At 70.7% G+C, this 97,482-nt stretch carries 88 protein-coding genes and 2 riboswitches (1 of these 90 only partly in view); of the genes, 29 read left to right on the forward strand and 59 right to left on the reverse strand.

Features of this window, described 5'->3' with window-relative positions; translation table 11 throughout:
* The 9 genes from gatB to M2283_RS33650 form a co-directional block, all read right to left on the reverse strand.
* Positions 1-220 carry the 5' end (the start) of an Asp-tRNA(Asn)/Glu-tRNA(Gln) amidotransferase subunit GatB gene (gene gatB / locus M2283_RS33610; protein ID WP_280880230.1) on the reverse strand. The gene continues 1,298 nt to the left of window position 1, outside the view, so 220 of the gene's 1,518 nt are visible here — the first part of the coding sequence; its start codon is at positions 218-220; the stop codon falls past the left edge of the window.
* Positions 221-235: 15 nt separating this feature from the next.
* Positions 236-469, reverse strand: coding sequence for a hypothetical protein (locus M2283_RS33615; RefSeq protein ID WP_280880321.1), 234 nt, complete (start codon positions 467-469; stop codon positions 236-238).
* A gap of 5 nt (positions 470-474) precedes the next feature.
* Complete coding sequence (gene gatA / locus M2283_RS33620) at positions 475-1,977, reverse strand: Asp-tRNA(Asn)/Glu-tRNA(Gln) amidotransferase subunit GatA (RefSeq protein WP_280880231.1); 1,503 nt, start codon at positions 1,975-1,977, stop codon at positions 475-477.
* Positions 1,978-1,982: 5 nt separating this feature from the next.
* A complete protein-coding gene (gatC, locus tag M2283_RS33625; protein ID WP_018531282.1) occupies positions 1,983-2,279 on the reverse strand; it encodes an Asp-tRNA(Asn)/Glu-tRNA(Gln) amidotransferase subunit GatC in 297 nt (98 codons plus the stop codon).
* A 208-nt stretch (positions 2,280-2,487) separates the two neighbouring features.
* Positions 2,488-4,737, reverse strand: a complete 2,250-nt coding sequence (locus M2283_RS33630; protein WP_280880232.1) for a putative bifunctional diguanylate cyclase/phosphodiesterase — start codon at positions 4,735-4,737, stop codon at positions 2,488-2,490.
* Positions 4,738-4,996: 259 nt separating this feature from the next.
* Positions 4,997-7,189 carry an NAD-dependent DNA ligase LigA gene (gene ligA / locus M2283_RS33635; protein ID WP_280880233.1) on the reverse strand — a complete coding sequence of 731 codons (2,193 nt, stop codon included), beginning with the start codon at positions 7,187-7,189 and terminating at the stop codon, positions 4,997-4,999.
* Between the two features lie 14 nt (positions 7,190-7,203).
* Entirely contained in the window at positions 7,204-8,211 is a 1,008-nt protein-coding gene (locus tag M2283_RS33640) for a methionine synthase (RefSeq protein ID WP_280880234.1), read from the reverse strand.
* Positions 8,212-8,261: 50 nt separating this feature from the next.
* Entirely contained in the window at positions 8,262-8,960 is a 699-nt protein-coding gene (locus tag M2283_RS33645) for an SDR family oxidoreductase (RefSeq protein WP_280880235.1), read from the reverse strand.
* A 7-nt stretch (positions 8,961-8,967) separates the two neighbouring features.
* Positions 8,968-9,507, reverse strand: coding sequence for a TIGR00730 family Rossman fold protein (locus M2283_RS33650; RefSeq protein WP_280880236.1), 540 nt, complete (start codon positions 9,505-9,507; stop codon positions 8,968-8,970).
* 50 nt (positions 9,508-9,557) lie between these two features.
* On the opposite strand from M2283_RS33650, the gene M2283_RS33655 reads away from it, so the two are divergent.
* The gene (locus M2283_RS33655; RefSeq protein ID WP_280880237.1) at positions 9,558-9,881 is read left to right on the forward strand and encodes a DUF427 domain-containing protein; all 324 of its coding nucleotides are present in this window, start codon (positions 9,558-9,560) and stop codon (positions 9,879-9,881) included.
* A gap of 54 nt (positions 9,882-9,935) precedes the next feature.
* On the opposite strand, the gene mnmA is transcribed toward M2283_RS33655, so the two are convergent.
* Positions 9,936-11,063: a tRNA 2-thiouridine(34) synthase MnmA gene (gene mnmA, locus M2283_RS33660; RefSeq protein ID WP_280880238.1), complete on the reverse strand. Its 1,128-nt coding sequence runs from the start codon at positions 11,061-11,063 to the stop codon at positions 9,936-9,938.
* A 60-nt stretch (positions 11,064-11,123) separates the two neighbouring features.
* Here mnmA and M2283_RS33665 point away from each other — a divergent pair, with 60 nt between their 5' ends.
* On the forward strand, positions 11,124-11,777 hold the full coding sequence (locus tag M2283_RS33665) for an N-acetylmuramoyl-L-alanine amidase (protein ID WP_280880239.1): 654 nt from the start codon (positions 11,124-11,126) through the stop codon (positions 11,775-11,777).
* 222 nt (positions 11,778-11,999) lie between these two features.
* Positions 12,000-13,571, forward strand: coding sequence for a multicopper oxidase family protein (locus tag M2283_RS33670; RefSeq protein ID WP_280880240.1), 1,572 nt, complete (start codon positions 12,000-12,002; stop codon positions 13,569-13,571).
* Positions 13,572-13,585: 14 nt separating this feature from the next.
* Here M2283_RS33670 and M2283_RS33675 read toward each other — a convergent pair whose 3' ends face one another.
* The 3 genes from M2283_RS33675 to M2283_RS33685 form a co-directional block, all read right to left on the reverse strand.
* Positions 13,586-14,749 (reverse strand): cysteine desulfurase family protein, encoded by a 1,164-nt coding sequence (locus tag M2283_RS33675; protein ID WP_280880241.1) that lies wholly within the window; start codon positions 14,747-14,749, stop codon positions 13,586-13,588.
* Between the two features lie 151 nt (positions 14,750-14,900).
* Positions 14,901-15,179, reverse strand: a complete 279-nt coding sequence (locus tag M2283_RS33680) for a DUF4190 domain-containing protein (RefSeq protein ID WP_280880242.1) — start codon at positions 15,177-15,179, stop codon at positions 14,901-14,903.
* A gap of 32 nt (positions 15,180-15,211) precedes the next feature.
* Entirely contained in the window at positions 15,212-15,379 is a 168-nt protein-coding gene (locus tag M2283_RS33685) for a hypothetical protein (protein ID WP_280880243.1), read from the reverse strand.
* 143 nt (positions 15,380-15,522) lie between these two features.
* On the opposite strand from M2283_RS33685, the gene M2283_RS33690 reads away from it, so the two are divergent.
* Positions 15,523-16,158, forward strand: coding sequence for a TetR family transcriptional regulator (locus M2283_RS33690; RefSeq protein ID WP_280880244.1), 636 nt, complete (start codon positions 15,523-15,525; stop codon positions 16,156-16,158).
* 101 nt (positions 16,159-16,259) lie between these two features.
* Here the strand turns inward: M2283_RS33690 and M2283_RS33695 are convergent, their stop codons facing one another.
* The 3 genes from M2283_RS33695 to M2283_RS33705 all read right to left on the reverse strand — a co-directional run bounded on the left by M2283_RS33695 (position 16,260) and on the right by M2283_RS33705 (position 18,664).
* A complete protein-coding gene (locus M2283_RS33695) occupies positions 16,260-16,652 on the reverse strand; it encodes a hypothetical protein (protein ID WP_280880245.1) in 393 nt (130 codons plus the stop codon).
* A gap of 140 nt (positions 16,653-16,792) precedes the next feature.
* Complete coding sequence (locus M2283_RS33700) at positions 16,793-17,770, reverse strand: helix-turn-helix transcriptional regulator (RefSeq protein ID WP_280880246.1); 978 nt, start codon at positions 17,768-17,770, stop codon at positions 16,793-16,795.
* 33 nt (positions 17,771-17,803) lie between these two features.
* The gene (locus M2283_RS33705) at positions 17,804-18,664 is read right to left on the reverse strand and encodes a thioesterase family protein (RefSeq protein ID WP_280880247.1); all 861 of its coding nucleotides are present in this window, start codon (positions 18,662-18,664) and stop codon (positions 17,804-17,806) included.
* A 189-nt stretch (positions 18,665-18,853) separates the two neighbouring features.
* Here M2283_RS33705 and M2283_RS33710 point away from each other — a divergent pair, with 189 nt between their 5' ends.
* Positions 18,854-20,062, forward strand: coding sequence for an alpha/beta hydrolase (locus tag M2283_RS33710; RefSeq protein ID WP_280880248.1), 1,209 nt, complete (start codon positions 18,854-18,856; stop codon positions 20,060-20,062).
* Here M2283_RS33710 and M2283_RS33715 read toward each other — a convergent pair.
* From M2283_RS33715 to M2283_RS33760, 10 genes are all read right to left on the reverse strand, one after another.
* Complete coding sequence (locus M2283_RS33715; protein WP_280880249.1) at positions 19,971-20,627, reverse strand: trimeric intracellular cation channel family protein; 657 nt, start codon at positions 20,625-20,627, stop codon at positions 19,971-19,973. The two genes, M2283_RS33710 and M2283_RS33715, sit on opposite strands and share 92 nt — an antisense overlap.
* A gap of 46 nt (positions 20,628-20,673) precedes the next feature.
* On the reverse strand, positions 20,674-22,065 hold the full coding sequence (locus tag M2283_RS33720; RefSeq protein WP_280880250.1) for a M1 family metallopeptidase: 1,392 nt from the start codon (positions 22,063-22,065) through the stop codon (positions 20,674-20,676).
* A gap of 96 nt (positions 22,066-22,161) precedes the next feature.
* The gene (locus M2283_RS33725; RefSeq protein ID WP_348538942.1) at positions 22,162-23,409 is read right to left on the reverse strand and encodes an ABC transporter ATP-binding protein; all 1,248 of its coding nucleotides are present in this window, start codon (positions 23,407-23,409) and stop codon (positions 22,162-22,164) included.
* A 14-nt stretch (positions 23,410-23,423) separates the two neighbouring features.
* Positions 23,424-24,521: an ABC transporter ATP-binding protein gene (locus M2283_RS33730; protein ID WP_280880252.1), complete on the reverse strand. Its 1,098-nt coding sequence runs from the start codon at positions 24,519-24,521 to the stop codon at positions 23,424-23,426.
* The gene (locus M2283_RS33735; RefSeq protein WP_280880253.1) at positions 24,518-25,516 is read right to left on the reverse strand and encodes an ABC transporter permease; all 999 of its coding nucleotides are present in this window, start codon (positions 25,514-25,516) and stop codon (positions 24,518-24,520) included. The genes M2283_RS33730 and M2283_RS33735 overlap by 4 nt, the downstream gene beginning before the upstream one ends.
* A 3-nt stretch (positions 25,517-25,519) precedes the next feature.
* Positions 25,520-27,424, reverse strand: coding sequence for an ABC transporter substrate-binding protein (locus M2283_RS33740; RefSeq protein WP_280880254.1), 1,905 nt, complete (start codon positions 27,422-27,424; stop codon positions 25,520-25,522).
* Between the two features lie 70 nt (positions 27,425-27,494).
* On the reverse strand, positions 27,495-28,502 hold the full coding sequence (locus tag M2283_RS33745) for an ABC transporter permease (RefSeq protein WP_280880255.1): 1,008 nt from the start codon (positions 28,500-28,502) through the stop codon (positions 27,495-27,497).
* Positions 28,503-28,835: 333 nt separating this feature from the next.
* The gene (locus M2283_RS33750; RefSeq protein WP_280880322.1) at positions 28,836-29,591 is read right to left on the reverse strand and encodes an enhanced serine sensitivity protein SseB C-terminal domain-containing protein; all 756 of its coding nucleotides are present in this window, start codon (positions 29,589-29,591) and stop codon (positions 28,836-28,838) included.
* Positions 29,592-29,800: 209 nt separating this feature from the next.
* Positions 29,801-30,592, reverse strand: a complete 792-nt coding sequence (locus tag M2283_RS33755; protein WP_280880256.1) for an enhanced serine sensitivity protein SseB — start codon at positions 30,590-30,592, stop codon at positions 29,801-29,803.
* A 113-nt stretch (positions 30,593-30,705) separates the two neighbouring features.
* Positions 30,706-31,380 (reverse strand): AAA family ATPase, encoded by a 675-nt coding sequence (locus M2283_RS33760; RefSeq protein ID WP_280880323.1) that lies wholly within the window; start codon positions 31,378-31,380, stop codon positions 30,706-30,708.
* A 183-nt stretch (positions 31,381-31,563) separates the two neighbouring features.
* Positions 31,564-31,669: riboswitch (glycine riboswitch) on the forward strand.
* Positions 31,670-31,788, forward strand: a riboswitch (glycine riboswitch). It begins immediately after the preceding riboswitch.
* 37 nt (positions 31,789-31,825) lie between these two features.
* Between M2283_RS33760 and gcvT the strand changes: the two genes are divergently transcribed.
* From gcvT to M2283_RS33780, 4 genes are all read left to right on the forward strand, one after another.
* Positions 31,826-32,944: a glycine cleavage system aminomethyltransferase GcvT gene (gene gcvT / locus M2283_RS33765; RefSeq protein ID WP_280880257.1), complete on the forward strand. Its 1,119-nt coding sequence runs from the start codon at positions 31,826-31,828 to the stop codon at positions 32,942-32,944.
* 131 nt (positions 32,945-33,075) lie between these two features.
* Positions 33,076-33,453 (forward strand): glycine cleavage system protein GcvH, encoded by a 378-nt coding sequence (gcvH, locus tag M2283_RS33770; RefSeq protein ID WP_280880258.1) that lies wholly within the window; start codon positions 33,076-33,078, stop codon positions 33,451-33,453.
* A 14-nt stretch (positions 33,454-33,467) separates the two neighbouring features.
* Entirely contained in the window at positions 33,468-34,727 is a 1,260-nt protein-coding gene (gene glyA, locus M2283_RS33775; RefSeq protein ID WP_280880259.1) for a serine hydroxymethyltransferase, read from the forward strand.
* Positions 34,728-34,808: 81 nt separating this feature from the next.
* Positions 34,809-36,176 carry an L-serine ammonia-lyase gene (locus M2283_RS33780; RefSeq protein WP_280880260.1) on the forward strand — a complete coding sequence of 456 codons (1,368 nt, stop codon included), beginning with the start codon at positions 34,809-34,811 and terminating at the stop codon, positions 36,174-36,176.
* Positions 36,177-36,206: 30 nt separating this feature from the next.
* Here the strand turns inward: M2283_RS33780 and M2283_RS33785 are convergent, their stop codons facing one another.
* The 11 genes from M2283_RS33785 to M2283_RS33835 form a co-directional block, all read right to left on the reverse strand.
* Positions 36,207-37,424, reverse strand: coding sequence for an esterase-like activity of phytase family protein (locus tag M2283_RS33785; protein ID WP_280880261.1), 1,218 nt, complete (start codon positions 37,422-37,424; stop codon positions 36,207-36,209).
* A 139-nt stretch (positions 37,425-37,563) separates the two neighbouring features.
* Complete coding sequence (locus tag M2283_RS33790; protein ID WP_280880262.1) at positions 37,564-38,526, reverse strand: ABC transporter permease; 963 nt, start codon at positions 38,524-38,526, stop codon at positions 37,564-37,566.
* Complete coding sequence (locus M2283_RS33795) at positions 38,526-39,659, reverse strand: ABC transporter permease (RefSeq protein WP_280880263.1); 1,134 nt, start codon at positions 39,657-39,659, stop codon at positions 38,526-38,528. Before M2283_RS33795 ends, M2283_RS33790 begins: the two co-directional genes overlap by 1 nt.
* Complete coding sequence (locus M2283_RS33800; RefSeq protein ID WP_280880264.1) at positions 39,656-41,230, reverse strand: ABC transporter ATP-binding protein; 1,575 nt, start codon at positions 41,228-41,230, stop codon at positions 39,656-39,658. Before M2283_RS33800 ends, M2283_RS33795 begins: the two co-directional genes overlap by 4 nt.
* A gap of 16 nt (positions 41,231-41,246) precedes the next feature.
* Positions 41,247-42,341 carry a BMP family lipoprotein gene (locus M2283_RS33805; protein ID WP_280880265.1) on the reverse strand — a complete coding sequence of 365 codons (1,095 nt, stop codon included), beginning with the start codon at positions 42,339-42,341 and terminating at the stop codon, positions 41,247-41,249.
* A 136-nt stretch (positions 42,342-42,477) separates the two neighbouring features.
* Positions 42,478-43,200, reverse strand: a complete 723-nt coding sequence (deoD, locus tag M2283_RS33810) for a purine-nucleoside phosphorylase (protein ID WP_280880266.1) — start codon at positions 43,198-43,200, stop codon at positions 42,478-42,480.
* Positions 43,200-43,961: a glutamine amidotransferase gene (locus M2283_RS33815; RefSeq protein WP_280880267.1), complete on the reverse strand. Its 762-nt coding sequence runs from the start codon at positions 43,959-43,961 to the stop codon at positions 43,200-43,202. Before M2283_RS33815 ends, deoD begins: the two co-directional genes overlap by 1 nt.
* A gap of 50 nt (positions 43,962-44,011) precedes the next feature.
* Positions 44,012-45,070 (reverse strand): LacI family DNA-binding transcriptional regulator, encoded by a 1,059-nt coding sequence (locus M2283_RS33820; protein ID WP_280880268.1) that lies wholly within the window; start codon positions 45,068-45,070, stop codon positions 44,012-44,014.
* The gene (locus M2283_RS33825; protein ID WP_280880269.1) at positions 45,060-46,400 is read right to left on the reverse strand and encodes an amidohydrolase; all 1,341 of its coding nucleotides are present in this window, start codon (positions 46,398-46,400) and stop codon (positions 45,060-45,062) included. The genes M2283_RS33820 and M2283_RS33825 overlap by 11 nt, the downstream gene beginning before the upstream one ends.
* Positions 46,401-46,546: 146 nt before the next feature.
* A complete protein-coding gene (locus M2283_RS33830; protein WP_280880270.1) occupies positions 46,547-48,463 on the reverse strand; it encodes a family 2A encapsulin nanocompartment cargo protein cysteine desulfurase in 1,917 nt (638 codons plus the stop codon).
* Positions 48,438-49,376 carry a family 2A encapsulin nanocompartment shell protein gene (locus M2283_RS33835; protein ID WP_280880271.1) on the reverse strand — a complete coding sequence of 313 codons (939 nt, stop codon included), beginning with the start codon at positions 49,374-49,376 and terminating at the stop codon, positions 48,438-48,440. Before M2283_RS33835 ends, M2283_RS33830 begins: the two co-directional genes overlap by 26 nt.
* 179 nt (positions 49,377-49,555) lie before the next feature.
* Between M2283_RS33835 and M2283_RS33840 the strand changes: the two genes are divergently transcribed.
* Complete coding sequence (locus M2283_RS33840; RefSeq protein WP_280880272.1) at positions 49,556-50,458, forward strand: LysR family transcriptional regulator; 903 nt, start codon at positions 49,556-49,558, stop codon at positions 50,456-50,458.
* Positions 50,459-50,479: 21 nt separating this feature from the next.
* On the opposite strand, the gene M2283_RS33845 is transcribed toward M2283_RS33840, so the two are convergent.
* The 3 genes from M2283_RS33845 to M2283_RS33855 form a co-directional block, all read right to left on the reverse strand.
* Positions 50,480-51,283: a polysaccharide deacetylase family protein gene (locus M2283_RS33845; RefSeq protein WP_280880273.1), complete on the reverse strand. Its 804-nt coding sequence runs from the start codon at positions 51,281-51,283 to the stop codon at positions 50,480-50,482.
* A 76-nt stretch (positions 51,284-51,359) separates the two neighbouring features.
* On the reverse strand, positions 51,360-52,373 hold the full coding sequence (locus M2283_RS33850) for an ABC transporter permease (protein ID WP_280880274.1): 1,014 nt from the start codon (positions 52,371-52,373) through the stop codon (positions 51,360-51,362).
* Positions 52,370-53,299 (reverse strand): ABC transporter ATP-binding protein, encoded by a 930-nt coding sequence (locus M2283_RS33855; protein ID WP_280880275.1) that lies wholly within the window; start codon positions 53,297-53,299, stop codon positions 52,370-52,372. Before M2283_RS33855 ends, M2283_RS33850 begins: the two co-directional genes overlap by 4 nt.
* A 134-nt stretch (positions 53,300-53,433) precedes the next feature.
* On the opposite strand from M2283_RS33855, the gene M2283_RS33860 reads away from it, so the two are divergent.
* From M2283_RS33860 to M2283_RS33880, 5 genes are all read left to right on the forward strand, one after another.
* Positions 53,434-54,648, forward strand: coding sequence for a sensor histidine kinase (locus M2283_RS33860; protein WP_280880276.1), 1,215 nt, complete (start codon positions 53,434-53,436; stop codon positions 54,646-54,648).
* Positions 54,645-55,328: a response regulator transcription factor gene (locus M2283_RS33865; protein ID WP_280880277.1), complete on the forward strand. Its 684-nt coding sequence runs from the start codon at positions 54,645-54,647 to the stop codon at positions 55,326-55,328. Before M2283_RS33860 ends, M2283_RS33865 begins: the two co-directional genes overlap by 4 nt.
* 732 nt (positions 55,329-56,060) lie before the next feature.
* A complete protein-coding gene (locus M2283_RS33870) occupies positions 56,061-56,498 on the forward strand; it encodes an STAS domain-containing protein (protein ID WP_280880278.1) in 438 nt (145 codons plus the stop codon).
* The gene (locus M2283_RS33875) at positions 56,495-57,307 is read left to right on the forward strand and encodes a GAF and ANTAR domain-containing protein (RefSeq protein ID WP_280880279.1); all 813 of its coding nucleotides are present in this window, start codon (positions 56,495-56,497) and stop codon (positions 57,305-57,307) included. Before M2283_RS33870 ends, M2283_RS33875 begins: the two co-directional genes overlap by 4 nt.
* Positions 57,307-58,023, forward strand: a complete 717-nt coding sequence (locus M2283_RS33880) for a GAF and ANTAR domain-containing protein (RefSeq protein WP_280880280.1) — start codon at positions 57,307-57,309, stop codon at positions 58,021-58,023. The genes M2283_RS33875 and M2283_RS33880 overlap by 1 nt, the downstream gene beginning before the upstream one ends.
* Before the next feature lie 11 nt (positions 58,024-58,034).
* Here M2283_RS33880 and M2283_RS33885 read toward each other — a convergent pair whose 3' ends face one another.
* From M2283_RS33885 to M2283_RS33900, 4 genes are all read right to left on the reverse strand, one after another.
* A complete protein-coding gene (locus M2283_RS33885) occupies positions 58,035-58,391 on the reverse strand; it encodes a PRC-barrel domain-containing protein (RefSeq protein WP_280880281.1) in 357 nt (118 codons plus the stop codon).
* Complete coding sequence (locus M2283_RS33890) at positions 58,388-58,792, reverse strand: ANTAR domain-containing protein (RefSeq protein WP_280880282.1); 405 nt, start codon at positions 58,790-58,792, stop codon at positions 58,388-58,390. Before M2283_RS33890 ends, M2283_RS33885 begins: the two co-directional genes overlap by 4 nt.
* Before the next feature lie 59 nt (positions 58,793-58,851).
* On the reverse strand, positions 58,852-59,130 hold the full coding sequence (locus M2283_RS33895) for a hypothetical protein (protein WP_280880283.1): 279 nt from the start codon (positions 59,128-59,130) through the stop codon (positions 58,852-58,854).
* 105 nt (positions 59,131-59,235) lie between these two features.
* Positions 59,236-60,057 (reverse strand): hypothetical protein, encoded by an 822-nt coding sequence (locus M2283_RS33900; protein WP_280880284.1) that lies wholly within the window; start codon positions 60,055-60,057, stop codon positions 59,236-59,238.
* Between the two features lie 359 nt (positions 60,058-60,416).
* Here M2283_RS33900 and M2283_RS33905 point away from each other — a divergent pair, with 359 nt between their 5' ends.
* Positions 60,417-61,142 (forward strand): GAF and ANTAR domain-containing protein, encoded by a 726-nt coding sequence (locus M2283_RS33905; RefSeq protein ID WP_280880285.1) that lies wholly within the window; start codon positions 60,417-60,419, stop codon positions 61,140-61,142.
* A gap of 32 nt (positions 61,143-61,174) precedes the next feature.
* On the opposite strand, the gene M2283_RS33910 is transcribed toward M2283_RS33905, so the two are convergent.
* Positions 61,175-62,461: a cation:proton antiporter gene (locus M2283_RS33910; protein WP_280880286.1), complete on the reverse strand. Its 1,287-nt coding sequence runs from the start codon at positions 62,459-62,461 to the stop codon at positions 61,175-61,177.
* A 323-nt stretch (positions 62,462-62,784) separates the two neighbouring features.
* Here M2283_RS33910 and M2283_RS33915 point away from each other — a divergent pair, with 323 nt between their 5' ends.
* On the forward strand, positions 62,785-63,342 hold the full coding sequence (locus M2283_RS33915; protein ID WP_280880287.1) for a glycoside hydrolase family 25 protein: 558 nt from the start codon (positions 62,785-62,787) through the stop codon (positions 63,340-63,342).
* Positions 63,343-63,349: 7 nt separating this feature from the next.
* Here M2283_RS33915 and M2283_RS33920 read toward each other — a convergent pair whose 3' ends face one another.
* The 3 genes from M2283_RS33920 to M2283_RS33930 form a co-directional block, all read right to left on the reverse strand.
* Positions 63,350-64,033: an NADPH-dependent F420 reductase gene (locus M2283_RS33920; protein ID WP_432423165.1), complete on the reverse strand. Its 684-nt coding sequence runs from the start codon at positions 64,031-64,033 to the stop codon at positions 63,350-63,352.
* A 149-nt stretch (positions 64,034-64,182) separates the two neighbouring features.
* A complete protein-coding gene (locus tag M2283_RS33925) occupies positions 64,183-64,395 on the reverse strand; it encodes an EF-hand domain-containing protein (RefSeq protein WP_280880289.1) in 213 nt (70 codons plus the stop codon).
* Between the two features lie 48 nt (positions 64,396-64,443).
* Complete coding sequence (locus M2283_RS33930; RefSeq protein WP_280880290.1) at positions 64,444-65,361, reverse strand: MerR family transcriptional regulator; 918 nt, start codon at positions 65,359-65,361, stop codon at positions 64,444-64,446.
* A 49-nt stretch (positions 65,362-65,410) separates the two neighbouring features.
* On the opposite strand from M2283_RS33930, the gene M2283_RS33935 reads away from it, so the two are divergent.
* On the forward strand, positions 65,411-66,052 hold the full coding sequence (locus M2283_RS33935; RefSeq protein WP_280880291.1) for a GNAT family N-acetyltransferase: 642 nt from the start codon (positions 65,411-65,413) through the stop codon (positions 66,050-66,052).
* Positions 66,053-66,059: 7 nt separating this feature from the next.
* On the opposite strand, the gene M2283_RS33940 is transcribed toward M2283_RS33935, so the two are convergent.
* The 6 genes from M2283_RS33940 to M2283_RS33965 all read right to left on the reverse strand — a co-directional run bounded on the left by M2283_RS33940 (position 66,060) and on the right by M2283_RS33965 (position 72,363).
* On the reverse strand, positions 66,060-67,253 hold the full coding sequence (locus M2283_RS33940; RefSeq protein WP_280880292.1) for a YncE family protein: 1,194 nt from the start codon (positions 67,251-67,253) through the stop codon (positions 66,060-66,062).
* Positions 67,253-68,026: a polysaccharide deacetylase family protein gene (locus M2283_RS33945; RefSeq protein ID WP_280880293.1), complete on the reverse strand. Its 774-nt coding sequence runs from the start codon at positions 68,024-68,026 to the stop codon at positions 67,253-67,255. The genes M2283_RS33940 and M2283_RS33945 overlap by 1 nt, the downstream gene beginning before the upstream one ends.
* A gap of 76 nt (positions 68,027-68,102) precedes the next feature.
* Complete coding sequence (locus M2283_RS33950; RefSeq protein WP_280880324.1) at positions 68,103-68,711, reverse strand: ATP-binding protein; 609 nt, start codon at positions 68,709-68,711, stop codon at positions 68,103-68,105.
* A 157-nt stretch (positions 68,712-68,868) separates the two neighbouring features.
* A complete protein-coding gene (locus tag M2283_RS33955; protein WP_280880294.1) occupies positions 68,869-69,636 on the reverse strand; it encodes an enoyl-CoA hydratase/isomerase family protein in 768 nt (255 codons plus the stop codon).
* Positions 69,637-69,715: 79 nt separating this feature from the next.
* Positions 69,716-70,963, reverse strand: coding sequence for a L,D-transpeptidase (locus tag M2283_RS33960; protein WP_280880295.1), 1,248 nt, complete (start codon positions 70,961-70,963; stop codon positions 69,716-69,718).
* 167 nt (positions 70,964-71,130) lie between these two features.
* Positions 71,131-72,363 carry a L,D-transpeptidase gene (locus M2283_RS33965; RefSeq protein ID WP_280880296.1) on the reverse strand — a complete coding sequence of 411 codons (1,233 nt, stop codon included), beginning with the start codon at positions 72,361-72,363 and terminating at the stop codon, positions 71,131-71,133.
* Positions 72,364-72,514: 151 nt separating this feature from the next.
* Here M2283_RS33965 and glgX point away from each other — a divergent pair, with 151 nt between their 5' ends.
* Both glgX and M2283_RS33975 read left to right on the forward strand, forming a co-directional pair.
* Positions 72,515-74,746 carry a glycogen debranching protein GlgX gene (gene glgX, locus M2283_RS33970; RefSeq protein WP_280880297.1) on the forward strand — a complete coding sequence of 744 codons (2,232 nt, stop codon included), beginning with the start codon at positions 72,515-72,517 and terminating at the stop codon, positions 74,744-74,746.
* Positions 74,747-74,819: 73 nt separating this feature from the next.
* Positions 74,820-76,235, forward strand: coding sequence for a sulfatase family protein (locus tag M2283_RS33975; RefSeq protein ID WP_280880298.1), 1,416 nt, complete (start codon positions 74,820-74,822; stop codon positions 76,233-76,235).
* On the opposite strand, the gene M2283_RS33980 is transcribed toward M2283_RS33975, so the two are convergent.
* Genes M2283_RS33980 through M2283_RS33995 form a run of 4 tightly spaced genes read right to left on the reverse strand, consistent with a single transcriptional unit; the run spans position 76,236 to position 79,798 of the window.
* Entirely contained in the window at positions 76,236-76,880 is a 645-nt protein-coding gene (locus tag M2283_RS33980) for a response regulator transcription factor (RefSeq protein ID WP_280880299.1), read from the reverse strand.
* Positions 76,873-78,138, reverse strand: coding sequence for a sensor histidine kinase (locus tag M2283_RS33985; protein ID WP_280880300.1), 1,266 nt, complete (start codon positions 78,136-78,138; stop codon positions 76,873-76,875). Before M2283_RS33985 ends, M2283_RS33980 begins: the two co-directional genes overlap by 8 nt.
* Before the next feature lie 26 nt (positions 78,139-78,164).
* Positions 78,165-78,899, reverse strand: coding sequence for an ABC transporter permease (locus tag M2283_RS33990; protein ID WP_280880301.1), 735 nt, complete (start codon positions 78,897-78,899; stop codon positions 78,165-78,167).
* On the reverse strand, positions 78,896-79,798 hold the full coding sequence (locus M2283_RS33995; protein ID WP_280880302.1) for an ABC transporter ATP-binding protein: 903 nt from the start codon (positions 79,796-79,798) through the stop codon (positions 78,896-78,898). The genes M2283_RS33990 and M2283_RS33995 overlap by 4 nt, the downstream gene beginning before the upstream one ends.
* Positions 79,799-80,016: 218 nt before the next feature.
* Between M2283_RS33995 and M2283_RS34000 the strand changes: the two genes are divergently transcribed.
* From M2283_RS34000 to M2283_RS34030, 7 genes are all read left to right on the forward strand, one after another.
* Positions 80,017-81,846, forward strand: a complete 1,830-nt coding sequence (locus tag M2283_RS34000) for an ABC transporter ATP-binding protein (RefSeq protein ID WP_280880303.1) — start codon at positions 80,017-80,019, stop codon at positions 81,844-81,846.
* Positions 81,843-83,711, forward strand: a complete 1,869-nt coding sequence (locus M2283_RS34005; protein WP_280880304.1) for an ABC transporter ATP-binding protein — start codon at positions 81,843-81,845, stop codon at positions 83,709-83,711. Before M2283_RS34000 ends, M2283_RS34005 begins: the two co-directional genes overlap by 4 nt.
* Before the next feature lie 25 nt (positions 83,712-83,736).
* Positions 83,737-85,533 carry an ABC transporter ATP-binding protein gene (locus M2283_RS34010; protein ID WP_280880305.1) on the forward strand — a complete coding sequence of 599 codons (1,797 nt, stop codon included), beginning with the start codon at positions 83,737-83,739 and terminating at the stop codon, positions 85,531-85,533.
* Positions 85,530-87,305, forward strand: coding sequence for an ABC transporter ATP-binding protein (locus M2283_RS34015; protein WP_280880306.1), 1,776 nt, complete (start codon positions 85,530-85,532; stop codon positions 87,303-87,305). Before M2283_RS34010 ends, M2283_RS34015 begins: the two co-directional genes overlap by 4 nt.
* 254 nt (positions 87,306-87,559) lie before the next feature.
* Positions 87,560-89,593: a M4 family metallopeptidase gene (locus M2283_RS34020; RefSeq protein WP_280880307.1), complete on the forward strand. Its 2,034-nt coding sequence runs from the start codon at positions 87,560-87,562 to the stop codon at positions 89,591-89,593.
* Positions 89,594-89,900: 307 nt separating this feature from the next.
* A complete protein-coding gene (locus tag M2283_RS34025) occupies positions 89,901-91,565 on the forward strand; it encodes a M4 family metallopeptidase (RefSeq protein WP_280880308.1) in 1,665 nt (554 codons plus the stop codon).
* A 72-nt stretch (positions 91,566-91,637) separates the two neighbouring features.
* Complete coding sequence (locus M2283_RS34030; protein ID WP_280880309.1) at positions 91,638-92,156, forward strand: DUF1990 domain-containing protein; 519 nt, start codon at positions 91,638-91,640, stop codon at positions 92,154-92,156.
* A 43-nt stretch (positions 92,157-92,199) separates the two neighbouring features.
* On the opposite strand, the gene M2283_RS34035 is transcribed toward M2283_RS34030, so the two are convergent.
* Positions 92,200-94,818: a glycosyltransferase family 1 protein gene (locus tag M2283_RS34035; protein ID WP_280880310.1), complete on the reverse strand. Its 2,619-nt coding sequence runs from the start codon at positions 94,816-94,818 to the stop codon at positions 92,200-92,202.
* Positions 94,819-95,199: 381 nt separating this feature from the next.
* Here M2283_RS34035 and M2283_RS34040 point away from each other — a divergent pair, with 381 nt between their 5' ends.
* Positions 95,200-96,414, forward strand: a complete 1,215-nt coding sequence (locus tag M2283_RS34040) for a S8 family peptidase (RefSeq protein ID WP_280880311.1) — start codon at positions 95,200-95,202, stop codon at positions 96,412-96,414.
* A 274-nt stretch (positions 96,415-96,688) separates the two neighbouring features.
* The coding region (locus M2283_RS34045) for a maltotransferase domain-containing protein (protein WP_280880312.1) at positions 96,689-97,482 on the forward strand (794 nt) is incomplete at its 3' end.

Below are 97,482 nucleotides of genomic sequence, written 5' to 3' on the forward strand. Positions count from 1 at the left end.
CCGACTCGATGCCGATCGCGTTGACGACCGGGAGCGCGCCGGGCATGCCGAGGCAGGTCGGGCAGGTCTGCGAGTTGGGCTCGGCGCCCAGCTCGGTCGAACACCCGCAGAACATCTTGGTCTTGGTGCCGAGTTCGACATGGACCTCAAGGCCCATGACGGGGTCGTATGTCGCCAGGGCGTCCTCGTACGACACCAACTCGTCGGTCGTGGTGGTCACGGTGAAACTTCCCTCTCAGCCCAGCAGGACGTCGTCGTCGCCCAGCCGCTTCAGCTCGCGGTAGAGGATGGCGAGGCCGGTGACGATGGCGGCGGCGGATACGGCGGCGTCGACGAGCCTCAGGAAGTCGCCGTCCTCGCGGGCGAGCCTGGCCTGCTTGGCGACGCTGAGCGCACCGAAGGCGGTGCTGCCGAGCGACACGTAGAGCCCGGTCTTCGACTTCTTGAAGTTCTTGGCCTTCTTTGCCATGGCACTCACAGCGACGGAGCCTCCTCGATCAGCGGGTGACCCCACCTTTCCACGAAGGCGGCCTCCACAGCGGCGCCGACCTTGTAAAGGCGGTCGTCCTTCAGCGCCGGGGCGATGATCTGCAGCCCGACCGGGAGGTTGTCCTCCGGGGCGAGACCGCAGGGCAGCGACATGGCCGAGTTGCCCGCGAGGTTGGTCGGGATGGTGCACAGGTCGGCCAGGTACATCGCCATCGGGTCGTCGGCGCGCTCGCCGATCGCGAAGGCGGTGGTGGGCGTCGTGGGCGACACGATCACGTCGACCTGCTCGAAGGCCTTCTCGAAGTCCCGCGTGATGAGCGTGCGGACCTTCTGCGCCGAGCCGTAGTAGGCGTCGTAGTAGCCGCTCGACAGCGCGTACGTGCCGAGCATGATGCGCCGCTTGACCTCGGGGCCGAAGCCCGCCTCACGGGTGAGGGAGGTGACCTCCTCGGCCGAGTGGGTGCCGTCGTCGCCGGTCCGCAGGCCGTAGCGCAGGCCGTCGAAGCGGGCGAGGTTGGAGGAGCACTCGGACGGCGCGATGAGGTAGTACGCCGACAGGGCGAGGTCGAAGGACGGGCAGTCCAGCTCGACGATCTCGGCGCCCAGCTCCTTGAGGAGGGCGACGGACTCGTCGAAGCGCTGGATGACGCCGGCCTGGTAGCCCTCGCCGCGGAACTGCTTGACGACGCCGACCCGCATGCCCTCGACGCTGCCGTTGCGGGCGGCCTCGACGACCGGCGGGACCGGGGCGTCGATCGAGGTGGAGTCGAGCGGGTCGTGTCCGGCGATGACCTCGTGCAGCAGCGCCGCGTCCAGGACCGTACGGGCGCACGGGCCGCCCTGGTCCAGGGAGCTGGAGAAGGCGACCATGCCGTAGCGCGAGACGGCCCCGTACGTCGGCTTCACGCCGACCGTGCCGGTGACGGAGGCCGGCTGGCGGATGGAGCCGCCGGTGTCGGTGCCGATGGCGAGGGGCGCCTGGAAGGAGGCGAGCGCGGCGGACGAGCCACCGCCGGAGCCGCCGGGGATCTTGGTGAGGTCCCACGGGTTGCCGGTCGGCCCGTACGCGCTGTTCTCGGTGGAGGACCCCATGGCGAACTCGTCCATGTTGGTCTTGCCGAGGATGACCACGTCGGCGGCCTTCAGCCGCTTGGTGACCGTCGCGTCGTACGGCGGGATCCAGCCTTCGAGGATCTTGGAGCCGACGGTCGTCGGAATGCCCTCGGTGGTGAAGATGTCCTTGAGCGCGAGCGGGACGCCGGCGAGGGGGCCGAGCTGCTCGCCCCTGGCCCGCTTCGCGTCGACGGCACGGGCCTGCGCGAGGGCGCCCTCGCGGTCGACGTGCAGGAAGGCGTGCACCTTCGCGTCGACCTCCTCGATACGGGCGAGGTGGGCCTCGGTGACCTCGACGGCCGTGAGCACGCCGGACGCGATGTTCGCGGCGGTCTCGGCAGCGGTGAGCCGGATGATGCTGCTGTGGTCCGTCATGGTGATTAGTCCTCCCCCAGGATCTGCGGCACCTTGAAACGCTGCTGCTCCTGGGCCGGGGCGCCGGACAGCGCCTGCTCGGGGGTGAGCGACGGACGGACCTCGTCCGCCCGCATGACGTTCGTCAGCGGGAGCGGGTGCGAGGTCGGCGGTACGTCTTGGTCGGCGACCTCGCTGACGCGGGCGACCGCGCCGATGATGTCGTCCAGCTGTCCCGCGAAGTGGTCGAGCTCTTCGGGCTTCAGCTCCAGACGCGCCAGCCGGGCGAGGTGGGCGACCTCCTCGCGCGTGATGCCAGGCATGCGGCGTTCCTCTGGGGTGAGTGCGTGTGGTTTGCGGCCAATCCTATGGGGCGCGAGCCCATGGCCGTTAAACGGTTTACCCGGGCCGTACACACGGACGAGTCTCAGCCGATCTCGGACGGCACGGCAGGCAGGGGTGGGTCAGGTGGCCGGCCGCCGGGAAGGGGCCTGTGCCGCAGCCGTCACGCGTCCCTCGCCGCGGCCCGCGTCACTCGTCGGTCGCCGCCGCCGGCAGCGCCGCGCGCGGCCGCTGCCAGCCCCTTGAACCCCTTGCCAGCAGCCACGCCGTCGCCTCCTCGGGCGGCATCGCCGCGGCCACCAGCCAGCCCTGTACGGCGTCGCAGCCCAGATCGCGCAGCCGCTCCCAGGTCTCGTCGTCCTCCACGCCCTCGGCGACGACCAGCAGCCCGAGCGAGTGCGCGAGGTCGACCGTGCAGCGCACGATCTCCGCGTCCTCGGTGTCGACAGCCAGCCGGGCCACGAACGAGCGGTCGATCTTCAGCTCGCTCACCGGGAGCCGGCGCAGGTGCACCAGCGAGGAGTAGCCGGTGCCGAAGTCGTCCAGGGACATCTTCACGCCGTGCCCGGTCAGACCGGCGAGGGTGTCGGCGGCCCGCTGCGGGTCCTCCAGCAGGACGTGTTCGGTTATCTCCAGTTGGAGCGCACCCGCCGGGACCCCGTGCCGGGCAAGGCGTGCGGCGACCGATCCCGCGAAGCCGGGCGTGTGGACGTCGCGCGGCGAGACGTTGACCGCCACCGGCACGTACAGCCCCTGCGCCCGCCAGCGGGCCACCTGCGCGAGCGCCGTGTCCAGCACGTACTCCGTGAGATGGGGCATCAGCCCCGACGACTCGGCGATCGCTATGAACTCGTCCGGCGGCACCTTCCCGCGCTCGGGATGCACCCAGCGGACGAGGGCCTCAAGGCCGGCCACCTGACCGTCGAAGCGGACTTTCGGCTGGTAGTGCAGCTGCACCTCGTGCGCGTCCAGGGCACGGCGCAGATCGCCCAGCAGCCCGAGCCGGTCCGGGGTGTTGGAGTCCCGCTTGGACTCGTAGACCTCTACGCCCGTCCGGTCCCGCTTCGCCTGGTACATCGCCACGTCCGCCCGGCGCAGCAGCCCCTCGGCGTCCAGCGCGTGGTCGGGGAAGACGGCGACGCCCGCGCTGGCCTCCAGGACGAGGGTGAGCCCGTCGAGGTCGAGCGGGGAGGAGAGGGCGGCCACCAGGTTGCGGGCGACGCGGGTCGCGGAGGTCGTGGAGTCGGCGACCGGCAGGAGGACGGCGAACTCGTCGCCGCCGAGCCGGGCGGCCTCCGCGCCGCGGGGCAGCGCCACCCGCAGCCGGTCCGCTATCTGCAACAGCAGCCGGTCACCGGCGAGATGGCCCAGGGTGTCGTTGACGGACCGGAAGCGGTCCAGGTCGATCAGCATCAGGGCGGCGCGGGCGCCGATGCGCTCGGCGTCGTCCAGCGCGGTCCAGATGCGCTCCAGGAGCCACTGGCGGTTGGGCAGTCCGGTCAGTGGGTCGCGCAGCTGCTCCTCGGCCCGGGCGCGGGCTATCCACAGAGTGGAGTCGAGGGCGATCAGCGGGATGGCGAAGAGCGGCAGCAGTATCGGCTGGGCGGCGGCGACCACGCAGATCAGCGGAGCGATGCCGAGCAGCGCGACCGCGACCAGGCCCTGTCTGACCAGGGCGGTGCGGGCGACGGTGGGCAGTCCGCCGTGGTGCGGGGCGTGCAAATACCAGAGCAGGACGCGGGTGACGAGGAGGTAGGCGGCGGCGACCAGCACCACTTGGGGGGCGGTGTAGACCGTCCAGGTCTCCGGGTTCCAGGGCCGCTCCACGGACGGCACCCGTCCGAAGGCGCTGAGCACGAGCGCGCCGGCGCCGATGCCGAGGATGTCCACCGCGCCGTGCAGCACGCCCTGGCGCCAGCGATTGCGCCGAGCTATGCCGACCAGGACGACGACGGTGAGGCTGACCATGCCGGCCGGCACCCAGCCGTACAGCATCAGGACGGCGAGGGTCAGGGCGGCGCCGGAGCCGGTGCCGCCCCACCAGCGGGCGCGGCCGAGCATGACCAGGTGGCCGACGATGATGCCGGTGAGCACCGCCAGGGCCCAGCCGACGGTGCCGGACGGGAAGAGCGCGTGCTCGTCGGTGAACGCCCGGTAGAAGCCGGCGCCGAGGACGAAGGCTGCGACCCCGACGACCGCTGCGGGCAATGCGGGCCAGGACAGCTGGCGTTCGGCTTCGGGGTCCTGCAGCGCTGAGGGGTGGCCGGTGCCGAGCGGGGAGGTGCCGTGCCCGTCGGGGACGGTGAACTGTCCGCCGGCCCGCCCTTCCACGCCGGGACGCGCCGAGGACCGTCCGCCCAGGCGGCTCCCCCGCCAGACGCCGCTGGTCAGGCGTCGGCGCAGCCGTGAGTCCGGGGCGGCGCTCTCGGTCGGTTCCATTCCCGTCCCTCTCACAGCCGGCGGTGCCCACGCCACGCGGTCCGCTGCCCGACATCCATCAGCGAATCCGCGTCGGAAAACCCTTCCCCTTGCTCACCAGGAGCACGAGGTTGCCCCGACCGCAGCTGGGCACGGCAGGCGCACATCTCAACAGTAGGCCGCAGAAGGCTTCCACGGGCAGCGGTCGACGACGGTTGCCCGAATGCGACCCGGCCACCCGTATGCATCTGGTATGCGCCGATCGGGTGGCCTTCAACCGCTACTCCTCGATGGGAAGCGCGACTTCGGCCGCCGCTTCGGGCCCCTGTTCCAGCAGGACGGTGAAGCCGTCCTCGTTCAGAACGGGGACCTTGAGCTGCATCGCCTTGTCGTACTTCGAACCTGGATTGTCACCCACAACCACGAAAGACGTCTTCTTCGAAACAGAACCGGTCACTTTCGCTCCGCGATCCTGCAGTGCCTCCTTGGCGCCGTCCCGGGTGAAGTGGTCGAGGGTGCCGGTGACCACGACCGTCATTCCTTCGAGCGGACGCGGCCCCTCGTCCTCGTCGGAGCCCTCCTCCTCCATGCGGACGCCGGCGGCCTTCCACTTGCGGAGGATCTCCTGGTGCCAGTCCTCGGCGAACCACTCCTTGAGGGAGGCGGCGATGATCGGGCCGACGCCGTCGGTGTTCGACAGCTCCTCCTCGGTGGCCTGCTCGATGCGGTCGATCGAGCGGAAGTTGCGCGCCAGCGCCTCCGCGGCGACCGGGCCGACGTGCCGGATCGACAGGCCGGTGAGAACGCGGGCGAGCGGGCGCTCCTTGGCCGCCGCGATGGTCTCCAGCATCGCGGCGGCGTTCTTCTTCAGCTCGCCCTGCTGGTTGGCGAAGACCGTGGCGATCTTCTCCTCGCCGGTCTTCGGGTCGCGCTTGGGCAGCCCGCTGTCCTGGTCGAGGACGTACGCCTTGATGGGCAGCAGTTGCTCGACGGTGAGGTCGAACAGGTCGCCCTCGTCGGTCAGCGGCGGGTCCTTCGGCTCCAGCGGGTTGGTGAGGGCCGCGGCGGCGACGTAACCGAAGTGGTCGATGTCGAGCGCCTTGCGGCCGGCGAGGTAGAAGACCCGCTCTCTCAACTGGGCCGGGCAGGCACGGGCGTTCGGGCAGCGCAGATCGATGTCGCCCTCCTTCATCGGCCGCAGTGCCGTGCCGCACTCGGGGCACTCGGCCGGCATCACGAACTCCCGCTCGCTGCCGTCGCGCAGGTCGACGACCGGGCCGAGGATCTCCGGGATGACCTCACCGGCCTTGCGCAGCACCACCGTGTCGCCGATGAGGACGCCCTTGGCCTTGACCACGTCCTGGTTGTGCAGGGTGGCGAACTCGACCTCCGAGCCGGCCACCGTCACCGGCTCGACCTGGGCGTAGGGCGTGACCCGGCCCGTACGGCCCACGCCGACGCGGATGTTGATGAGCTTGGTGTTGACCTCCTCGGGCGCGTACTTGTACGCGATCGCCCAGCGCGGCGCGCGCGAGGTCGAGCCGAGGCGGCCCTGGAGCGGGATCTCGTCGAGCTTGACGACCACACCGTCGATCTCGTGCTCGACGGAGTGCCGGTTCTCGCCGTAGTACGCGATGAACTCCCGTACGCCGTCGAGTCCTTCGACCACCTTGTTGTGCGGGGAGGTGGGCAGGCCCCAGGTCTTGAGCAGGTCGTAGGCCTGGGAGAGGCGGGTGAGGCCGTCGAAGCCCTCCAGGACGCCGATGCCGTGCACGACCATGTGCAGGGGGCGGGTGGCGGTGACGCGCGGGTCCTTCTGGCGCAGGGAACCGGCCGCCGCGTTACGGGGGTTGGCGAAGGGCTTGTCGCCGGCCTCGACCAGGCGGGCGTTGAGCTCCTCGAACTTCTCCATCGGGAAGTAGACCTCGCCGCGGATCTCCACCACGTCCGGGACCCGGTCGCCGTGCAGCCGGTCCGGGATCTCGGCGATCGTCCGGACGTTGGGCGTGATGTCCTCGCCCGTGCGCCCGTCGCCGCGTGTCGCCGCGCGGGTGAGACGGCCGTGCTCGTAGGTGAGGTTGACGGCGAGGCCGTCGACCTTCAGCTCGCACAGCAGGTGGTAGTCGGTCGTGCCGACGTCCTTGGCGACGCGCTCGCCCCAGGCGGCCAACTCCTCGTCGCTGAAGGCGTTGTCGAGGGAGAGCATGCGGGAGCGGTGCACGACCGACGTGAACTCGGTCTCGTAGGCCCCCGCGACCTTCTGCGTCGGCGAGTCCGGCGTCCGCAGCTCCGGGTACTCCTCCTCCAACGCCTCAAGGGAGCGCAGGAGTTGGTCGAACTCCGCGTCGCTGACGACCGGGGCGTCGTTCACGTAGTACCGGAAGCGGTGCTCCTCGATCTGCTCAGCGAGTTGCGCGTGCTTCTCCCGTGCCTGCGCGGGCACCGTCGTCCCCGCCTGCTTGTCGCCGGCCACCGTGTTGCCTCCCGTTACTCAGGGTTGTCCGCGAGGGATCTCGCCGCCTGGACGCAGTGGGCGAGCGCCTTGCGCGCGTACTCCGGGGAAGCGCCCGCGAGCCCGCACGCGGGCGTCACCGTGACCGACTCCGCGAGAAGCCCCGGAGACAGCCCCAGCCTGCGCCACAACGTCCTGACACCCATGACGCTACCGGCCGGGTCCGACAATCGGGCGTCCGTGCCCGGCACGACACCGGCGAAGAGCCGGCTGCCCGCTTCCACCGCCTCACCGATCACGTCGTCGTCACGCTCGGTGAGAAGCGAGAGGTCGAAGGAGACGGCCGCCGCGCCCGCCCGGCGCAGCAGCGCGAACGGGACGTCGGGGGCGCAGGAGTGGATCACGACGGGCCCGTCGGCGTGCACGCCGACGACATCGCGGAGGGTGGACTCGACGAGCTGGCGGTCCGCGGCACGGTGGGTGCGGTAGCCGCTGGCGGACCGGACCTGGCCGCGCAGGACGGCGGTGATCGAGGGCTCGTCGAGCTGGAGGGTCACCTGGGCGCCGGGGATTCGGCGCCCGACCTCCTCCAGGTGTGACCGCAGGCCCTCGGCGAGCGAGGCGGCGAGGTCGCGGCAGGCGCCCGGGTCGGAGAGCACGGCCTCGCCGTTGCGCAGCTCCAGCGCGGCGGCCAGCGTCCAGGGGCCGACGGCCTGCACCTTCAGCGGGCCCTCGTACCCCTGGGTGAACTCCTCCAGGGCGTCGAGGTCTTCGCCTAGCCAGGACTGGGCGCGCTTGGTGTCCCGGCCGGGGCGGTCCCCGAGCCGCCAGCCGCTGGGTTCCACTCGTGCGTACAGCTCGACGAGCAGTCCTGCGGTCCGCCCGATCATGTCGGCGCCGGGGCCGCGGGCGGGCAGCTCGGCGAGGAACGGGAAGTCGTCCAGGGACCCGGTGACGGTCTTGGCGGCCTCGCGCGCGTCCCCGCCCGGCATCGAACCGACGCCGGTGGCCGCACCGAACATGAACTGGCTGTTTTGACTCACCTGCGAAGACTACGGAATCCCGGTGGGCCCGCGGAATCGGTCGGTGCCGGTCAGTGCCCCGGGCGCACCGTCAGGTCGTTGATCTCCGCGTCCCCGGGCAGGTCGAGGGCGGTCAGGATCGTCGTCGCCACCGACTCCGGGTCGATCCACTGCGCGGCGTCGTACTCCTTGCCCTCCTGCTGGTGCACCTTGGCCTGCATCGGGCTCGCCGTGCGGCCCGGGTAGACGGAGGTGACCCGGACGCCGTTGCCATGCTCCTCGTGCCGCAGCGAGTCGGCGAGGGCCTTCAGCCCGTGCTTGGAGGCGGCGTACGCGGACCAGTGGGGGCTCGCGCTCAGGCCCGCGCCGGAGTTGACGAAGACCACCTGGCCGCGGGCGGCGCGGAGTTGGGGCAGGAAGTGGCGGGTCAGCTCGGCGGGCGCGATGAGGTTGACGTTGAGCTGGTGGCGCCAGGACTTGGGCGTGAGGTCGCCGACCGGGCCCAGGTCGACCACGCCGGCGATGTGCAGCAGCGAGTCCACGCGGTCCGGCAGCGTCTGGTGCGAGAAGGCCCAGGACAGCTTGTCGGGGTCGGCCAGATCGCCGACGAGCGTCCGCGCGCCGGGGAACCGTGCTGCCAGTTCCTTCGCCCGGCCGGCGTCGCGCGCGTGCAGCACGAGGTCGTCCCCGCGCGCGTGGAGGCGGCGGGCGACGGCCGCGCCGATGCCGGAGCCCGCTCCGGTGATCACATGGGTAGCCATGCCCGCCATGCTCGCATCACCGCGTGCCGGCCGACTCCTCGAGGTAGGCGAGCGCACCCACCGGCTCCTCGGCGAAGAACACCAGGTCGGTGAGGGGCAGCGGCAGGAAGCCCTCGGCCTCCATGCGGCGGAACTGTTCCTTCAGGCCGTCGTAGAAGCCCGCGGTGTTGAGCAGCACGACCGGCTTGTCGGTGTGCCCGTGCTTCTTCAGCTCCAGGATCTCGGTGGCCTCGTCGAGCGTTCCGGTGCCGCCGACCATGATCACCACGGCGTCGGCCTTCTCCAGGAGCAGCCTCTTGCGCTCGGCGAGGTCCTTCGCGATCACCATCTCGTCGGCGCCCGGGTGCACCATCGCCGCCAGGAAGTGGACGGAGACGCCGACGAGCCGGCCTCCGGCCTCCTTCACACCGTCGGCGACCACCTTCATCAGACCGGTGTCCGAGCCGCCCCACACGAGCGTGTGACCGCCCTTGCCCAGCAGTTTCGCGAACTCGCGCGCGGGGCGCGTGTAGCGGTCGTCGAGGTCGGCGGCGGAGAGGAAGACGCAGATTCGCATTCGGCCACCGTACGCGGGAAGAACCGGGGGTCCGCGAGTGCTTTTCCGGTATGGCCCAAGGACACACGATCACCATCGAGCAGGTCGACCAGCACGTGCGCGTGGTGCACGGCGAGCAGGTCCTGGCGGAGAGCGAGCGGCCGCTCGTACTGCGCGAGACGGGATCCCCGGTGCGGTACTACCTTCCGCCCGAGGACGTACGACTCGACCTGCTCAAGCCCTCCGACACGCACACCTACTGCCCCTTCAAGGGCACCGCGTCCTACTGGTCGCTGCCGGACGCGGCGGACCTGGTGTGGGCGTACCCCGACCCCAAGCCGGATGTGGCCCAGATCAAGGACCACCTGTGCTTCTACGAGGTGGAGGTGGTCTGAGCCCACCGACTCCGTGCCGCGACGGCGGACAGGGCCTGTCCGACGGACAGACCCCTAGGCCGATGCCCCCGCCGTCGCGCGCGTGGTCGTCGCGATCGTCGCCGAGCCCACCACGCGTGTGCCGTCGTACAGGACGATCGCCTGGCCGGGGGCGACGCCGCGGACCGGCTCCGTGAAGGTGACCTCCAGGGTGCCGTCGACCAGCTCGGCGCCGACCTCGGTCTCGCCGCCGTGGGCGCGGAGCTGTGCGGTGTAGGTGCCGGGGCCGGTCGGGGCGGTGCCGCACCAGCGGGGCCTGATCGCGGTGAGGGCGCTGACGTCGAGGGCGGCGGCCGGGCCGACCGTGACCGTGTTGTCCACCGGCGAGATGTCGAGGACGTAGCGCGGCTTGCCGTCGGGCGCCGGGGTGCCGATGCGCAGGCCCTTGCGCTGGCCGATGGTGAAGCCGAACGCGCCCTCGTGCGAGCCGACGACCGCGCCGGACTCGTCGACGATGTCGCCCTCGGCCTTGCCCAGGCGGTTCGCCAGGAAGCCCTGGGTGTCGCCGTCGGCGATGAAACAGATGTCGTGCGAGTCGGGCTTCTTGGCGACCGCGAGGCCGCGGCGCTCGGCCTCGGCGCGGATCTCGCCCTTGGTCGTCAGAGTGTCACCGAGCGGGAAGAGCGCGTGCGCCAACTGCCGGTCGTCCAGCACCCCGAGGACGTAGGACTGGTCCTTGGCCATGTCTGAGGCGCGGTGCAGCTCGCGCGTGCCGTCCGCGTGCACGAGCACCTTCGCGTAGTGGCCGGTGCAGACAGCGTCGAAGCCGAGGGCGAGCGCCTTGTCGAGCAGGGCGGCGAACTTGATCTTCTCGTTGCAGCGCAGACACGGGTTCGGGGTGCGCCCCGCCTCGTACTCGGCGACGAAGTCGTCGACCACGTCCTCACGGAAGCGGTCGGCGAGGTCCCAGACGTAGAACGGGATGCCGATGACGTCGGCGGCACGGCGGGCGTCGCGCGAGTCCTCGATGGTGCAACAGCCCCGCGCGCCCGTGCGGAACGATTGCGGGTTCGCGGAGAGCGCGAGGTGGACGCCGGTCACGTCGTGGCCGGCTTCGGCGGCGCGGGCGGCGGCGACGGCGGAGTCCACGCCGCCGGACATGGCGGCGAGTACACGGAGGGGGCGCTGCGGAATGTCAGTCATAACCCTTCAAGGGTAAGGGGCCGCGGGAACCGGAGCCCGCGAGTATCCGTTGTGGATCACATGGGGGCGAGCGAGAGCGACAAGGACCGGCGCATCGGGCGGCGGGCCCTGCTGGTGGGCGGGGCCGCGGCGGCCGTCGGCACGGCCGTGCTGGCCCGCGGTGAGCTGGCCCACCTGTGGTGGCGGCTGCCGGGGGTCCAGAAGCCGCGGGTCGAGGGCGCGGTGGACTTCAAGGGCGCGCTGTGGGTGGCGGCCTCGTCGGGGAACTTCCGGACGGCGGACCGGCCGGACGACTACGCGATAGACCGGGTGATCATCCATGTCACCCAGGGCAGTTACGCGAGCGCGGTCAAGGTCTTCCAGGACCCGGCCCACCAGGCCGCGGCCCACTACATCGTCCGCCAGGACGGGGACGTCACGCAGATGATCCGCGAGCTGGACGTGGCCTTCCACGCGGGCAACAGGGAGTTCAACGAACGCAGTGTGGGCATCGAGCACGAGGGTTTCGTGGACCGCCCGCAGGACTTCACGGACGCGATGTACGCGGCCTCCGCGCGCCTGACGGCGGGCGTCTGCGGGCGGTACGGGATACCCGTCGACCGGGAGCACGTCATCGGGCACGTGGAGGTGCCGGGCACGGACCACACGGACCCGGGCCCGCACTGGGACTGGGACCGGTACATGGGTCTCGTACGACGGGCCGAACGCGCCTGACCTCCGGTTCCCGCAGTGATGCAATCGTGATGTTGTGCGTGGCCTCCGCGCTTCATGTGTCCGTTGCGTCCCGCCTCCGTGGCGCGAGCTGCGCCGCATCAACTTGGGCTTCTTTCAAGGGAGTTGCGGAAAACCCCGGCTCACGGCTCCGGCACAGGCTGCCTGGTTGCCCCCTAAGTTCGCCCCAGTCCTTACACAGCCCTTAGGTCAAACATCCCCGCCATGACCGACTCCACAGAGCCCAGCACGGGCAGAAGCGACAAGGGCACCCACCGCAAGGCGGGTCAGGCCAAGGGCGAGCACACCAAGAGCGGCAAGGGCCGGGGCGGCAAGGGTCTGCACCGGCGCAAGTTCCTCGGCGGCATGGCGGGCGCCGCCGGCCTCGCGGCGGTCGCGGCGGCCGGCACGACCTTCTCGCTGCTGACCGACGCGAACAAGAACAAGGCGGGCGCGGCCACCAACTCCGCCACCCTGACCATCCCGGACCTCCTGGAGGGCACCACCTCCGGCAGCACCACCACCTTCACCCTGGAGGCCAAGACCGGCACGCACGAGGTGATCTCGGGGGTCACCAGCAGCACGATGGGCTACAACCAGGACTTCCTGGGCCCCACCCTGAAGTGGACCAACGGCGACGAGGTCGTTCTCAACATCACCAACGACATCGGCGAGGACACGACGGTCCACTTCCACGGCGCCCACGTGCCGCCGAAGATGGACGGCGGCCCGCAGGTCGCCTTCGCGGACGGGGAGACCTGGTCGCCCACGTTCACGGTCAAGGACCCGGCGACCACGCTCTGGTACCACCCGCACGCCCTGGGAACCACCGCCAAGCAGGCCGTGCACGGCCTGGCCGGGATGATCATCGTCGAGGACTCCACGGACGCGTCCGCCGCGCTGCCCAGCGACTACGGCGTCGACGACATCCCGCTCATCTTCCAGTCCCTCGCCGTGGACACCGACGGGGACATCAAGTACGAAGCGGTCGGCTACCGGCTGAGCACCACCACGTTCCCCCTCCTGCTCAACGGAACCAACGTGGACGACACCACACTCACCTTCTCCGCCACCAAGACGCGGACCCGGTTCCGCGCCCTGAACGCCTCGCCGTCCGACATCATCACGATCCAGCGCAGCGACGGCGGCACCCTCACGCAGATCAGCACCGACCAGGGCTACCTGACCGAGGCCACGGAGGTGAGCACGATCCGCCTGGTGGCCGGCGCCCGTGCCGAGTTCGTCATGGACCTCAGCGCGGACGCCACCCTGCAGGCCGTGGTCACCACCGGCTGGATCCGTGGCGGCAGCGGCACGTACGACGTCCTCGCGGTGACGGCCGGCGGCACCGACACCCCGGCCGACCTGCCCAGCACTCTCAACACCATCGACCGGTACGACACCGGCGACTTCACCGCCCGGACGATCACCCTGGGCCAGAACGGCGCCACCATGCTGATCAACGGGTCGGCGGGCACGGCCATGGCCGCGATGGCGATGATCAGTACGACGGTCGGCGCGAAGGAGATCTGGACGATCCAGAACGCCACCCAGTTGGAACACTCGTTCCACCTGCACGACGTGCCGTATCAGCTGATCTCCGTCAACGGCGAGGATCCCACCGGCGTCCAACTCGGCTGGTACGACACGTACGAGGTGGTCGGCGGCGGAACCATCAAGATCGCCATGGAGTTCACGGACTTCGCCGACGACACCTATATGTACATGCTCCATTGCCATCTGCTGCAACACGAGGACGAGGGAATGATGGCGTCCCTCATGGTGACGGAGAGCTAGGGAGAGCGGGTCTGTCAGGTCAGTCCGGCGGCGCGGGCACGCTCCACCGCCGGGCCGATCGCCTTGGCCACCGCCTCCACGTCGGCCTCGGTGGAGGTGTGGCCCAGCGAGAAGCGCAGGGTGCCGCGGGCCAGGTCCGGGTCGGTGCCGGTGGCCAGCAGGACGTGGCTGGGCTGGGCGACGCCCGCGGTGCAGGCCGAGCCGGTGGAGCACTCGATGCCCTGGGCGTCCAGCAGCAGGAGCAGGGAGTCGCCCTCGCAACCGGGGAACGTGAAGTGGGCGTTGGCCGGCAGCCGGTCCTGCGGGTCACCGCCGAGGATCGCGTCCGGAACCGCCGTCCGCACCGCCTCGACCAGGCTGTCGCGCAGGGCGCCGATCTCGCGGGTGAACCACTCGTGCTGCTCGGCGGCGAGGCGGCCGGCGACCGCGAAGGAGGCGACCGCGGGGACGTCGAGGGTGCCGGAGCGGACGTGGCGCTCCTGGCCGCCGCCGTGCAGGACGGGGACGGGGGTGTACTCGCGGCCCAGCAGCAGTGCGCCGATGCCGTACGGGCCGCCGATCTTGTGGCCGGAGACCGCCATCGCGGCGAGTCCGGAGGCGGCGAAGTCGACCGGGACCTGGCCGAAGGCCTGGACCGCGTCGGAGTGCAGCGGGACCCCGAACCCCTTTGCCACCTCGGCCAGTTCGCGGACCGGCAGGACGGTCCCGATCTCGTTGTTGGCCCACATCACGGTGGCCAGGGCCACGTCGTCGGGGTCGCGGGCGATCGCCTCGCGCAGTGCCTCGGGGTGGACGCGGCCGTAGGAGTCGACCGGGAGGTACTCGACGGTGGCGCCCTCGTGTTCGCCGAGCCAGTGGACGGCGTCCAGGACGGCGTGGTGCTCGACGGGGCTGGCCAGGACGCGGGTGCGGGCCGGGTCGGCGTCGCGGCGGGCCCAGTACAGGCCCTTCACCGCGAGGTTGTCGGCCTCGGTGCCGCCGGAGGTGAACACCACCTCGCTGGGGCGGGCGCCGAGCGCTTCGGCGAGCGTCTCACGGGCTTCCTCGACCGTGCGGCGGGCCTTGCGGCCGGAGGCGTGGAGGGAGGAGGCGTTGCCGGTGACGCCCAGGTGGGCGGTGAGTGCCTCGACTGCCTCGGGGAGCATCGGGGTGGTCGCGGCGTGGTCGAGGTATGCCATGGTGGACCCGATTCTACGGGGCCCAGGTCCACGTCCCCGGTCACGGTCTCCGGGTTCGCGGTGCGGCCGGGTCCGTCGGCGCCGGCGGCTTTCGGCTGTGCCCTGTCGTCCTCAGGGCCGTCGGCCGAAGTTCACCACGTGGTCCCCCGGCTCACAGGCTCCACGAGATCGTGCTGGACAACTGCATGGCGATCACCAGGACCGCCAGGTCGGCGACGCCCAGGGCGAGTCCGAGGTAGGCGCGGCCACGGCGGGTGGTGCCGCGGCAGAGGGAGACGGCGGCCAGCACGATGGCGATCGGGCCGAGGAAGACGTTCAGAACGAGAAGGCCGAGAAGGCCGAGGATGAAGGACGCGACGGCCATGCCGTCGGCGTCGCGGGGGGCGGTACGCGGGGCGGTGCGGCCGTCGGCCGGTGCGGTGAGTTGCATCGTGCTCAGCTCCTGGAAGTCGGTGGGGACGGTCAGTTGGCCGAGGTCTGACGGCGGCGGCCGTGGCGCTCGCGGAGCGCGAAGATGCCGAGCCAGACGGCGATGCCGGCGGCGACGGCGGCGGACAGGGCCAGCGGTGCGTGGGCCACGGTGCCCAGCACTACACCGAGCAGCATGAGTGCGGCGACGAGGAACAGCATGGGACGGGTCCCCTCCGAGACACCGGGGTGGCGTCTCTCGTTACGTTTCGGTGAACGGTTGTAGTAACACTTGTTCACTGACTACAGAGTCTAGCGCTTCTGACGGCTTTGCAATTCCGGAGAACGGTTGTTAACTGGATGACATGAGTCACACCCTCGGCATCCGGCAGGCCCAGAAGCAGAAGACCCGGCAGGCGCTCCTGGACGCGGCGCTCGGCCTGCTGGCGGAGCAGAGCCTGAGCAGCCTGGGCCTGCGCGAGGTCACCCGGGCCGTCGGCGTCGCCCCGACCGCCTTCTACCGGCACTTCCGCTCCACCGCGGACCTCGGTGTGGCCCTGGTCGAGGAGGCGCTCGGCAGCCTGCACCCGATGGTCCGTACGACGGTGTCGACCGCCGGCGACAGCGAGGAACGCATCGTGCGCGCCGTCGAGTTGATCGCCGCGTACGTGGCCGCGCACCCCGCCCACGTCCGTTTCATCGCCCGTGAGCGGCACGGCGGCGTCCAGCCGGTGCGCGAGGCCATACGGGACCAACTGGCCCGGTTCGCCGAGGAGGTGAAGGTCGAGATCGCCAAGGACCCGGAGGCCGCGGGCTGGAGCGACGACGACCTGCTGATGCTGGCCAACCTGTATGTCGACCAGATGCTGATCACGGCCTGTCTGTTCCTGGAGGCGCTGGAGTCCCCGGACGCCCCGAAGGAGGAGATGGAGCAGGTCACCCAGGTCGTGACCCGCCGGCTGCGACTGATCAACGTCGGCCGCGGGCACTGGCTGGACTGAGCCCCGTCCCGACCCGGCCCTGGGCCAACACACAGGGGCGGCGCCCCCGTTCACCGGGAGTGCCGCCCCTGCCGTACGACCGCTTCGTACGACCGCTCGGGTCAGTTCTTCGTGGCCTGCTGGCTCGGCGCGCCGCTGGGCATGGCACCGCCGCCGGCGCCACCCGCTCCGCCGCCACAGCCACCCTGACCGCCGCCGCCCGGAGCACCGCCCTGGCCGCCGCCGGGCGCGCCGCTCGGCATGCCGGAGGGGTTGCCCGAGGGATTGCCGGAGGGCACGGCGGTGGCGTTGCCCGTGGGAGCGCCGGACGGCGCCCCGCTCGGGCGGCCCGAGGCGTTGCCGGTCGGCATGCCCGAGGGCCGCTGACAGGACTGCTGCTGCCCGGAGTTGCCGCTGTTCGAGGACGACGACGAGTCACTCGAACCGCAGGCCGCCAGGGCGAAGGGCGAGAGCGCCAGCAGAGCCACTGCGGGGACGAGACGCGCACGGTTCATGAGAAACAGCTCCAAGGAGGATGAGGGAGTCCTGAGGCGGGAACTCAATCAACGGCGCTTAGGCCTTCCTTGGGGCCGCACTGTCCTCGGCCTGTCAATCGGGTAAAGGGAACCTCAAGTCCCGGCGTTGACCTGGCAGTTCAGGAATCGGCCCGCACTACTCGCTGGTACAAGCCCGTGACAGAAGCCGCCGCCACGGCCAACTCCGCACGTACTTCCGGCGGTGAGAGGACCTCCACGCGGTCGCTGAACGAGAGCAGCGCGCGGGCCTCGCGGATGTCGCCGTACGACAGCCGCGCGGTCACCCACTCGCCGGTGCCGTCGTCCTCGGGCAGTCCCGCCAACTCCCCCGCGTTCAGGCGCAGGAACATGTCCAGCCGGTCGCGCCGGACCCGGACGGTGACGTCGATGCCGCCCGGCCGCTCCTCGACCTGGCGGCGCAACACCTCCCAGGCGTCGGCGAGTTCGACGCCCGCCCGCCGCCGCACCGCATCCGTGAGCACGGTCGCCGAGCGGACCCGGTCGGCCCGGAAGAGCTGCGGCTTCGTCCGGCGGTCGGCGACCAGGTACCAGACGCCGGCCTTGGCGACGAGCCCGTACGGGTCGACGGTGTACGTCCGTGGCTCGCGCTCGCCGCTGTGCCGGTAGCGCAGCCTCAGGCGCCGGTCCGCGAAGACCGCGTCCTGCAACGCCGCCAGGTCGACCGCCTGTTGCGGGCCGCCCTTCCAGCGGGTGGCGTCGACGAGGATGCGGCGGCTGGTGACCTCGGCGGCGGGGCGGTGCGGCGCCGGCAGCGCGGCCATCACCTTGCGCAGCGCGGAGCCGAGCGCCGCGTCCAGGCCGAGGGCGGCGTGCACGCCCTGCGCGGCCAGGATGAACAGCGCGCGGGACTCGTCGGCGGTCAGTCCCGTGACGTCCGTACGGAACCCGGCGAGCAGCTCGATGCCGCCGTGCCGGCCGCGTTCCGCGTAGACGGGGACGCCGGCGGCCGACAGGGCCTCCACGTCCCGGTAGACGGTCCGCACCGACACCTCAAGGCGGTCGGCGAGTTCGTGCGCCGGGACGCGGCCCCGGGTCTGCAGGAGCAGCAGGATCGAGAGCAGTCGGTCGGACTTCACGACCCCATGGTCCCCGACGCGGACGACCGCCGCTCAGCCGAGCCGCACCCGCGCCAGCTGCCGGGACTGCGCCACCAGCCGGTCCGCGCTGTCCCACACCTCGGCGTCCTCCTCCAGGAAGCCGCCGGCGAGGTTGCGGGTGGTGATGGAGACGCGCAGCGGGCCGGGGGCCGGGCGGCAGCGGACGTGGACGGTCAGCTCGACCGTCGGGACCCAGCCGGACAGGCCGATCTCGAAGGCCGTGGGCGGCAGGGCGTCCACCGCCAGCAGAAGGGAGAACGGGTCGGCGTCCCGGCCGTCCGCGAGCCCGAACCAGGACCGCATCTCACCCTTGCCGGAGGGCGCGCCGAGCGCCCAGCCCAGCGTGGAGGGGTCGAGCTTGAGCATCAGGCGGTCGGCGATGGCGGAGGTTCCGGCCGCCGGTGCCGGGCCGTCCTCGGGGCCGAAGCAGTGCTCCATCGGCGGGAACGCGGGCGGCTCGGCCGCCGTACGGACGTCGTCGGGCAGCGTGTCCAGGTCGCCGTAGGAGGCGAGTACGCGGATGCGCTCGACCTCGTGTCCCTCGTCGTCGTACTGGAAGAGGGAGGCCTGGCCGGTCGACAGGGTCCGTCCGGTGCGCACCACGTCCGTGCGGACGACCGCGGGGCCCGGCTTGGAGGCGGTCAGGTAGTGCGCCGAGATCGTGAACGGGTCGCCGTGCGGCAGGGCGTCGGCGAGCGCGCGGCCGAGGACGGCCAGCAGATAGCCGCCGTTGACGGCGCCGAGGATGGTCCAGCCGGCGGAGAGGTCGATGTCGTAGACCCCGGGCGCGCGCCGGGTCGGCGCGGTGTCGCGGTCGAACTCGCTGTCGCCGACCGTGGCCCGGACGGCCTGTACGGAAGCTGCGTCTGACATGCCTGAACCGTACAACGAGAAACTACTAAGCGGTAGCTTTTCCTACCTGCTGCCTCTGCGCCGCCTCCATGTCACCTCCGTGCGGCCTCCCTTCGCCTCTGGGCCATCACGGTGAGAGAGAGGCAATTTCCTGGTAAGTGTCCGTACTCGTCCGTAAACCGGGGTCGCGGCCTCGGCCTCTATAGGGGCATGAGCCTTACCGGGACCGCGTTCCTCTACACGCTGATCGTGCTGTCCGTCGTCGCCGTCGTCCTTCCGCTCGCCCTGTGGTCGCGGTTGCGCGGGCCACACGCGCTGCGCGCCGCCGCACGCGTCCTGATGGTGCTGTTCGCCCAGGGCACGGCGGTCGCCCTGGTGTTCGTGCTGGTCAACAACGAGAACAACCTCTACGACAACTGGGCCGACCTGCTCGGCACGGGCGACCATGTGCAGCAGGCCGCCGACCTGGGCGCCGACGGCACCGGCGGCATCGCGCTGAAGCGACTGCCCAGGGTGGTGCAGCGGTTCACCCCCCAGTCCGACGGCGTCCGCGAGACCCAGCTCAAGGGCCGGGTGTCGGGCGTGAACGCCGAGGTCTACGTCTGGCTGCCGCCGCAGTACAACGAGCCCGCCTACCGCCATCACCGGTTCCCCGTCGTCGAGTTGCTGCCGGGCTACCCCGGCTCCGCGAAGGCCTGGTTCGGGTCGCTGCACGCCGAGAAGCAGCTCGCGCCGCTGATGCGGGACGGCAGGGTGGCGCCCTTCATCCTGGTCGCCCCGCGCACCAACCTGCTGGCCGGCGTGGACACCGGCTGCGCCAACATCCCGGGCACGGTGAACGCCGACACCTGGCTCAGCGTCGACGTGCCGAAGATGGTCACGGACAACTTCCGCGCCGCCCCCGCTCCGGCGAGCTGGGCGGTCGCCGGGTACTCGGCGGGCGGCCACTGCGCGGCCAAGCTAGCGATCGCCCACCCCGACCGCTACCGGGCGGCGATCACCATGTCCGGCTACAACGACCCGATCGGCGAACGCAACTCGCTGGCCGCGCAGAACCCGCGACTGCGGATCGCCAACAACCCGTACCTGCTGCTGCGCGAGGCCCGCACCCCGCCCCGGGTCGCCCTCTACGTCTCCGGTCAGCCGCACGACGGCTACGAGGCCGGTGTGGCTCTCGAACACACGGCGAAGGCCCCGACGACCGTGCACGTGGTGTACATCCCGAAGAGCGCGGGCGGGCACACCATGGCGCTGTGGCGGCCACAGGTGGTGCCGGCGTTCCGCTGGCTGACCGAGGAGCTGGGCCTCGCGACCGGCCCGGGGAGCGCTACTCCTCACTCACCGTCGAGCGCCGGTTCCACGCACGCGGCGCTCGCCAGTGGTACTTCATCGCGAGCAGGCGCAGGGCGAAGGCGGTGACGACCGCGAACCCGCTGGTGTACGGGTTGAGGGCGTCGTAGCGGATGCACAGGACGACGATGGCGGCGCCGACGATCGCCGGGACCGCGTACAGGTCGCGGTCCCAGCGCAGCAGCGAGGGCGTCTCGTTGGCGAGCACGTCACGCAGCACACCGCCGCCGACGGCGGTGGCGAGGCCGAGGGCGGCCGACGCGGTGAGGTTGAGGCCGTAGTCGTACGCCTTGGTCGTGCCCGTGACGCAGAACAGGCCGAGGCCGGCCGCGTCGAAGATGTTCACGCCGAGCTGGATGCGCTCCACCTGCGGGTGCAGGAAGAAGACCAGGAGGGCGGCCAGCAGCGGGGTGCTGAAGTAGCCGAGGTCCGTGAAGGCGGCCGGTGGTACGGCCCCGATCATCAGGTCCCGGAACAGCCCCCCGCCCAGCGCGGTGACCTCGGCGAGCACGGCGATGCCGAAGACGTCGAAGTTCTTGCGGACCGCCAGCAGCGCGCCGGAGATGGCGAACACGAAGATGCCGATGAGGTCGAGCGTGTGCTGGACGGAAGGACTGAACAGTTGCTGAAGCACCCCACATTCTTACCTGCTGCAGGGTGCTTCCCTTTCAATGCAAGGGTTACAGGGAGGGTTTCCCTGGGGTGAACAGCCAGGTCTGGAAGAGGTCGTCGAGCTGTTGTCCGCTGACCTTCTCGGCGAGCTTGATGAAGCCGGCCGTGTCGCCGTTGCCGTAGCGGTGGAGTTTCGTCCAGGCGGGCAGCAGCTTGAAGAAGGCCTTGTCACCGATGCGTTCGCGGAGCATCTGGAGGGTCATCGCGCCACGCTGGTAGACCGCGGACGCGAACATGGTGTCGCGCTGCGGGTCGCCGACGACGGTCTGCCAGAAGGCGTTGTCGGCGGGGCGGGAGTTGTAGCCGGCCAGGAACGAGTCGTGCGCGGTGCGGGTGCCCTGGTGTTCGGCCCACAGCCACTGGGCGTAGGTGGCGAAGCCCTCGTTGAGCCAGATGTTCTTCCACTGCGAGACGCTCACCGAGTCGCCGAACCACTGGTGGGCCAGCTCGTGCACGATCGTCGTCTCGTTGCGCACCGCCGAGTAGACCGGCTTCGACTGCACCTCCAGCGAGAACCCCGCCTCGGGCATGTCGTCGACGATCGCGCCGGTCTCCTCGAAGGGGTAGGGCCCGAAGATCTGCGACCAGTAGTCGGTGGCCGCGGCGGTGACGGCGTACACGTCGACGCTGTTGCCGTTGGCGAGCACCGGGTCGATGGCGACGTAGATCGGGATACCGCCCGGGGTCCGGCCCGTCTTCACGTCGAACTTCCCGATGGTGGCGGTCGCGAGGTAGGTCGCCATCGGCTTCGACTCGCGCCAGTGGGTGTACGTCGAGGCGCCCTTGTCGTGCGTCGATATCAGCCGGCCGTTGGAGACGCCGGTCAGGCCCTTGGGGGCCTTGATACGGATGTCGTAGGTGGCCTTGTCGGAGGGGTGGTCGCTGGACGGGAACCAGGTGGAGGCGGCGTTGGGCTCGCAGGCGACGAAGACGCCGTCCGTGGTCTTCATCCACCCGTAGTCGGAGCCGAACACGATCGGGCCGCTGAGTGCTTCGGGCACCCCGCCGTAGGTGACGGTGACCTCGAAGTCGCGGCCCTTGCGCAGGGATTGGCGCGGGGTGATGCGCAGCTCGTCGCCGGTGCGAGTGAACTGGGCGCGTCTGCCGTTCACTTCGACTCTCGTGACCTCCAACTTCTGCAGGTCCAGGTCGAAGGAGGAGAGGCTCTTGGTGGCGCGGGCGGTGAGCGTCGTCCGGCCGTCGAGGCGGTCGGTGTCCGGGTTGTACGCCACGTCGAGGTCGTAATGGCGGGCGTCGAAGCCGCCGTTGCCCAGGTCCGGGAAGTAGGGGTCGCCGATGCCGGGCGCTCCGGCGCTCGGCGCGGGAGCGGCGGCGATGACAAGAAAAGAGGCCGCCGCGGTCGCGAGGGCCCCTAAACGTGCTGAACGGGAGAGTTTCATCAGTCGTCCCCTTGAGCGTGTGCCGATAAGTCGGACACGGACGACTATGAACTCTCCCGTTCAGACATGTACATGACTTTGCCAACTCGTCATGCGCTACTTGTCGGTTGACTCCTGGCTCTCGCCCTTGGGGGACTCGGAGGACTCCGCGGCCTCCTCGGCCACGGTCACCTCAGCCGCCACCTCGGCGACCTCGGCAGCGACCGCCGCCGACGTCTCCGCCGACTCCGCGAGCACCTCGTCGGCGACCAGCTCGGCCGCCTCCTTGGCCACGGTCAGCAGCACCGTGTCCTGCGGGGCCTGGTCCTCGAAGTTCTCCGGATGGTGGCAGGCGACCTGCTGACCGGGCTTCAGCTCGATGAGCGCCGGCTCGGTCGTCTTGCAGATCTCCGTCGCCTTCCAGCACCGGGTGTGGAACCGGCAGCCGCTCGGCGGGGAGATCGGCGAGGGCACGTCGCCCTTGAGCAGGATGCGGTCGCTCTTGGTGTTCTTGCGCCGCGGGTCCGGGATCGGCACCGCCGACATGAGCGCCTTGGTGTACGGGTGCATCGGCGCCCGGTACAGCGACTCGCGGTCGGCCAGCTCCACGATCTTGCCGAGGTACATCACCGCGATCCGGTCCGAGACGTGCCGGACCACCGAGAGGTCGTGCGCGATGATCACGTACGTCAGGCCGAGCTCCTGCTGGAGGTCGTCCAGCAGGTTGACGACCTGGGCCTGGATCGACACGTCGAGCGCCGAGACCGGCTCGTCCGCCACGACCAGCTTCGGGTTCAGGGCGAGCGCGCGGGCGATGCCGATGCGCTGGCGCTGACCGCCGGAGAACTCGTGCGGATAGCGGTTGTAGTGCTCGGGGTTGAGGCCCACGACCGACAGCAGCCGCTGGACCTCCGCCCTGATGCCGCCGGGCGGCGTGACGCCCTGGAGCTTGAAGGGGGCGCTGATGATCGTGCCGATGGTGTGGCGCGGGTTCAGCGAGGAGTACGGGTCCTGGAAGATCATCTGCACATCGCGGCGCAGCGGACGCATGCCGCCCACCCCGAGGTGCGTGATGTCCTTGCCCTCGAACTCGACCTTGCCCGCGGTCGGTTCGAGCAGCCGCGTGATCAGCCGGCCCATCGTCGACTTGCCGCAGCCCGACTCGCCCACGACGCCCAGCGTCTCGCCGGACTTGACCTCGAAGTCGAGGCCGTCGACCGCGTGCACGGCGCCGACCTGCCGCTGGAACAGGCCTTTTTTGATCGGGAAGTGTTTCTGGAGCCCGGTCACCTTCAGCAGGGTCTCGCCGGGGGCGGCGTCCTTGGTGAGGGTGGTGGCACCTTCGCTCCGCGCAGGGATGGTCACCGCTTTGTCCTCGCTCACAGCTTCGGCGCAATCTCTTCGGTCCAGATCCGCTCCCGCTGCTCCTGCGTCATGTGGCAGGCGGCCCAGTGGTGGCTGCCGACCTCGGTCAGCTCGGGGCGGACCGTGCGGGTGACGTTGTCCTTCGGGACGTCGGCGTACGGGCACCGCGGGTTGAAGGCACAGCCGGACGGGATGTTGATCAGCGAGGGCGGGGAGCCCTTGACCGGGATCAGGCGCTCCTGCTGCTCACGGTCCAGCCGCGGCATCGAACCCAGCAGGCCCCAGGTGTAGGGGTGGCGGGGCTCGTAGAACACCTTCTCGGCCGGACCGCGCTCGATGCAGCGGCCGCCGTACATCACCAGGATGTCGTCGGCCAGCTCGGCGACGACGCCCAGGTCGTGGGTGATGATGATGACCGCGGAGCCGAACTCCGTCTGCAGATCCCGGATCAGGTCGAGGATCTGCGCCTGGACGGTGACGTCCAGGGCGGTCGTCGGCTCGTCCGCGATGAGCAGCTCGGGGTTGTTGACCAGCGACATCGCGATCATCGCGCGCTGGCGCATACCGCCGGAGAACTCGTGCGGGTAGCTGTCGATGCGCTTGTCGGGCTGCGGGATGCCCACCCGGTCGAGCATCTCGACCGCGCGCTTCTTCGCGGCCTTCTTGGAGACGTCGTGGTGGATCCGGTACGCCTCCACGATCTGCTGGCCGATCGTGTAGTACGGGTGCAGCGCGGACAGCGGGTCCTGGAAGATCATCGCCATCTCGCGACCGCGCAGCTTGCGCACGTGGTCGGGGTCGGCGGAGAGCAGCTCGGTGCCGTCCAGCCAGATCTCGCCGGAGATCTGCGCCTTGCGCTTGCCGTACTGGCCGGCGGTGTGCAGGCCCATGATGCCGAGCGAGGTCACCGACTTGCCGGAGCCGGACTCGCCCACGATGCCGAGGGTCTTGCCCTTCTCCAGCTTGAAGCTCAGCCCGTCGACGGACTTGACCAGGCCGTCGTCGGTCGGGAAGTGCACCTTGAGGTCACGCACCTCCAGGAAGGAGGTCGGGGCGGCGGAGCCGGAGGTGGGTTCACCCAGGGCGGCTCCGCTCTTGCTCAGCTCGGTCATGTCAGCCTCACTCGGGGGTCGATCACGGCGTACAGGATGTCCACCACGAGGTTGGCGAGCAGCACGGCGAGAGAAGTGATCAGGGTGACGCCCAGGATGATGGGCAGATCCTGGTTCTTGATGGCGTCGAGCACCGCACGGCCGAGGCCGGGCAGGTTGAACGTCGACTCCGTCAGGATGGCGCCGCCGATGAGGGCGCCGAGGTCCATGCCGAGCATGGTCAGGATCGGGGTCATCGTGGAGCGCATGGCGTGCTTGCCGATGACGACCTGCTCCTTGAGGCCCTTCGCGCGCGCCGTGCGGATGTAGTCCTCGCCGAGGATCTCCAGCATGGTGGCGCGGGTGATCCGGGCGTACATCGCCGCGTAGAGGAACGCGAGGGTGATCCAGGGCAGGATCATGCCGCCGAACCAGCCGCCGAAGCTCTGGTCCAGTGGCACGTACTGGGCATCCAGCCAGTGCAGCCCGAAGGCGAAGATCGCCAGGCTGAGCAGGCCGGTGAAGTAGATGGGGAGGGAGACGCCCGCCAGCGCGACGACCATCGCGCCGCGGTCCCAGATGGTGCCCCGCTTGAGCGCGGAGAGCACACCCGCCGAGACACCGAAGACCAGCCACAGCACGGCGGCACCGAGCGCGAGTCCCAGGGTCACCGGGAAGCGGTCGGTGAGCACCGGCCAGACGGCCTGCTCGCTGCGGAAGGAGTAGCCGAAGCAGGGGGCGGCGCAGTGCGTGACGTCGCCGCCGCCCGAGTAGGTGCGACCGGCGAAGATGCCCTTGAAGAACTCCCAGACCTGGGAGTAGATCGGGTCGCTCAGGCCCAGCTTCTGCCGAACGGCCTCGACCGCGGCCGGGTCGGCCTGCTTGCCCACGAAGCTCGAGGCGATGTCGACGCCCGCCCACTTGGGGACGAGGAAGAAGATGCCGAAGACCACCATCACGATGACCACGAGCATCACTGCGGCGGCGAACAGCCGCCTGATCAGGTAAGCGAGCACAGCTTACGGCCCGCCGCGGGGCCGCGGGGCCCCCCGCGTCCAACCGGGGGCCCCGCCCACCCCCCCCCGGCCCTCACCAGCCGTTAGTGGCCGACGCCGGGGGGGGCGGGGTGTAATCGCGGATTTCAGACCGAGGTTCACGAAGTCGTACATGCCGCTGTAGTTGTCCGACGTGTACACGTTCGCGAGGTTGTCGCCGCGCCAGTTGATGAACTTCTCGAAGGTGAAGGGCAGGTAGTACGCGCCCTCCATGACCTTGTGGTTGATCTCGGTCGAGATCTGGGTCTTGCCCGACTCGTCCAGCGTGGTGACGTACTTGTCGAACAGACCGTCGATGGTCTTGTCGTCGATCAGGGCGAAGTTGTTGTTACCGCTCTCCGCGATGTACTTGCTGTCCCACAGCGGCAGACCGAAGCCCTGGACGGTCGGGAAGTCCGGACCCCAGCCCATGATGATGATGCCGTAGCCCTTCTTCTTCACGTTCGAGGGGCTGCCGATGATGCCGGTGGTCTGCGAGCCGTCGAACTGGTCGATCTGGGCGTTGATGCCGATCTTCTTCAGCGACGCCTGGAGCGACTGGGCCGTGGCGACCTCGACCGGCTTGTTGTTGCGCACCGCGATGGTGGTGGAGAAGCCGTTCGGCTTGCCGCACGCCTTCAGGGCCGCCTTGGCCTCCTCGACGTTGCCGTTCTTGTTCGCGCCGGAGATCTTGTACGGGTCGTACTTCTGGCCCTCGGAGCCCGGGACGGACGGCGGGAGCATGTTGGTGCCGATGTCACCACCGGCGACCGGGCCACCGCGAGCGGTCTGCAGCGAGACGTGGTCCGCACCGAGGATGACGGCCTTGCGGCACTCGGCGTTGTCGAACGGCTTCACGCTCTGCGGGAAGGTCGCGTAGCGGATGTAACCCGAGACCGGGTTGTCCAGGTTGGCCTTGTGCTCCTTCAGGGCGGTGGTGCGGCCCTGCGGGGACATGCCGGTCTGGTTGATGTCCAGGTCCAGGTCACCGTTGAGCAGGCGCTGGTCCAGCTGGTTGGCGTCCGAGAAGAACTGGACGGTGATCTTGTCCGGGTACGCCTTGCGGATCGGGTCCGAGGACTGCTTCCACTCGGTGTTGCGCACCAGCGTCAGGCTCTTGCCGGGGCTGTAGGACTCGAACTTGTACGGGCCCGAGGAGAACGGCTTCAGGCCGTACTTGGACTTGGTGTCCTTGTCCTGGCGGACCGGGGAGGCCGAGACCAGACCCAGCACCTCCTGGAAGTCCGAGTTGGCCTTCGGCAGGTGGAACTCGATGGTCTTGTCGTCCGGCGTGGTGATGGACTTCAGACCGAGCTTGTCCTTGGACGTGTCCTTGTAGGGGCCCTTGTACTCGCCCTTGGGGTCAAGGAAGTCCTTGAGGTAGGTCGGGCCGCCGGACAGCACGTCCTGCGCCCAGACGCGCTCGATGCCGTACTTCACGTCCTTGGACGTGATCGGCTTGCCGTCCTCCCACGTGATGCCGTCACGCAGGGTGTACGTGTACGTCTTGCCGTCGTCCGAGACCTTGGCGAGACCGGTGGCGAGGTCCGGGGTGAGCTCGGCGCCGGTCTTGCCCGGCTCCGTCTTGCCCGTGACCAGCTGGCGGCTGTAGTAGCGCGCGAAGTTCCACATGAAGCCGTAGTAGCCACGCGTGGTGTCCCACGAGTCGGCATCCTGGGCGCCACCGAACCGCAGCGTGCCGCCCTTCTTGGCCAGGGAGGCCTGGGCGACCTTGTTGTTGGCAGCGTCGAAGCCGGCCGCGCCGGTCTTCGAACCGCCGCCGCCGTTGTCGTCGCTGCCGCCGCACGCCGCCGTGGTCAGCAGTGCGGCGACCGCAGCAGCGGCGGCAAATGCCTTCTTCCGCCGCCCTGAGGTGCGTTGGGTAGTCACGATCTCGGATCCTCCGGATTAGATGAGAGACCCCGTGTTGGTGCCACGGGACGCTTTGGGTACGGCTCTTTCAGCGGGACGCCTTCGGGTCCAGCGCGTCGCGCACGCCGTCGCCGAACAGGTTGAAGGCAAGGACGGTGATGAAGATCGCCACACCCGGGACCACCATGTACATGGGGTCCGACTCGTAGTAGTCGATGGCGCTCGACAGCATCTGTCCCCAGGACGACGTGGGCGGCTTGACGCCCACGCCCAGGAAGCTGAGGGCCGCCTCGGTGAGGATGTTGGTGGGGATCATCATCGTCGTGTAGACGATGATCGGCGCGACGAGGTTGGGCAGCAGTTCCTTGAACAGGATGTAGAACCGCCCGGCGCCCAGCGATCGGGCGGCCTCGACGTACTCGCGCTCACGCATCGAGAGTGTCTGGCCGCGCACCACGCGTCCGATGTAGGGCCAGCCGAAGAAGCCGATGACCAGGATCATCACGAAGACGCGCACGTTGGACCCGGACAGGCCCAGCATGTCGTTCGGCATCACGGAGACCAGGGCGATCGTGAAGAGCAGCTGCGGGAAGGCCAGCAGGCCGTCCATCACGCGGCTGACGAGCGAGTCCACCCAGCCGCCGAAGAAGCCCGCCAGGATGCCCAGGATGGTGCCCAGGACGACCGCGACGACGGCGGACAGGAAGCCCACCAGGAGCGAGACGCGGGCGCCGTAGAGGATGCGGGCGAGGATGTCGCGGCCGTTGACCGGCTCGACGCCCAGCAGGTGATCGCCGCTGATGCCGCCCAGCGACCCCGTGGGGGTGCCGAACAGCGGGTCGATCAGGTTCTCGTGGTAGGCGTCCGGGTCCTGCCCCAGCAGGTTGGTGATCACGGGCGCGAGCAGGGCGACCACGATGAGGACGAGCACGACGATGCCGCCCGTGAGGGCGAGCTTGTCCCGCTTCAGGCGCTCCCAGGCGATCCGGCCCAGGGAACGTCCCTGAACGGTCTTGGCGCCGGCGGTCGCGGCCGCCGCTTCCTCGGCCGCACTCGGGGCCGCTTCCGCGGTCGGCTCGTGCAATGGTGCCGTCATCTGGCAGGGACCCCTCTCAACCGGCGGTAGCCGGCCCGCACTTGCCGCTGTAGCGGCGTGATCAGTCCGTCGTACTCGGGGCAGAAAGCCCCCTGGTGCGGGAGTCTTCAACGCTTTGGCGATCTGTTGCCAGACTTGGCGGTGAAAGGATGCGTAAACGTGATGAGGTCAGGGGGGTTCCGTTATCCGGACAGCGGGTAACGGGGGTCGGACGCGGACTAATCAGGACATTCAGGAAGCGGACGGATCTTCCGCCGCTATCTACGCGCGCAGACCCTCTGCTCCTCCGGTCTGGACCAGACGGTCGACCCTCGGTCCGGCCCGGACGCCCTCTCAGTATCCGCCAGGCGCCGGTGGATAGCCGTACCCGGCCGCGGGAGCCTGGGCCGGGGCCGCGTGCGCCTCGCGGTCGTAGAAGGGCCGGGCGCCGGCCCGCATCCACATCGCGATCGGGTCGTCCTCGTCCGACATCGCCACCGTCGACACCGGCAGTCCGTCCGGGACCGCGCCGATCGACTGCTGCATCATCGCCCGCACCGCGTCCACCGCGGGCGGCGAGGTGTCGTACACGTCGAGACCGATGGCCAGATACGGCGCCCCGAGCGCCGGCTGCACCCAGGCGCGGCGCAGCGCGCGGACGGCCGGGGTGCGGTGGGCGTTGTGCGCGAGCAGGGCGTAGAACTGCGGGATCTCGATGCCGGGTTCCGACAGCCGCAGCGGGCCCGCGGGCTGGCGCTCCAGGCCGGTGGCGATACGGCGCAGATCAAGCCACGGGATGCCGACGCCGCCGCCGGGCGCGTGCGGGTTGAGCCACAGGCCGAAGTGGTCGGGGTAGAGCGTGCGGGCCACGTCGACTCCGTCGACGACCTCGTACGAACGGTTCCAGCCGCTGGCGGACAGCTCCTGGGCGGAGGTGACGCACGGGGCGTAGCCGTGGCCGTCGACCTCCATGTTTCCGTACTGGGCGTCCGGGGAGCCGGACTGGCCGTGCCACAGGAGCATCCAGACCTGGCCGGCGCCGGGGGTCGCGAGGGCGCGGAGCAGGGCCTCGTAGGCGTCGTAGCGCCCTGGCGTGACCTGGCGCAGCATGTGCTCCACGCTGCCGCTGAGGCTCGCGCTCACGTGTCTTACCGCCCCTTCGAAGTGGCCCCGCGTTTCTGTGACAGCTTAAGCGCCCAGGGGGTTGGGGCCTGATGTCCGTCGGCGAGTGCGGGTTTGTGTGTGGCCGGTCGCGCCCACGCGGCGGAGCCGCATATTGGCACAGCCCCGCGCCCCTGGGTCGGTTGACCCTGAAGCGTTCAGAAGTTCCGTTGGTAGAACGGCCTGACCTGTTGCCTCATCCAGTTCGCCACCGGGTCGTCCGTGACGTCCAGGAGGACCAGGTTGACCTGCCACTGGGGTGGGGCCTTGGTCAGGGCCCGGCCCAAGGCCTCCAGCGGGATGGCGCGCAGGTCGCCCTCCCATTCGGAGAGTTCCACGCCTACGAACATCACCGGGTCCGCGGTCTCGACCGCGGCGAGGCAGCGGCGGGCCGTGCGGATCACACCGGTCGACTCGAACTCGGCGGAGGCGGCGGCGAGGAAGTCGACCGGGTCGTCCTGCCAGTCCGGTTCGAAGAGGCGGACGCGGCCGCCGGAGGTGGGGCCGTCCAGGAGGGTGCGGCCGACGCGGCACAGCTCGGCGACGGCGGCCGGCGGGAGCGGGATGCCGACCATGCCGTCCGGGTTCACGGCGATGCCGACCTGCGGGGACAGACCGCGGGCGAACTCGACGGCCGGCGCGATCGTGTACGACAGATGCGAGCCGACGACGTGCCGGAACTGCTCCTCGGAGCTGAACACCGGGACGTACGCCTGGCCCTCGATCTCCAGCGTGGGCAGGTCGAGCGGGCCGCTGTTCGGGCCGCCGCCGCTCGGCAGCGGGATCCAGAGGAAGCTGCGGCTGAGCACCTCGATGATCCGGCCGCCCGCCGTGGGCACGCCGAGGGACGCCGACAGCACCTCCTCCAGCTCGTTGCCGGGCCATCCGCCGTGCGGATGGGGGTGCGCCTGCGTGGGAAAGTCCGCGGGGAGATCCGCTGGGAAGTCCATCTGTCCGACCGCCTGCTGTGAAGTACCGCTGTGGCAGCAAAGGCTAACGGGTACGGGCCCCGGGCGGTCGGCCTGTGGAAACACCGCCGACCCGCCGGAGGCGACCCGCTCGCTCAGCCCGTGAAGCCGATCCTGCGCAGGACGTCCGCCGCGTCCCGGTCCAGGAGCACCGCCGAGCCGACGCCCTCGGGCAGATCGCCGCGTTCCACGGAGCGGATCAGGCGGCCCGCGGCCGTGCGGTGGCGCAGGAAGGCGTAGCGGGAGACGCCCCGGCCGCGGTCGCGCTGGCCCGCCAGGGCCGTGCGCGGGGGGACGTCGAGCAGGACCAGGTGCAGGATGCCGCCGCGGCGCCGGGCCTCGCGGGCCAGCCAGCCGCGCACCCAGGCCTGGGTGCCGCAGTCGTGCACGACGACGCCCGCGCCGCCGCGCAGGGCGCGGCCCAGACCGGCGTAGTGGGCGAGCCGGACCAGGGGGCGGTAGACCGCGTACGGCAGGTAGCGGGACGCCCGGGTGTCCCAGCGGTCGCGGGCGTCCTGGGAGTCGATGCGTATGCCCTTGACCGCGCGCCGCATCAGCGTGGACTTGCCGCTGCCGGGCAGGCCGGTGATCACGACCAGGTCGCGGGGGCCGAAGAGGAGGGCGTGCGGGCTGCGGCCGGAGCGCTCGCGCAGGTCGCGGACGACCGGGGCCGGCCGCTCGGCGCAGCGCTCCCGGGCGGGGGCCGCGGGCTGCTTGGGCAGGGCGACGCCCGAGGTCGTGGCGTACGCCGTGGTCCTTGTCACCGTGATCGTCCTCCCTGCGGGGTCAGGAAAGCTTCTCCCCACCGAATGTAAAGAGAAGGTAATCCACGGTGTCTCCCGGTTCCGTTCGTTTACGGCCACAGGCCCGTCACAAAAGAAGGTGCCCAGGGCGGCCTGCCACGAGCCCGGGATGCGTGCAATGATGTGCCCGCCAACTGCATACCGGCCGTTTGAATCCGCGCGGGAGAGTCCCCAGCAGTACGTTCTGCGTCACTGGGGCGCCGAAGGAGCAAGTCCCTCCCTTGAATCTCTCAGGCCCCGTTACCGCGCGGGCGAGGCACATCTGAAAAGCGGGCCCCCGGTTCTGCCGGCGGTCCCACCCAAGGTGCAACCCGTGACCGTCCCCCAGGGACCGTCATGGCGAACCTCTCAGGTTCCGATGACAGATGGGGAGGAACGACCTCGCCGTCATGCCTTGGGAGACAACCGTCCGATGAGCAGCACCGAACCCCGTCACACCGCGCTCGATGCCCTGCATCGCTCACTGGGCGCCACCATGACCGACTTCGCCGGCTGGGACATGCCCCTGCGCTACGGCTCCGAGCGCGACGAACACCTCGCGGTCCGTACGAAGGCCGGGCTCTTCGACCTCTCCCACATGGGCGAGATCACCGTCACCGGCCCGGAGGCGGACCGGCTCCTCAACTTCGCCCTGGTCGGCAACATCGCCTCCGTCGGCGTCGGCCGCGCCCGCTACACCATGATCTGCCGGGCCGACGGCGGCATCCTGGACGACCTGATCGTCTACCGCCTCGCGGAGACCGAGTTCATGGTCGTCGCCAACGCCTCCAACGCCCAGGTGGTGCTCGACGCGCTGGCGGAACGTTCGGCCGGTTTCGACGCCGAGGTCCGCGACGACCGGGACGCCTACGCGCTGATCGCCGTCCAGGGTCCGGAGTCCCCCGGCATCCTCAAGTCGCTCACCGACGCCGACCTCGACGGCCTGAAGTACTACGCCGGCCTGCCCGGCACGGTCGCCGGCGTCCCCGCCCTCATCGCGCGCACCGGCTACACCGGCGAGGACGGCTTCGAGCTGTTCGTGAAGCCGGAGCACGCCGTCGAGCTGTGGCAGGCGCTGACCAAGGCCGGCGAGGGCGTCGGCCTGGTCCCCTGCGGTCTGTCCTGCCGGGACACGCTGCGCCTGGAGGCGGGCATGCCGCTGTACGGGCACGAGCTGAGCACGGAGCTCACCCCCTTCGACGCCGGGCTCGGCCGGGTGGTGAAGTTCGAGAAGGAGGGCGACTTCGTCGGGCGTACGGCCCTGGAGTCGGCCGCCGGGCGCGCCGCCTCGCAGCCGCCGCGCGTCCTGGTCGGCCTGGTCGCCGAGGGGCGTCGGGTACCGCGCGCCGGGTACCCGGTCGTCGCCGCCGGCGAGGTGATCGGCGAGGTCACCTCCGGCGCCCCCTCCCCCACGCTGGGCAAGCCGATCGCGATGGCCTACGTCGACACGGCCCACGCGGCGCCGGGCACGTCCGGTGTCGGCGTGGACATCCGGGGCAGTCACGAGCCGTACGAGGTCGTGGCGCTGCCGTTCTACAAGCGCCGGAAGTGACGGCGTCGTAGCGTCGTCACGTCTCTTCGGTGACCTCGGGCACGTCCGCCCTGTTCACCTGCCCTGTTCACCGACGCTTTCCGCAGTACCCCATTCACCAGCACTCCCCCGCGTACAGGAGAATTCAGGCCATGAGCAACCCCCAGCAGCTGCGCTACAGCAAGGAGCACGAGTGGCTGTCGGCCGCCGTGGACGGCGTCGCGACGGTCGGCATCACGGAGTTCGCGGCCAACGCGCTCGGTGACGTCGTCTACGCCCAGCTCCCCGATGTCGGCTCCGAGGTGACCGCCGGCGAGACCTGCGGCGAGCTGGAGTCGACCAAGTCGGTCAGCGACCTGTACTCGCCGGTCAGCGGCGAGGTCACCGAGATCAACGAGGACGTGGTGAACGACCCGTCGCTGGTGAACTCGGCCCCCTTCGAGGGCGGTTGGCTCTTCAAGGTGCGCTTCACCGACGAGCCGTCCGACCTGCTGTCCGCCGACGAGTACGCCGCCGAGACGGCCGGCTGAGGAGTCGTACACGCATGTCCGTACTGAACACACCCCTGCACGAGCTGGACCCTGACGTCGCCGCCGCGGTCGACGCCGAGCTGCACCGCCAGCAGTCCACGCTGGAGATGATCGCCTCCGAGAACTTCGCGCCCGTCGCGGTCATGGAGGCCCAGGGCTCGGTCCTCACCAACAAGTACGCCGAGGGCTACCCGGGCCGCCGCTACTACGGCGGTTGCGAGCACGTCGACGTGGTCGAGCAGATCGCGATCGACCGGGTCAAGGACCTGTTCGGCGCCGAGTACGCCAATGTGCAGCCGCACTCCGGCGCCTCCGCCAACCAGGCCGCCCTGTTCGCGCTGGCCAAGCCCGGCGACACCATCCTGGGTCTGGACCTGGCGCACGGCGGCCACCTCACCCACGGGATGCGGCTGAACTTCTCCGGCAAGCAGTTCGACGTGGTCGCCTACCACGTGGACTCCGCGACCGGTCTGGTCGACATGGCCGAGCTGGAGAGGCTCGCCAAGGAGCACCGGCCCAAGGTGATCATCGCGGGCTGGTCGGCGTACCCGCGCGAGCTGGACTTCGCGGAGTTCCGCCGGATCGCCGACGAGGTCGAGGCGTACCTGTGGGTCGACATGGCGCACTTCGCCGGTCTGGTGGCCGCGGGTCTGCACCCCAACCCGGTCCCGTACGCGGACGTCGTCACCTCCACGACCCACAAGACCCTCGGCGGCCCGCGCGGCGGGATCATCCTCGCGAAGAAGGAGTTCGCGAAGAAGCTGAACTCCTCCGTCTTCCCGGGCTTCCAGGGCGGTCCCCTGGAGCACGTGATCGCGGCCAAGGCGGTCTCCTTCAAGGTCGCGGCGGGCGAGGAGTTCAAGGAGCGCCAGCGGCGTACGGTGGAAGGTGCCCGGCTTCTCGCCGAGCGGCTCACCGCGGCCGACGCCCGCGAGGCCGGGGTGAACGTCCTGTCCGGCGGCACCGACGTGCACCTGGTCCTGGTCGACCTGCGGGAGTCCGAGCTGGACGGGCAGCAGGCCGAGGACCGACTTCACGAAGTCGGCATCACGGTCAACCGCAACGCCGTCCCGAACGACCCGCGTCCGCCCATGGTGACGTCCGGTCTCCGTATCGGTACGCCCGCCCTGGCCACCCGCGGCTTCACGGCCGAGGACTTCGCCGAGGTCGCGGACGTGATCGCGCAGGCGCTCAAGCCCGCCTACGACGCGGAGGCACTCAAGGCGCGCGTGAGCGCGCTCGCCGGGAAACACCCGCTGTACCCCGGGCTGTAGTCGGCCCCTCGGGGCACCGCGCACACTGGAAGGTGAGCGCGGTGCCCCACCCCGCACCACCCCGCGTTCTGAGGAGTTCCCGTGGCCATCTCGGTCTTCGACCTGTTCTCGATCGGCATCGGCCCGTCCAGCTCCCACACGGTGGGCCCGATGCGCGCGGCCCGGATGTTCGCCCGCCGGCTGCGCAACGAGGGCGTGCTGGAGTCCGTCGCGTCGATCCGCGCCGAGCTGTACGGCTCGCTAGGCGCCACCGGCCACGGCCACGGCACGCCCAAGGCGGTGCTGCTCGGTCTGGAGGGCGCCTCGCCGCGGACGGTGGACGTGGAGGGGGCGGACGAGCGGGTCGAGGCGATCAAGGCGGCGGGCCGCATCCGGCTCCTCGACGAGCACGAGATCCCGTTCTCCTTCGACGACGAACTGATCCTGCACCGCCGTAAGACCCTGCCCTACCACGCCAACGGCATGACCCTGTGGGCGTTCGACGCCTCGGGCGCCGAGCTGCTGTCGAAGACGTACTACTCGGTGGGCGGCGGCTTCGTCGTCGACGAGGACGCGGTCGGCGCGGACCGTATCAAGCTGGACGACACGGTGCTGAAGTACCCCTTCCGCACGGGTGACGAGCTGCTGCGCCTGACCTCGGAGACGGGCCTGTCGATCTCCGCCCTGATGCTGGAGAACGAGCGCGCCTGGCGCACCGAGGAGGAGATCCGCGAGGGGCTCCTCGACATCTGGCGGGTGATGCAGGCGTGCGTCTCGCGCGGCATGGCCCGCGAGGGCATCCTGCCGGGCGGCCTGAAGGTACGCCGGCGCGCGGCCATGTCGGCCCGTCAACTCCGGGCCGAGGGCGACCCGTTGGCGCACGCGATGGAGTGGATCACGCTCTACGCGATGGCGGTGAACGAGGAGAACGCGGCGGGCGGCCGGGTGGTCACCGCCCCGACGAACGGCGCCGCCGGCATCATCCCCGCCGTCCTGCACTACTACATCAACTTCGTGCCGGGCGCGGACGAGGACGGCGTCGTCCGCTTCATGCTGGCCGCCGGCGCGATCGGCATGCTCTTCAAGGAGAACGCCTCCATCTCCGGCGCCGAGGTCGGCTGCCAGGGCGAGGTCGGCTCCGCCTGCTCGATGGCGGCCGGCGCGCTCGCCGAGGTCCTGGGCTGCTCCCCCGAACAGGTCGAGAACGCGGCCGAGATCGGCATGGAACACAACCTCGGCCTCACCTGCGACCCCGTCGGCGGCCTCGTCCAGATCCCCTGCATCGAACGCAACGGCATGGCCGCGGTGAAGGCGGTCACGGCGGCGCGGATGGCGATGCGGGGGGACGGTTCGCACAAGGTGTCCCTCGACAAGGTCATCAAGACGATGAAGGAGACGGGGGCCGACATGAGCGTCAAGTACAAGGAGACGGCCCGGGGTGGGCTCGCGGTGAACATCATCGAGTGTTGAGGGGACCGGGCCGACCCACCTGACTCACCGTCAGATGCCGTGTGCGGCGAAGGCGATCACCTGGGTCACCTGGCGTGCGGCGAAGTTGTCGTCGGAGACCAGGACGACGGTGCGGCGGCCGTCGGGGAGCCGGGGACCGAGGGTGATGCCCTCGACGTTGTCGACCCGGGTCAGCCCGGGAACGTCGGACAGGTCGGTCACGAGCGTCTTGCGGACCGGTTTGACGGGGCGTGCGGACGCGGTGGTGAGGGAGTCCCGGCCCAGGACGTCGGTCGCGCCACGCAGGTCGACCAGGTAGATGCGGGACTTCCAGTTGTTGTCGGCGTAGATCGAGGCGCGCTCCAGGACCAGGAACCGGTCATGGCCGAGGGCCACGATGTCGCTGACGCCGTTGGTGTCGGTGCTGCCCGCCGGCGGGGCGGCGAACAGCGGTTCCAGGGGGTAGGCGTACTGGGCCGTGGGCAGTCCGGTGTCCGCGTCGTGGACGGTGATGCGGGTGAGGGCGCCGTGCTCGGGGGTGGGGTCGGCGCCGTCCTGGTAGAGGGGGTCCTCCATGGCGGTGACGATCCGTCGTCCGTCCGGGGTGAAGGTGACTCCTTCCAGGGTCTGGTTCTGGCGGGGGCCGAACTCCTGGGAGTTCATGTGCAGTTGCGGGGGCAGCGGGAGCTGTCCGGCGTAGGCCCCGGTCGTGGTGGCGCGGCGGATCCAGGGATCACCGAGCAGGGCCTGTCCGCCGGACGGGACGATGCGCTCGCCCTCGCTCGTCCAGACCAGGCCGCCCTTGCGCGGGTCCACCGCGATGCCTTCCGGGTCGGGTGCCACGGTGGAGGTGGTGGTCGAGGTGGGCGGGAAGGTGGTGCCGTCCGGGCGCAACCACGGGTGGGTGCCGGTGAGTTCGACACTCTTGAGCGCGCCGTGGGCGAAGTCGATGTCAGCGGTGTAGAAGCGGGCGGGGCCGGTCGCCGAGCGGTCGTCGCTGATCACGTAGTAGGCGCCGGTTCTCGCGTCGTAGCCGATGGCCGACAGGCCGCCGACGGTGGTGCCCTGGAAGGCCAGGGCGTTGGGCAGTTCCCGCTCGCCGAGGAAGTCCAGTCGTACGGAGCTGTCGTGGGCGGCGGCCGGGGTGCCGACGAGGGCGGGGAGGACGGCGAGGACAACGGCGGTGGCGATGATGCGGGCGCGGGTGGGGCGGGCGGTACGGGCGCAGGCAGTGCGGGCGCTGGCGGTGCGGGCGGCGCGGGCAGTCATGGGGTCTCCGTGAGGTGTCGGGTGGCCGGGAGGGCCGGGGACGGTCTGTCGGGTCCCGGGGTCAACTCCGGGGTGGCATAGGAGTGTTCGGCCCCGCGGCGCCCGCGCCGGTCGCGTTCACACGGGCAGCTTCACTTCGTCACGGAGACTCCAGGACGGCCGGACCCGCGAGTGGTGCGGGAGCGGCATCCGTACGTGACGCGCGGCGGCGGCGCCAGGCGAAGAACGCCAGGGCCAGCAGGGTGAAGACGTAGGGGATCGCGGAGACCAGCTGGGACGGGACGTCGAGGTTGCCGAGTTGGACGGCGAGGGCCTCGGCGGTGCCGAAGCCGAGGGCGGCCAGGAAAACGCCACAGGGGCGCAGCGCGCCGAGGAAGACGGCGGCCAGGGCGATGTAACCGCGGCCCGCGGTCATGCCGGTGACGAAGAAGGAAACGGCGCCCATGCTCAGGAACACTCCGGCCGCCCCGGCCAGCGCACCGCTCAGGGCGAGGGCGCGGAACTGGACCCGGTGGACGTGGATGCCGACCGAGCGTGCCGCTTCGGGGTGTTCGCCCACCGCGCGCAGGTGGAAGCCGAACCGGGTCCGGTACAGCAGCCAGGCGACCACCGGGGTGGCGGCGAGGGCGGCCCAGGTCAGCACGTTCTGCCCGCTGAGCACCGCGCCGACGCCCGGGATGTCCTCGATGAGCGGCAACCGGACCGAGGGCAGCGCGCCGCTGTGCAACCGGCTGGTGCCGCCCTTGTCGCCGAGGAGCGCGAACACGGTGTACGAAGTCGCGCCCGCGGCAAGGAGGTTGAGGCCGATGCCCGCGATGATGGCGTCCGCGCCGAGGTACAGGTGCAGCACGCCGAGCAGCAGCGCGAGCAGCGCGCCGGCCGCGATCCCGCAGACGGCTCCGGCCCAGACCGAACCGCTGTACCCGGCGACCAGCGCGCCCGTGCAGGCGGCGCTCAGCATCGAACCCTCCAGGGCGATGTTGGGCACCCCGGCCCGCTCGGCCAGCAGCCCGCCGAGGGCGGCGAGGACGTACGGCGTGGACACCCCGAGGATCGCCGCGAGGAATCCCGTGCTGAGCACGACATCGAGGACGGGACCCATCAGCGGGCCTCCCTTCGGGCGAGGTACCGCTTGACGAGTTCGGGCAGCGCCCGCGCGGTCACGAGCAGCACGATGACCGCCTGGATGATGGTCACGGCGTCGGAGCCGACATCGGTCTGCTGCTCCATCACGTCACCGCCGACCCGCAGATACGAGTAGAGGAGCGCGGCGGCGACCACGCCGACCGGGTTGTTGCGGCCCAGCAGGGCGACGACGATGCCCTCGAAGGCGAGGCCGCCGGCCATGTCGGGCTGCAGCCCGCCGTAGATCCCGAGCGCGAGGTGCGCTCCGGCGAGGCCGGCCAGCGCGCCGCCGATGACGAAGCTCCACTCGATCGTGCGGGGCACGTCGAGGCCGCCGTAGCGGGCGAAGTCCGGGTTGGAGCCGGTGATGCGGATGCGGTAGCCGAGCGGGGTCCTGGCCAGTAGGAACCAGACGGCGGCTGCCACCGCGAGCATGCCGAAGAGGCCGATGTTCGCCTGGTCCAGGGGGACTTGGAAGAAGTCGGAGAGGAGCGGGAGCGCCGAGTCGGGACGCACCGGGGCGGACTGTACGGCGCTGCTGCCGGGTGCCTTGAGATGGTCCGTGAGGAGATAGTCGAAGACCCGCACGACGACGGCGTTCAGCATCAGCGTGGCGACGATCTCGTTGGCGCCGAGCCGGGCCTTCATCACTCCGGGTACGGCGCCCAGGGCGCCCCCGGCGAGGGCGGCGGCGCCGAGCGGCACCAACACCGCGGCTACGGGCGGCAGATGGAGGTTGATCGCCACCAGGGCGCTCGCCAGGGCTCCGGCGTACACCTGGCCCTCCGCGCCGAGGCTGATCTGCCGGGCTCGGAAGGGGATCGCGACGGACAGGCCGAGCAGCGAGAGGGTGGTGGCGTCGGCGAGCCAGCGGCCGATCCGCGGGGTGCGCTCCAACGGGCCGGTGAGCAGGGCGTCCAGTGCGCCGCCGGCGTCCTTGCCGGTGGCCAGGACCACCAGGAAGGCGATGAGGACGGCGACCGCGACGGTCAGTACCGTCATCGTCAACTCGACGACCACCGTGCGGCGTCGGGTGGCCAGGAACTCCCGGCGGCCCTGCGTCTCGGGCCGTCCCTGCTGTTCCGCGGCCGGTTCCAGGGTCGAGGTCATCGGACACCTGCCGTGATCCGCTCGTCCGGGTGCCGCTCGACACCGAGCATGTACAGGCCGGTGGCCTCCTCGGTGAGTCCGGCCGGGTCGTCGAAGCGGGCGACGAGCCGGCCGTCCTTGATGACCAGCAACCGGTCGGAGAGCGCGAGGAGTTCACCGAGGTCGGCGGAGACGAGCAGCACCGCGGCACCCGCGTCACGGGCTTCGAGCAGCCGCTCGTACATGAAGTGCATGGCGCCGATGTCGACGCCCCGGGTCAGCTGCGCGGCGAGCAACAGGCGTGGTTTGGCGGAGAGTTCGCGGGCGACGACGACCTTCTGCAGGTTGCCGCCGGACAGTGCTCCGGCCGCCGCGTCCGGGTGCGGGGCGCGGATCGCGTACCGGCTGATGAGGTCCTCGGCGAGTTCTCGTATGCGGCGGGTGCGCAGGATGCCTCGGCGTGCGACGGGGGGCCGGTCGTGGCGGTCGACGATCAGGTTGTCGGCGATGGAGCGGTCCAGGGCGGCCCCGTTGGACAGCCGGTCCTCGGGTACGTGGGCGATGCCGGCCCGCCGGTGGCCCGCCGCGTCGAGGTGCGTGACGTCGGTGTCGTCCACGGTGACCGATCCGGCGGTGGGGCGGCGCAGTCCGGCGAGGAGTTCGACGAGTTCCGTCTGGCCGTTGCCCTCGACGCCCGCGAGGCCGACGATCTCACCGGCCGCGATGTCGAGGGAGACACCGTGCACCGCCGGACCCGAGAGTCCGCGCACCCGCAGCACCCTCGCCCCGGGCCGCGCCGGGGGTTTCGCCACGTCGAGGGACATCTCCCGGCCGACCATCATGGACGCCAGCTGCGCGGGCGTGGACTCCTCGGTGCGTACGGTGCCGATCACCGACCCGGCGCGCATGACGGTGACCCGGTCGCTGATCTCCCGTACCTCCTTGAGCTTGTGCGAGATGAACAGCACGGTCATGCCCGAGTCGCGCAGTCGGCGGACCGCCGTGAAGAGGTCGGTGGTCTCCTGCGGGGTGAGCACGGCGGTGGGCTCGTCGAGGATCAGGATGCGGGCGCCGCGGTGCAGGGCCTTGAGGATCTCGGCGCGCTGGCGCATTCCGACGGAGACCGTGTCGACCCTGGCCGTCGGGTCGACGGCGAGTCCCGACTGCTCGGCCAGCGCCGCCGTGCGTTCGGCGGCTGCCGCGCGGTCGACGCGGCCCGCCCGGCCCGGCTCTACGCCGAGGACGGCGTTCTCGGCGACGGTGAACGACGGGACCAGCATGAGGTTCTGGTGGACCATGCCCACACCGAGGGCGATGGCGTCCTGCGGTCCGGAGAACCTGACCCGCCGCCCGTGCACGCTGAGTTGGCCGGCCGAGGGCTGTTCGAGTCCGTACAGCAGCTTCATCAGGGTGGACTTGCCCGCGCCGTTCTGGCCGACGATCGCCCTGATCTCGCCACGGGGCACGGACAGGTCCACGTCGCTGACGGCGCGGGTGCCGTTGGGGTAGGTCTTGCCGAGGCCCACGGCCTCCAGGGCGGGCGGGGCCGTGTCCGTGGCCACGGGTTCGCCGGTTTCCTCTGTGGGTTCCACCAGTGTTCCTCGGAGGTCAGAAGGCCGAAGGGACCTTGACGGCACCGGACTTGACCTTCGCGGCCTGCGCTTCGAGCTCGGTGCGCACGGCGGCGGGCACGAGCTTGTCGAAGTTGGTGTTGTCGACGTAGCCCACGCCGTTCTCGGCCAGGCCCACGGCGGCGGGCTTGCCATAGGCGAGCGTGCCGGCCTTGTTCGCCTTGGCCGCCAGGTAGAGGGCGTTGCCGGCGTTCTTGAGGATCGAGGTGACGACGGTCTGCCGCTGGGACGCGTCGGTGAGCGTCTTGAACTGGTCGGAGTCGACGCCGAAGGTGTACCGCTTGGCGGCGACGGCCGACTCGAAGGCCCCGAGGCCGGAGGATCCGGCGACGGGCCACACCAGTTCGGCGCCCTGCCCGTACATCGCCGAGGCGATCTGCTTGCCCTTGGCCGGGTCGCCGAACGGGTTGTCGCCGCCGACGTACTGCACGAGGACACCGGAGGACGGATTTCCGCCCGCCGCCTTGAAGCCTGCCTTGAAGCCGACGACGAAGTCCTCGATGACCGGTATCTGAACTCCGCCGATCACACCGACCTTTTCGTTCCCGGCGCCGCCGGGAAGGGCCTTGGCGGCGACGAGTTTGTCGGCGAGGAATCCGGCCAGATAGGCGGCCTCGTTCTGCTTGAAGGTGACGGAGTAGACGTTCGCGCACTTGTTGGAACAGCCGCTCCTGCCCGTGTAGTCGACGGATCCGTCGAAGAGCCAGAACTTCTTGTCCGGGTACTCCGGGGCCAGTTTGGAGATGAAGCCGACGGTGTCGACCGTGCCCGCGGCGAGCACGTCGTAGTCGTCGCCGGAGGCCGCGTCCTCGAAGCCGGAGGACCACTTGGTGCGGTCGCTGCCCAGCTCGACGACCTTCAGGCTGTACCCGAGGTCCTTCTCCGTCTTCTTCAGGCCCGCGTACGCCGAGTCGAAGAAGGAACGGTCACCGAGGTTTCCGTTGATGACGAACTTGATGCGCAGCTTTCCGGATTTCCCGGACTCGGTGGAGTCCGAGTCCGTCGAGACACCGCATGCGGCGAGGGTGAGCGAGAGCGCCGCGACGGCCCCCAGAATTCTGATCTTGTCCATCGCCTGGATTCTCTTTCTCTAGTGGGTCCTCTAGCGGGTTCTCTAGTGGATTCTCAAGCGGGGGCAGTTCTTCGCCATTGGCCGAAAGCTATGCAATGCAAAACGTTTTGGCTACGGGTCTCTGTGTTCTCTCGTGTTAGGAGATTGTTTCCGTGATCAGTGCGGTGGCCGCGATGGTGACGGCACGGTCGAAGTCGCTCTCGCGCTCGGCCGGAGTGAGTGCCTCCGCGTGGCGCACGTGATCGCTGACCGTCAGGACGGCGAGCGCGTGCCCGCCCTCGGCGGCGGCGGTCGCGTACAGGCCGGCCGCCTCCATCTCCACGGCCAAGGTGCCGTGTGCCTCCAACTGCTCGAACAGCGAAGGTCGTTCGAGATAGAAGTGGTCGGTGGTGAACACGGGCCCGATGTGCACCTGCGGCCCGGAGCCGCCCCCGGCGGCCTGTACGGCGGCAGCGGCCAGGCCGAAGGAGGCGGCGTGGCTCAGCTGCACTCCGTCGATACGACGGCTGCTCATCGCCGAGTCGGTGTGCGCGGCGGTGGCCACGACGACGTCCCGCAGACCCACCGAGGCGGGGATGCCGCCCGCGGTGCCCACCCTGACGACGCGGCGGACGCCGTAGCAACGGAAGAGTTCCGTGGCGTAGATCGTGACGGACGGCATCCCCATGCCGGAGGCCAGCACGGACAGCGGCTCGCCCCGGTACGTTCCGGTGTATCCCTCGATGCCGCGCACGTCGGTGACCAGCCGGGCGTCCTGGAGGATCGTTTCGGCGATCCGGCGTGCCCGGCGCGGGTCGCCGGGCATCAGCACGTCCGGCGCGAAGTCGCCCGGGGTGGCCGAGATGTGGGCGGTGACCATCAGGCGTCCTCCCCCACCGGGGTCCGGGCCAGCCAGCGGACCAGCCGGTCCCACAGTTCGGGATAGCCCTTCCAGTCCAGGAACGCGGGCGGGGCCCAGTGCGGTGCCAGGTCGGAGGTGAAGGCCGCCGACCGTCCCGCGCCGTAGCCGCCCACGACCAGCAGCGGATGGCCCGTGCACTCGACGAGCAGGTCCGCCCCGTCTCGTACCGTCACCTCGTTGAGCCCGAGCAGATCGGGCCAGGTCCCGTCCATCCCGTCGACCACCGGGTGTCCGGTGACCACTGTCGGCGCGGCCCCCGCCGGCAGCTCCACCCGGTCGTCCCGGTCGTGCAGCCCGACCGGCAGGGCGGCGGCCAGCAGTGTGCGCCCCCAACGGGCCTTGGCGTCGATGCCGGTGAAGGAGAGGTAGCCCCCCACCATCAGCAGGCCTCCGCCGCGCTCCACGTAGGCGCGCAGCAGTTCCGTGCGGTCCGGCGAGGGCACCGAGCGGGCGAAGGTCTCCGGCGTGAGCTGGAAGCTGTTGGCCCCGACGTCGCTGATCACGACGACGTCGTACGGCTCCAGGCCCTCTGCCGTGGTGGGCACTCTGCTCGGTATCTCGTGCGCCGGGACGTACGTCACCGTGTGGCCGCGGTCGCGGAGCGCGTCGAGGAAGACCTGGGCGCCCTCGACGTACTCGGAGGTGAAGAAGGAGTCGAACCCCTTCTGGTGGACGGAGTGGGTGAACCAGGACTCACCCACGACGAGGACATGGGGCATCGCGGCACGACCTTTCCTGTGATGTGTGCGGTGGTTTTCGTGCGGCGTGGTCAGCGGGCCGGGCGCACGGGAGCCGTGCTGGCGCGGACCTTCAGCCGGACCGGCAGGATGTGCCGGGAGGCGGGGGGCACCTCGTCCCGGTGGACGTAGCTGAGGAGTTGGGCGCCTGCCGTGCGGCCGACGTCGTACGCGGGCTGGTGGACGGTGGTGAGGCGGGGGTGGACGCGGGAGGCGAGCATGATGTCGTCGAAGCCCGCCACCGAGACGTCGTCGGGGACGCGCAGGCCGGCGTCCTCCAGGGCGGCGATCGCGCCGAGCGCCATCAGGTCGTTGGCGGCGAACACCGCGGTGAAGCGGCGCCGGCCGCCGTTCTCCAGGGCCGTGGCGACCAGGGCGTAGCCGGACTGCTCGACGAAGGCGCCCTCGACCTCGGTGACGCCCGCGTCGCCGAACGCCTCCCGGAAACCGGCGATCCGCTCCAGGCTGCTGACCAGGTCCACCGGGCCGCTGATCGCGAGCACCCGGCGGTGGCCCAGTTCCCGCAGGTGCTGCCCGATCAGCCGGCCGCCCGCGCGGTGGTCGGCGGTGACCAGGATGGTCTGCTCCAGCAGCCCGGGAACGACCTCGTCGGCCAGCGCGATGGGAAACCGCCCGAGCAGCGACGCCAGCCGGCCGCGGGAGGGCGGCGAGCCGGAGGCGTACACCATGCCGTCGATGAACCGGCCGCGGAGCATCTCCAGATAGCGGTCCTCGCGGTCGGGGTCGAACTCGGTGTTGCACAGGATGACCCCGTAGCCCAGGTCGTGGGCGGCGTCGTCGACGCCCTTGGCGAGTTCGGCGAAGAACTGGTTGGTGATGTCGGGCACCAGCAGCCCTATGACACTCGTCGAACCCGCCTGCAGATTGCGGGCCGTCGAGGCCGGTACGTAGCCGAGCCGGGCGACGACGGTACGCACCCGCTCGGCCGTCTCCTCCGCGACCGGCCGGTTGCCGCTCAGCACGTGCGACACCGTCGTCGGACTGACCCGCGCGGCGGCGGCCACGTCCTTGATCGACGCGGGGCGCCGCACCCGTCGGCGGCCCGCGTCCTCGTCCTGTTCACGGGTCATAGTGCTGCACCGCCCTGCCGTGCGAGGTGTCCAGCAGCGCGGGCACGCGTGCCTCGATCTCGGCCAGCAGCCCTGGCAGGTCCAGTGTCAGCAGCCGGCCGCCCTGCACCACGACCCGACCGTCCACGACGACCGTGCGCACATCGCTCGCCCGGGCGCTGTAGACCAGGGCCGCCACCGGGTCGTGCACCGGCCGGCAGTGTGCTCCGCCCAGGTCGACCAGCACGATGTCCCCGGCCCGGCCCGGCTCCAGCGCGCCGATCCGGTCGCCGAGTCCGAGCGCCGCGGCCCCGCCGCGCGTGGCCAGCCGGATCGTGTCGGAGACCGTCATCCAGGTGGCGTCCCGCTCCGCCTGCTTCTGGGTCAGCGCGACCAGCCGCATCGCCTCCCACACGTCCAGCGTGTTGTGCCCGGCCGCCCCGTCCGTTCCGGCCCCGACGGCAACTCCCGCGCCCAGCAGGCTCCTTACCGGAGTGAGCGGGGACAGGGCGTGCTTCAGATAGACCTTCGGGCAGCAGGCCACACCGGTACGGTCCCGGTGCGCCGCCAGCGTCGGCAGGTCTTCGGGGACGATGCCGCAGCCGTGCGCGATCAGCGCGCCCGCGTCCAGCACGCCGGTCCGCTCCAGCACCGTGATGGGGGTGATGCCGCGCCGCGCCAGGCTCGACTCGGTCTGCTCCAGGTGCTCGGCGGCGTGGATGTGGATCCGCAGGCCCGTCTCCCGGGCGAGGTCCGCGAGCCGGACCAGGTCCGCGTCGTCGACGGTGTAGGGCGCGTGCGGGCCGAGCGAGGCGGTGACCCGCCCGTCGCCGGTGCCGTGCAGGGCCGCGGCGACCTCGGCGCTCTCCTCCAGCGCGGCGCGGCCCCGGCTGCTGAAGTACGTCGGCGCGATGTCGGCCCGGATTCCGGTGCGTACGACGGCGTCGGCGATCCGCTCGGCGTGGAAGTAGTGGTCGGCGAACGTGGTCACCCCGCCGAGCAGCATCTCCGCGCAGGCCAGCGCCGCGCCGAGGCCGATGTCGGCGGGGGTGAGGTTGACCTCCATGGGCCACACCCGCTCGTTGAACCAGTCCTCGACGCTCACGTCCTCGGCGGCGCCGCGCATCAGCGTCATCGGGCCGTGCGTGTGGGCGTTCACCAGCCCGGGTACGGCGACCAGTCCCGTACCGTCCACGATCTGTGCCCCGGTGGCGGCCGGCCCGGAGCCCGCCGGGCCCGTCCAGGCGATCACTCCGTCCTCGACCAGGATGTCCTGGCCGGGTTCCACTCGGCAGGGCCCCCGCTCGGGCACGACGAGCACCGAGCAGGAGGTCACCATCAGTCGGCGCATGATGCGGGTCCTTCCGTCCGAACCGGACGCTAAGGACCCAAAACGTTTTGCACAACCCTTGCAGGACTTGTCGCAGCGGCATGCCACTGCCCGGACGGGAAGCCGTCCGGGCAGCGCGGGCCGGTGGAGCGGGTCGCCGGCGCGGGCTAGTGGTGGCCGCCCCGCCGGGTCGCCAGCCGGTGGACCGCCGTGATCAACGTGTCCACCTCCTCGTGCGTGTTGTAGAACGCGAACGACGGGCGGACGGTGGCCTCCAGGCCGTAGCGGCGCAGGATCGGCTGCGCGCAGTGGTGGCCCGAACGGACCGCGATTCCCTCCTCGTTGAGGGCGGTGCCCACCTCGGCGGGCTCGTAGCCGTCCAGGACGAAGGACGCGATGCTCGCCTTGTCCGGGGCGGTGCCGATCAGCCGGAGTCCGGGTACACCGCGCAGGCCTTCGGTGGCGTGCTCCAGCAGGGTGTGCTCGTAGGCGGCGATGTTCGGCAGGCCGATGCGCTCGACGTAGTCGATGGCCGCGGCCAGCCCCACCGCGTCGGCGATGTTGCCGGTGCCGGCCTCGAAGCGGCCCGGCGGCGGCTGGTAGCCGGACCGTTCGAAGGTGACGTCGGTGATCATGTTGCCGCCGCCCTCCCACGGAGGCATGTCCTCCAGGATCTCGCGCTTGGCGTAGAGGACCCCGATCCCGGTCGGCCCGAACAGCTTGTGCCCGGAGAAGACCAGGAAGTCCGCGTCCAGCGCCGTGACGTCGACCGTCAGGTGCGGGACGGACTGCGCCGCGTCGACCAGGACCCGTGCGCCGGCCCGGTGCCCGATCTCGATGATCTGCTCGACCGGTACGACGGTGCCGAGGGCGTTGGACAGCTGGGTGACCGCGACCAGCCTGGTGCGGTCGGACAGCAGCTTGGTGTACTCGTCGAGCAGTACCTGCCCGTCGTCGTCGACCGGGATCACCTTGATCACCGCACCGGTCTGCTGCGCCAGCATCTGCCAGGGCACGATGTTGGCGTGGTGCTCCAGGTGGGAGAGCACGATCTCGTCGCCCGCGCGGAGGTGCCCGGGCCCCCACGCCTTGGCGACCAGGTTGATCGCCTCGGTGGTGCCCCGGACGAACACGATCTCCTCGGCGGAGCCCGCCCCGACGAACCGGGCGACGGTCTTTCTGGCGCCCTCGTAGGCGTCGGTGGCCCTGGCCGCCAACTCGTGCGCCGCGCGGTGGATGTTGGAGTTCTCCCGCGAGTAGAACTCGACCAGCCGGTCGATCACCGCCTGCGGCTTCTGCGTGGTCGCCGCGTTGTCCAGCCAGATCAGCGGACGCCCGTTGACCAGCTCGGACAGGATCGGGAAGTCCCTCCGCACGGCCCGCACGTCGAACGCCGGGTGCGGGTCGAGCAGCAGCCCGACCGGTGATCCGGGTGCCTCGGATACGCCGGGTACGCCGGGTCCCTGGAGGAAGTAGTACGGCGCTGTCGTGGCCGCGGCCGTCGGTGGCTCGGGCTCGAAGAGGGGCGGGAGGGGCGGCAGCCCCAGGTGCCCGAAGCCGGGGAGTTCCGGCGGCTGGGCGGGGTAGCCGGGTGCCTCGGTGAGGAAGTAGTACGCCCCGGGATCCACGAGTCGGGCCGGCGCGGACGACGGTGCCACCGGCGGCGGCCCGGGGGCCACCGGCGGGGCCGGCACCTCCGGGGCGGGTCCGGCGAGGCCCGGCGCGCTCGCCGCGAACGTGGCCGGGGCGCTGGTCGGCGGCGGACCGGAGGGTGGGCTCATCCCGGCGGTCGGCGCGGGAGGGGGCGGGTCGGCGGCGGGCAGGCCGGTCGGTACGGGCCACTCCGACTGGACCGGCAGACCGGTCGGCGCCGGCCATTCCGACTGGCCCGGCAGCCCTTGCGGGTGGCCGTCGGGGACCGGGGCCGCCATATCCATGTCCATGTCCGTCGGCTGGCCGGGCAGGGCCCGGAAGAACTCCCCCGCCAGCCGGCTGAGCGTCTCCTCGTCCGGCAGCCACGCCGGGGCGGATCCGTCAGCCGTGGCCGGGGCCGAGCCGTCAGCGGTAGGTGGGGGCGTAGTCATGGAACCTGTCCACCTCGACGTCGTCGAGCACGGCGAGCGCGTCCTCGGTGAGCACCGCGAGCGAGCAGTACAGGGAGATCAGATAGGAGGCGATGGCACTGCGGTCGATCTGCATGAACCGCACCGACAGCCCCATCCCCTGCTCACCCGAGAGCCCGGGCTGGAAGAGTCCGACCACGCCCTGGCGGGACTCGCCGGTGCGCAGCAGCAGGAACTTGGTCTTCCCGTTCGCCAGCGGGACCTTGTCCGACGGGATGATCGGCAGTCCGCGCCAGGTCAGGAACTGCGAGCCGAACATGCTCACCGTGGCCGGCGGCACACCGCGCCGGGTGCACTCCCGGCCGAACGCGGCGATGCCTTCCGGGTGGGTGAGGAAGAAGGCCGGCTGCTTCCACACCTTCGTGATCAGGGCGTCCAGATCATCCGGCGTCGGCGGCCCGCCCAGCGTGGAGATGCGCTGGCTGTCCGCCGTGCTGGCCAGCATCCCGTAGTCCGGGCTGTTGATCAGCTCGCCCTCCTGGTGCTCCTTCACCGCCTCGATGGTCAGCCGCAGTTGCTGTGCGGTCTGGTTGTGCGGGCTGGAGTACAGGTCGGCGATCCGGGTGTGCAGGTCCAGGACCGTCTGGACGGCCTTGAGCCGGTAGGTCCGGGGCTCCTGCGAGTAGTCGACGAAGGTGTCGGGCAGCGGCGACTCGTCGTAGTTGTCGCACTCGATGCGGACCGACTCGGGGTGGACGACCTTGTTCACCTGGTAGATGCCGGCCTCGACCGGTACCCACGACATCAGGTGCACCAGCCAGCGAGGCGTGATGGAGGACATCTGCGGAACGGTCTTGGTGGCGTTCGCCAGGGTCCGTGCCGCGGGGTCGCTCACCGACATCGATCGCGACGGGGGATGCGCGGTCGTGGTCATACAGCGTCTCCTTTCCGCGCCCGGGGGAAAGCGGGCACGCGTGAGGGAGTGAGATCGCCGACGGGGGTGTGCGGTCTCGAACTCGCTCGCACCAACTATCGATTCACCCTCGCAGTGGCCCCGGTAGCGGTCCAATGCGTGTTTTCGAGGCTTTCATCGACGAGGGCTATCATTCGCGCATGATCGACCTGAGTCGGCTGCGTGTGCTGGTCGCCGTCGCCCGTGAGGGTTCGATCACGGCAGCCGCGGAGGCGTTGCACTACGCCCAGCCGTCGGTCAGCCATCAGCTCGCCAAGCTGGAGGCCGAGGTCGGCGTACCGCTGTTGCAGCGGATGGGGCGCGGTATCCGGCTCACCGACGCGGGCCGGCTGCTGGTGGACCGCGCCGAGTCGATCCTCGCGCAGGTCGAGTCGGTGCACGCGGAACTGGACGAGCTGGCCGGCCTGCGCACCGGCCGGGTCCGACTGGCCGCCTTCCCCTCCGCGCTGGCCACCCTGGTGCCGCTCGTGGCGGCCCGCGTCTTCGACCGCCATCCCGGCATCGAGCTCATCCTGCGCGAGGCCGAACCGCCGGACGCGCTCAGCGCCCTGCGCAACAACGACGTCGACGTGGCGCTGATCTTCGAGCACGGCGACCCGCCCCTGCGCGATCGCCGCGACACCACGATGACGCCGCTGCTCGAAGAGCCGTTGTACGTGGTCACGCCGACGGACCGCACCTGGGACGGGCCTCGGGCGGAGCTGGCCACCTACGCGGAGACCCGTTGGATAGCCGGATGCGAACGCTGCCGCGAGCATCTCGTCGCGGCCTGCGGGCGGGCCGGGTTCACGCCGATCGTCGAGTTCGAGACCGATGACTACGTCGCCGTGCAGGCGCTCGTCGCGGCCGGTCTCGGCGTGAGCCTGCTGCCCGGCCTCACCCTCCTCGCCAACCGGCACCCCGGGGTCCGGCTCGACCGGATCGCCGGCATGCGCAGACAGGTCGTGGCCGCGGTGCACGGCAAACCGCCCGCGTCCCAACCCGCCCAGGTGCTCCTCGACGCCCTCAACGCGACGGTCTCCGAACCGGAATGGCCGACCTGACGTGGGTGAGGTGCGGCAGGTTCAGGGTCGGTAGACCATCCCCGGCCGCGGCTTGGCCGGGGCGAGCAGTTGGGACACCGTGACGATGGTGTAGCCGCGCCGCTGAAGCGCCTTGATGATCCCCGGAACGGCGGGCACGGTTCCCTTGTGCAGGTCGTGCAGCAGGATGACGCCGTCGCGGTGGGTCTGGTCTAGCACGCGTTGGGTGATCAGCGCCGAGTCGGTCGTCTCGTAGTCCTTGGCCGTGACGCTCCACAGCACCTGCGCCAGACCCAACTCCCGGCAGATCTTGGACACTTGGCGGTTGGTGCGGCCCTGCGGCGGGCGCATCAGGACGGGCTTGGTGCCGGTGATCTTCGCGATGGCGTCCTGCGTGCGGGTCAGCTCCCGGCGGGCGTCTGCCGTGCCGATCCGCGTCAACACCTTGTGGTTCCAGGTGTGGTTGCCGATCTCGTGGCCCTCGTCCGCGATGCGGCGGATGATCTCCGGGTACTTGGCGATGTGGCCCTTGCCCTGGAGGAAGAACGTCGCGTGGAGACGGTCCCGCTCAAGGATGTCCAGGAGACGGGGAGTTGTGGGGCTGGGGCCGCCGTCGAAGGTGAGGGCCACGCACTTCGCCCTGCGGCAGTCGACCGACCCGGCGGCCACCGGTCCCGACGCCTTGTTCCGGGCGGCTCGTGGCGAGGTGTGGTCGTACGTCGTGACGGTCAGGGCCAGCGTCAGGGTCACGGCGAGGACGGTGGTGGCGGTTGCCGCGAGGGCGATGAGGAGGCGCGAGCGTCGTATGCGCAACGGTCCTGTGCGCCTGCGCAGGTGAAAGGGCATGGGAAGTCTCTCCCTGGAACGCGGGAACGCGGGAACGTGGGAATGCGGGGATGCGGGAACGGGTGTCGGGTGACGGTCAGGCCGCGCGGTGGCGGATCCACCAGACGCACAGCCCGGTGAGCGCTGCCGCCAGCAGCAGGCACAGACCGGTCTCGGCCCACTGCAGGGGCCACAGGTGGGACGACGGGTGGAACTCCGCCCAGCGGCCCGTCCGGCCGTGCTGCACAAGGCACTTGGCGTAGTCGTCGGCCGCGTAGCAGTCGGGCAGATCCGGCACCCGGCGTCCGGCCGCGTCGACCGCGCCCTCGGCGAGCACCCACGCGTTGGCCGGAGCCGGGGAGTCGGTCGTGTGCTGGACCGTGGCCAGGGTGGTGGGCAGCAGATGGCCCCGGAGCGAGTGCAGCAGGTACATCGCGCCCGCGCTCAGGACGACGGTCGCGCCCATCGCCAGGACGGTGCGGCGCAGGATCAGGCCCGCGGTCACGCCGATGAGCAGGGACAGCACGGACAGGCCGACCACGACGGGCCCGACACCGTCGTACGGATACCACTGCCACCAGGGGAACCAGCCGCCCAGCAGGGACCCCGCCGGCTGCCACCACCAGGTCATCGCGGCGGCGATCGTCCCGCTGATCAGGACCGTCAGGACCACGGGGACGAGCAGCTTGGCCGCGAACCAGCGCAGCCGGGTGACGGACTGCGTGCACACGGTCCGGTACGTGCCGGACTCAAACTCCTGTGCCAGCTGGGGGCCGCCGAGGAAGACGCCGAAGACCAACGGCAGCGCCAGCATGGCCTGGAGCGGGCGGCGCATCGGGAACTGGTACGTCTGCGTAAAGGAGTTGAGCTTGTGGGAGCACTCCCCGGCCGGAACGGTGGTGCCCCGGCAGGCGTCGATGTGGCCCTGCGCGATGGCGGTCGTCATCTCCTGGTGCCGCACGATCGCGTACGCCGCGACGGCGACCGCGACGCCGATACCGATCCAGAACGCCAGCCGGTTCTGCCGCCAGACCAGCCAGGTCAGCCCTCGGAGCCGTAGTCCCGAACTGGTCCGTGCCGAGGGGCGGTTGACGGTCAGGGACCCGCTCATACGGTCACCTCGCGCCGCGCGCCGGCACGTGCCGTGGGCGTGATCAGCGGTGGTGCGTCGTCCGTCCGCAGATGCGCCAGCAGCAGTTCCTCCAGGCTCGGCAGGACCGGCTCGACGTCCGCCGTCAGTGGTCCCCGTGGGCGGATCAGTGCCGTGGTGCGGCCGCCCGCGCTGCGGGTCTCGACGGTCGTCTGGCCGGGCAGTTTCGCCAACCGGTCCGCGTGCGCGTCGGGGGCGGAGACGGTCCGGTGGGCGCCGATGAGTTCGGCCACGTCGCCGGCGAGCCTGACCGTGCCGTTGTTGATCAGGACCAGGAAGTCACAGGCGCCCTCCAGTTCGGAGACCAGGTGGGAGGACATCACGACGGTCGAGCCGTGCCGGGCGGCCTCGGTCATCAGCGTGTCCGTCATCTGGCGCCGGACCAGCGGGTCCAGATCGGCCATCGGTTCGTCGAGCAGCAGCAGCCGGGGCCGCTTCCCCAGGGCCAGCGCGAAGGCCACCCGGGTGCGCTGGCCGCCGGACAGGGTGCCGACCCGGGCGTCCATCGGGACGTTGCCCGCGGCGATGACGCGTTCGGCGGTCTCCTGGTGCCAGATCGGATTCAGCTCGCGGCCGATGCGCAGCGTGTCGGAGACCCGGAAGCGCGTGTACAGCGCCTTCTCCTGACTCAGGAACGCGGTGTGCTGCCGGGCCTCGGCGGACCGGGCCGCCTGCCCGCCCAGCCGGATGGTGCCGGTGCTCGGCTCCAGCAGACCGGCGGCCAGCGAGAGCAGGGTCGTCTTGCCGGCGCCGTTCGGGCCGACCAGCGCGCAGATCCGCCCGGCCGGCAGCCGGAACGAGCAGTCCCGCAAGGCCCAGCCCCGGCGGTACCGCCTGCCGAGGCCGACCGCCTCCAGCGCATCGGGGGAATCGGTTCTATTGGTCATGCCGGAACGCTAAAAGCACAGGTCAACGGCCCGCTTCGGCGCAAAGTCGGTGCTTGCGCCGTCCCGTACCGACCAAAGTCTCCAGACCAAAGTCTGTACGGCGCCGGTCGGCGACCGTTCTACATTTGTCGCTTGTGAGCGGTTACCGACGTGAGAAAACCATCGACCTCGGCATAGTGGTGCTGGCCCTCGTACTGTCGGCCGCCCTCTCCCTGGTCCAGATCAGGGGCGACCTGACGCTGAGCCCGGGCCTGGGTTCCGGCACCTGGCCGTTCGACCGGCTGACCTTCTCGTCGCCGCTGCTGCTCGGTTTCACCTGGGCGATCAACCCGATCTCCCTCATCGCCGTCGGCATGCTGTGGTGGCGCAGACGCCGGCCGACCGCGGTCGCCGTCGTGGCCATAGCCGCGGCGACGATCACCCCGGCCGTGGTGCCGCTGATCGTGGCGCTCTTCACGGTCGCGGCCCTCAAGCCCCCGCGCACCATCCTGACCATCGCCCTGCTGGCACTGCTGCCGATCCCCGTCCACTTCCTGACCAGCCCCTACGTCTCCGGAGTGCCGATCGCCAACGCGGTGATCCTGGCCGTCCTGATCGCCGCCGCGATCGGCTGGGGCCTGTTCGTCCGCTCCCTGAGCGAGCGCACCGAGCGGGCCGAGGCGGAGGCGGTGCTGCGGGCCCAGCGCGCCCAGCGGGAGGCCAGGGAGGACATCGCGCGGGAGATGCACGACGTCCTGGCCCACCGGCTCTCGCTGCTGAGCGTCCACGCGGGTGCGCTGGAGTTCAACGCCGGCGCGTCCGTGCAGGAGACCTCCCGCGCCGCCGCCGTGATCAGGGAGAGCTCGCACCAGGCTCTGGAGGATCTGCAGGTGGTGCTCCAGGTACTGCGGTCACCGGCCGCCGAGAAGGCCGTCGTCGCGGACGGCACCACCGCCACCCGCCCCGCACAGACCGGCCTCGCCGAGGTGCCCGACCTGGTCAGGGAGTCGCAGAACGCCGGGATGAAGGTCGACCTCGACATGGGCCGCGTCGGGCCGGGCGGCGGTCCGACGGGTATCGCCGGGCTCACGGCCTACCGGATCGTCCAGGAAGGGCTGACGAACGCCAGAAAGCACGCCCACGGTTCGCCGGTCAGGGTCACGGTCACGGTGGAGGGCGGCCCCGGCGACGGCCTCACCCTGGAGCTGACCAACCCAGCCGTACGAGGTGGCGCGCGCGACGGCATCCCGGGGGCCGGCCAGGGGCTGATCGGCCTCGCGGAGCGCGTCACGCTGGCGGGCGGCCGGTTCAGTCACGGCAAGGACGGAGCCGAGTACGTGCTGCGCGCCTGGCTACCCTGGCCGGCATGATCCGTGTGCTGCTCGTCGACGACGACCCGCTGGTCCGCTCAGGACTCCGGCTGATGCTCAGCGGCGCCGACGACATCGAGGTCGTGGCCGAGGCGGCGGACGGCGGCGAGGTGCTCGCACTGGTCGACGAGCACGCCCCCGACCTGGTGCTGATGGACATCCGGATGCCCGGCGTGGACGGCCTGGAGGCGACCAGGCTGCTCCGCGCCCGCGCCCACGCCGGTGAACCGGCGTCCGCACCAGCCGTCGTCATGCTCACGACCTTCAAGGACGACGAACAGATCCTCACCGCCCTGCGCGCCGGCGCGGCCGGTTTCCTGCTCAAGCACACCCCGCCCGCCGAGATCGTCGCGGCGGTGCGCCGGGTGAAGGCGGGCGAGCCGGTGCTCTCCCCCGCGGTGACCGAACAGCTCATCGCCCGGGTCACCCAGGGCGGCGACGGAACAGGCCCGCGCCGACCGGAGACCGCCGAGGCCCGCGTCCGGCTCGACCGCCTGGGCGACCGGGAACGGGAGGTCGCGGTGGCCGTGGGCCAGGGCAGGACCAACGCGGAGATCGCCGCCGAGCTGTACATGAGCGTGGCCACCGTCAAGGCCCACGTCTCCCACATCCTCACCAAGCTGGAACACACCAACCGGGTCCAGATCGCCCTGACCGTGCACTACGCCGGACTGGTCTGACCCTCCGCACACGGAACAGCCGGACCAGCCTGAACAGCCGGACCGGATCGAACAGTTGGAGACGAGACGCGACACCCAGCCCGGTCCCCCACGGCTCCTGGACCTCGCCGATCACAGCGGATCCGGCGTCACGCGGAATGACCGCGGGCCAGATCGCGGCACCCTGCTATCTCAGCTTCCAGGGCGACGGGTTGTGGTGGACCGAACCGCGCCCGCGAGAGAGGCGCGCGCAGGCTGGCGCCGCCGTGCGCCCACATTCCTGCCCGAGCTGCGCGAGGCCTTCGACGGAACTCCGTGAGCGGCACCGGGTACCTGGCGCCGAGCTGAGCATCTATCCCGACTCCGGTCACGGTGCTCTCTTCCAGCACCACGACCTGTTCGTCCAGCAGGTGCTGAACTTCCTTCGCGAGTAGGGGGTTTGACGGTATTCGCAGGACCGATCCCGACCTGCGGGACCGGGTTGGGGACTATGGTGGGGGACGGACGTCCCAGACCCTGGCGGCTCGTCGTAGATCGACACAGATGGCGCGGGGTGCGGACCTTTTTTTCGTCCGTGGCCCGGCGCATCCCTTGGAGGGAATCGGTTGGGTCCGCCGACCTGTACCACAGGCTTTCGGACCGGCCTTCGCTCCGCCTTCGCCGAACGTACGCCGCTACCGGCAGCGCACCGAGGGGGCCGGCATTCCCGGTGCCCCTCGTCAGCTGCCGCATGGTCTTCTGAACCGAGGCGTCATGCCCTTCCCGCAGCTCACCGTCTACCGTCATGACCGTAGGAAGCGGGCACTGATCACCCTGGCCGGTGAGATCGACCTGACATCGGCCCCGCTGGTGCGCACGGCGCTCGCGCAATGTCTGCGCGACGGTATCCACACCATCGACATCGACCTCACCTCCGTCACCTTCTGCGACTGCAGCGGCCTCAACGTCTTCCTGTACGCCGCGCAACGGGTCACCGTCGCGGGCGGAGCCCTGCGACTGCACCACCCGCCACCGACCCTGGACCTGATCCTCGACCTCACCGGCGCCGGATTCCTGCTCCTCGGCGACGAGTTCGGGCCACTCTCGCCTCCTCCCCGGGGTGCCCCGGTGCCGACCGTCCAGACCCCGGAACTCACCTTGGTCGGGCGGGAGTTGCTCGCGCCCGAGGCCCGGGCCCGGTGGTCGGGGTGAGGTCCGACAGCCGGTCGGCCCGCATCCAGCTGCTGGTCGCCGAGCAGGCGGCCCAGCGCGGTGGCCGGGTCGGCGTGGTGGACGTGTGCACCGCGGCCGTGGCCGCGCTCCCGGTCGGCGGGGCCGGGCTGTCGGCCATGTCCCGGACCGCGGGCAGCCATCCGCTGTGCAGCACCGACACCGTCAGCGAGCAACTGGAGGAACTGCAGCTCACCTTGGGCGAGGGGCCCTGCGTGGAAGCCTTCACGCAGGGCTCGGCCGTCCTCACCCCCGATCTGCTCTTCGGTCAACTCCAGGACCGCTGGAGCGTGTTCGCCGACGCGGCCCTGGAGGCCGGCGCCCGCGCGGTGTTCGCGCTGCCCCTGCAGATCGGGGCGATCAGCCCGGGCGTCCTGGACCTGTACGCCAATGTGCCGACCGTGCTGGGCCCGGAGCAACTGGCCGACGCGCTGGCCTTCGCCGACCTCGCGACCCTGCTCCTGCTCGACGCCCGGATCGACGAGACCGGTCCGTCGGACGGTGGTCCGTCGGACGGTGGTCCGTCGGGCGATGGTCCGTCGGGCGACGGTCCGTGGCCCGACCGGAACCTCGACGACCTCGGCGGCTACCGGGCCGAGATCGACCAGGCCACCGGCATCCTCACCGTCCAGCTCGGTGTCGGCATCGACGAGGCCTTCGTACGACTGCGCGCGCACGCCTACATGCGGGGCCGCCGGCTCGCCGACGTGGCCGCCGACGTGGTGGCCCACCGGCTCCGCTTCTCCCCGGAGCCGGAGCCGACCGACGAGAACCCACAAGGGTGTGCCTGATGAATCAGCAGCTCCTGGCCAAGACCTTCGTAGAGCTCGCGGACAACCTGGTCACCGACTTCGACCTGATCGACTTCCTGCGGCTGCTCACCGACCGCTGCGTGGGGCTGCTCGACGCGAGCGCCGCCGGGGTGCTGCTCGCCGACCGCGACGGCGCCCTGCACGTGATGGCCGCCTCCGACGAGCAGGCGCGGCTGCTGGAGCTCTTCCAGCTCCAGAACGACGAAGGCCCCTGCCTGGAGTGCTTCCACACCGGCGCACCCGTGCTCGTCCCCGACCTGAGCGCGGAGACCCTACAGTGGCCGCGGTTCGCGGTGGCGGCCCAGCGCAGCGGGTTCACCGCCGTACAGGCACTGCCGATGCGGCTGCGGGACGAGGTCGTCGGCGCCCTGAACCTCTTCCACGCCGAGCCCGGCCCCATCGAGCCGGCGGGCACCCTCATCGCGCAGGCCCTGGCCGACGTGGCCACCATCAGCCTGCTGCAGCAGCGCTCCACGCGCCGCAGCACGGTTCTCAACGAGCAGTTGCAGGCCGCGCTGAACAGCCGCGTGCTGATCGAGCAGGCCAAGGGGAAGCTCGCCGAACGCCAGGGCATCGACATGGAGCAGGCCTTCACCGCCCTGCGCGGCTACGCCCGCTCGCACAACCTCCGCCTGTCCGACCTGGCCCGCGCCTTCATCGACGGCTCGGAGCCCCTGCCCGGACTCGCGGCCTGACGCGGACGCCGTCAGCGGCGGGCCAGTTGGCGTTCGCCGGCCGCGCCGGGCTGGTAGGGCAGGCCGTAGTGCTTGAAGATCGCTTCCTCCTGCTCGGCGGGCAGTACGTCGTCGGTGCCGATCGACGGGGCCTGCTTCACCAGGGCCCGGGCGTAGCCGACGCGGACGTAGTCGGGCCCGACGGTCGCGTCCGCGAGGGGGACGAAGACCAGGCGGTGCCGCGTGGGCAGCCCGGTCCGTACCGTCGCCATGGCCGGTTCGTCGGTGCTGGTGTCCACGTACACGGCCTCCAGCACACCGATCTTGTGCGACTCCTCGTCGACGACATCGCGGTCGCGCCACTCTCGGACATCAGCTGCGTGAATCATGGTCTTTCCCTTCCGGACGATTGCTCCTCGGGTACCCCGTCACACCCTCGGTCCTCCGCGTAGAGCCGCCGCAGTGCGCGCCGCAGGCCGCGCCGCATCAGCCGCGGGAGCGGCTCGCCCTCCCAGGCGGCGACCAGGGCCGCGGCCACGTCCGGCACGTCGCTGTTGCACTGGCGCGCGACGTCCACCAGCAGATTCCTGGCCGGTGCGCGGCGGCAGGGGGCCAGGATCATCACCATGCCGCAGGCCCTGTCGACGTCCGTGCGGCCGGCCAGCGCCCGCCGCAGCCGACGGTTCTCGGCGCGCAGCGCCTCGACGTCCTGGTCCGCCGGATCCTCCTCCGTCGAGGGTTCGGTCCTCGACCCCCACCAGCCCTTGGGAAGCATGGCTGTGCGCTGCACTCCACCCACCTCTCACGTTTCCCGGTCGTCGACCGCGGACTTCGCGGTCTCGACGGTCGTCATCCGCGGGGTTCGTGGTCCCGACGGTCCTCTCGCTTCCAGCGCGCCCGGTGCTGCCGGCTGTAGCGGCGGGCCCAGCGGTCCTGCCGGTCGCGGCGCTGCTGGTAGTCCCGGTAGCCCTGGAGGTCGGACCCGTCGCCGCGGATCCAGCCGCCACCGCGATCGCGGCCGTAGCGGGTGGCGCCGAAGAGGAGCACGGCCGCGGCCACCCACCACAGAGGGCTGAGGAAGCCGAGGCCGAAGAGGATCAGGATGAGGATGAGAAGCAGGACGAACACGGTGGCCTCCCGGCACGGAACGAAGCGTCGCTGCCGGGGGCCGGGGCCTGTTCGACCAGCGTAGTCCTCGGCGGAGGGCGCCGGTAGCGAGCTCTGTCCGCCGCCTCACGGGGCGGTCACGTCGGAACTGTTCAGGGCACCGCCGCCGGACGGCACGGACGAGGCCGAGGTCTCGGGGGTGGGGCTGGATTCGGGAGTGGAGCTCTGGCTGGGCTCGGAGCCGGACCCGGTCTCCGGTGCCGCGCTCGCGTCCGGCGTGGTGGAGCCGCGGGGCTGCGGAGCCGTGCCGCTGGACGTGCCCGGGGTGAGGCTCGGCCTGGTCGTGGGGTGGGAGTCATCGGCCGAGCCGCCGCCCACCGAAGTGCCCTTGCCCGGCTCGTTCTTGACGACGGCGGAGACCGGCTTGCCCGCGATCAGCTCCACCGCGGTCACCGTGACCATCGCCAGCGCGAACACCAGGCCCGTCGCCAGCGCGTACTTCTTCCAGCCGAAGGTCTTCCGCAGGGAGCCGCCCCGATAGGTGGTGACCGACTCGCCCTCGGGAGCCACGAAAGGCGGTTCCTCGCCGGAGAGCAAGGCGTCGGGTGAAGGGTCGGGCGAGGGGTCGGGCGGTAACGCGAACGCCGCCCGGGCGTCCGCGCGCGCTTCGGCCCGTTCCTCGGTCGGTGTCTTCGGCACCCCCACCAGCGGCACCCGGCTGCGGATCTCCTCCCCCGTCCGTCGGAAGGCGTGCTGGAAGACCGCCGCGCCGGTGGTGGCGCTGGTGCTGACCACGGCGGCGCCGATGATCGTCCCGGTCACTCCCAGCAGGGACGCGAGAAACGCGCCCACCACCGTCGCGAGCGCGCTCGCCGCCACCTGTACGGCGGTCAGGTCGAGCACTTTGCGCTTCGGCGCCTGTCCTTCTTCTTTTCTGCGGTTCTCCACCGATATCCCTCAATGTCCCTGATGTCACTTGGTGTTTCCCGGAGCCCGACGGCCGTCGACCGCCGCTCTGCCGTCGCAGCCGTCGCGGCCGTCGCCGTGATGGCGAACACGTGACGGCGAACGGCGGGGGCCAGGCCGGGCGACAACGGGACGACTGCCCGGCTGCGGAGGTTTCACCTGCGATCAGTGGACACAACCGGTGGCTTTTCGGTCACACATGGCATTCGGCGGGGGCGCCACCGCACAGGACCGGGGACTATGCTGGCCGACGGACGCCCTGGACCCCGGTGAACACACCGCCTGCTGACCCTGGTTGCGGCGGGAGCGGACTTCTCGTGCTGGACCAGAGGGTGTGCACCATGAAGGAACAGCTCATGGCCCGGACGTTCGTCGAGCTGGCGGACAGTCTGGTCGCCGACTTCGACCTCGTGGACTTCCTGCGCCTGCTCACCGACCGCTGCGTCGACCTGCTCGACGCGAGCGCGGCGGGCGTCCTGCTCGCCGACCGCGACGGAGTGCTGCGCGTCATGGCCGCCTCCGACGAACGGGTGCGCCTGCTGGAGCTCTTCCAGCTCCAGAACCACGAAGGCCCCTGCCTGGACTGCTTCCACACCGGGGTCGCGGTCTCCGTGCCGGACCTGCGCGACGAGGCCGACCGCTGGCCGCTGTTCACCGCCCAGGCCCAGCGCATCGGCTTCTCCTCCGTCCAGGCGCTGCCCATGCGGCTGCGCGACGAGGTGGTCGGCGCCCTCAACCTCTTCCACACCACTCCGGTGCCCATCGACCCCGCCGACACCCCCTTCGCCCAGGCCCTCGCCGACGTCGCCACCATCAGCGTCCTGCAGCAACGCACCACGGAGCGCAGCACACTTCTCAACGAGCAGTTGCAGTCGGCCCTCAACAGCCGTGTCCTGATCGAGCAGGCCAAGGGCAAACTCGCCGAGCGCCGGCACACGGACATGGAGCAGGCCTTCTCCGCCCTGAGGTCCTACGCCCGCTCCCACAACCGCCGCCTGGCGGACGTGGCCCGCGCCTTCATCGACGAGACGGAACATCTCCCCGGCCTCAGCGCCGCGGCTTCCTGACCGGACTCAATCCCCTTTCCCCGACCTGGAGTTCACTTCGCTCCGGCCGCCGAGTCGCCGACGGCGACCCGCTCCCGGCGCCTCCGGGTCATGTCGTCCGCGGTCGCGCGCAGGGCGAGCCGGCGCGGGTAGACGGCCTCCAGCAGCGGACCCGTCATCGCGGTGGTCAGCAGAGCCATCACCACCATCAGCGAGTACAACCGCTCGTCCAGGATGCCGAGTTGGCGTCCGACGCTGAGAATGATCAGCTCGGTGAGGCCGCGGGTGTTCATCAGGACGGCCAGGGCGGAGGAGATACGGCGGTCGAGGCCGACGGCGAAGGCGCCCGCGTACGCGCCGACGAGCTTGCCGCCCGTCGCCACCAGCAGGATCAGCGCCAGTTGACCGAGGTCGGACCAGCCAAGGCCGGACAGGTCCACCTGCAGACCGGCGACGAGGAAGAAGACCGGAAGCAACAGTACGTTGTTGACGAGACCGACCCGCTCGTGCAGGTCGGCCCGCAGCCGCTCCGAGCCCGCGCGCGGGACGACGGCCCCGAAGAGGAACGCGCCGAAGATGAAGTGCAGCCCCATCCACTCGGTCGCCGCCCCGGACAGCAGCAGCCCGGCGAACACCGTGGCGAGCAGCACCGCGGTCGGCTGCGCGGCCACCGCCGGCCGTGCCAGCAGCCGCCCGAGCAGCCACCGCACGGGATAACACATCAGCAGCAGATACGGCAGGAAGAGCAGCGCCCGCTCGGGGTGCCCGCCCGGCGCGACGATCGCCACCACCACGGCGAGCAGCGACCAGGCCAGTACGTCGGCGACGGCGGCGCAGCACAGCGCCAGTGCGCCGAGGGGTGTGCGGTGCATGTCCCGGTCGGTGAGGATCCGTGCCAGCGCCGGGAACGCGGTGATGGACATGGCGGCGCCCATGAACAGGACGAACCCCGTGTGGTTGTCGCTGGGATGGCCGCGCAGCAGATACGCGCCGAGGGCCATGCCCAGGCCGCACGGCAGCAGGAGCGAGGCCAGCGAGACCGAGGCGGCGATCCGGCCGGTGCCGCGGACCAGGGTGCGGTCGAACTCCAGGCCGACCAGGAACATGAAGACGGCGACGCCGACCTCGGCCAGCGCGGCCAGGAACGGCCTGATGTCGGTCGGCAGCAGCGCGTGGGAGAGGGCCCCGCCGAACAGGGTCGGGCCGAGGAGGATGCCGGCCAGGATCTCGCCGATCACCGGGGGCTGGCCGAACCTGCGCGCCAACTGCCCGAGCAGACCGGCGGCGACGATGACGACGGCCAGACCCGTCAGCAGGGCGGCCGCTTGGGAGGAGGTCATGGCGGAGCGGACTCCTTAGGCCGGGGACCACGACGCCGATGGGCCTTCAGATGGTCGACCGGACGCACCGGCCGGCACCAGTGCGCGGCGGACGAAGCTGCCGATACAACGGATCAGCCGCGGCCGTTTGATTCGACGAACCCCTACATACCGATCATGACGGACGCCTGCGGAGTGTCCGCCGCAATCCCCTCTCGGTGACTGGTCGGCGAAGTCGGCGGCGGTGTTCGAACCTGTGAGCCCCGGGCACCGACGTTCCCACGGCCCCGGTGTGGGGCATCATCAACACCCGTCCCCCCATTCGCACTTCAGGGAGCCCCCACATGCTCCGCGGCATAGATGTCAGCGCGTACCAGTCCTCCACCTACAGCACGGCCGGCCTCTCCTTCGTCTTCATCAAGGCGACCGAGGGCCGCTCGTACGTCAACCCGAAGCTCTCGGCCCAGACCGCGCACGCCCGTGACGCGGGTCTGGTGGCCGGCTTCTACCACTTCCTGTGGCCCGGCAACCTCACCGCCCAGGCCGAGTACTTCGTCAAGCACGCCCCCGAGAAGGCGGGCGACATCCTCGCGGTCGACTGGGAGCGCAACAGCGAGGGCACCCACGCGAGCAACGCCGAGAAGGACAGTTTCATCCGCAAGGTGAAGGCACTGCGGCCCCACAACCGGGTCCTGCTGTACTGCAACCGCGACTTCTGGCTGAACATCGACACCACGTCGTACGCCGGCGACGGCCTCTGGATCGCCGACTACGTCACCGCCGCCAAGCCCCGCATCCAGGCCAAGTGGCGCTTCCACCAGTACAGCAGCGACCCGATCGACAAGGACGTCGCCGACTTCGCCGACAAGGCCGCGCTGAAGGCGTGGACGAAGGTCGGCTGACCGCGACTCAGCCCCGGAACTCCGGCGTGCGCTCCGGGCTCGCCTCGGCCAGTGCCTTGGTGACCGCCTCGACGCCTTCGCGCAGGCCGTAGACCGGGGTGCCCGGCTGCTGGCGCCAGGAGTCGTCGAGGCCGCCCGCGTCCACGGTGTCGAAGCCGAGCTCGTCGATCAGCGCCCGCACCTTCGCCTTGGCCGCCTCGTCGTCGCTCGCGACCGGCAGCGCGAGGCGGTCCTGGTCACCGGCCGGGCGGTGCCGGTCCAGGATGTCGGCGGCGTACGTGCCGTTGAAGGCCTTGACGACGGCGTGGCCGACCTGGCGTTCCGTCCAGCGGCTCTCGGTGAGTCCCTCGTCCTCGATCCCCGCGATCCGGCCGTCGCGGCTGCGGGGGTAGTAGTTGCCGGTGTCGATGACGGCGACCCCGTCGGCCGCCCCGTCCAGCACACCGGACGGCAGATCCGCCACGGCCTTCAGCGGAACCGTGATCACCACGACCTCGGCGCCCCGAGCGGCCTCCCCGACGGCCACCGGCCTCGCACCGGTCTCCTTCTCCAGCGCCGTGAGGGTCTGCGGGCCACGGGAGTTGGCCACGGAGACGTCGTGCCCGAGGGCGCTGAGCCGCCGGGTGAGGTTGCCGCCGATGTTCCCCGCGCCGATGATGCCGATCTTCATGACAGGCCCTTCCGAAGTCATTGCACGTGCATACGTCCGGGCGGCTTCAACTCCGGGAGATCCCGGACTATTCCATCGGCTGCGGCAAACGGGTGACGGCGCTCGACCAGGACGAACGGACATGACGAAGGGGCGCCCGCCCCGAAGGACGAACGCCCCCTGCACTCACGTCACTTGCTCAGGTAGGCCCAGAACTCGTCGAACGACAGGACCTTGTCCCCGTCGAGGTCGCGGGTCTTGATGATGGCCTCCGCGACCGTGTCGGTGACGTTCCAGTCGCCTCCCTGGGCGAGGGCGGTCTTGAACTCGGCCGCGGTGATGACGCCGTCACCGTCCGTGTCGATCCGCTGGAAATGCTTGCGTGCTTCCTCGATGTCCGCCACCGGATCCGCCCCTTCGTAACGCACTACTGCTTGTTGACGCAGGCCAGATTAACCGGCCGTGCGAGCACGCAGTGCGGCGACCACCCACGCGAACTCCGCACGGTGCGCGGCGGCGGGCCCTCCGCCCTTCACCGTGGCCAGCAACTCCCGGTACCGGGCGAGCCGGTCGTTGGACGCCGACTCCATCCGTTCGAGTACGACGGCCGGGTCGCCGCCGTCCCCCAGCACCTCCCGCAGGATCGCCTCGGCCTCCGGCGACTCGGGGGCGATGCCCCGCTCCCTGGCCTCCCCGCCCAGCTGCACCAGCCGCATGGGGAACCAGGTGGACCGCCCGCGGACGGCGACGCGGTCCTGGTCCGACATGTTGAACTCCATCACCTGCCGCATCTGCGACCGGAACTCCGGATCCTGGACCATCTCCGCCAGCTCCACCCAGGCGTCCACCTGCCCGGGGGTCGGATCGTCCGGCAGGTCCACCGCGATGGAGCGCATCCGCTCCTCGATGGCGGGATCCACCTGGTCGAGCCCGTGGAACAGCTCGTCCACGAACTCCTCCATGATCCGCCTCCGCTCGGCCGCCGACAGCCGTGCCAGTCTGTTCATCAGGGTCATCTCCTCCGCGGTCGAACCGCGTCGCGCCACGGACGACAGCACCGCACGGGTCACCTTCAGGGAACGGATCTGCGCGTCCAGCGCCAGCACGTGCGCCGCCGCGACCTCCGCGACCGACGTCTCGTCGGCCAGCACCTTGCGCACGTCGTCCAGACCGAGGCCCAACTCGCGCAGCGTGCGGATCAGTTCGAGGCGGGCGGCGCACTCGGCGTCGTAGAGCCGGTAGCCGCCGGCGGAGCGGGTCACCGGGGTGAGCACGCCCTCGTCCGACCAGTAGCGGATGGTGCGCACGGTCAGTCCGGTGGACCTGGCCAGTTCTCCGATGGTGAGAAGTCCGGTGCCGTCGTCGATCATGTCTGCGAGTGTGGGCCTTCCAGTGGGTGGAGACTCAAGGAGCACGGTGATGGAGACGTTGCGGGACATTCTCGACGCGGCGGCCCGTGGTGTCTTCCCGCCGGCGGACGGCGGTGCGACCGTCGTGCCGCAGGTGTCCGACCGGGACGCGGGCGTCCTCGCCTTCACCGCGCACGCCGTCGTCTTCACGGACGAGGACCCGCGATGGGTCCACGACACCTTGGCCCCCGTGGACTGCGACGCGCTGGCGGCGCCCATGAACCCGCGCTTCCTGACCGCCCTTCTGGAGCGGACGGGCCGTACGGCCGAGACCATCGACGCGATGCTGGTCGGCGCACCACTGCCGGGCGAACCGCCGCTCGCGCTGACGGAGATCACGGACGGCGACCATCCACGCATCGTGTACGCCCGCGGCCGGCGCGACGACGTGCGCGCATGGACCGCGGAGGGCGGGGTGCTGGTCATGGGGCGCGGGATCGCGGGCCGGCCGGAGGTCTCCGTCGAGGTGGCCCAGGACGTACGACACCGGGGGCTGGGGCGGCAGTTGGTGACCGCCGCCCGCCATCTCGTCACGGAGCCGCTGTGGGCGCAGGTCGCACCGGGGAACGCCCGCAGCATGCGGGCGTTCCTGGCGGCCGGCTATGTGCCGGTCGGCGCGGAGGCGCTGCTGCTGCGCGCCCCGCGCAACTGACCCTGTCCTAGCGGAAGACGCCGGTGTGGCCGAGTGAGTAGCGGCCCGGCTGCGGGTAGACGGCGAGGCCGTGCGGGCCGCTGCCGACCTTGACGCGGGCCAGCTGGGAGCCGGTGCGGGTGTCGACGGCGTACACCTCGGAGTTGTAACGACCCGACAGCCACAGGACCTTGCCGTCGGCCGAGACGCCGCCCATGTCGGGGCTGCCGCCGTCGGGCAGGTGCCACTTCTTGGTGAGCCTGTCCTCGGTGAAGTCGAAGATGGAGATGGTGCCTTCGCCGCGGTTGGAGATGTACATCTCGCGCGAGTCCCGGCTGACGTAGAGGCCGTGGCAGCCCTTGCCGGTGCGCAGGAAGGACGGCTTGCCGAACTTCTCGCCGTCCAGGACCCACATGCCGTCGGCCATCATGTCGGCGATGTAGAACTTCCTGCCGTCCGGGGAGATCTTGACGTCCTGCGGCATCGCGCCGTCGTACGGGAGCTTCTGTTGTCCGACGACCTTCATCTTCTCGGTGTCGACCTTGAGCAGTTCGCCGCTGAACTCGCAGGAGACGATGAAGTAGCGGCCGTCCAGGGAGAAGTCGGCGTGGTTGACGCCGTAGCAGCTGACCGGGACGGTCTTCATGCGCTTCATGGTGTGCGCGTCGCGGAAGACGAGTTCGCGGTCGAGGGAGGCCATGACGATCGCGTACCTGCCGTTGGGCGTGAAGTAGAGGTTGTACGGGTCGTGCACGTCGACCGTCCTGCCGGCCTTCCCGGTCATGGGGTCGATGGGGGTGAGGGTGTTGCCCCGGTCGTTGTTGACCCACAGCGTCTTCATGTCCCAGGAGGGCACGACGTGTTGGGGCTGCGCGCCGACCGGGATGGTCTCGATCACCTTGTACGTCTTGGGGTCGATGACCGAGACGGTGTTGGAGTTGGTGTTGGGGACGTAGACGCGGGACGGGAAGTCCTTGACCACCGGGGAGAGCTTGTTGGGGCGGTCGGCCGCGTAGACGTCCTTCGGGTCGAGGACCGGCGGCATGCCGGGCAGGCCCTGAACGACGGCCTTCTTCTCCGCCCGGGCGGGCGGGACGGCGGCCTTGGTGCCGAGGGCCTCGTTCTCGTGGGCGCGGGTGCCGGTGCCGCAGGCGGCGAGGCCGGCGAGCGCGGCGCCCACGAGAAGGGCGCGGGTGAGGGAAGTGCCGGGGGTGCGGTGCATCAGCTGAACAGCTCCGTCGTGGTCACCGCGGTCAGGCCGCGGCGGTCGAGTTCTTCCAGTACGGCGGGGAGGGCGGCGACCGTGTCCGGGTAGCCGAAGTGCAGGCTCACCACGGATCCTGCGCGGACCTCGCCGAGGACCTGGCGGGTGACGGCGGCTGCGCCGGGCCGCGTGTAGTCGAGGGAGTCGACGTCGTAGGACAGGACGTGCGGGTAGCCGGCGCGGGCGGCGAGGCGGGTGACCAGCGGGGAGGCGCGGGGTGCGCGCGACGGGCGGAACCAGGTGCCGATCGACCCGGTGAGGCGCTTCAGGCGGTCGGCGCAGCCGGTGATCTCGGCGAGGGCGTCGGCCTCCGACATGGCGTTGATGTCGATGTGGCGCTGGGTGTGGTTGCCGAGGTCGTGGCCGCCGTCGAGGATGCGGCGGGCCAGGTCCGGGTGGGCGTCCAGCCAGGTGCCGACGGCCAGCACGGTGACATGGGCGCCGTGGCGTTCGGCCTCGGTGAGGAGGCTGCGGGCGATGGCGGGGTCGCCCTGGCCGTGGAAGGTGAGGGCTACGCGGGGGTGGGTGCGGGGGCCGTGGGTGAGCTGTGCGGGTTGGCCCGGGTAGTGGCGGGGGGCGGGGACGCGCGCTGGCTCGGCGGAGGTGGGGTGCGCGGAGGGGGCGGGGTGAGCGGGGTGGGCGACGGCACCACTCGTGGCACAGCCCGCGGTGAACGCGCCTGCGGCGAGAAGACCGGCGCGGATCGCCGTCCGGCGGTTGGTCGGGGTCACCGCACCATTTAAGGGGGGTCGGCCATAAAAACCGCCTATTTACCCGATTGGCACCTTTTACGAGTCGTACCCGTACTCACCTGTCGGCGACCCGCATCTCGAACCATGTCGTCTTGCCGCGCGGCAGGAGGTCGACTCCCCAGCGGTCCGAGAGTTTGTCGACGAGGAACAGGCCCCGGCCGCTTATGTCGGTCACCTGGACCGGCATCAGACACGGCAGCCCGCGTGACGGGTCGCGGACCTCGATGCGGATCCAGCCCCGGCGGCGGCGCATGCGGAGCCCGAAGACTCGGGCGCCGGTGTGCCGGACGGCGTTGCCGACGAGTTCGGAGACGAGTAAGACGGCGTCTTCCGTCATCTTCGGCGTCAGGCCCCAGTGCCGGAGGACGATGACCTGGGTGAGGCGGCGGGCCGTGGCGGCGGACTCGGGGCGGGACGGCAGCGGGACCTCGGCCTCGGTCGGGTTTCCGAACAACTCCAGCGCCTTCAGCGCCCGTTCGTCCTCGACCGCGGGCGACCAACGCGCCGCGGTCGCACGGCCGTTTCCCCGCGGCTGTTCCATGCCTTCCAGCCCCGCCATGCCCCCATCATGGCCGCCCGGCACGCCCGCCGGGGCCGTTCCGCTGGAATACGCCCCCCGGAATCCACCGTTCCGATTGGGGCGTTCGGCATATGTCAGCGGCAGTTCGGATGTCCTGACGGCCCGTCTGAGCTGCGGTGAAGGCTCTGCTGGAGGCAATCGACGGACTCCCTCGACAAGACAGACTTAAGGTTGCTTTAAGGCTCCCATAAACCGCCCCATCGAGGGACCCGAATCAGACACCGCGTCAATTGCAAGGGGCTCAGAGGAACTTTGCCTTGCCGGGACCCTCCTCCACGAAGCTCCGCATCCCCCGCTCACGGTCCTCCGTGGCGAACAGACCCGCGAACCAGTTCCGTTCGACGGCGAGCCCGGTCTCGATGTCCGTCTCCAGGCCGGTGTCGATCGACTCCTTCGCGGCACGCAGCGCGATCGCCGGCCCCTGCGCCAGCTTCGCCGCCCACATGTGCGCGGCGCCGTACACCTCGTCGGCCGGCACCACCCGGTCCACCAGACCCAGCGTCAACGCCTCGTCCGCCTTGACCATCCGGCCCGTGAAGATCAGGTCCTTCGCCTTGGACGGGCCGATCAGCCGGGCCAGCCGCTGGGTGCCGCCCGCGCCCGGGATCAGGCCGAGCAGGATCTCGGGCTGGCCGAGCTTGGCGTTGTCGGCGCAGATCCGGAAGTCCGCGCAGAGCGCGAGCTCGCAGCCGCCGCCCAGCGCGTACCCCGTGACGGCCGCGACCACCGGCTTGGGGATGCGGGCCACCGCCGTGAACGAGTCCTGCAGGGCGCGGGAGCGCAGGATCATCCCCGCGTGGTCCATGTTCTGCATCTCCTTGATGTCCGCGCCCGCCGCGAACACCTTCTCCCCGCCGTAGATCACCACGGCCCGTACGTCCTCGCGCCGGGTCGCCTCCTCGGCCAGCTCCTTGAGCCGGTCCTGCGTGGCGACGTCCAGCGCGTTCATCGGCGGGCGGTCGAGACGGATCGTGCCGACGCCCTCGGCGACTTCGAGATTCACGGTCATGCAGGCAGGTTAGAGGGGCGGACGACATCGGGCCCGGTGCCGTGAGTCACAGCACCGGGCCCGCAGGTCTAGCCGACCGTCACGACTTCCACTTGGCCCACGACATGTTCCAGCCGTTGAGCCCGTTGTCGGCCGCCACGGTCGCGTCGTTGGAGTTCTTCACGACCACGACGTCACCGATCATCGAGTGGTTGAAGAACCACGCGGCGGACACGGTCTTGCTGTAGCCGCCCTTGACGTCCTGGAGGCCGATGCAGCCGTGGCTGGCGTTGTAGTTGCCGAAGGCGCCGCCGCCCCAGTAGTTGCCGTGGATGAAGGTGCCGGAGTCGGTCAGGCGGGTGGCGTGCGGGACGTCCTTGATGTCGTACTCGCCGCCGTAGCCGACCGTCTCACCGTTCATCCGGGTCACTTCGAGCTTCTGGCTCATGACCATCTGGCCGTTCCAGGTGTCGTAGCCGGGCTTGCCGGTGGTGACCGGGATGGTCTTGACGGTCCGGCCGTCCTGGGTGACCTTCATCGTGTGCTTCTTGGCGTCCACGACGGAGACCTGGTTGCGGCCGATGGTGAACTTGACCGTCTTGGCCTGCTTGCCGTAGACGCCCGACCGGCCCTCGACGCCGTCGAGGTCGAGCTTGACGGTGACCTTCGTACCGGACTTCCAGTACTTCTCCGGGCGGAAGTCGAGGCGGTCGTTGCCGAACCAGTGGCCCTCGACGTCGACGGCCGGCTCGGTCGTGATGCTGATCGCCTTCGTCACGTCCTCCGGGTTGGTGATGCCCCGGGTGAAGCGGATCGAGAACGGCATCCCGACGCCGACCGTGGAGCCGTCCTCGGGAGTGAAGTTGCCGATGAAGGTGTTCGCCGGGGTCAGCGTGGTGAAGCTGGAGTCCTCGGCGGCGACCCGGCCCTTGGCGTCCTTGGCGACCGCGTGCACCGTGTACTTGGTGGCCGCGGCCAGGTGGGTGGCCGGCGCCCAACTCGCCCCACCGGCGGCTATCTTCCCGGACACCGCGGTGCCCTTGGCGTCCTTGACCTCGACCTGCGTCAACGTGCCCTTGCTGGCGCTGATCCTGAGAGCGCCGTTGGTGTCGACGGACTTCGCGCCGTCCTTGGGGGCGATGGCGACGACCGCCTCGGACTGCTTGGTCTCCGCGGTACTCGCCGCGTCCTTCCCCTTGCTGTCGCCCGACCCGGAACCGGAGTCCGAGCCGCCCCCTCCACACGCGGTGAGAGTCACCAGCAGCACTCCCAGAACCAGTGCCGGCAGTTTTCTGCTCCCACGCTCGCGTGCGTCAACCGACGCCCCCGATATCGGCCGCACGTTCAACTCGTTCTCCCCTCGCCGGGCCTGGTCAGGCCCGCACCCCGGCGCGTTCGACGCGCACATTGGCGCATATTAACCGCAAGGTTTTGGGGAAGTTGTGAGCCGAAGGTCACCGTTCAGTCGCAACATCGGCCTTCGCCCACTCCGCCCCGACCCGGCCCCTCACCGGGTCACTTCACCGCACTGCCCGCTTTCCACTCCTTCCAACCCATGTTCCACCCTCCGAGCCCGTTGTCGGGAGCGACCTTTTTGTCGTTGCTGCGGACGACCTCGACGACGTCCCCGATCAGGCTGCGGTCGAAGAACCAGCCCGCGGGGGTGTCGGAGCCGCCGCCCTTGACGTCCCTGAGCCCCACGCACCCGTGGCTGACATTGACCTTGCCGGGGGCGTTCGGCGCCCAGTAGTTGCCGTGCAGGAAGGTGCCGGAGTCGGTCAGACGCATGGCGTGCGGCACGTCGGGGATGTCGTACTCACCGCCGAAACCGACCGTGCGGCTGTTCATGCGGGTCACGTCGAGCATCTCCGTCACCACCATCTTCCCGTTGTAGGTGGTGGTCCTCGGCGCCCCGGCCGTGATGGGCACGGTGGCCAGCAGTTCGCCGTCCCGCCGCACCTGCATGGTGTGCCGGGCCGCGTCGACCAGCGAGACCTGGCTGCGGCCGACGGTGAAGGAGAACGTCTTGTACTGCAGCCCGTAGACCCCGCTCGCGCCCTCGACGTCGCGCAGCCGCAGGGAGACGGTGACCCGGGTGCCGGGCCTCCAGTACTTCTCGGGGCGGAAGTCGAGGCGGTCCCTGCCGAACCAGTGCGGGCGGATCTCGGCGGCCGGCCGGGAGGTGACGTGGACGGCGCGCTCGACGGCGACGCGGTCGGCGATCTCCCGGTTGAACTCCAGGGAGACGATCATGCCGGTGCCGACGGTGGAGCGGTTCTCGGGGGTGACGTACCCGATGAAGCGCTCGTCGGGGACGTACGTCGTGAAGGTGGTGTGCCGGGCCGAGCGGCGGCCGTGGCCGTCCAGGGCCACCGCGTCGACCGTGTACTTGGCGGCCAGCGCGAGCTTCGGCTCGTCGGGCTCCCAGCGCAGGCCGTCGTCGGAGATGTGCCCGGCCACCTCCGACTCCTGCGCGTCCTGTGCCTCGACGACCCGCACCGACTCCAGACGCCCGCTGGGCACCCGTACCCGGAGTGTCTCCTCGGGCGTCACGCCCTTGCTCGCGTCGTCCGGGGAGATGCGGATGACGTCCTCCGGGGCGGGTGCCTTGCCGAAGGCCCCGCCGATGTCGATGCCGCCGTCGGCGTCCGAGGAGCAGCCGGCGGCTCCGGCCAGCAGCCCTGCCCAGGTCAGTAGGGCGGCCAGCGCGGCCCCCGCGCGCCGAGCGCGCCCGTGTACGTGCCTCACGGCGTGACAACGACAGGGGTCGCCCGGGGAAACGTGAGTGCGACGCAAGCTCTGGGCAGAACAGTGGGGAGGACGACAGGCAAGGACGCGCCCGGTCGGGACGCCGTACGCTCCTTTCCCCGTCGTCCCACGAGCCGTGGGAGGCTGACAGGTGTCCAGCGCAGCCGAGCGGGAGGCGGTGGCGGCGGAGCTCGCCGCTCCGGCCGCCGTGGTGAACGGGTCCCGGCGCAGGACGCCGGGCGTGCCCGTGCGGCCCGGTGCGTCGATGCCGTTGGGGGCCCGGTTCCGGGTGGGCTCCGACGGGGTGGCGGGCACCAACTTCGCGCTGTGGGCGGGCGGGGCGGAGGCGGTCGAGCTGTGTCTGTTCGACGAGCGGGGCAAGGAGACACGGGCCCGGCTGACCGAGCTGACGCACGAGATCTGGCACGGCTTCGTGCCGGGCGTGCTGCCCGGACAGCGCTACGGCTACCGGGTGCACGGCCGCTGGGACCCGTGGACGGGCGGTCGCTGGAACCCGGCGAAGCTGCTGCTCGACCCGTACGCGCGCGCGGTGGACGGCGACTTCGGCCTGCCGCCGGAGGTGTACGGGCATGTCCGCGACTGGCCGCAGCAGCAGGTCGCCGACACCGTCCGCGACGACCGCGACTCGGCGCCGTTCGTCCCCAAGGGCGTCGTCGTCCACGACGACGACGAGTGGGAGGACGACCGCCGCCCCAAGACCCCGTGGGCCGACTCGGTCATCTACGAACTGCACGTGCGCGGCTTCACGGCCCTGCACCCGGAGATACCGGAGGAACTGCGCGGCACGTACGCGGGGTTGGCACACCCGGCAGCCATCGAGCACTTGGTGAAGCTGGGCGTGACGGCGGTGGAGCTGCTGCCGGTGCACCAGTTCGCGCACGAGGATCACCTGCTGCGGCGCGGCCTGAAGAACTACTGGGGCTACAACTCCATCGGCTACTTCGCCCCGCACGCCGGGTACGCCGCCTCCGGTACGACGGGACAGCAGGTCGGCGAGTTCAAGCGCATGGTGCGCGCGCTGCACGCGGCCGGCATCGAGGTCATCCTCGACGTCGTCTACAACCACACGGCCGAGGCGGGCGAACACGGCCCCACCCTCTCCCTCAAGGGCATCGACAACCGCGGCTACTACCACCTCCAGTCCGACGCCCGCCGCTACGCCGACTACACCGGCTGCGGCAACACCCTCCACGTCGTCCAGCCGCACGTCCTGCGCCTGATCACCGACTCGCTGCGCTACTGGGTGACCGAGATGGGCGTGGACGGCTTCCGTTTCGACCTCGCGGCGGCGCTGGCCCGCTCGATGCACGACGTCGACATGCTGTCCCCGTTCCTCGCGGTCATCGCGCAGGACCCGGTGCTGCGGCGCGTGAAGCTGATCGCCGAGCCGTGGGACGTGGGGTCGGGCGGCTACCAGGTGGGCGCCTTCCCGCCCCTGTGGACGGAGTGGAACGACCGCTACCGCAACGCCGTACGGGACTTCTGGCGCGGCGCGCTGCCCGACGTACGGGACCTCGGCTACCGCCTGTCGGGCTCCAGCGACCTGTACGCGTGGGGCGGTCGGCGGCCGTACGCGTCGGTCAACTTCGTGACCGCGCACGACGGTTTCACCCTGCGGGACCTGGTCTCCTACGAGCGCAAGCACAACGAGGCGAACGGCGAGAACAACCGGGACGGCACCGACGACAACCGCTCGTGGAACTGCGGCACCGAGGGCGAGAGCACCGACGAGCGCGTACTGGCGCTGCGGCGACGGCAGTTGCGGAACCTGCTGACCACCCTGCTGCTGTCGACGGGCGTGCCGATGCTGGTCGCGGGCGACGAACTGGGGCGCACGCAGCGGGGCAACAACAACGCGTACTGCCAGGACAACGAGATCAGTTGGGTCGACTGGAGCCTGCTGGAGGACCCCGGCTGGAAGGCCCTGTCCGGGCTCACCGCCCGGCTGATCGACCTGCGCCACCGGCACCCGGTGCTGCGCCGCCGCGCCTTCTTCTCCGGCCGCGCCCACGGCGTGGACGGCCTGCGCGACCTGGCCTGGTTCACGGCCCGCGGCACGGAGATGACGGAACGGGACTGGTACGCCCCCGCCGCCACCCTCGGCATGTACCTCTCCGGGCGCGACATCCCCGGCCGCGACGAACGCGGCGACCCGATCATCGACGACAGCTTCCTCGCCGTCCTGCACGCGGGCGACCGCCCGGTGAGCTTCGTACTGCCGGGGTCGCCGTGGGCGGAGCGGTACGAGGTGGTCGTCGACACGTCGAAGGAGGAGCAGGAGGAGGCGCCGGGGGTGGTGCACCGGGCGGGGTCGGCGATCACGGTGCCGGCGCGGGCCGTGCTGTTGCTGAGGGTGGAGTGAGGTTCGTTTCAGGCCCATGAACTCCGGGCCGGATTCCTGGCCAAGGGCCGGGGCTGCTGATCGACTGAAACGCATGCCTCAGATATCCCGTCGTGCCTTCGGTGGTCTTGTCGGTGGCGGTGCCGTGACCGCCGTCGGCGGTGTGCCGACCGTCGCCGAAGCCGCTGAAGCCGCCCCCGCCGAACGGCCGTTCAAGGCCCGCCCCGGGGCCACCGGCAAGCGTCCCAACCTCCTCGTCATCCTCGGCGACGACCTCGGCTGGGCGGACCTGTCCTCCTACGGCGCCCCGCACATCAAGACGCCGAACCTGGACCGGCTGGCCCGGCAGGGGGTGCGGTTCACGGACGCCTACTCCGGCTCCGCGACCTGCTCGCCGACCCGGTTCAGCCTGTACACCGGGCGCTATCCGGGCCGGACGCCGGGCGGGCTGGCCGAGCCGATCGCCAGCAGGACGCAGGGTCTCGACCCCCACCACCCCACCCTGGCCTCGCTGTTGAAGAAGGCCGGCTACTCCACCGCCCTGATCGGCAAGTGGCACTGCGGCTGGCTGCCCGACTACAGCCCCACGAAGTCGGGTTGGGACGAGTTCTTCGGCAACCACGGGGGTGTGCTGGAGTACTTCTCCAAGCTGGGCCAGCTCGGCGACTACGACCTGTACGAGGGCGACGCGACCTACCAGGACCTGCGCTACTACACGGGAGTGCTGACCGAGAGGGCGGTGGAGTACGTCGGCCGCGACCACGACAGGCCGTGGCTGCTGAACCTCAACTTCACCACCCCGCACTGGCCTTGGCTCGCGGAGGGCGACGAGGAGACCGGCGCCGAGATCGCGGCGAAGATCCGGGCGGCCAAGAGCCAGTTGGAGATCAGCGACGCCCTCAACCACTACGACGGCGGGTCGGTCGCCAAGTACACGGAGATGGTGCAGAGCCTCGACGCGGCCGTGGGTGAGGTGCTCGCCGCGCTGCGCCGGTCCGGGCAGGAGGAGAACACGCTGGTGTACTTCGCCAGCGACAACGGCGGTGAGCGCTGGTCGTACCTCTGGCCGTTGAGCGGCGAGAAGTTCGTGCTCCAGGAGGGCGGTATCCGGGTGCCCACCATCGTCCGCTGGCCGCACCGGATCGACGGCAACCAGGTCAGCCACGAGCCGAACTTCTCCCCCGACTGGACCGCGACCTTCCTGGAGCTGGCCGGCGCCCGCCCCGACCCCGCGTATCCGCTCGACGGCACGAGCTTCGCGGGCTATCTGCTGAGGGGAGAGGAGCTGCCCGAGCGCGACCTGTTCTGGCGGGTGCGGGCCAACCGGGCGCTGCGGCGCGGCGATTGGAAGTACTACCAGGACTCCGACGGCGACGACCACCTCTACGACCTCGGCGCCGACGTCCGCGAACAGGCCGATCTGGCGCCGGACAAGCCGGAGTTGCTCGCCGAGCTGAAGGCGGCCTGGGAGAGGACCGCGAGCGGCCTGCTGCCGTACCCGGCCGCCTAGTCAGCCGAGAATCCCCCGCTCGTACGCCGTCGCCACCGCCGCCGCGCGGTCCTTGACGCCCAACTTGCCGTACAGGTGGGTGAGATGGGTCTTCACGGTCGCCTCGCTGATGAAGAGTTCGCGGGCGATCTCGCGGTTGGAGGTGCCCTTGGCGACCAGGGTGAGGACCTCGCGTTCGCGGGTGGAGAGGGGCTCGTTGCCGGGGGCCTTGGGGGTGCGGACCGCGGAGACCAGGCGGGAGGCGACGGCGGGCGACAGGACCGTACGGCCTTCCGCCGCCGCGCGGACGGCCGTGAACAGCTCGTCGCGCGGGGCGTCCTTCAGGAGGTAGCCGGTCGCACCCGCCTCGATCGCGGGCAGCGTGTCGGAGTCCGTGTCGTACGTCGTCAGGACCAGCACCTTCGCGCGGGCGGCGCGGCGGGTCAGCTCGCGGATGGCGTCGACTCCCGCGCCGCCCGGCATGCGCAGGTCCATCAGGATGACGTCCGGGTCGAGGGCGGCGGCCCGCTCGACCGCCTCGACGCCGTTGGACGCCTCGCCCAGGACGCGGAAGCCGGGCGCGGACTCGAACATGCCGCGCAGACCGTCGCGTACGACGGGATGGTCGTCGACGATGAGAAGGGAGATCAGCAGCTCGTCACTCATGGCGGACCAACGGTACGCGAGCCGAGAGGGCCGTGCCGTGTCCCGGCTCGGTCTCGATCGTGAGCGTGCCGGCGATCCGTTCGGCGCGGGCCCGCATGCCGTCGAGGCCGAAGCCGCCGGTGCGGGTGCGTTCGGGCAGGGCGAGCGGGTCGAAGCCCTGGCCGTCGTCGCGGATGTCGAGGATGACCTCGTAGCCCAGGAAGGTGAGGGTCACGCCGACGCGGGTGGCCCGGGCGTGCCGGGCCGCGTTCGACAGGGCCTCCTGGGCGATGCGCAGCAGGGTCGCCGAGACCTCGTCGTGGAGGTGCTCGGTGGTGCCGGTGACGGTGAACTCGGCGCGTACGCCGGTGCGTTCACCCCACTCCGCGACCGTGTTCTTCAGGGCCTCGGGCAGACCGTCGTTCTCCAGCGCTATGGGCGCGAGGTTCTGCACGGAGCGGCGGGCCTCGCCCAGGCTGTGCCGGGCGAGGGTCGAGGCGCGGTCGAGATGGGTGCGGGCGGTGGTCAAGTCGGGCGCGCTCGCCACGACTTGGAGTTGGGCGATGATTCCGGTCAGGCCCTGCGCGATGGTGTCGTGGATCTCGGCTGCCAGCCGGCGGCGCTCGTCGGCCACCCCGGCTTCCCTTGCCTGGAGCAGGAGTTGGGCGTGCAGGGCGGCGTTCTCGTCGAGGGCCTGCTGGAGCGCGGTGTTGGTGCGTTCGAGTTCGGTGATGGTCTCGGTGCGCTCGTGGGAGCGCTGTGTCTCCTGCTCCTGAAGATGGGCGACCACCATCTGCAGGCCGGAGTTGGCGAACACGAGCGCGGGGAAGAGGATCCACTGGACCCCGCTCTCGAACGGCAGTCCGCCGGCCTGCGCACCGGCCACGGTGACCGCGCTCGCGAACAGTCCGAGCCGCTGCCACGACCTGCCCGGAATCAGCTCGTCGGCGTCCATGTAGCCGGAGGCGGCGTAGAAGGCGAAGAACGGGTTGATCCAGGTGAGGACGAAGGCGATGGCCCAGCGGACGACGTAGTACGCCGTCCCCGTCCGGCACGGGATCCGGCCACGGCCCGGACGGCGGGAACGGGTGCCGTGCCACCACAGCTGGAGGACGACCGCGGTGCCGACCAGGGCCCAGCCGAGGTACCAGTCGACGGAGCGGTCGTTCAGACCGGAGGCGGCGACCGCGAGGACGACACTGAGGGCGAGCAGCCCGTACGGCCCCCACGTGTGCAGCTGCTCCCAGCGCCGCTCGATCTGCCGGTCCCTCGTGGTCATCTCCCCAGTCTGCACGGCAGCCTCCCCTACTCCCAGCGGAACCAGCGGGAGGCACCCGCCGTGAGCAGCACCGTCCAGGCCACCAGCACGCCCAGGTGCGTCCAGCCCGGCCAGTTCCCCGCCGCCGCCCGGTTCAGAGCCTCGGCCGCGGCACCGAACGGCGTGTAGCCGACGACCCGGGCGAGCGTGTCCGGCATGGCCTGCACCGGGATCCACACGCCCGCGCAGAACATCATCGGGAAGAACACCGCCGACCCGATCGCGCCCGCGATCTTCGTCGTCCGGGACAGCGATGAGACCACCGCGCCCAGCGCGAGCGCGGCCAGGATCGCGAGAACCAGGGCGAGGAGGTAGCCGAAGGCCTGCTGGGGCAGCCGTACGTCGAAGGCGAGCCGGCCCACGATCAGCGCGCACAGGGCCGAGACCAGGGCCGCCCCGCCGTAGACCAGCATCTGCGCGGAGAGCAGGGCGGTCGGGCGGACCGGTGTGGTGGACATGCGGCGCAGGATGCCGCGCTCCCGGTAGCCGGTGAGGGTCTGCGGCATCGACTGGAGCGCGCCGACGATCATGCCGAGCAGGACGGCGACCGGGACGTACACGTCGACCGTGCGCAGGCCGCCGAGGTCCGCCTGGTGGTGGCGGAAGGACGGGATGGAACCCAGGATCACCAGGAGGAGGGTCGGGAAGAACAGGATCCAGAAGAGGGCGCCGGGTTCGCGGCGGAAGAGGCGCAACTCGGTGCGCAGGACGGCGGTGTTCATGCGGGGACCTCCGTCAGGTCGAGGAAGGCGTCGTCCAACGTGGCGTCGGACACGCGAAGTTGGTGGGCGGTGATGTGGTTGCGGGCGAGGAGCGTGATGACCGCGTTGACGGTCTCGTCGGTGCCGGAGAGCGTGATCCGGCCGTCCTTGTACTCGACCGCGACGAGCGCGGGCAGCGCGTTCAGGTCGCCCTCCTCCAGCGGCGCGGAGGGCGTGAAGCTGATGACGGTAGAGCCCGCGGAACGCCGGATCAGGCCGTCGGGGGTGTCCAGGGCGGCCACCCGCCCCTGGTCGATCACCGCGATCCGGTCGCAGAGGCGCTGCGCCTCCTCCATGAAGTGCGTGACGAGCAGGACGGTGACCCCGCTCGCGCGCACGTCCTCGATGAGCTGCCAGGTGTCGCGCCGGGCGCGCGGGTCCAGGCCGGTGGTCAGCTCGTCGAGGACGACGATCCGGGGGTTGCCGATGAGGGCGAGCGCGATGAACAGGCGCTGCTTCTGGCCGCCGGAGAGCTTGCCGAACCGGGTGGTGAGCCTGGCGGTCAGCCCGAGGCGTTCGGCCAGGGGCTTCCAGTCGGCGGGGTGCGGATAGAGGGACGCGTACAGCTCCAGCGCCTCGCGGACGGTGAGCTTGGCCTGCAGCTCGCTCTCCTGGAGCTGGGCGCCGAGGACGCGTGCGACCTGCTCGTGGTCGGCGACGGGGTCGAGGCCGGTGACGCGGACTCGGCCGGCGTCGGGGACGCGCAGTCCCTCGACGCACTCGACGGTGGTGGTCTTGCCGGCGCCGTTGGGGCCGAGGATCCCGAAGATCTCGCCCTCCTCGACGGCGAAGGAGACGCCGTCGACGACGGGCCGGCCTCCGTAGGACTTGCGCAGTTCGGTGACTTCGATGACGGGCATGGCATCAGCGTCCCGGGGAGCGGGGGTCCGCCACATCGGCCGTCGCGCTCGAAAGGGCATCAACCGATCGGTTGATGCCCGCCTCCCCCGGCCGCCTCCCCCGCCTCCGACGGTCTTGTACGACTCCTCGAACGCGCAGGTCGTAGGTCCAGCGGCCGATCAGGGTCCGGCCAAAACTCGGTGGGCGTTGTCAGTGCCGATCCGTAGGCTCACTGATGATGTCCACCACACGTTCGACCACCGAGGAAGGCACGGTGACCGGGGAGCGGTCCACCGTGCGCACGCTGCTGCGTCTTTGGCCGTACGTCCGGCCCGTGCGGGTACGGCTGTTCACCGCCGCGTTCGTCGCGGTGCTGGCCTCGTGCACGGGACTTGTGATCCCGCTGGTGCTGAAGTGGATGGTCGACGGGCCGGTCGCCGACCGGGATCCGGCCGGGGTGTGGCTCGGGGCGCTGTATCTGCTGCTGCTCGGGGTGGCGGAGGCGCTGCTGTTCGGAATGCGGCGGTGGATGGTGGCACGACCGCTGTCGCACGTCGAGGCGGAGATGCGGGCGGATCTGTACGGGCATCTGCAGCGGCTGCCGGTCGCCTTCCACGACCGGTGGGCCTCGGGCCAGTTGCTGTCCCGGGGCACGACGGACCTGATGCTGCTGCGTATGTTCCTCGCCTTCCCGCTGACCTTCCTGCTGGTCAACGGGGTGACGATCCTGGTCGGCGTGATCATCATGCTGCTCCAGGACTGGACGCTGGGACTGGTGATCCTGGGTCCCGCGGTGCCGGTGATCGTCACCTGTGTGGTCTTCGAGAAGCGGTACGCGCTGGTGGCGCGGCGCGCGCAGGACCAGGTCGGCGATCTGACGACGGTCGTCGAGGAGAGCGTGCTCGGCATCCGGATCATCAAGGGGTTCGGCCGACACCGCAGCCAGGCCCTGGCGTTCCGGAAGCTGTCGCGCACGCTGCGCGGCACGGAACTGAGGAAGGCGCGGCTGCTGGCCGCCATCTGGGGCGTCATCGTGACGCTGCCCGAGATGGCGATCGGCGCGGCCCTGGTCCTGGGCACCGTCCAGGTCGCCGACGGCAATCTGTCGGCGGGCACCCTGGTCGCCTTCCTCTCCACCGCCCTCGCCCTGCGCTGGCCGGTGGACTCCATCGGCTTCCTGCTCGCGATGAGCCAGGAGGCGGCGACGGCCACGGAACGGTACTTCGAGGTGGTGGACGAACGCCCCGAACAGCAGGAACAGTCCGAACACCAGGGCCAGTCGGGCGCCTCCGCCGCTGCCCTGCCGAAGAAGAGCGAGCGCGGGATCCGGTTCCGTGGGGTCCGGTTTCGATACCCCGACGCCGAGCCCGGGTCCGCGCCCGTGCTGGACCGCATAGACCTGCACATCCGGTCCGGTGAGTCCATGGCGCTGGTCGGGGCCACGGGCAGCGGCAAGACGACGCTGACCGCGCTCGTGCCGCGGCTGCACGAGGTGACCGACGGGCACATCACCCTGGACGGCGAGGACATCACCGCCATGTCCAGGGAGGAACTGCGTTCCCGGGTCGCCGTCGCCTTCGAGGAGCCGACGCTGTTCTCGGCGAGCGTCGGGGACAACGTGCTGATGGGCGCCGACGACGAGGCGGGCGCGGCCGAGCTGAACCGCGCGCTCTCCGTCGTACAGGCCGACTTCGCGCACGCCCTTCCGCAGGGCACCGACACACAGGTCGGCGAGCAGGGCCTGAGTCTGTCCGGAGGTCAGCGGCAGCGGCTGGCGCTCGCGCGGGCGGTGGTCGGCAGACCCGGGTTCCTGGTCCTCGACGACCCGCTGTCCGCGCTGGACGTGCACACCGAGGCCGCCGTCGAGGCCGCGCTGCGGGAGGTCCTCGCGGACACCACCGCCCTCATCGTGGCCCACCGCCCCTCCACGGTCCTGCTCGCCGACCGGGTCGCCCTGCTCTCCGGCGGCCGGATCACCGCGGTCGGCACACATCAGGAACTGCTGCGCACGAACGCCGAGTACGCCCACCTCATGTCCGGGACCGACGAAGCGGAGGACGACCGATGACGGCCCCGACCACCTCCTCCGTCCCGGCGGCGGACGACGAACCGGACCTGCCCCGCCCCGCGGGCTTCAAGGGCACCGACCCCTTCGACCGCGACATCCTGCCCACTCCCCCGGGCGCCACCTCGATCCTGCTGCGCTCCCTGCTCGCCCCCATGAAGGCCCGCGTCGCCTTCACCAGCTTCCTGCTGCTCGTCCAGCAGGCGGCCGTGCAGGCGGGTCCGCTGCTGGTGGCGTACGCGATCGACAGCGCGGTGCCGGCGTTCCGGCGCGACGACCACGGTCCGCTGATCGTGGTGGCCGTGGCCTATCTGCTGTGCGCGGTGATCTCCGGCGCGCTGCAGTACGCGTTCATCATCGCCTCGGCCCGCGTCAACCAGGACGTGCTGCTCGACCTGCGCGGACGGATCTTCCGGCACGCGCAGGCGCTCAGCATCGACTTCCACGAGCGCTACACCTCGGGCCGCCTGATCTCCCGCTCCACCACCGACGTCGAGTCCCTGCGCGAACTGCTGAGCGAGGGCCTGCAGGAACTGATCACGGTCATCCTCTCCTTTGTCTACATCTCGGCGATGCTGCTCTGGCTGGACCTCGGCGTCGGCGCGCTCGCGGTGGCGTCCTTCGTGCCGCTGTACCTCCTGGTCCGCGTCTACCAGCGGCGCGCGGTACGCGTGTACCGGCTGCGGTCCACCGCGATCGCGGCCGTGATCGTCAAGTTCGTCGAGACGATGAACGGCATCCGTCCGGTGCGCGCCTTCCGCCGCGAGGCCGCGAACGACGCCGACTTCGGGGTCCTGAACCGCACGCACGAGCGCAGCAACGGCAACGCGCTCCTGGAGATGGCCCGTTACGTCGTCGGCTCCCGGCTGGTCGCCAACACGGCGGTCGCGGGGATCGTCCTGTGGGGCGCCTACCGGGTGGCGAGCGGCTCACTGGAACTGGGCGTGCTGGCCGCCGCGGTGCTCTACTTGCGCCGCCTGTACGACCCGATCGACAGACTCGGCATGTTCCTGAACTCCTACCAGTCGGCGGCTGCCTCCCTGGAGAAGATCGCCGGGCTGCTCGCGCAGACGCCGTCCGTGCCGGAGCCGTCGGCGCCCGTGGAGCTGCCGGCCCTGGAGAGCGAACACCCCGGCCGCGAGGTCGTCTTCGACGGCGTCCGCTTCGGCTACCGCACCGGCGGCGAGGTCCTGCCGACCTTCGACCTGACCCTGCCCGCCGGGCAGACGGTCGCCGTCGTCGGCACCACCGGCGCCGGCAAGTCCACGCTGGCCAAGCTGCTCGCCCGCTTCTACGACCCCTCCGCCGGACAGGTCCTGCTGGACGGCGTCGACCTGCGCGAGCTGTCCGTGCCCGAACTGCGGCGCGGGGTCGTGATGGTGACGCAGGAGGCGTTCCTGTTCTCCGGCACGGTCGCCGAGAACATCGCCATCGGCCGCCCCGACGCTACCCGCGAACAGATCGAGCGGGCCGCGAAGGCGATCGGCGCGCACGACTTCATCGAGGCGCTGCCCGACGGCTACGACACGGACGTGCGCAAAAGAGGCGGCCGTATCTCCGCCGGCCAGCGCCAACTCGTCGCGTTCGCCCGGGCCTTGCTCGCCGACCCGGCCGTCCTGATCCTGGACGAGGCGACCAGCTCCCTCGACGTCCCGGGCGAGCGGGCCGTGCAGCGCGCGATGTCGACGGTGCTGCAGGGCCGCACGGCCGTCGTCATCGCACACCGCCTGTCCACCGTGGAGATCGCCGACCGGGTCCTGGTCATGGAGCACGGCCGCATCGTCGAGGACGGCAGCCCGGCCGAACTCATCGCGGGCACGGGCCGGTTCGCAGACCTGCACCGGGCATGGCGGGACAGCCTCGCGTGACGGTGGTCGAAAGGGCCGGGGAACGATGATCGACGCGTACGAGGATCCCGGCGACCCCGACTGCCGGGGCGGCGGGCGCTTTCTGTGGTGGCTGGTGCGCTGCCAGCCCGGGCGGTCGGTCGCCGGTGCGGTGCTGGGCAGTGCGTGGATGGTGCTGCTCGCGGCGACGCCGTATCTGCTGTCCCGGGCGATCGACGAGGGGCTGGTGCCGGGTGACTATCCGGCGCTGGTGGGCTGGACGGCGGCCCTCTTCGTGGTCGGGGCGTTCAACGCCTGGCTGGGCCTCATGCGGCACCGCACGATGACGCGGGTGCGGATGGACGCCAACTTCCGCACCGTGAAGGTGGTCGTCGGACAGGCGGTCCGCCTCGGCGCCGCGCTGTCGCGCCGGGTGGGGGCCGGGGAGGTCGTCACGATCGGCGTGGGCGACGTCCAGACGATCAGCATGTCGCTGACGGTGGTCGGGCCGGGGGTCGGCGCGGTCGTCGCCTACCTGGCGGTCGCCGGATTCCTGCTGTCCGTCTCGAAGGTGATCGCCGCGGTCGTGCTGCTCGGCATCCCGCTGATCGTCGTACTCGTCGGCCCGTTGCTCGCCCGTCTCCAGGGCGCGGAGACCGAGTACCGCGACCGGCAGGGCGTGCTGACGGCCCGTATCGCCGACCTCGCCGGCGGGCTGCGGGTCCTCAACGGCCTGGGCGGCAAAGGCCTGTTCTCGGATGCCTTCCAACGCGACTCGCAACACCTGCGCCGACAGGGCTACCGGGTCGGCGCGGTGACCAGCTGGGTACAGGCACTCGGCGTCGGCCTCCCCACCCTCTTCCTCGCCGTGGTGACCTGGCTGGCGGCCCGGCTCGCCGCCCAAGGGGACATCAGCATCGGCGAGTTGGTGTCGGTGTACGGCTATGTGGCGGTGCTGGTGGGGCCGGTGGGGTTCTGGGTGGAGTGCGGATACCAGATCAGCCGGGGCCTGGTCTCGGCCCGAAGGGTCGTACGCTTCCTGCGCCTCGACCCCCTGGAGGACACCGGCACCCGGGACGCCCCCGCGGAACCGTCCCCCCTGCACGACCCCGACTCCGGCGTCCGAATCCGCCCGGGCCACCTCACCGCCCTGGCCACCGCCCGCCCGTCCGACGCCACGGCAGTGGTGGACCGCCTGGGCCGATACGCCCCGTCGAGAGCCACCTGGGCCGACATCCCCCTGGACCAGATCGCCCTCCCCCAGATCAGACAGCACATCCTGGTGGCCGACCACGAGTCCACCCTGTTCACAGGCCCACTGCACGAAGTGATCGGCGGTATGAGCACGCCGGCAAGGGGCGCGGGGAACTGCGCGAGCAACCACCAAGCACCCGCACCCGCACCCGCCCACGAACAATCCGCGCCACCCCCCGATGCGCAAATCACCCAAGCCATCCACACAGCGGTGGCCGACGACATCCTCCAGTCCCTCCCCGACGGCCTCGGCTCCCTCATCAACGCCCAGGCCACCAACCTCTCCGGCGGCCAACGCCAACGCATCCGCCTGGTAAGGGCGTTGCTCGCCGACTCCGAGATCCTCCTGGCGATCGAACCGACCTCGGCCCTCGACGCCCACACGGAGGCACGCGTGGCCGAACGCCTCAAAGAGGGCCGCCACGGCCGTACGACCGTAGTCACCACCACGTCCCCCCTCGTGCTGGACCACGCGGACACGGTCTACTACCTGGTCGACGGCAAGGTCGCAGCCACCGGAACCCACCACGCCCTCCTGGCCGAGGACCCGGGCTACCGAGCCCTCGTGGCACGGGACGCCGACGCCGACGCCGAGGAGACCGTCGGATGACAACAGGTTCCCCCGGTCAACTCCCCGTCGCCGAACCGATCGACGTACGCCGAGCAATCGGCCGCCTCGTACGCGGCGACGCAAAAGCCTTCACCGCCGTACTCGCCCTGAACGCACTGGCCGCGGCCACCGGCCTGGTCGGCCCCTGGCTGGTCGGCCGCATCGTCGACGACGTCCGCGCCGGCGACGGAGTGAGTGCCGTGGACCGCCTGGCCCTGTGGATCCTGCTCTGCGCGATCGCCCAACTCCTGCTGGCCCGTTGGGCGCGCTACGTCGGACACCGCTTCGGCGAGCGGATCCTCGCCCGGGTCCGCGAGGAGTTCGTCGACCGGGCGCTGGCGCTACCGGCGGCGGTCGTGGAGCGGGCCGGTACCGGGGATCTGACGGCGCGCGGCACGGCCGACGTGGCGACGGTCGGCACGACGCTGCGGGACGCCGGGCCCGAGCTGCTCATCAACGGCGCGCAGGCGCTGTTCCTGATCGGCGCGGTGTTCGTACTCGACCCGCTGCTCGGCGCCTGCGGGCTGCTCGGCCTGGTCAGCACGTGGGTCGCGCTGCGCTGGTATCTGCGCCGCGCCCGCGACGGCTACCTCGCCGAGGGCGCCGCCACCTCGGACGTCGCCGAGATCCTCGCGGCCACCGCGTCCGGGGCGCGCACGGTCGAGGCGCTGCGGCTGGAGCGGCGCCGGGTCGCGGCGAGCCGGGACGCGCTGGAGGTCTCCCGGCGCACCAGGATGTACACGCTGTTCCTGCGCTCGGTGTTCTTCCCGGCGGTGGACGTCTCCTACCTGGTCCCGGTGACCACGGTCCTGCTGGTCGGCGGGGTGCTGCACGGGCAGGGCACGCTGAGCCTGGGCGCGGTGGTGACGGCGGCCCTGTATCTGCAACGCCTCAGCGGCCCGCTCGACGAGATCCTGATGCGGATCGAGCAACTGCAGAGCGGCGGCGCCTCGTTCGCCCGCGTGGAGGGTCTGGCCAGGGCCCCGCGTGCGGAGTCGGCCGACTCCCCGGCCCCGTCCGACGACCGCATCGACGTGACGGGCGTGCGGTACGCCTACGAGCGCGGCGGCGAGGTGCTGCGCGGGGTGGACCTGACCGTGCGGCCGGGCGAGCGGCTGGCGGTGGTCGGGCCGTCCGGCGCCGGGAAGACCACGCTGAGCCGGCTGCTCGCGGGCGTCGAGGCGCCGACCGAGGGCACGGTGACGGTGGGCGGGGTGCCGGTCGTCGGCCTGGACCCGGAGCAGTTGCGCCGCCAGGTCGTCCTGGTCACCCAGGAGCACCACGTGTTCCTCGGCACGGTCCGGGACAATCTGCTGATCGCCGAACCGGCCGCCACGGACGAGGAGTTGTGGGCGGCCCTCGCCGCGGTCGGCGCCGACGACTGGGTGCGGGAGCTGCCCGACGGGCTCAACGCGGCGCTGGGCGAGGGTGGTTGCCGTACCGACGGCTCACAGGCCCAGCAACTCGCCCTGGCCCGCGTCGTGCTGGCCGATCCGCACACCCTGATCCTCGACGAGGCGACGGCGTTGCTGGATCCGACCACGGCCCGGCACACCGAGCGCGCCCTGGCCGCCGTACTCGAAGGCCGTACCGTCATCGCCATCGCGCACCGCCTGCACACCGCCCATGACGCGGACCGGGTGGCGGTGATGGAGGACGGCCTCCTGACCGAACTCGGCACGCACGACGAGCTGGTGACGGGGGACGGGGCGTACGCGGCGCTGTGGCGGACCTGGCACGGTGACATCACCCCCGGCGATACCTCCGTATAACGAACATGAACAACCGGACAACGGACGATTTCTGGCCAACCTTCTGACGCGCCCCTGACAGAAACCGCACTCCCCTGCCACGCTTCCCACGGCCGCTTCACAGCAACCCCACAGACACGCACAAACCCGTGCCGTGTCGTCGAGCGGCCGACTGCACCTGGTTCCGCGTTCCGCCCAGTTCTGCCCGGACGGTCGACCCATCGTCCGGATCTCCCCTGGCCGTGTGATCCGCGGCCATGCAGAAGGAGTCAGTGTTGAGAAGCAGTTCCTCTCGCAGACGCACCTCCCACACGCACCGTCGCGTCGCCGCCGTCGCCCTCGCCGGCGTCACCGCCCTGCTCGCCGCGGCCGTCCAGTCGGGCGCCGCCTCCGCCGCCCCGGCCGCGACGCCCTCGGCGTCCAAGGCCCACGCGGCCGTCAAACTCACCCCCTCCCAGCGCGCCGAGCTGATACGCGACGCCGACACGGCCCGCGCGACGACCGCCAAGGACATCGGCCTCGGCACCAAGGAGTCCCTCGTCCCGCGTGACGTCGTCAAGGACACCGACGGCACCCTGCACACCCGCTACGAGCGCACGTACGCGGGCCTGCCGGTGCTCGGCGGCGACCTGGTCGTCGACACCGCGAAGTCGGGCGCCACCCAGCGCGTCATCAAGGCGACGAACGCGGCCATCAAGGTCGCCGACGTCACCCCGGACATCACCAAGGCCGCCGCCGAGCAGCAGGCCGTCACCCGCGCCAAGGCGCTGGGCGGCACCAAGGCGAGCGCCGACGCGGCACCGCGCAAGGTGATCTGGGCGGCGAGCGGCACCCCGGTCCTGGCGTACGAGACGGTCGTCGGCGGGTTCCAGGACGACGGCACGCCGAACCAGCTGCACGTCATCACCGACGCGGCCACCGGCAAGAAGCTCTACGAGTACCAGGCCATCAAGAACGGCATCGGCAACACCCAGTACAGCGGCCAGGTCACGCTGACGACGACCCAGTCCGGGTCGACGTACACGCTGAACGACGGCGCGCGCGGCAACCACAAGACGTACAACCTCAACCGGGGTACGTCCGGCACCGGCACGCTGTTCTCCCAGACCAACGACACCTGGGGCAACGGCACCACGTCGAACGCCGCGACCGCGGGCGCCGACGCGCACTACGGGGCCGCCGAGACCTGGGACTTCTACAAGAACACCTTCGGCCGCAGCGGCATCAAGAACAACGGCGTCGGCGCCTACTCCCGTGTGCACTACGGGAATTCGTACGTCAACGCGTTCTGGGACGACGGCTGCTTCTGCATGACGTACGGCGACGGCTCCGGCAACGCCGACCCGCTGACGGCCATCGACGTGGCCGGCCACGAGATGAGCCACGGCGTCACGTCGAACACCGCCGGCCTCAACTACAGCGGTGAGTCGGGCGGGTTGAACGAGGCGACCTCCGACATCTTCGGCACCGGCGTCGAGTTCTACGCCAACAACGCCTCCGACGTCGGTGACTACCTCATCGGCGAGGAGATCGACATCAACGGCGACGGCACGCCGTTGCGCTACATGGACAAGCCGAGCAAGGACGGCGGCTCCAAGGACTCCTGGTACTCGGGTGTCGGCAACCTCGACGTGCACTACTCGTCGGGCATCGCCAACCACTTCTTCTACCTCCTGTCGGAGGGCAGCGGCGCCAAGGTCATCAACGGCGTCAGCTACAACTCGCCGACCTCGGACGGGCTTCCGGTCACCGGCATCGGCCGGGACAAGGCGCTGCAGATCTGGTACCGGGCGCTGACCACCAAGTTCACGTCCACCACCAACTACGCGGCGGCCCGCACCGGGACGCTCGCGGCGGCGGGTGAGCTGTACGGCACCACGGGCGCCGAGTACAAGGCCGTGCAGGACGCGTGGGCGGCCGTCGCGGTCGGTGCGCGCTCCGGTGGCGGCGGCGGTGGCGGCACCTCGTTCGAGAACACCGCCGACGTATCGATTCCGGACAACGGGGCGGCCGTCACGTCGTCGGTGACCGTTTCCGGGCGGACGGGCAACGCTCCGTCGAACCTGTCGGTCTCGGTCGACATCGTGCACACCTGGCGTGGTGACCTGGTGCTCGACCTGGTCGCCCCGGACGGGTCGACGTACCGCCTGAAGAACTCCAGCTCGTCCGACTCGGCGGACAACGTGCAGGCGACCTACACGGTCAACGCGTCCTCCGAAGTCGCCAACGGAGTCTGGAAGTTGAAGGCCCAGGACGTGGCGGCGCAGGACACCGGCTACATCAACAGCTGGAAGCTCACCTTCCCGTAGGCCGCACGGTCCGACCGGCCCCGCAGGGGCCCGACGTCAGGGCGCCGCCCCAGTGGTTCGACTCCCCGGGGCGGCGCCCTCTTTTTGCCACGCCGATACCGACCGCTGGCTTGCCTTTGACCCGGTTCACGCCCGTTTACATTCTCGCAATATTCACCCGACAGTCGATTTTGAGCCAACATCACTTCGGGGTCCTGACATGTACGCGGCCCCGATGTCAGTCTTCCTCACAACCGCCGCACAACTTCACAGCTACTCCGGCCGGGCGCCCCACGCCGGCCGGACTCCCCCACCACAAGGAGCTTGTGTGACCCCCCTCTACGCGCGTCACAAGCGCACAACTCTCGCCGTTGCCACCGCCGTTGCCGCCGGAGCCCTGCTCAGCACCGGTCTGGCCGCCGGCACGGCCTCCGCCCAGACCCCGGCGGACTCCACGGGCAACGCACAACTCGCCGCCGCGCCCACCTCGCTGACGGCAGCCGCCCGCACCTCGCTCCTGCAGAAGGCGCAGGCCGACGTCTCCGAGACGGCGCAGCAGATAGGCCTCGGCACCAAGGAGAAGCTGGTCGCCAAGGACGTCGTCAAGGACGTCGACGGCACCGTCCACACCCGCTACGAGCGCACCTACGCGGGCCTGCCGGTCCTCGGCGGCGACCTCGTCGTGCACACCGCGAAGTCCGGCAGGACCGAGGGCGTCACCAGAGCGACGAAGACCGCTCTGAAGGTCGCCTCGCTCAAGCCGCAGATCACCGCGGCCAAGGCCGAGAAGCAGGCGGTGAGCGCGGCCAAGACGCTGGGCTCGGCCAAGACCGCGGCCGACGGCGCCCGCAAGGTGATCTGGGCCGGCTCCGGCAAGCCCGTCCTCGCCTTCGAGACGATCGTCGGCGGTCTGCAGGACGACGGCACCCCCAACCAGCTGCACGTCATCACCGACGCGGCGACCGGCAAGAAGCTCTTCGAGTACCAGGGCATCGAGAACGCCACCGGCACCGGCAAGACGCTGTACTCGGGCACGGTCAGCCTCACCACCACGCTGTCGGGCACGACGTACTCGCTGACCGACGCCTCGCGCGGCAGCCACAAGACGTACAACCTGAAGCACGGGACGTCCGGCACCGGCACCCTGTTCACCAACACCACGAACACGTGGGGCACCGGCGCCGCCTCCAGCTCCACCACCGACGTGACCGCCGCCGCGGACGCCGCCTACGGTGCGCAGGAGACGTGGGACTTCTACAAGTCCACCTTCGGCCGCAGCGGCATCAAGAACAACGGTGTCGGCGCGTACTCCCGTGTCCACTACGGCAGTTCGTACGTGAACGCGTTCTGGGACGACAGCTGCTTCTGCATGACCTACGGCGACGGCTCGGGCAACACCCACCCGCTGACCTCGCTGGACGTGGCGGGCCACGAGATGAGCCACGGTGTCACCTCCAACACCGCGGGCCTCAACTACAGCGGTGAGTCCGGCGGCCTGAACGAGGCGACCTCCGACATCTTCGGCACGGGCGTCGAGTTCTACGCGGCCAACTCCAACGACGTCGGTGACTACCTCATCGGTGAAGAGATCAACATCAACGGCGACGGCACCCCGCTGCGCTACATGGACAAGCCCAGCAAGGACGGCGGTTCGGCGGACTCCTGGTCCTCCACCGTCGGCAACAAGGACGTCCACTACTCGTCCGGCGTCGCGAACCACTTCTTCTACCTCCTCTCGGAGGGCAGCGGCGCGAAGACGATCAACGGCGTCAGCTACAACTCGCCGACGTCCAACGGCTCCACGGTCACCGGCATCGGCCGCGCCAAGGCGCTGCAGATCTGGTACAAGGCGCTGACGACGTACTTCACGTCGACGACGAACTACAAGTCGGCCCGCACCGGCACGCTGTCCGCGGCGACCGCGCTGTACGGCTCCGGCTCCGCCGAGTACAACGCGGTGGCGGCGGCCTGGAGCGCCGTCAACGTGAGCTGACCCGAGGGGGGTTGGCGCGGGGCGGTACCCGGGACGAAGGCTTTCCCGGGTACCGCCCTACCCTTGGTTCCCATGCCTCTGACGGACTTCACGTACGACGACGTCGGCGCCACCCGGCGCGGCGGTTTCTGCCCTCCCGGCTTCCACTCCCTGCATGTCCGTACCCGCCTCGGCGAGGGTGAGAAGGTCTTCCGGCGGGCCTCCGAGGCGGTCCTGACCTGGGAGATGCACCGCGCGATGGGCGTGGGCATCGACGCCACCGCCGACCGCGCGGCCCCCGACGTCGAGGTCACGGTCACCCTCGCCGGCATGATCAAGGCCCCCTGCCGCGTCGTCTACACGGTCGACGAACCCCGCCGGGCCGGCTGGGCCTACGGCACCCTCACCGGCCATCCTGAATGCGGCGAGGAACTCTTCGTGGTGGACCGCACCGGCGACGGCACGGTCTGGCTGACCGTCGCCGCCTTCAGCCGAGGCGCCAAGTGGTACGCCCGAGCGGGCGGCCCGGCGACCCGGGGCCTGCAGAACGCGTACGCGCGGCGGTGCGGGAAGGTCCTCCAGCAGTTGTGCGCGCCGTTCGACGAGGCCTGAGCGGCGGTCGGTGCGACCGCCGCCGGCCGGACGACGCGGACCGCTACCTGAGCAGCACCCCCGCCCCCTCCACCCCCTCCACCGAAGGCACCGCCACCAAGCCCAACTCGGCGCCGGAGGCCAGGAGTCGGTGGGTGGGGAGGATGCGGACCGTGTAGCCGTAGGGGCCGGTGCGGTCGAGGGCGAGGGGACCCTCGTAGACCCACTTGCCTTCCGCGTCCGGGCCGCCCGCCGGTTTCAGGGGGACCGTCGCGGCGTCGGTGATGCGGTCCTCGGGGTCGACGCGGCCCGAGACGGCCTGTACGTCGACGTCCTCGGGGCCGAGGTCGCCGAGGCCGACGCGGACGCGCAGGCCGAGGGTGGTGCCGAGTTCGGCGGTGGGTGTGGCGACGGACGTCTCCACGTGGTCGACGGTGACCCCGTGCCAGTCGGCGCGCACCCGCGCCTTCCACGCGGCGAGTTCGCGGGCGGAGGACGGGTCCATCGCGCGGTGGGCGTGGGCGGCCGGTGTGTAGAGGCGTTCCACGTACTCCCGGACCATGCGGCCGGCCAGCACCTTCGGGCCGAGCAGGGTGAGGGTCTGGCGGACCATCTCGATCCAGCGGTCGGGCAGGCCGTGCTCCCCGTGCTCGTAGAAGCGCGGCGTCACCCGCTGCTCCAGCAGGTCGTAGAGGGCGGCGGCCTCGATGTCGTCCCGCCGGTCGGGGTCGGTCCCGGCGCCGTCCGCGGTGGGGATCGCCCAGCCGAAGTCGGGCTGGAACCACTCGTCCCACCAGCCGTCCAGGACAGAGAGGTTGAGGCAGCCGTTCAGCGCGGCCTTCATGCCGGAGGTGCCGCAGGCCTCCAGGGGGCGCAGCGGGTTGTTGAGCCAGATGTCGCAGCCGGGGTAGAGCTTCTGCGCCATCGCCATGCCGTAGTCCGGCAGGAACACGATCCGGTGCCGCACCCGCGGGTCGTCCGCGAACCGCACCAACTCCTGCACCAGCCGCTTCCCGCCGTCGTCCGCCGGATGCGCCTTGCCCGCGACGACGATCTGGATCGGCCGCTCGGGGTGCAGGAGCAGGTCCATCAGCCGGTCGCGGTCACGCAGCATCAGCGTCAGCCGCTTGTACGAGGGGACGCGCCGCGCGAACCCGATGGTGAGCACGTCCGGGTCCAGGACCCCGTCGATCCACCCCAACTCGGCGGTCCCCGCCCCGCGTTGCCGCCACGAGGCACGCAACCGCTCGCGCACCTCGTCCACCAGGTGCTCGCGCAGTACCCGCCGCAGCTCCCAGATGTCCTGGTCGGCGATGTCCGCGACCGCGTCCCAGCGGTCCGAGCCGCCGACGGTCATCGCGTCCTCGGTGCGCTGGGCGCCGATCTGCCGGGCGCCGAGCCGGAACACCTCCGGCGCGACCCAGGTCGGCGCGTGCACCCCGTTCGTCACGGAGGTGATCGGCACCTCCTCGGCGTCGAACCCCGGCCAGAGCCCGGAGAACATCTCCCTGCTGACCTGCCCGTGCAGCAGCGACACACCGTTGGCCCGCTGCCCGAGCCGCAGCCCCATCACGGCCATGTTGAAGAGGTTGGGCTCGCCGCCGGGGTAGGTCTCCATGCCCAGGCTCAGGATGCGCCCGACATCCATGCGCGGGAGTTCGGCGTCGGCACCGAAGTGCCGGGCGACCAGCTCACGGTCGAAGCGGTCGATGCCGGCCGGCACGGGGGTGTGCGTGGTGAACACGGTCCCGGCCCGCACCGCCTCAAGGGCGGCGTCGAAGTCCAGCCCCTGGTCCCCGAGTTCGGCGATCCGCTCCAGACCGAGGAACCCGGCGTGCCCCTCGTTGGTGTGGAAGACCTCGGGGTCGGCGTGGCCGGTGAGGCGGCAGTACGTCCGCACCGCCCGCACTCCCCCTATGCCGAGCAGCATCTCCTGCAACAGCCGGTGCTCGCTGCCGCCGCCGTAGAGCACGTCGGTCACACCGCGTTCGCCGTGGTCGTTCTCCTCGACGTCCGAGTCCAGCATCAGCAGCGGGACCCTGCCGACCTGGGCCAGCCAGATCCGGGCCCGCAGCTGCTTGCCGCCGGGCAGCGCGAGGGAGACCTGCGCGGGCGTGCCGTCGGCCTCCTTGAGCAGCGCCACGGGCAGCTCGTTCGGGTCGAGCACCGGGTACGTCTCCTGCTGCCAGCCGTCCCGCGACAGGGACTGCCGGAAGTAACCGTGCCGGTACAGCAGTCCGACCCCGATCAACGGCACCCCGAGATCGCTGGCCGCCTTCAGATGGTCACCGGCGAGGATGCCGAGGCCGCCCGAGTACTGCGGCAGCGCGGCCGTGACCCCGAACTCGGGCGAGAAGTAGGCGACGGCGGCCGGCAGCCCACCGGGCTGCGCCTGATACCACCGCTCGCCATTCACATAGTCGTCGAGGTCACCCGCGACCTCGGTCAGCCGACGCAGGAACCCGTGGTCCTCCGCCAACTCCGCGAGCCGCGCGGGAGAAACACTGCCGAGCAGCCGTACGGGATCACCGTCCGAGGCCGCCCAGCACTCGGGGTCGACGGACTGGAACAGGTCGCGCGTCTCCGCGTGCCAGGACCAGCGCAGATTGCGGGCCAGATCACTCAGGGGCCGGAGGGGGTCGGGGAGAACGGGACGGACGGTGAATCGACGGATCGCCTTCACATTCCACCTCAGCGCAGATCGCTGTGCGGACGCACGGCGGTGTGCGTCTCGACGTCATTGACGACGGTAATGGTTACCCCGGCGTCAGTGTGGCGGACCCTTCCGATCACGGTTCATGGGGTGGCTCCGGCTCGCGCCGCAGGGTGCGGGCTCGCCCCGCGACGCTCGCCGCACCACCGTCGTTGTTCGACCGAAAATGACCGCAACCTTCTCCCACCACCCACTCACACCCATAACCGATATGGCCGATTCCGCCCCCATAGGCCTCCTTGTGGCGCTTCACACCGCACGAGAGGCTCCAAGTGGCGTGCCGCCCGGCCGTCGGGTGCGCCCGGCGTTCCGTGGTCGCCGCACGCCGAATCGAGGAGGGGAACTCGAATCATGGCAAAGACGCGCACACGGCGTCTGCGCTGGGCGGGGGGCCTGACCGCGGCGACCTGTGCCGCCGCGCTTTCGGCCATCACACTGCCCGCGCACGCCGTACCGCAGGGGCGGATACTCGGTGCCGGACAGGCCGGTTCGGTCAGCGGAAGCTACCTGGTGACGCTCAGGGGGGACACGAAGGCTCCATCGGCCGCCGGCCAGGACATAGCCGAGAAATACGGGGCGAAAATAAGCCACACCTACGGCACGGTCCTCAACGGCTACGCGATCAAGGCGAACGAGAGACAGGCGAGGCGGCTCGCGGCCGACTCCGGCGTCGCCGCGGTCGTCCAGGACACCCGGATCGCGCTCGACCGCACGCAGGGCGACGCGCAGGCCAACCCGCCCTCCTGGGGCCTGGACCGCATCGACCAGCCCGCCCTGCCGCTGAACAGGAGCTACACCGGGCCCGCGTCCGGAGGCAGCGGCGTCACCGTGTACGTCATCGACACCGGCATCCGCATCACGCACAAGGACTTCGGCGGACGCGCGAGCTACGGCTGGGACTTCGTCGGCAACGACCGCACGGCGGGCGACGGCAACGGACACGGCACCCACGTCGCCGGGACGATCGCCGGCAGGACCTACGGCGTGGCCAAGAAGGCCAAGGTCGTCGCCGTACGCGTCCTCGACGACGCCGGCGCGGGCACCACCGCCCAGGTCATCGCCGGCATCGACTGGGTCACCCGGCACGCGCACAAGCCCGCGGTCGCCAACCTCAGCCTGGGTGGCCACCACAACGCCCAGCTGGACGCGGCCGTACGCAACTCCATCGCGTCCGGCGTCACCTACGCCGTCGCCGCCGGCAACGACGGTCTGTCGGCCGGCCTCTACTCCCCCGCCGACGTGAAGGAGGCCATCACCGTCGGCGCCACCGACAAGGCGGACGCACGGGCGGGCTTCTCCAACTTCGGCCCCGCCGTGGACCTGTTCGCCCCGGGTGTCTCGATCACATCGGCGTCCGACGCGAGCGACACCGGAAGGGCTGCTTTCTCCGGTACGTCGATGGCGACCCCCCATGCCGCGGGCGCCGCCGCGCTCTATCTGGCCGGCCATCGCAGGGCCTCTCCGGCCCAGGTGTCCAAAGCCCTGGTCAAACTTGCGGTGGCCGGAAAGGTCTCCGGACGGGGTCCCGGGTCACCGGACGAACTTCTCCAGGTGCCGCCCTCGTAGTGGCAAAGTCCCGTGCTGGTCCTGGCAGAGTCCTGATATCGGCCCCGTTCCCCTCGAACGGGGCCGGTCTTGTGTGTAGACATACGGCTGAGTAGTTAACAAAGTGCCGGATTGCTCACTCGCTTAGGGTGGGAAGGCTCCCCCAGGTACACCCCCAGCACGCTCCCCCGGTACACCTCAGCGGTACATCCCAGCGCGTTCCACCGGAACACCACGCAGGACCCACCTCCCCACAGCCATCCGCCCACCCACGTTGACGCGGACAGGAGCGGTCATGCCCGCCACGCACCACTCGTCAGCACCCCCGACGTCCAGCACCGCCCCAGCCCCTGTACCCCCCACCGAGACCGTCCCGCCGACCCCGGAGCCACCCTCCGCGGGCGACGCCGGCGGCATCGGGCGTATCCCCGTCCTCGACGTCGGCCCCGTGATCCAGCACGGGCGCCGCCCCGCCAAGGCCGTGACCGGCGAATCGTTCCAGGTCTCGGCGACCGTGTTCCGCGAGGGCCACGACGCCGTGGCCGCCAATGTCGTGCTCACCGACCCCGAGGGCCGCCCGGGCCCGTGGACGCCGATGCGCGAACTCGCCCCGGGCACCGACCGCTGGGGTGCCACCGTCACGCCCGACGAGCCGGGCCACTGGACCTACACCGTTGAGGCGTGGGGCGACCCCGTCACGACCTGGCGGCACCACGCCCGCATCAAGATCCCGGCCGGCATGGACACGGAACTGGTGCTGGAGGATGGCGCGCGGCTGTACGAGCGGGCCGCCGCCGACACCGACGTCCCCGCCGCCGAGCGCAAGGTCCTCCTGGCCGCCGTCACCGCCCTGCGCGACGAGAACCGCCCTGCGGCCTCCCGCCTGGCGGCGGGGTTGACGCCGGAGGTGGACGCGGTCCTGGCGAAGCATCCGCTGCGGGAGTTCGTCACCGTCTCCGATCCCCTCCCCTTGCTGGTGGAGCGGGAACGGGCCCTGTACGGCGCCTGGTACGAGTTCTTCCCGCGCTCGGAGGGCACGCCCGAACAGCCCCACGGCACGTTCCGCACGGCCGCCCGGCGGCTGCCGGC

Source organism: Streptomyces pseudovenezuelae (assembly GCF_029892565.1).
Taxonomy (GTDB): domain Bacteria; phylum Actinomycetota; class Actinomycetes; order Streptomycetales; family Streptomycetaceae; genus Streptomyces; species Streptomyces pseudovenezuelae_A.

Excerpts from the sequence above, each read along its gene's own strand:
- M2283_RS33615 (WP_280880321.1), bottom strand. The coding sequence starts at position 469 with ATGGCAAAGAAGGCCAAGAACTTCAAGAAGTCGAAGACCGGGCTCTAC.
- gatA (WP_280880231.1), bottom strand. The coding sequence starts at position 1,977 with ATGACGGACCACAGCAGCATCATCCGGCTCACCGCTGCCGAGACCGCC.
- gatC (WP_018531282.1), bottom strand. The coding sequence starts at position 2,279 with ATGCCTGGCATCACGCGCGAGGAGGTCGCCCACCTCGCCCGGCTGGCG.
- M2283_RS33630 (WP_280880232.1), bottom strand. The coding sequence starts at position 4,737 with ATGGAACCGACCGAGAGCGCCGCCCCGGACTCACGGCTGCGCCGACGC.
- M2283_RS33645 (WP_280880235.1), bottom strand. The coding sequence starts at position 8,960 with ATGGCGGGCATGGCTACCCATGTGATCACCGGAGCGGGCTCCGGCATC.
- M2283_RS33650 (WP_280880236.1), bottom strand. The coding sequence starts at position 9,507 with ATGCGAATCTGCGTCTTCCTCTCCGCCGCCGACCTCGACGACCGCTAC.
- M2283_RS33655 (WP_280880237.1), top strand. The coding sequence starts at position 9,558 with ATGGCCCAAGGACACACGATCACCATCGAGCAGGTCGACCAGCACGTG.
- mnmA (WP_280880238.1), bottom strand. The coding sequence starts at position 11,063 with ATGACTGACATTCCGCAGCGCCCCCTCCGTGTACTCGCCGCCATGTCC.
- M2283_RS33665 (WP_280880239.1), top strand. The coding sequence starts at position 11,124 with ATGGGGGCGAGCGAGAGCGACAAGGACCGGCGCATCGGGCGGCGGGCC.
- M2283_RS33670 (WP_280880240.1), top strand. The coding sequence starts at position 12,000 with ATGACCGACTCCACAGAGCCCAGCACGGGCAGAAGCGACAAGGGCACC.
- M2283_RS33675 (WP_280880241.1), bottom strand. The coding sequence starts at position 14,749 with ATGGCATACCTCGACCACGCCGCGACCACCCCGATGCTCCCCGAGGCA.
- M2283_RS33680 (WP_280880242.1), bottom strand. The coding sequence starts at position 15,179 with ATGCAACTCACCGCACCGGCCGACGGCCGCACCGCCCCGCGTACCGCC.
- M2283_RS33685 (WP_280880243.1), bottom strand. The coding sequence starts at position 15,379 with ATGCTGTTCCTCGTCGCCGCACTCATGCTGCTCGGTGTAGTGCTGGGC.
- M2283_RS33690 (WP_280880244.1), top strand. The coding sequence starts at position 15,523 with ATGAGTCACACCCTCGGCATCCGGCAGGCCCAGAAGCAGAAGACCCGG.
- M2283_RS33695 (WP_280880245.1), bottom strand. The coding sequence starts at position 16,652 with ATGAACCGTGCGCGTCTCGTCCCCGCAGTGGCTCTGCTGGCGCTCTCG.
- M2283_RS33705 (WP_280880247.1), bottom strand. The coding sequence starts at position 18,664 with ATGTCAGACGCAGCTTCCGTACAGGCCGTCCGGGCCACGGTCGGCGAC.
- M2283_RS33710 (WP_280880248.1), top strand. The coding sequence starts at position 18,854 with ATGAGCCTTACCGGGACCGCGTTCCTCTACACGCTGATCGTGCTGTCC.
- M2283_RS33720 (WP_280880250.1), bottom strand. The coding sequence starts at position 22,065 with ATGAAACTCTCCCGTTCAGCACGTTTAGGGGCCCTCGCGACCGCGGCG.
- M2283_RS33730 (WP_280880252.1), bottom strand. The coding sequence starts at position 24,521 with ATGACCGAGCTGAGCAAGAGCGGAGCCGCCCTGGGTGAACCCACCTCC.
- M2283_RS33745 (WP_280880255.1), bottom strand. The coding sequence starts at position 28,502 with ATGACGGCACCATTGCACGAGCCGACCGCGGAAGCGGCCCCGAGTGCG.
- M2283_RS33750 (WP_280880322.1), bottom strand. The coding sequence starts at position 29,591 with ATGCTGCGCCAGGTCACGCCAGGGCGCTACGACGCCTACGAGGCCCTG.
- M2283_RS33755 (WP_280880256.1), bottom strand. The coding sequence starts at position 30,592 with ATGGACTTCCCAGCGGATCTCCCCGCGGACTTTCCCACGCAGGCGCAC.
- gcvT (WP_280880257.1), top strand. The coding sequence starts at position 31,826 with ATGAGCAGCACCGAACCCCGTCACACCGCGCTCGATGCCCTGCATCGC.
- gcvH (WP_280880258.1), top strand. The coding sequence starts at position 33,076 with ATGAGCAACCCCCAGCAGCTGCGCTACAGCAAGGAGCACGAGTGGCTG.
- glyA (WP_280880259.1), top strand. The coding sequence starts at position 33,468 with ATGTCCGTACTGAACACACCCCTGCACGAGCTGGACCCTGACGTCGCC.
- M2283_RS33785 (WP_280880261.1), bottom strand. The coding sequence starts at position 37,424 with ATGACTGCCCGCGCCGCCCGCACCGCCAGCGCCCGCACTGCCTGCGCC.
- M2283_RS33790 (WP_280880262.1), bottom strand. The coding sequence starts at position 38,526 with ATGGGTCCCGTCCTCGATGTCGTGCTCAGCACGGGATTCCTCGCGGCG.
- M2283_RS33795 (WP_280880263.1), bottom strand. The coding sequence starts at position 39,659 with ATGACCTCGACCCTGGAACCGGCCGCGGAACAGCAGGGACGGCCCGAG.
- M2283_RS33805 (WP_280880265.1), bottom strand. The coding sequence starts at position 42,341 with ATGGACAAGATCAGAATTCTGGGGGCCGTCGCGGCGCTCTCGCTCACC.
- deoD (WP_280880266.1), bottom strand. The coding sequence starts at position 43,200 with ATGGTCACCGCCCACATCTCGGCCACCCCGGGCGACTTCGCGCCGGAC.
- M2283_RS33815 (WP_280880267.1), bottom strand. The coding sequence starts at position 43,961 with ATGCCCCATGTCCTCGTCGTGGGTGAGTCCTGGTTCACCCACTCCGTC.
- M2283_RS33820 (WP_280880268.1), bottom strand. The coding sequence starts at position 45,070 with ATGACCCGTGAACAGGACGAGGACGCGGGCCGCCGACGGGTGCGGCGC.
- M2283_RS33825 (WP_280880269.1), bottom strand. The coding sequence starts at position 46,400 with ATGCGCCGACTGATGGTGACCTCCTGCTCGGTGCTCGTCGTGCCCGAG.
- M2283_RS33830 (WP_280880270.1), bottom strand. The coding sequence starts at position 48,463 with ATGACTACGCCCCCACCTACCGCTGACGGCTCGGCCCCGGCCACGGCT.
- M2283_RS33835 (WP_280880271.1), bottom strand. The coding sequence starts at position 49,376 with ATGACCACGACCGCGCATCCCCCGTCGCGATCGATGTCGGTGAGCGAC.
- M2283_RS33840 (WP_280880272.1), top strand. The coding sequence starts at position 49,556 with ATGATCGACCTGAGTCGGCTGCGTGTGCTGGTCGCCGTCGCCCGTGAG.
- M2283_RS33845 (WP_280880273.1), bottom strand. The coding sequence starts at position 51,283 with ATGCCCTTTCACCTGCGCAGGCGCACAGGACCGTTGCGCATACGACGC.
- M2283_RS33850 (WP_280880274.1), bottom strand. The coding sequence starts at position 52,373 with ATGAGCGGGTCCCTGACCGTCAACCGCCCCTCGGCACGGACCAGTTCG.
- M2283_RS33855 (WP_280880275.1), bottom strand. The coding sequence starts at position 53,299 with ATGACCAATAGAACCGATTCCCCCGATGCGCTGGAGGCGGTCGGCCTC.
- M2283_RS33865 (WP_280880277.1), top strand. The coding sequence starts at position 54,645 with ATGATCCGTGTGCTGCTCGTCGACGACGACCCGCTGGTCCGCTCAGGA.
- M2283_RS33870 (WP_280880278.1), top strand. The coding sequence starts at position 56,061 with ATGCCCTTCCCGCAGCTCACCGTCTACCGTCATGACCGTAGGAAGCGG.
- M2283_RS33880 (WP_280880280.1), top strand. The coding sequence starts at position 57,307 with ATGAATCAGCAGCTCCTGGCCAAGACCTTCGTAGAGCTCGCGGACAAC.
- M2283_RS33885 (WP_280880281.1), bottom strand. The coding sequence starts at position 58,391 with ATGATTCACGCAGCTGATGTCCGAGAGTGGCGCGACCGCGATGTCGTC.
- M2283_RS33905 (WP_280880285.1), top strand. The coding sequence starts at position 60,417 with ATGAAGGAACAGCTCATGGCCCGGACGTTCGTCGAGCTGGCGGACAGT.
- M2283_RS33910 (WP_280880286.1), bottom strand. The coding sequence starts at position 62,461 with ATGACCTCCTCCCAAGCGGCCGCCCTGCTGACGGGTCTGGCCGTCGTC.
- M2283_RS33915 (WP_280880287.1), top strand. The coding sequence starts at position 62,785 with ATGCTCCGCGGCATAGATGTCAGCGCGTACCAGTCCTCCACCTACAGC.
- M2283_RS33920 (WP_432423165.1), bottom strand. The coding sequence starts at position 64,033 with ATGACTTCGGAAGGGCCTGTCATGAAGATCGGCATCATCGGCGCGGGG.
- M2283_RS33930 (WP_280880290.1), bottom strand. The coding sequence starts at position 65,361 with ATGATCGACGACGGCACCGGACTTCTCACCATCGGAGAACTGGCCAGG.
- M2283_RS33935 (WP_280880291.1), top strand. The coding sequence starts at position 65,411 with ATGGAGACGTTGCGGGACATTCTCGACGCGGCGGCCCGTGGTGTCTTC.
- M2283_RS33940 (WP_280880292.1), bottom strand. The coding sequence starts at position 67,253 with ATGCACCGCACCCCCGGCACTTCCCTCACCCGCGCCCTTCTCGTGGGC.
- M2283_RS33955 (WP_280880294.1), bottom strand. The coding sequence starts at position 69,636 with ATGACCGTGAATCTCGAAGTCGCCGAGGGCGTCGGCACGATCCGTCTC.
- M2283_RS33975 (WP_280880298.1), top strand. The coding sequence starts at position 74,820 with ATGCCTCAGATATCCCGTCGTGCCTTCGGTGGTCTTGTCGGTGGCGGT.
- M2283_RS33980 (WP_280880299.1), bottom strand. The coding sequence starts at position 76,880 with ATGAGTGACGAGCTGCTGATCTCCCTTCTCATCGTCGACGACCATCCC.
- M2283_RS33985 (WP_280880300.1), bottom strand. The coding sequence starts at position 78,138 with ATGACCACGAGGGACCGGCAGATCGAGCGGCGCTGGGAGCAGCTGCAC.
- M2283_RS33990 (WP_280880301.1), bottom strand. The coding sequence starts at position 78,899 with ATGAACACCGCCGTCCTGCGCACCGAGTTGCGCCTCTTCCGCCGCGAA.
- M2283_RS33995 (WP_280880302.1), bottom strand. The coding sequence starts at position 79,798 with ATGCCCGTCATCGAAGTCACCGAACTGCGCAAGTCCTACGGAGGCCGG.
- M2283_RS34000 (WP_280880303.1), top strand. The coding sequence starts at position 80,017 with ATGTCCACCACACGTTCGACCACCGAGGAAGGCACGGTGACCGGGGAG.
- M2283_RS34005 (WP_280880304.1), top strand. The coding sequence starts at position 81,843 with ATGACGGCCCCGACCACCTCCTCCGTCCCGGCGGCGGACGACGAACCG.
- M2283_RS34010 (WP_280880305.1), top strand. The coding sequence starts at position 83,737 with ATGATCGACGCGTACGAGGATCCCGGCGACCCCGACTGCCGGGGCGGC.
- M2283_RS34015 (WP_280880306.1), top strand. The coding sequence starts at position 85,530 with ATGACAACAGGTTCCCCCGGTCAACTCCCCGTCGCCGAACCGATCGAC.
- M2283_RS34030 (WP_280880309.1), top strand. The coding sequence starts at position 91,638 with ATGCCTCTGACGGACTTCACGTACGACGACGTCGGCGCCACCCGGCGC.
- M2283_RS34040 (WP_280880311.1), top strand. The coding sequence starts at position 95,200 with ATGGCAAAGACGCGCACACGGCGTCTGCGCTGGGCGGGGGGCCTGACC.